Annotated in this window: 106 protein-coding genes (2 of these 106 only partly in view); 61 read left to right on the top strand and 45 right to left on the bottom strand. The window is 27.8% G+C overall.

Annotation, left to right across the window (positions count from 1 at the left end; all coding sequences use genetic code 11):
• The 7 genes from rplK to BHAMNSH16_RS04485 form a co-directional block, all read left to right on the top strand.
• Positions 1 to 217, top strand: partial view of a 50S ribosomal protein L11 gene (gene rplK / locus BHAMNSH16_RS04515; protein WP_008723779.1) — the 3' portion only. 206 nt of this gene lie to the left of the window's left edge; only the last 217 of its 423 coding nucleotides appear in the window; the start codon falls outside the window, past its left edge; it ends in the stop codon at positions 215 to 217.
• A gap of 77 nt (positions 218 to 294) precedes the next feature.
• A complete protein-coding gene (gene rplA / locus BHAMNSH16_RS04510; protein WP_008728859.1) occupies positions 295 to 996 on the top strand; it encodes a 50S ribosomal protein L1 in 702 nt (233 codons plus the stop codon).
• Between the two features lie 105 nt (positions 997 to 1,101).
• Complete coding sequence (gene rplJ, locus BHAMNSH16_RS04505) at positions 1,102 to 1,626, top strand: 50S ribosomal protein L10 (RefSeq protein WP_008728858.1); 525 nt, start codon at positions 1,102 to 1,104, stop codon at positions 1,624 to 1,626.
• A gap of 60 nt (positions 1,627 to 1,686) precedes the next feature.
• Positions 1,687 to 2,073: a 50S ribosomal protein L7/L12 gene (gene rplL / locus BHAMNSH16_RS04500; protein ID WP_008728857.1), complete on the top strand. Its 387-nt coding sequence runs from the start codon at positions 1,687 to 1,689 to the stop codon at positions 2,071 to 2,073.
• Between the two features lie 130 nt (positions 2,074 to 2,203).
• A complete protein-coding gene (gene rpoB, locus BHAMNSH16_RS04495) occupies positions 2,204 to 5,728 on the top strand; it encodes a DNA-directed RNA polymerase subunit beta (RefSeq protein ID WP_008728855.1) in 3,525 nt (1,174 codons plus the stop codon).
• A gap of 19 nt (positions 5,729 to 5,747) precedes the next feature.
• A complete protein-coding gene (gene rpoC / locus BHAMNSH16_RS04490) occupies positions 5,748 to 9,950 on the top strand; it encodes a DNA-directed RNA polymerase subunit beta' (RefSeq protein WP_008728854.1) in 4,203 nt (1,400 codons plus the stop codon).
• A gap of 90 nt (positions 9,951 to 10,040) precedes the next feature.
• Positions 10,041 to 10,982, top strand: coding sequence for a TDT family transporter (locus BHAMNSH16_RS04485; protein ID WP_008728853.1), 942 nt, complete (start codon positions 10,041 to 10,043; stop codon positions 10,980 to 10,982).
• Between the two features lie 128 nt (positions 10,983 to 11,110).
• On the opposite strand, the gene hisD is transcribed toward BHAMNSH16_RS04485, so the two are convergent.
• Together hisD and hisG are read right to left on the bottom strand one after the other, a co-directional pair.
• Entirely contained in the window at positions 11,111 to 12,385 is a 1,275-nt protein-coding gene (gene hisD / locus BHAMNSH16_RS04480; RefSeq protein WP_008728852.1) for a histidinol dehydrogenase, read from the bottom strand.
• A 12-nt stretch (positions 12,386 to 12,397) separates the two neighbouring features.
• Complete coding sequence (gene hisG, locus BHAMNSH16_RS04475) at positions 12,398 to 13,018, bottom strand: ATP phosphoribosyltransferase (protein ID WP_008728851.1); 621 nt, start codon at positions 13,016 to 13,018, stop codon at positions 12,398 to 12,400.
• 370 nt (positions 13,019 to 13,388) lie between these two features.
• On the opposite strand from hisG, the gene BHAMNSH16_RS14290 reads away from it, so the two are divergent.
• Entirely contained in the window at positions 13,389 to 13,529 is a 141-nt protein-coding gene (locus BHAMNSH16_RS14290) for a hypothetical protein (RefSeq protein WP_008728870.1), read from the top strand.
• Here the strand turns inward: BHAMNSH16_RS14290 and BHAMNSH16_RS04470 are convergent.
• Entirely contained in the window at positions 13,522 to 14,646 is a 1,125-nt protein-coding gene (locus BHAMNSH16_RS04470) for an ATP phosphoribosyltransferase regulatory subunit (protein ID WP_069731954.1), read from the bottom strand. The two genes, BHAMNSH16_RS14290 and BHAMNSH16_RS04470, sit on opposite strands and share 8 nt — an antisense overlap.
• A 172-nt stretch (positions 14,647 to 14,818) precedes the next feature.
• Here BHAMNSH16_RS04470 and BHAMNSH16_RS04465 point away from each other — a divergent pair, with 172 nt between their 5' ends.
• Complete coding sequence (locus BHAMNSH16_RS04465) at positions 14,819 to 16,558, top strand: RNB domain-containing ribonuclease (protein ID WP_008730069.1); 1,740 nt, start codon at positions 14,819 to 14,821, stop codon at positions 16,556 to 16,558.
• Positions 16,559 to 16,691: 133 nt separating this feature from the next.
• Here the strand turns inward: BHAMNSH16_RS04465 and BHAMNSH16_RS04460 are convergent, their stop codons facing one another.
• The 3 genes from BHAMNSH16_RS04460 to BHAMNSH16_RS04455 form a co-directional block, all read right to left on the bottom strand.
• Complete coding sequence (locus tag BHAMNSH16_RS04460; RefSeq protein ID WP_241033658.1) at positions 16,692 to 17,984, bottom strand: methyl-accepting chemotaxis protein; 1,293 nt, start codon at positions 17,982 to 17,984, stop codon at positions 16,692 to 16,694.
• Positions 17,985 to 18,028: 44 nt separating this feature from the next.
• Positions 18,029 to 18,496: a PDC sensor domain-containing protein gene (locus BHAMNSH16_RS14480; protein ID WP_241033657.1), complete on the bottom strand. Its 468-nt coding sequence runs from the start codon at positions 18,494 to 18,496 to the stop codon at positions 18,029 to 18,031.
• 190 nt (positions 18,497 to 18,686) lie between these two features.
• Positions 18,687 to 19,370, bottom strand: a complete 684-nt coding sequence (locus BHAMNSH16_RS04455; RefSeq protein ID WP_008731964.1) for a pseudouridine synthase — start codon at positions 19,368 to 19,370, stop codon at positions 18,687 to 18,689.
• Between the two features lie 329 nt (positions 19,371 to 19,699).
• Between BHAMNSH16_RS04455 and BHAMNSH16_RS04450 the strand changes: the two genes are divergently transcribed.
• From BHAMNSH16_RS04450 to BHAMNSH16_RS04425, 7 genes are all read left to right on the top strand, one after another.
• A complete protein-coding gene (locus tag BHAMNSH16_RS04450; protein ID WP_008731965.1) occupies positions 19,700 to 20,431 on the top strand; it encodes a flagellar filament outer layer protein FlaA in 732 nt (243 codons plus the stop codon).
• 24 nt (positions 20,432 to 20,455) lie between these two features.
• Positions 20,456 to 21,160 (top strand): flagellar filament outer layer protein FlaA, encoded by a 705-nt coding sequence (locus BHAMNSH16_RS04445; RefSeq protein WP_039955025.1) that lies wholly within the window; start codon positions 20,456 to 20,458, stop codon positions 21,158 to 21,160.
• A gap of 136 nt (positions 21,161 to 21,296) precedes the next feature.
• Complete coding sequence (locus tag BHAMNSH16_RS14285) at positions 21,297 to 21,443, top strand: hypothetical protein (RefSeq protein WP_008731969.1); 147 nt, start codon at positions 21,297 to 21,299, stop codon at positions 21,441 to 21,443.
• Between the two features lie 15 nt (positions 21,444 to 21,458).
• The gene (locus BHAMNSH16_RS04440) at positions 21,459 to 21,965 is read left to right on the top strand and encodes a hypothetical protein (protein WP_008731971.1); all 507 of its coding nucleotides are present in this window, start codon (positions 21,459 to 21,461) and stop codon (positions 21,963 to 21,965) included.
• A 13-nt stretch (positions 21,966 to 21,978) separates the two neighbouring features.
• Positions 21,979 to 22,773, top strand: coding sequence for a nucleoside triphosphate pyrophosphohydrolase (gene mazG, locus BHAMNSH16_RS04435; protein ID WP_008731972.1), 795 nt, complete (start codon positions 21,979 to 21,981; stop codon positions 22,771 to 22,773).
• Positions 22,770 to 23,243 carry a glutathione peroxidase gene (locus BHAMNSH16_RS04430; RefSeq protein WP_069731955.1) on the top strand — a complete coding sequence of 158 codons (474 nt, stop codon included), beginning with the start codon at positions 22,770 to 22,772 and terminating at the stop codon, positions 23,241 to 23,243. The genes mazG and BHAMNSH16_RS04430 overlap by 4 nt, the downstream gene beginning before the upstream one ends.
• 143 nt (positions 23,244 to 23,386) lie before the next feature.
• Entirely contained in the window at positions 23,387 to 23,815 is a 429-nt protein-coding gene (locus BHAMNSH16_RS04425; RefSeq protein WP_008730138.1) for an ankyrin repeat domain-containing protein, read from the top strand.
• Positions 23,816 to 24,020: 205 nt separating this feature from the next.
• Here BHAMNSH16_RS04425 and BHAMNSH16_RS04420 read toward each other — a convergent pair whose 3' ends face one another.
• The 3 genes from BHAMNSH16_RS04420 to BHAMNSH16_RS04410 all read right to left on the bottom strand — a co-directional run bounded on the left by BHAMNSH16_RS04420 (position 24,021) and on the right by BHAMNSH16_RS04410 (position 28,380).
• Positions 24,021 to 25,679 carry an amino acid ABC transporter ATP-binding/permease protein gene (locus BHAMNSH16_RS04420; RefSeq protein ID WP_008730140.1) on the bottom strand — a complete coding sequence of 553 codons (1,659 nt, stop codon included), beginning with the start codon at positions 25,677 to 25,679 and terminating at the stop codon, positions 24,021 to 24,023.
• Positions 25,680 to 26,043: 364 nt separating this feature from the next.
• A complete protein-coding gene (locus BHAMNSH16_RS04415; RefSeq protein ID WP_069731956.1) occupies positions 26,044 to 27,792 on the bottom strand; it encodes an ABC transporter ATP-binding protein/permease in 1,749 nt (582 codons plus the stop codon).
• Positions 27,793 to 27,822: 30 nt separating this feature from the next.
• Positions 27,823 to 28,380 carry a TetR/AcrR family transcriptional regulator gene (locus BHAMNSH16_RS04410; RefSeq protein WP_008730142.1) on the bottom strand — a complete coding sequence of 186 codons (558 nt, stop codon included), beginning with the start codon at positions 28,378 to 28,380 and terminating at the stop codon, positions 27,823 to 27,825.
• A 999-nt stretch (positions 28,381 to 29,379) separates the two neighbouring features.
• Here BHAMNSH16_RS04410 and BHAMNSH16_RS04405 point away from each other — a divergent pair.
• From BHAMNSH16_RS04405 to BHAMNSH16_RS04290, 27 genes are all read left to right on the top strand, one after another.
• Entirely contained in the window at positions 29,380 to 30,387 is a 1,008-nt protein-coding gene (locus tag BHAMNSH16_RS04405; protein WP_069731578.1) for a SagB/ThcOx family dehydrogenase, read from the top strand.
• A gap of 54 nt (positions 30,388 to 30,441) precedes the next feature.
• Positions 30,442 to 31,533, top strand: a complete 1,092-nt coding sequence (locus BHAMNSH16_RS04400) for a streptolysin associated protein SagC (protein ID WP_069731579.1) — start codon at positions 30,442 to 30,444, stop codon at positions 31,531 to 31,533.
• A gap of 18 nt (positions 31,534 to 31,551) precedes the next feature.
• Entirely contained in the window at positions 31,552 to 32,898 is a 1,347-nt protein-coding gene (locus BHAMNSH16_RS04395; protein WP_008728748.1) for a YcaO-like family protein, read from the top strand.
• Positions 32,855 to 33,535 (top strand): CPBP family intramembrane glutamic endopeptidase, encoded by a 681-nt coding sequence (locus BHAMNSH16_RS04390; RefSeq protein ID WP_241033656.1) that lies wholly within the window; start codon positions 32,855 to 32,857, stop codon positions 33,533 to 33,535. Before BHAMNSH16_RS04395 ends, BHAMNSH16_RS04390 begins: the two co-directional genes overlap by 44 nt.
• Positions 33,532 to 34,278 (top strand): SagF family protein, encoded by a 747-nt coding sequence (locus tag BHAMNSH16_RS04385; RefSeq protein ID WP_069731581.1) that lies wholly within the window; start codon positions 33,532 to 33,534, stop codon positions 34,276 to 34,278. Before BHAMNSH16_RS04390 ends, BHAMNSH16_RS04385 begins: the two co-directional genes overlap by 4 nt.
• A 66-nt stretch (positions 34,279 to 34,344) precedes the next feature.
• On the top strand, positions 34,345 to 34,473 hold the full coding sequence (locus BHAMNSH16_RS14825; protein WP_141709545.1) for a streptolysin S family TOMM toxin: 129 nt from the start codon (positions 34,345 to 34,347) through the stop codon (positions 34,471 to 34,473).
• A 69-nt stretch (positions 34,474 to 34,542) separates the two neighbouring features.
• Positions 34,543 to 34,695, top strand: coding sequence for a hypothetical protein (locus tag BHAMNSH16_RS14385; RefSeq protein WP_206193863.1), 153 nt, complete (start codon positions 34,543 to 34,545; stop codon positions 34,693 to 34,695).
• 378 nt (positions 34,696 to 35,073) lie between these two features.
• On the top strand, positions 35,074 to 35,145 hold the full coding sequence (locus tag BHAMNSH16_RS14820) for a hypothetical protein (protein ID WP_478209784.1): 72 nt from the start codon (positions 35,074 to 35,076) through the stop codon (positions 35,143 to 35,145).
• Positions 35,146 to 35,239: 94 nt separating this feature from the next.
• Positions 35,240 to 35,932: an ABC transporter ATP-binding protein gene (locus BHAMNSH16_RS04380; RefSeq protein ID WP_039954712.1), complete on the top strand. Its 693-nt coding sequence runs from the start codon at positions 35,240 to 35,242 to the stop codon at positions 35,930 to 35,932.
• A 54-nt stretch (positions 35,933 to 35,986) separates the two neighbouring features.
• Entirely contained in the window at positions 35,987 to 36,703 is a 717-nt protein-coding gene (locus tag BHAMNSH16_RS04375; RefSeq protein WP_069731582.1) for an ABC transporter permease, read from the top strand.
• 85 nt (positions 36,704 to 36,788) lie between these two features.
• Positions 36,789 to 37,118 (top strand): PadR family transcriptional regulator, encoded by a 330-nt coding sequence (locus BHAMNSH16_RS04370; protein ID WP_008730177.1) that lies wholly within the window; start codon positions 36,789 to 36,791, stop codon positions 37,116 to 37,118.
• 33 nt (positions 37,119 to 37,151) lie between these two features.
• Complete coding sequence (locus BHAMNSH16_RS04365; protein WP_069731583.1) at positions 37,152 to 37,802, top strand: permease prefix domain 1-containing protein; 651 nt, start codon at positions 37,152 to 37,154, stop codon at positions 37,800 to 37,802.
• Between the two features lie 2 nt (positions 37,803 to 37,804).
• Positions 37,805 to 38,461: a permease prefix domain 1-containing protein gene (locus BHAMNSH16_RS04360; protein ID WP_069731584.1), complete on the top strand. Its 657-nt coding sequence runs from the start codon at positions 37,805 to 37,807 to the stop codon at positions 38,459 to 38,461.
• Positions 38,462 to 38,551: 90 nt separating this feature from the next.
• Positions 38,552 to 39,562, top strand: coding sequence for a hypothetical protein (locus BHAMNSH16_RS04355; RefSeq protein WP_241033655.1), 1,011 nt, complete (start codon positions 38,552 to 38,554; stop codon positions 39,560 to 39,562).
• 20 nt (positions 39,563 to 39,582) lie between these two features.
• Positions 39,583 to 40,257 (top strand): NADH:ubiquinone oxidoreductase, encoded by a 675-nt coding sequence (locus BHAMNSH16_RS04350; RefSeq protein WP_069731585.1) that lies wholly within the window; start codon positions 39,583 to 39,585, stop codon positions 40,255 to 40,257.
• A gap of 26 nt (positions 40,258 to 40,283) precedes the next feature.
• Entirely contained in the window at positions 40,284 to 41,006 is a 723-nt protein-coding gene (locus BHAMNSH16_RS04345; protein ID WP_069731586.1) for a hypothetical protein, read from the top strand.
• A 99-nt stretch (positions 41,007 to 41,105) separates the two neighbouring features.
• Positions 41,106 to 41,882: a hypothetical protein gene (locus tag BHAMNSH16_RS04340; protein ID WP_008729910.1), complete on the top strand. Its 777-nt coding sequence runs from the start codon at positions 41,106 to 41,108 to the stop codon at positions 41,880 to 41,882.
• Between the two features lie 2 nt (positions 41,883 to 41,884).
• Positions 41,885 to 42,556 (top strand): ABC transporter ATP-binding protein, encoded by a 672-nt coding sequence (locus BHAMNSH16_RS04335; protein ID WP_069731587.1) that lies wholly within the window; start codon positions 41,885 to 41,887, stop codon positions 42,554 to 42,556.
• A gap of 103 nt (positions 42,557 to 42,659) precedes the next feature.
• Positions 42,660 to 43,877: an ABC transporter permease gene (locus BHAMNSH16_RS04330; protein ID WP_069731588.1), complete on the top strand. Its 1,218-nt coding sequence runs from the start codon at positions 42,660 to 42,662 to the stop codon at positions 43,875 to 43,877.
• Positions 43,870 to 44,553 (top strand): LolA-like protein, encoded by a 684-nt coding sequence (locus BHAMNSH16_RS04325; RefSeq protein WP_008729912.1) that lies wholly within the window; start codon positions 43,870 to 43,872, stop codon positions 44,551 to 44,553. Before BHAMNSH16_RS04330 ends, BHAMNSH16_RS04325 begins: the two co-directional genes overlap by 8 nt.
• 106 nt (positions 44,554 to 44,659) lie before the next feature.
• Positions 44,660 to 45,619: a hypothetical protein gene (locus tag BHAMNSH16_RS04320; RefSeq protein WP_241033654.1), complete on the top strand. Its 960-nt coding sequence runs from the start codon at positions 44,660 to 44,662 to the stop codon at positions 45,617 to 45,619.
• A gap of 123 nt (positions 45,620 to 45,742) precedes the next feature.
• Complete coding sequence (locus tag BHAMNSH16_RS04315; protein ID WP_008729879.1) at positions 45,743 to 46,123, top strand: hypothetical protein; 381 nt, start codon at positions 45,743 to 45,745, stop codon at positions 46,121 to 46,123.
• Between the two features lie 343 nt (positions 46,124 to 46,466).
• Positions 46,467 to 47,525, top strand: coding sequence for an ABC transporter ATP-binding protein (locus tag BHAMNSH16_RS04310; RefSeq protein WP_008729881.1), 1,059 nt, complete (start codon positions 46,467 to 46,469; stop codon positions 47,523 to 47,525).
• On the top strand, positions 47,522 to 48,340 hold the full coding sequence (locus BHAMNSH16_RS04305; protein ID WP_008729883.1) for an ABC transporter permease: 819 nt from the start codon (positions 47,522 to 47,524) through the stop codon (positions 48,338 to 48,340). Before BHAMNSH16_RS04310 ends, BHAMNSH16_RS04305 begins: the two co-directional genes overlap by 4 nt.
• A 12-nt stretch (positions 48,341 to 48,352) precedes the next feature.
• Positions 48,353 to 49,162 carry an ABC transporter permease gene (locus tag BHAMNSH16_RS04300; RefSeq protein WP_008729885.1) on the top strand — a complete coding sequence of 270 codons (810 nt, stop codon included), beginning with the start codon at positions 48,353 to 48,355 and terminating at the stop codon, positions 49,160 to 49,162.
• A 15-nt stretch (positions 49,163 to 49,177) separates the two neighbouring features.
• Entirely contained in the window at positions 49,178 to 50,380 is a 1,203-nt protein-coding gene (locus BHAMNSH16_RS04295; protein WP_008729887.1) for an ABC transporter substrate-binding protein, read from the top strand.
• 128 nt (positions 50,381 to 50,508) lie between these two features.
• Entirely contained in the window at positions 50,509 to 52,065 is a 1,557-nt protein-coding gene (locus BHAMNSH16_RS04290; RefSeq protein ID WP_008729889.1) for a bifunctional metallophosphatase/5'-nucleotidase, read from the top strand.
• Between the two features lie 376 nt (positions 52,066 to 52,441).
• Here BHAMNSH16_RS04290 and BHAMNSH16_RS04285 read toward each other — a convergent pair whose 3' ends face one another.
• Positions 52,442 to 53,599: a phosphopentomutase gene (locus BHAMNSH16_RS04285; protein WP_008729890.1), complete on the bottom strand. Its 1,158-nt coding sequence runs from the start codon at positions 53,597 to 53,599 to the stop codon at positions 52,442 to 52,444.
• A 116-nt stretch (positions 53,600 to 53,715) separates the two neighbouring features.
• The gene (locus tag BHAMNSH16_RS04280; RefSeq protein WP_008729892.1) at positions 53,716 to 54,477 is read right to left on the bottom strand and encodes a glucosamine-6-phosphate deaminase; all 762 of its coding nucleotides are present in this window, start codon (positions 54,475 to 54,477) and stop codon (positions 53,716 to 53,718) included.
• 170 nt (positions 54,478 to 54,647) lie between these two features.
• On the opposite strand from BHAMNSH16_RS04280, the gene BHAMNSH16_RS04275 reads away from it, so the two are divergent.
• A complete protein-coding gene (locus BHAMNSH16_RS04275; RefSeq protein ID WP_069731590.1) occupies positions 54,648 to 55,322 on the top strand; it encodes an HAD family hydrolase in 675 nt (224 codons plus the stop codon).
• A gap of 53 nt (positions 55,323 to 55,375) precedes the next feature.
• Here the strand turns inward: BHAMNSH16_RS04275 and BHAMNSH16_RS04270 are convergent, their stop codons facing one another.
• Entirely contained in the window at positions 55,376 to 56,803 is a 1,428-nt protein-coding gene (locus tag BHAMNSH16_RS04270) for a serine hydroxymethyltransferase (RefSeq protein ID WP_008728825.1), read from the bottom strand.
• A 228-nt stretch (positions 56,804 to 57,031) separates the two neighbouring features.
• Here BHAMNSH16_RS04270 and BHAMNSH16_RS04265 point away from each other — a divergent pair, with 228 nt between their 5' ends.
• The 5 genes from BHAMNSH16_RS04265 (at position 57,032) to BHAMNSH16_RS04245 (ending at position 60,795) form a co-directional block, all read left to right on the top strand.
• Positions 57,032 to 57,700 (top strand): hypothetical protein, encoded by a 669-nt coding sequence (locus tag BHAMNSH16_RS04265; protein WP_069731591.1) that lies wholly within the window; start codon positions 57,032 to 57,034, stop codon positions 57,698 to 57,700.
• Between the two features lie 200 nt (positions 57,701 to 57,900).
• The gene (locus BHAMNSH16_RS04260; protein ID WP_008728827.1) at positions 57,901 to 59,205 is read left to right on the top strand and encodes a hypothetical protein; all 1,305 of its coding nucleotides are present in this window, start codon (positions 57,901 to 57,903) and stop codon (positions 59,203 to 59,205) included.
• Between the two features lie 91 nt (positions 59,206 to 59,296).
• Entirely contained in the window at positions 59,297 to 59,728 is a 432-nt protein-coding gene (locus BHAMNSH16_RS04255) for a nitrous oxide-stimulated promoter family protein (RefSeq protein ID WP_008728828.1), read from the top strand.
• A complete protein-coding gene (locus BHAMNSH16_RS04250; protein WP_008728830.1) occupies positions 59,725 to 60,123 on the top strand; it encodes a YbaN family protein in 399 nt (132 codons plus the stop codon). The genes BHAMNSH16_RS04255 and BHAMNSH16_RS04250 overlap by 4 nt, the downstream gene beginning before the upstream one ends.
• 54 nt (positions 60,124 to 60,177) lie before the next feature.
• Positions 60,178 to 60,795, top strand: a complete 618-nt coding sequence (locus tag BHAMNSH16_RS04245; RefSeq protein WP_008728831.1) for a hypothetical protein — start codon at positions 60,178 to 60,180, stop codon at positions 60,793 to 60,795.
• An 89-nt stretch (positions 60,796 to 60,884) separates the two neighbouring features.
• Here BHAMNSH16_RS04245 and BHAMNSH16_RS04240 read toward each other — a convergent pair whose 3' ends face one another.
• Entirely contained in the window at positions 60,885 to 61,847 is a 963-nt protein-coding gene (locus BHAMNSH16_RS04240) for a Gfo/Idh/MocA family protein (protein ID WP_008728832.1), read from the bottom strand.
• Between the two features lie 189 nt (positions 61,848 to 62,036).
• Between BHAMNSH16_RS04240 and BHAMNSH16_RS04235 the strand changes: the two genes are divergently transcribed.
• Positions 62,037 to 63,698 (top strand): formate--tetrahydrofolate ligase, encoded by a 1,662-nt coding sequence (locus BHAMNSH16_RS04235; protein ID WP_008728834.1) that lies wholly within the window; start codon positions 62,037 to 62,039, stop codon positions 63,696 to 63,698.
• Positions 63,699 to 63,773: 75 nt separating this feature from the next.
• Here BHAMNSH16_RS04235 and BHAMNSH16_RS04230 read toward each other — a convergent pair whose 3' ends face one another.
• The 4 genes from BHAMNSH16_RS04230 to BHAMNSH16_RS04215 form a co-directional block, all read right to left on the bottom strand.
• Entirely contained in the window at positions 63,774 to 66,569 is a 2,796-nt protein-coding gene (locus BHAMNSH16_RS04230) for a tetratricopeptide repeat protein (RefSeq protein ID WP_008728835.1), read from the bottom strand.
• A gap of 45 nt (positions 66,570 to 66,614) precedes the next feature.
• Entirely contained in the window at positions 66,615 to 67,037 is a 423-nt protein-coding gene (locus tag BHAMNSH16_RS04225; protein WP_008728837.1) for a hypothetical protein, read from the bottom strand.
• Positions 67,038 to 67,212: 175 nt separating this feature from the next.
• Positions 67,213 to 68,880 (bottom strand): carbon starvation CstA family protein, encoded by a 1,668-nt coding sequence (locus BHAMNSH16_RS04220; RefSeq protein ID WP_008728839.1) that lies wholly within the window; start codon positions 68,878 to 68,880, stop codon positions 67,213 to 67,215.
• A gap of 31 nt (positions 68,881 to 68,911) precedes the next feature.
• Positions 68,912 to 69,436, bottom strand: coding sequence for a DUF8052 family protein (locus BHAMNSH16_RS04215; protein ID WP_008728840.1), 525 nt, complete (start codon positions 69,434 to 69,436; stop codon positions 68,912 to 68,914).
• A 285-nt stretch (positions 69,437 to 69,721) separates the two neighbouring features.
• On the opposite strand from BHAMNSH16_RS04215, the gene BHAMNSH16_RS04210 reads away from it, so the two are divergent.
• On the top strand, positions 69,722 to 71,416 hold the full coding sequence (locus tag BHAMNSH16_RS04210; protein WP_008728842.1) for a solute:sodium symporter family transporter: 1,695 nt from the start codon (positions 69,722 to 69,724) through the stop codon (positions 71,414 to 71,416).
• 3 nt (positions 71,417 to 71,419) lie between these two features.
• Positions 71,420 to 72,925, top strand: a complete 1,506-nt coding sequence (locus BHAMNSH16_RS04205; RefSeq protein ID WP_008728843.1) for a sulfatase family protein — start codon at positions 71,420 to 71,422, stop codon at positions 72,923 to 72,925.
• 46 nt (positions 72,926 to 72,971) lie between these two features.
• On the opposite strand, the gene BHAMNSH16_RS04200 is transcribed toward BHAMNSH16_RS04205, so the two are convergent.
• From BHAMNSH16_RS04200 to BHAMNSH16_RS04165, 8 genes are all read right to left on the bottom strand, one after another.
• The gene (locus tag BHAMNSH16_RS04200) at positions 72,972 to 74,129 is read right to left on the bottom strand and encodes an ROK family protein (protein ID WP_069731592.1); all 1,158 of its coding nucleotides are present in this window, start codon (positions 74,127 to 74,129) and stop codon (positions 72,972 to 72,974) included.
• A 15-nt stretch (positions 74,130 to 74,144) separates the two neighbouring features.
• Positions 74,145 to 74,738: an RdgB/HAM1 family non-canonical purine NTP pyrophosphatase gene (rdgB, locus tag BHAMNSH16_RS04195; RefSeq protein ID WP_008727813.1), complete on the bottom strand. Its 594-nt coding sequence runs from the start codon at positions 74,736 to 74,738 to the stop codon at positions 74,145 to 74,147.
• 1 nt (position 74,739) lies between these two features.
• Positions 74,740 to 75,213: a GyrI-like domain-containing protein gene (locus tag BHAMNSH16_RS04190; RefSeq protein ID WP_069731593.1), complete on the bottom strand. Its 474-nt coding sequence runs from the start codon at positions 75,211 to 75,213 to the stop codon at positions 74,740 to 74,742.
• Positions 75,214 to 75,363: 150 nt separating this feature from the next.
• A complete protein-coding gene (locus tag BHAMNSH16_RS04185; protein ID WP_069731594.1) occupies positions 75,364 to 77,340 on the bottom strand; it encodes a TRAP transporter permease in 1,977 nt (658 codons plus the stop codon).
• Positions 77,337 to 77,840: a DUF1850 domain-containing protein gene (locus BHAMNSH16_RS04180; RefSeq protein WP_069731595.1), complete on the bottom strand. Its 504-nt coding sequence runs from the start codon at positions 77,838 to 77,840 to the stop codon at positions 77,337 to 77,339. The genes BHAMNSH16_RS04185 and BHAMNSH16_RS04180 overlap by 4 nt, the downstream gene beginning before the upstream one ends.
• An 85-nt stretch (positions 77,841 to 77,925) precedes the next feature.
• Positions 77,926 to 78,879 (bottom strand): TAXI family TRAP transporter solute-binding subunit, encoded by a 954-nt coding sequence (locus BHAMNSH16_RS04175; RefSeq protein ID WP_008727817.1) that lies wholly within the window; start codon positions 78,877 to 78,879, stop codon positions 77,926 to 77,928.
• A 222-nt stretch (positions 78,880 to 79,101) separates the two neighbouring features.
• Positions 79,102 to 79,848, bottom strand: a complete 747-nt coding sequence (locus BHAMNSH16_RS04170) for a leucine-rich repeat protein (RefSeq protein ID WP_008727818.1) — start codon at positions 79,846 to 79,848, stop codon at positions 79,102 to 79,104.
• Between the two features lie 13 nt (positions 79,849 to 79,861).
• Complete coding sequence (locus BHAMNSH16_RS04165; RefSeq protein WP_069731611.1) at positions 79,862 to 81,007, bottom strand: hypothetical protein; 1,146 nt, start codon at positions 81,005 to 81,007, stop codon at positions 79,862 to 79,864.
• A gap of 264 nt (positions 81,008 to 81,271) precedes the next feature.
• On the opposite strand from BHAMNSH16_RS04165, the gene BHAMNSH16_RS04160 reads away from it, so the two are divergent.
• Positions 81,272 to 81,844 (top strand): LysM peptidoglycan-binding domain-containing protein, encoded by a 573-nt coding sequence (locus tag BHAMNSH16_RS04160; protein ID WP_241033653.1) that lies wholly within the window; start codon positions 81,272 to 81,274, stop codon positions 81,842 to 81,844.
• Positions 81,845 to 81,919: 75 nt separating this feature from the next.
• Here the strand turns inward: BHAMNSH16_RS04160 and glgP are convergent, their stop codons facing one another.
• Positions 81,920 to 84,481 (bottom strand): alpha-glucan family phosphorylase, encoded by a 2,562-nt coding sequence (gene glgP / locus BHAMNSH16_RS04155; protein ID WP_008726922.1) that lies wholly within the window; start codon positions 84,479 to 84,481, stop codon positions 81,920 to 81,922.
• Positions 84,482 to 84,842: 361 nt separating this feature from the next.
• On the opposite strand from glgP, the gene aroF reads away from it, so the two are divergent.
• Complete coding sequence (gene aroF / locus BHAMNSH16_RS04150; protein WP_008726923.1) at positions 84,843 to 85,889, top strand: 3-deoxy-7-phosphoheptulonate synthase; 1,047 nt, start codon at positions 84,843 to 84,845, stop codon at positions 85,887 to 85,889.
• 72 nt (positions 85,890 to 85,961) lie between these two features.
• Here the strand turns inward: aroF and carB are convergent, their stop codons facing one another.
• The 9 genes from carB to BHAMNSH16_RS04105 all read right to left on the bottom strand — a co-directional run bounded on the left by carB (position 85,962) and on the right by BHAMNSH16_RS04105 (position 97,592).
• Entirely contained in the window at positions 85,962 to 89,159 is a 3,198-nt protein-coding gene (carB, locus tag BHAMNSH16_RS04145; RefSeq protein ID WP_008726924.1) for a carbamoyl-phosphate synthase large subunit, read from the bottom strand.
• Positions 89,152 to 90,237: a glutamine-hydrolyzing carbamoyl-phosphate synthase small subunit gene (gene carA, locus BHAMNSH16_RS04140; protein WP_008726925.1), complete on the bottom strand. Its 1,086-nt coding sequence runs from the start codon at positions 90,235 to 90,237 to the stop codon at positions 89,152 to 89,154. Before carA ends, carB begins: the two co-directional genes overlap by 8 nt.
• A gap of 234 nt (positions 90,238 to 90,471) precedes the next feature.
• The gene (locus BHAMNSH16_RS04135) at positions 90,472 to 91,425 is read right to left on the bottom strand and encodes a peptidylprolyl isomerase (RefSeq protein WP_008726926.1); all 954 of its coding nucleotides are present in this window, start codon (positions 91,423 to 91,425) and stop codon (positions 90,472 to 90,474) included.
• An 86-nt stretch (positions 91,426 to 91,511) separates the two neighbouring features.
• A complete protein-coding gene (locus BHAMNSH16_RS04130; RefSeq protein ID WP_069731596.1) occupies positions 91,512 to 92,975 on the bottom strand; it encodes a B12-binding domain-containing radical SAM protein in 1,464 nt (487 codons plus the stop codon).
• Positions 92,976 to 92,982: 7 nt separating this feature from the next.
• Positions 92,983 to 93,426, bottom strand: a complete 444-nt coding sequence (locus BHAMNSH16_RS04125) for a YkgJ family cysteine cluster protein (RefSeq protein ID WP_069725961.1) — start codon at positions 93,424 to 93,426, stop codon at positions 92,983 to 92,985.
• A gap of 65 nt (positions 93,427 to 93,491) precedes the next feature.
• Positions 93,492 to 93,932, bottom strand: a complete 441-nt coding sequence (locus BHAMNSH16_RS04120) for a MarR family winged helix-turn-helix transcriptional regulator (RefSeq protein ID WP_069731597.1) — start codon at positions 93,930 to 93,932, stop codon at positions 93,492 to 93,494.
• Between the two features lie 135 nt (positions 93,933 to 94,067).
• Positions 94,068 to 96,299: a glycoside hydrolase family 2 protein gene (locus BHAMNSH16_RS04115; protein WP_008732289.1), complete on the bottom strand. Its 2,232-nt coding sequence runs from the start codon at positions 96,297 to 96,299 to the stop codon at positions 94,068 to 94,070.
• A 291-nt stretch (positions 96,300 to 96,590) separates the two neighbouring features.
• A complete protein-coding gene (locus BHAMNSH16_RS04110) occupies positions 96,591 to 97,058 on the bottom strand; it encodes a TspO/MBR family protein (RefSeq protein WP_069731598.1) in 468 nt (155 codons plus the stop codon).
• Positions 97,059 to 97,160: 102 nt separating this feature from the next.
• On the bottom strand, positions 97,161 to 97,592 hold the full coding sequence (locus BHAMNSH16_RS04105) for a hypothetical protein (RefSeq protein WP_008731144.1): 432 nt from the start codon (positions 97,590 to 97,592) through the stop codon (positions 97,161 to 97,163).
• Between the two features lie 202 nt (positions 97,593 to 97,794).
• On the opposite strand from BHAMNSH16_RS04105, the gene BHAMNSH16_RS04100 reads away from it, so the two are divergent.
• The gene (locus BHAMNSH16_RS04100) at positions 97,795 to 98,862 is read left to right on the top strand and encodes an ankyrin repeat domain-containing protein (RefSeq protein ID WP_008731145.1); all 1,068 of its coding nucleotides are present in this window, start codon (positions 97,795 to 97,797) and stop codon (positions 98,860 to 98,862) included.
• Here BHAMNSH16_RS04100 and BHAMNSH16_RS14475 read toward each other — a convergent pair whose 3' ends face one another.
• The 3 genes from BHAMNSH16_RS14475 to BHAMNSH16_RS14235 all read right to left on the bottom strand — a co-directional run bounded on the left by BHAMNSH16_RS14475 (position 98,863) and on the right by BHAMNSH16_RS14235 (position 102,190).
• Entirely contained in the window at positions 98,863 to 99,429 is a 567-nt protein-coding gene (locus tag BHAMNSH16_RS14475; protein ID WP_241033652.1) for a DUF4132 domain-containing protein, read from the bottom strand.
• Positions 99,429 to 101,630 (bottom strand): BspA family leucine-rich repeat surface protein, encoded by a 2,202-nt coding sequence (locus BHAMNSH16_RS04095; protein WP_241033651.1) that lies wholly within the window; start codon positions 101,628 to 101,630, stop codon positions 99,429 to 99,431. The genes BHAMNSH16_RS14475 and BHAMNSH16_RS04095 overlap by 1 nt, the downstream gene beginning before the upstream one ends.
• 410 nt (positions 101,631 to 102,040) lie before the next feature.
• Positions 102,041 to 102,190 carry a hypothetical protein gene (locus BHAMNSH16_RS14235; protein ID WP_206193862.1) on the bottom strand — a complete coding sequence of 50 codons (150 nt, stop codon included), beginning with the start codon at positions 102,188 to 102,190 and terminating at the stop codon, positions 102,041 to 102,043.
• A 131-nt stretch (positions 102,191 to 102,321) separates the two neighbouring features.
• Between BHAMNSH16_RS14235 and BHAMNSH16_RS04090 the strand changes: the two genes are divergently transcribed.
• Entirely contained in the window at positions 102,322 to 103,614 is a 1,293-nt protein-coding gene (locus tag BHAMNSH16_RS04090) for an AAA family ATPase (RefSeq protein ID WP_241033650.1), read from the top strand.
• Positions 103,604 to 104,113 (top strand): hypothetical protein, encoded by a 510-nt coding sequence (locus tag BHAMNSH16_RS04085; protein WP_069731600.1) that lies wholly within the window; start codon positions 103,604 to 103,606, stop codon positions 104,111 to 104,113. Before BHAMNSH16_RS04090 ends, BHAMNSH16_RS04085 begins: the two co-directional genes overlap by 11 nt.
• Before the next feature lie 248 nt (positions 104,114 to 104,361).
• Here BHAMNSH16_RS04085 and recF read toward each other — a convergent pair whose 3' ends face one another.
• The 6 genes from recF to pnuC all read right to left on the bottom strand — a co-directional run bounded on the left by recF (position 104,362) and on the right by pnuC (position 110,995).
• Positions 104,362 to 105,429, bottom strand: a complete 1,068-nt coding sequence (gene recF, locus BHAMNSH16_RS04080) for a DNA replication/repair protein RecF (RefSeq protein WP_008731048.1) — start codon at positions 105,427 to 105,429, stop codon at positions 104,362 to 104,364.
• A gap of 347 nt (positions 105,430 to 105,776) precedes the next feature.
• The gene (locus tag BHAMNSH16_RS04075) at positions 105,777 to 106,667 is read right to left on the bottom strand and encodes a hypothetical protein (protein ID WP_008731050.1); all 891 of its coding nucleotides are present in this window, start codon (positions 106,665 to 106,667) and stop codon (positions 105,777 to 105,779) included.
• A 95-nt stretch (positions 106,668 to 106,762) separates the two neighbouring features.
• Positions 106,763 to 107,947: a methionine adenosyltransferase gene (gene metK / locus BHAMNSH16_RS04070; RefSeq protein WP_008731052.1), complete on the bottom strand. Its 1,185-nt coding sequence runs from the start codon at positions 107,945 to 107,947 to the stop codon at positions 106,763 to 106,765.
• 165 nt (positions 107,948 to 108,112) lie between these two features.
• The gene (locus BHAMNSH16_RS04065; protein WP_008731053.1) at positions 108,113 to 109,099 is read right to left on the bottom strand and encodes a vWA domain-containing protein; all 987 of its coding nucleotides are present in this window, start codon (positions 109,097 to 109,099) and stop codon (positions 108,113 to 108,115) included.
• 152 nt (positions 109,100 to 109,251) lie between these two features.
• Positions 109,252 to 110,262, bottom strand: coding sequence for an AAA family ATPase (locus BHAMNSH16_RS04060; protein ID WP_008731055.1), 1,011 nt, complete (start codon positions 110,260 to 110,262; stop codon positions 109,252 to 109,254).
• A gap of 43 nt (positions 110,263 to 110,305) precedes the next feature.
• On the bottom strand, positions 110,306 to 110,995 hold the full coding sequence (pnuC, locus tag BHAMNSH16_RS04055) for a nicotinamide riboside transporter PnuC (RefSeq protein ID WP_008731057.1): 690 nt from the start codon (positions 110,993 to 110,995) through the stop codon (positions 110,306 to 110,308).
• Between the two features lie 604 nt (positions 110,996 to 111,599).
• Between pnuC and BHAMNSH16_RS04050 the strand changes: the two genes are divergently transcribed.
• The 4 genes from BHAMNSH16_RS04050 (at position 111,600) to BHAMNSH16_RS04035 (ending at position 115,180) form a co-directional block, all read left to right on the top strand.
• Positions 111,600 to 112,724, top strand: coding sequence for a chorismate mutase (locus tag BHAMNSH16_RS04050; protein WP_008731060.1), 1,125 nt, complete (start codon positions 111,600 to 111,602; stop codon positions 112,722 to 112,724).
• Positions 112,717 to 113,250, top strand: coding sequence for a shikimate kinase (locus BHAMNSH16_RS04045; RefSeq protein ID WP_008731062.1), 534 nt, complete (start codon positions 112,717 to 112,719; stop codon positions 113,248 to 113,250). The genes BHAMNSH16_RS04050 and BHAMNSH16_RS04045 overlap by 8 nt, the downstream gene beginning before the upstream one ends.
• Before the next feature lie 75 nt (positions 113,251 to 113,325).
• Entirely contained in the window at positions 113,326 to 114,024 is a 699-nt protein-coding gene (locus BHAMNSH16_RS04040) for a DUF554 domain-containing protein (protein WP_008731065.1), read from the top strand.
• 34 nt (positions 114,025 to 114,058) lie between these two features.
• On the top strand, positions 114,059 to 115,180 hold the full coding sequence (locus tag BHAMNSH16_RS04035; protein WP_008731066.1) for a hypothetical protein: 1,122 nt from the start codon (positions 114,059 to 114,061) through the stop codon (positions 115,178 to 115,180).
• A gap of 141 nt (positions 115,181 to 115,321) precedes the next feature.
• On the opposite strand, the gene BHAMNSH16_RS04030 is transcribed toward BHAMNSH16_RS04035, so the two are convergent.
• Positions 115,322 to 115,343 carry the final stretch of a hypothetical protein gene (locus tag BHAMNSH16_RS04030; protein ID WP_008731069.1) on the bottom strand. The gene runs 392 nt beyond the window's last position, so the window shows 22 of its 414 coding nt (coding positions 393-414); its start codon lies off the right edge, out of view; the stop codon is at positions 115,322 to 115,324.

Below are 115,343 nucleotides of genomic sequence, written 5' to 3'. Positions count from 1 at the left end.
TACTAAAGGTACATCTACTTCTACACTAATTAAAAAGAAATTGGGCATAGAAAAAGGTTCTGGTGAGCCTAATAAAACTAAAGTTGCTACAATCAATCAAAAGCAGCTTGAAGAAATTGCTCAGGAAAAAATGGCTTATATGTCAGCTAATGATATAGAAGCAGCAAAAAAAATAGTTGCGGGTACAGCTCGTGCTATGGGTATTAAAGTAGAATAATCATTAAGAAGCATACCATTTATTTAATTGAATAATAAATGGAAGTAAACGTTTGAAAGAAAAGGAAGAAAACAATTATGGCTACAAAAGAGAAAAAAATAGGTGGCAAACGTTACGACGCTATAAGAAAGCAAGTAGAGAAATTAAGACTCTATTCCGTAGATGAAGCTATTGAATTAGCTAAGAAAAACGCTACCTGTAAATTTGATGAAACTATTGAGGTAACAATAAACCTTAATATATTACCAAAACACTCAATAAGAGATACATTATCATTCCCAAATGCCTTTGGTAAAGAAAAAAGAGTAGTAGTATTTGCTCAGGGAGAAAAAGCTGATGAAGCTAAAGCAGCAGGAGCTGTAGAAGTTGGTTTTGAAGATTTAATAGATAAAGTTAAAGGCGGATATACTGACTTTGATGTTGCTATTTCTACTCCGGATTTAATGAAAGAAGTAGGTAAATTGGGACAAATTCTCGGAAGAAAAGGACTTATGCCTAACCCAAAAACAGGAACAGTTACACTTGATATAGCACAAGCTGTAAAAAGTTTCAAAGCCGGAAGAATGGAATACAGAGCTGATAAAAACGGTATAGTAAGAATGGGTATTGGTAAGGCTTCTATGAATGCTTCTCAATTAAATGAGAATTTCAAAGCATTCTATGATGAAATTTTAAGAAAAAAACCTACAGACTTGAAAGGTGAATATATCAAAGCGGTTGGTGTAACATCTACAATGGGTGTGGGTATAAAAATAGATCATAAAAAAATCAAAATGTAATTAATTTAGCGATAAACCTGTTTTGTTTTTAGCGAAGTCATGTTTTGTGATCCCATTATATGAATAGTTACAGCAAAATGGTTTAATATAATAGAGGTGGTATTTATGCCTAATAAGAAAAACATTGAAACAGTATCATTGCTTAAAGAAACTATGGGAGCATGTGCTGGTTTGGTATTCTTCGATTACAGAGGGGTAACAGTAGCACAGCTTACAGATTTAAGACGCGAATTAGCAAAGACTTCTTCTTCAATGAAAATATGTAAAAACTCTTTGGTTGATATTGCTTTAAAAGAGTTAGGCAGAGAAGTAAAAGATGAGATGTTCATTAATCCTACCGCTGTAGTATTTGCTAAGGAAGATGTTCCTAGTGCAGCTAAAGTGATAAGTGAAGCATCTAAAAAGAATGATAAAATCAAAATCAAAGGCGGCTATATGGGGGTAGATTTACTTGACCCAGCACAAGTACAAGTTGTAGCAAATATTCCGCCAAGAGAAGTTTTACTATCTCATCTTGTTACAGCACTCGAGTCTCCTATATCAAGTTTTGCAAACAGTTTGCAAAGCATTATATCAGAACTTGCTTATGTGCTTGACAGTGTTGAAGAAGAAAAGAAAAAATCAGCTTAATATATTAGCTGACAAATTATTAATTAAAAAACTATTTTTACAATTTTAAGGAGATAAACAATGGCTTTAAGTAAAGAAGAAATATTACAAGCAATAGAAGAAATGAAAGTTATAGAGCTTCATGAATTAGTAGAAGCTATTAAAGAAAAATTTAATGTAACAGCAGCTATGCCAGTTGCAGCAGTAGCAGCAGCTCCAGCAGGCGGTGCAGCAGCTCCAGCTGAAGAAGAAAAAAATGAATTTGATATCATTCTTACAGGTTTTGATGCAGCTCAAAAAATTGCTCTTATTAAAGAAGTTAGAGCAGTTAGCGGCTTAGGCTTAAAAGAAGCTAAAGATGCTGTTGAAAAAGGCGGAGAAACAATTAAATCAGGTGTTTCTAAAGAAGAAGCTGCAGCTATTAAGAAACAATTAGAAGCAGCAGGCGGTAAAGTTGAAGTTAAATAATTATTTTTGTCAATATATCATTAACATTTAATGATTCGTATATAGGAAGGGTATAAGTATTTGTACCCTTCTTATTAGTGTATTTAATAAGTTAGTAAAACCAAAAGCGTAAAAGCGGAGATCTTTTAATATGGCCAATAATATTCAGATAGATAATAAAGTATATCCGGAAAGAGGGGTAGAGTTCGCAAAAAAATATAGGATGGAAAACGGACGTGTAAACTTTTCACGAACCGCTTCTGTAATAGAACCTCCCGATCTCCTCGCTATACAAAAAGAATCTTATGAAAGTTTCCTTCAAAAGGATGTACCTGAAAATAAGAGAAAAAATGAGGGATTACAGGAAGTTTTAACTTCTATATTTCCTATAGTATCGTCTAATGAAAAGATGCAGATAGAATTTATTTCTTATTCTATAGGAGAGCCTAAAATCACAGAAAAAGAGGCTAGAAGAAGAGATAAAACTTATTCCTATCCTTTTAAAATAAAAGTACAATTAACTGTAAGAGACCCTGAAAGAATCATAGAACAGGAAATATTTGTGGGTGATATACCTGCTATGACAGACAGAGGTACATTTATTGTTAATGGTGCTGAACGTGTTATCGTTTCTCAGATTCATAGATCTCCAGGGGTAGTTTTCAACCGCAGCGACAGAGATGCTATGTTCGTAGCTAAAATAATTCCAGACAGAGGTACTTGGTTGGAATTTGAGCTTGATACCAAAAAAGATATAATGTATGTTAGAATAGACAGAAAGAAAAAACTTCCTGTTACTGTATTTTTAAGAGCTATTGGTATCACAACTAATGAAGAAATTTTGAAATTATTTTATGAAGTTGATAATATTTCATTAGAAAAACTTTCAGATGAAAATTCTAAAGAGGCTTTAATAGGCAGAAGATCATATTCAACAGTATATGATACAGAAAACCCAGATGAAATAATATTGAATCCTGGTGAGCTTATTAACCCTAACTTGGCTGAAAGACTTTTAATGAGCGGCATTAAAGAAATATCCGTATTAAATATGGAAGCAATAAAAGATAATGTAACCATAATTAATACTTTAGATAAAGATACAACAAAAAATCAAGAGGAAGCATGCACTAAAATTTATAATGTTATAAGACCGGGAGAACCTGCTTTAATAGAAAATGTTGTGAGGACTTGTAATGATTTAGTGTTTGACCCTAAATCCTATGCTTTAGGGGATGTAGGTCGTTATAAATTAAATAAAAGATTAAACTTCCCTGAAAGCGAACAGGATAAAGTTTTAAGACATAAAGATATAATAGAAACTATTCGTTTTTTAATAAAAGTATTCATAAATGAAGAACAGTTAGATGATATTGACCATTTAGGAAACAGACGCGTAAGAAGTGTTGGTGAATTATTATCCATACAAATAAAAGCTGGTTTCACTAGAATGGAGCGTATAGCTAAAGAAAGAATGCAGATGCAGGATATGGAGGCAGTAACTCCTCAGTCTCTTGTAAGCATTAAACTTATACAGGCTGTAATTAAAGAGTTCTTCGGTACAAACCAATTATCTCAGTTTATGGATCAGAATAATCCATTATCAGAGATTACGCATAAAAGAAGATTAAATGCTTTAGGTCAGGGCGGTCTTACAAGAGACAGGGCAGGTTTTGAGGTAAGAGATGTACACCATACTCACTATGGTAAAATATGTCCTATTGAAACTCCTGAAGGTCCAAACATTGGACTTATAGTTTCACTTGCTACTTATGCTAAAATTAATAAGCATGGTTTCTTAGAGACTCCATACAGAAAAGTAATTGACGGAAAAGTAACAGATGAAATAGAATATCTAACAGCTCATGATGAGGAAAAATACCATATTGCTGATGCTAATGCACCTTTAAATGAAGACGGAACTTTCAAAGATAATCTTATATCAACAAGATACAGAAGTGAATTCCCATATTCTTCACCAGATCAGGTTCAGTATATGGATGTTTCGCCTCAGCAGATTGTATCACTTTCAAGTTCTTTGATACCATTCTTAGAGCATGACGATGCTAACAGGGCTTTAATGGGTTCAAACATGCAGCGTCAAAGTGTGCCTTTGCTTTATCCGGAAGCTCCTATAGTAGGAACAGGTGTAGAAGCTAAAATATGTCAGCCTGGTACAGGAATAGCAGTTCATGCAAAAAGAGCTGGAAAAGTAATTAAAGTTGTTCATGATGAAATTGTAATTAAGCCTACAAAACAAAACAGCGATGATGATTTAGATGTTTATGAATTAGTAAAATATCAAAGAACTAACCAAGACACTAATTACCATCAAAGACCTGTTGTAAATGTAGGTGATGTTGTTAAAGCAGGAGGACTTTTAGCTGACGGACCTGCAACAGATCATGGTGAGTTAGCACTTGGAAGAAATGTTCTTGCTGCTTTCATGATTTTTGAAGGGTATAACTTTGAGGATGCTATTCTTTTAAGCAAAAGATTAGTTCAGGAAGATGTGTTTACTTCCATACATATAGAAGAGTTTTCAGTTGAAGCCCGCGAAACAAAATTAGATAAAGAAAATATTACTAGAGATATACCTAATGTATCGGATGCAGCTTTCAAAAATTTAGATGAAAGAGGTATTGTAAGAATAGGTGCTAAAGTAAAAGCAGGCGATATATTAGTAGGTAAAGTAACACCAAAAGGTGAAACAGAAATAACTCCTGAATACAGACTTCTTCATTCAATATTTGGTGAAAAGGCAAGAGATGTAAAAGATACTTCTTTAAGAGTTCCTCATGGTAAAGAGGGTACTGTTATAGATGTAAGAGTATACAGCAGAGAAAACGGCGATGAATTAAAGCCTGGAGTAGAAGAAGTAGTAAAAGTATTTTTAGCTAAAAAGCGTATAATACAGGAAGGCGATAAAATGGCAGGCCGTCACGGTAACAAAGGGGTTGTTGCTAGAATCATGCCTATAGAGGATATGCCGTTCTTAGAAGACGGTACTCCTGTAGATATATGTCTTAACCCATTGGGTGTACCTTCTCGTATGAATATAGGTCAGGTAATTGAGATGTTACTAGGTTGGTCTGGTCATAAAATGGGACTTAAATATGCTTGTCCTGTATTTGAAGGACCTAAAGAGGAGGCTTTAAGAGAAGCATTTGTTGCAAGCGGTATGAATGCTAATGGAAAAGTTAGACTCTATGACGGAAGAACAGGAGAGCCTTTCAAAAATGAAGTTGCTGTAGGATACATGTACATGCTTAAACTTAATCACTTAGTAGAAGATAAAGTACATGCTAGAAGTACAGGACCTTACTCACTTGTTACTCAGCAGCCTTTGGGAGGTAAATCTCAATTCGGAGGTCAGAGATTAGGAGAGATGGAAGTTTGGGCATTGGAGGCTTATGGAGCTGCTAATATGCTTCAAGAGTTCTTAACTGTTAAATCAGATGATATGACAGGACGTGCTAGAATATATGAATCCATTGTTAAAGGTGATGTGATATCCTCTCCGGGTATACCAGAAAGCTTTAATGTATTAGTTCAGGAACTTAGAGGTTTGGGACTTAATATTACTATTCATGATGAAGAAGGCAATCAGCTTCCTTCTACTGAAAAAGAGCTTAGACAGAAAAATAAAAAGAAAGAACCAAAGATTTGGAAATAATTAGGAGAAGTTTAAGTATATGCAATTTTCAAATTTTGACCAAATAAAAATTAGTATAGCAAGTCCTCAGGTTATGAGAGAATGGAGCTATGGCGAGGTAAAAAAACCGGAAACTATTAACTACAGAACTTTAAGACCTGAGAGAGACGGACTTTTTTGTGAGAAAATATTCGGAACTACTAAAGAATATGAATGTTACTGCGGTAAGTTTAAAAGCATTCGTTATAAAGGTGTAGTTTGCGATAAATGCGGTGTTGAAGTTACTCATTTTAAAGTTAGAAGAGAGAGAATGGGGCATATAGAATTAGCCGCCCCTGTTGCTCATATATGGTATTATAGAAACACTCCTTCAAGAATAGGACTTCTTCTAAATATGAATATAGCCCATTTAAGAAGCGTACTTTATTTTGAAAGGTATGTAGTTATTGATTCAGGCGACAGCAGTTATTCTAAAGGTGATTTATTAACTGAAGATGAATATAACGAAGCTTTGGATAGATACGGTGATAATATAAGAATAGGAATAGGTGCTGAGGGCATAAGAGATATGCTTAAAGACCTTGATATGGACGAAGAGATTAGAAAGCTCAGAGAGGAAATGATTAAAAAAGGCGAGAAGAGCGACAGACGATTAAGAAAGCGTCTTGAAATCTTTGAGGACTTTAAGGCTAGCGGAAATGATCCTACTTGGATGATACTTGATGTAGTTCCTGTAATTCCTCCTGATTTAAGACCTATGGTTCAGCTTGATGGCGGACGCTTTGCTACTTCAGATTTGAATGATCTTTATAGAAGAGTTATAAATAGAAATATCCGTTTAAGAAGATTATTAGTTTTAAGAGCTCCTGATATTATCATAAGAAATGAAAAAAGAATGCTTCAGGAGGCGGTTGATGCTTTATTTGATAACAGCAGAAGAAAGAAAGTAGTTAAGGGTCCGGGAAACAGACCTTTAAAATCTCTTTCTGATATGCTTAAAGGTAAACAAGGTCGTTTCAGACAGAACCTTTTAGGTAAACGCGTTGACTATTCAGGTCGTTCTGTTATTGTTGCTGGTCCTAGACTTAAAATGCATCAATGCGGTCTTCCTAAAAAAATGGCTGTTGAATTATTCAAGCCATTCATAATGAAAAAATTAGTTGAAATTAATTCAGCTCATAATATAAAATCTGCTAAAAGATTTGTAGAGGAGGGCAGAGAAGAAGTTTGGGGAGTATTAGAAGATATTGCCAAAGAACACCCTGTACTTTTAAACAGAGCTCCTACACTTCACAGACTTGGTATTCAGGCTTTTGAACCTGTTCTTGTTGAAGGAAAAGCCATTCAGCTTCACCCATTAGTTTGTCATGCTTACAATGCTGACTTTGACGGCGACCAGATGGCAGTTCATACTCCGCTTTCTGCTGAGGCTCAGATTGAGGCTTGGACTTTGATGCTTGCTCCTCATAATATATTAAACCCTGCTAACGGTGAACCTATTGTTAACCCTACACAGGATATAGTTCTTGGTATAAGCTATCTTACTAAACTCAGAACAGGAAGTAAAGGTGAAGGAAAGATATTCTCATCTCCTAAAGATGCTCTTCTTGCTTATGATAATAATTTGGTTGAGCTTGAATCCAGAATTAAAGTTTTAATGAAAAATAAAGACGGAGAGGAAGAGTTTATTGAAACTTCTGTTGGAAGATTAAAATTCAATGAAGTTATTCCTGAAGATTTTAGATATCAAAACAGAGATTTTAACAGTAAAGATTTAGCTAAATTCATTCATGAAGTATATTTAAAACATGGTACAGCAGTAACGGTTAATATGCTTGATGATATTAAAGAACTTGGCTATCAAAGTGCTACAGTATTTGGTTCTACTATTTCTATTGCTGATATACTTATACCTCCGATGAAAAAACATGAAATAGAAGAGGCTACTAAACAGGTAGAGTTCATTGAAAATCAGTATATGAATGGTATTATCACTACCGATGAGAAAAAACAGAAAGTTATGGACCTTTGGACTACCGTTGAAGGTAAAATAACTGAAGCTATGATGGATAATTTAAGACAAGACCAAGACGGATTCAACCCTGTATATATAATGGCTGATTCCGGAGCTAGAGGTTCTAAACAGCAGATAAGACAGCTTGCTAGTATGCGTGGTCTTATGGCTAAACCTTCAGGTGAGATTATTGAGCTTCCTATTATTTCAAACTTTAAAGAAGGTCTTACTGTACAGGAATACTTTATTTCTACTCACGGTGCTAGAAAAGGTCTTGCCGATACTGCATTAAAAACTTCAAGTGCTGGTTATCTTACTAGAAAATTGGTAGATGTTGCAATAGGGGTTGTTGTTTCAGAGCATGACTGCGGTACTGTCAAAGGTATTGCTATAGAAGCCATAAAAAACGGAGATGAAATTAAAAAATCTCTTAAAGAACGCGTTGTTGGATTCTTTACAAGTGAGCATATTTATCACCCAATCACAAAAGAGCTTATATGTTCTGCTAATACTGAAATTACAGAAGAGATTGGTGATTTAATAGAGAAAGCAGGAATAGAAAAAATCAGCATAAGACATCCTCTTACATGTGAAAGCAGAATGGGTGTTTGTCAGAAATGTTATGGAAGAAGTTTATCTACTAATAATCTTGCTTCTATTGGTGAGGCTGTTGGTGTTGTTGCTGCTCAAAGTATTGGTCAGCCCGGTACTCAGCTTACAATGAGAACTTTCCACATCGGCGGTGTTGCTACTCAGATGGTAGAAGAAAATGAGATTAAAGTTAACTATCCTATATATATAGAACAATTCTCTAACTATGTTGTTCAGCCTAATGGTGTTAAAATCACAGCAAGAAAAGGTGATTTGATTATAAGAAGGGTTTTGGAAAAATGGGAAAAATCTTCATTAAAAGATATTATTGCTGAACATAATGCAAAAGTTCTTATAGGAGATGTTATAGCTACACTTAAAGACGGCACAGAAATTAAAGCTACTCATAATGGTACTTTCAAAATCACTGATGATGATAAATATATAATGATTACAGGTGATAAGCATACTAATGTTATTAAAGTTGGAAGTGAATATAAAGTAGATGAGCATGTATTCATAGAAGCTAATACAGTTATTGCCAGCTTTGATACTTATAACGAACCTATAATTTCTGAAAAAGCCGGTATTGTAAGATATCAGGATATCATACCGGGAAGAACTTTAGTTGAAGAGATAGACGATCAAACAGGTAATAAAACCAATATTATTCAGGAATTCAAAGATGCAAGTATGCAGCCTAAAATCTTGATAGTTGGTGATAATGATACTTTTGAAACTGATATACCTAATGGTGCTCAGCTTATGGTTGAAAATAATCAGAAAGTTGAAGTTGGAGAGGTTATTGCTAAAACTACTCGTATACAGCAGAAAAGTAGAGATATTACAGGAGGTCTTCCAAGAGTACAGGAATTGCTTGAAGCTCAGAAACCTAAAGACACTGCTATTATTGCTGGTATTGACGGGGAGGTTGAAATAGGCGGTTCTCATAAGGGTAAAAAAGTAGTTAAAATCAGAAATGAATTTGATGAAACTAAACACTTGGTTCCTCATGGTAAAATGCTTCTTGTAAGAAATGGAGACCAAGTAAAAACAGGTACTCAATTATGTGCAGGTAAAATAAACCCTCATGATATATTGGAAACTCAAGGTGATTTGGCTTTACAGACTTATTTGCTTGAAGAGATTCAAACTGTATACAATCAGCAGGGTGTAGGTATTAATGATAAGCACTTTGCTCTTATAATAAGACAGATGCTTAGAAGACTTGAAATAACTGATCCGGGCGATACTAAATATATTGTAGGTCAGTATGTAGATAAATATGAATTTGAAGAAGAAAACAGACGCTATGAAGAAGCAGGCGGTTCTCCTGCAAGCGGTAAGCCTGTACTTTTAGGTTTAACTAAAGCTGCTCTTAATACAGAAAGCTTTATATCTTCTGCTTCATTCCAAGAAACTACTAAAGTATTAACTAATGCCGCTATAAAAGGAAAAGTTGATAAACTTCTTGGATTAAAAGAAAATGTTATTATAGGTCATTTAATACCTGCAGGTACTGGCGTTAAACTTTATAATAAACTACATGTATACAACAAGCAAAGCGGTGATTTGGATAAGAAAGATAATATTGATAATAATACCAAAGAAGAAGAAGTTATGCAGATAACTGTATAAATAAATCTTTTAATAAAGGAGGTTTTCATATCATATATGAGAACCTCTTTTTATAATTCTTAATATATTCAAATAGTAAAGTGTAATAAAATGATAAACAAAATTAATAAAATGCCTTTGGCTCTTACAGGTTTAGCACTTGGTGTAGGCGGTATATTTAATGCTTGGAGTATATTTACAGGTATTAAATATTTTGCTTATATAGGTGCTGTAATTTCATCTATTTTAATACTTACAATCATAACAAAAATATTTTCATCATTCGGAGCTTTTCTTAATGATTTAGAACACCCTGTTGCAGGAAGCACTATTCCTACTCTTGATATGGCTGTTATGGTTATATCATCTTCGGTGGTTCAGTTTATAAGACCGCTTGGTATAGCTATGTGGTTTATTGCAATTATTGTGCATATAATATTTGCTTTTACATTTATAGCACATAGAATTAACTTAAAAGATTTAGAGCATATGCTTCCTAGCTGGTTTGTTCCGCCTGTTGGTATAGTTGTTGCTGCTGTTTCTGGTGCTAATATGGGTTTTCCTCAAGTGTCTCAAGTAATAGTTTATATAGGTACTGTTCTTTATATTATACTATTTCCTTTTATATTTTACAGAATAATTTTTCATGATCCTCTAGCCGATGACAGATTTCCTGCGTTTGCTGTAATGGGGGCTCCTGCTAATCTTTGTTTATGCGGTTATTTGACAGCTTTTCAAACTTACAATACTGCTTTGCTTAATTTTCTTTTGGCTTTAGGATTATTTACCACATTTAAGGTTTATTTATCTCTTATAAGGGCTTTTAGAATTAAGTTTATACCTTTGTTTGCAGCTTATACTTTCCCATTAGCTGTTGGGGCTCAGGCTTTGCTTAAATATGCTAATTATTCAAAAAGTATTAATGGTGAGTATTTTTATATATGGAATATTATTTCTATATTTGAGCTTATAGTTGCAAGTATGATGATTATTTATGTATTTATTAATATGATGTTCTTTGTTCATAATAATGTTATAAAAGAAAGTAAATAATATTAATTATAATTATTGTATTTATTTATATAATCAGTTAATAATATATTTAGCTTCTTTATATAAATAAATACTATTATAATTATTTATAAAATAATACTCATATACTAAAATAAAAATATATATAATTAAAACCTTACTTTTATAGAATTGGCATGTGCTTCTAAACTTTCATGCTCTGCGAAGTTAATTATATTGTCTTTAACTTTTTCTAATGCATCTTTAGTGTAGTATGTTATATAAGATTTTTTTATAAAGTCATCTACTGATAAAGGAGAAGCAAATTTCGCTGTTCCGCTTGTAGGTATTACATGATTGGCACCAGATAAATAATCGCCCAATGCTTCAGGAGTATAATCACCCAAAAATATTGATCCTGCATTTTTTATTTTGCTTAATACAGAAAATGGCTCTTTTATGCTTATCTCCAAATGCTCTGGGGCTATTTCATTACTTATATATACTGCTTCATCTATAGTTTCTGTTATTATTATTCTGCCGTTATTTTCTATAGATTCCATTGCTATATCCTTACGGCTTAATTTTTCTAATTGTTTATATAATTCTTCTTTTACTTTTTCTGATATATCTTTACTTGTTGTTATTAATATACTTGAAGCTAATTTATCATGTTCAGCCTGTGCAAGCATATCAGAGGCTATATGTATAGGATTGGCTGTATCATCTGCTATTATTAATACTTCGCTAGGTCCTGCCACCATATCAATAGACACCTCTCCATATACAAGTCTTTTAGCCATAGCAACATATATATTTCCTGGACCTACTATTTTATATACTTTTGGTATAGATTCTGTGCCGTGGCTTAAAGCTGCTATTGCCTGAGCCCCTCCTGTTTTAAACACTTTATTTACTCCTGCTATTTTTGCTGCTGCAAGTATATTATCATTAATTTTGCCTTCTTTGTTTGGAGGAGAAACCAATATTATTTCATTTACTCCAGCTACTTTTGCAGGTATAACATTCATAAGCACTGTTGAAGGGTAAACTGCTGTACCTCCGGGAATATAAACTCCTACTTTTTCTATAGGGTTTATAATCTGACCCATAACAATGCCGTCTTCTTCATTAGTTATAAAGCTGTTTCTTAATTGTTTTTTATGGAATTTTTCTATATTGTTATAAGCTAGTTTTAATGTTTCTTTAAACTTTTCATCAACTCTGTTATATGCTTCTTCTATCTCTTTTTCTGTTACTCTTAAATTATCTATTTCAGCATTATCAAACATCTTTGCATATTTTTTTAATGCATTATCTCCGTTTTGTTTAACATCTTCAAGTATTGCTTTTACCTTTTCATTAACATCATCATGGCTGAATTGACTTCTAAGTAATATATCATCTAATGATTGGCATTCTTTATAATTAATTACTTTTATCATAATACTAATTCCTTATAAAACTTCTTCTATATTTTGTACTATCTTTTTTATTAAATCATTTTTAAACTTATAGCTTACTTTATTAACTATGAGTCTTGCACTTATATAATCAATAATATCTTTTATAACAACAAGATTATTTTCTCTTAAAGTACTGCCTGTTTCTACTATATCTACTATCACATCAGATAAATTGAGTATAGGTGCTAACTCAATAGAGCCGTTTAATTTTATTATTTCAACATCTCTATTTATAGAATTAAAATAATTTTTTGATATATTAACATACTTTGTAGCAACTCTTAATCTTCTTTCTATGTCTTCTTTGTAGCCATTAACCGAAGCCATACAAACCTTACATTTACCGAATTTCAAATCAAGAAGCTCATATACATCATGATTATTTTCAAGAAGTATGTCTTTTCCTACAATACCAATATCAGCAACCCCCTTCTCAACATATATTCCTACATCTGAAGGTTTTACTATAAGGTATCGTACATTTTTATCCTTATTTTCAAATACCAATTTTCTGTTATCTTCTAGTATTTCTTTATTTTCATAACCTATTTTTTCAAACAGTTTATATACTTTGTTTACTAATCTTCCTTTTGGCAACGCTATATTAATCATATTTTATTCTTTAATATTAAATTTATTTACAAAATATTATAATGTATAAGAGACATTTTTTCAAATAGTAATATATAAAAAGTTTTGGCTTATATTCATAATTTGTAATAAAATAATTTTGTAATCATAAAAACTATTATATAAATTTTATATTTTAGGTTTATTATATCAGCTTATAAAAACATTATAAATATATTAATAGTTTATATTCAAATAATTAAAAAGTAATAATACTATATAAATAAGATTATATACATTTTTTATTATGATAGTTAAAATAATGTGCTTATATTATTTAATAAAACAATATTTTTTCATATTTTCTTGACAATTGTAATATGATTTATATACTTTAAATAAAGGAGTATATATGACAAATAAAAAAATAAAAAATTTACAAAATACTAAAATATCATTAGCTGAACATAAACTAGATGATGGTACTATAGTAAAACTTAATCCTACAGTTACAAGAATTGTTTTGTTTGATAATAAAAATAAAATTAATTAATTTTTATTAGATTATTATCTTCAAATATATATTTTTCTTTGTAACTATATTCTGTATTATAGTCATCGCTGTATATATCTGTTCTTACTTTCTTGCTTTCATTTATAAGACTCTGTACTTTGCTTAATAATATTTTTTCATCTCCGCTTTTATATAAGATTAATATATCGAAGTCGTATTCATTTTTATCTATATCACTTGTATATAATTTATCCATATAAACAGCAAAGCCTATTGCATTTTTTTTATTTTTATCATTTTGTGTATGGGCATTAAATTTCGCAAGAAGTTTATCATACCTTCCTCCGGAAAGCACAGCATCATTGCTGCCTTTTATATATCCTTTAAAAATTATTCCATTATAATATCCAAGTTTGCTTTCTATTGAAAAATCTAATAAAATTTTATCGAAGTTATCATAATTTTCAAATACCGCTGACAGTATTTTTAATTCATTATATGCTTTTTGCATTTTATCATTTATTATTATGCTTTCTATTTTTTTTAATATTTCTTTATAGCTTCCGCATAAATCTATTAATGATATTATATAATTTTTATGTTTATCATTTATGTTGTTGCATGTTAAAGTCTTTTCTAAATCATGTTTATTTTTGCTGTATATAAAATTAAGTATTTCTAGTTTTTTATCCTCATCTAAGTTTAGTTCATCTATCAAAGCAAACATAAAATCTATACTTGATATTTCTAATATATATTCATCATTTATAGATTTTAAACTGTCTATTGCCATGCTTATTATTTCTAAATTTGAATATGTGCTTAAAGTACCTATTATTTCTACGCCTAGCTGCTGTATTTCTTCATATTCATTTGAAACTGAATCTATTTTATAAATATCTTCTATATAGTAAATTTTATTTGTGTATTTATTATTATCTTTTAAAACTTTTTTTACTATTGATAATGTAACATCCGGTCTTAAAGACTGCAAATTTCCATTTAAATTCATAAATGTAAGTATATGCTCTGTTTGAAGAAAATCTTTATAATTGTTGTATAAATTGTAATCTTCAAATTTACTTAATTTAATTTTTTTGTACCCGTATTGTTCATATATTTTTGTTAATTTAGATGCTATATTATTCTCATTCATAATTTGATTCTTCTTAAATATTTGAATTTTGAATGCATATTATAATCTAAAAAATAAAAATTACCATAACAAGTAATTAAAATAATATTATTTATATTATATTTTTAAGCATAATTTGAAATAACTATAAAAAGAGTATATTATTATCTATAATTTAATTAAAGGAGTGTTAATGAAAACAGAAGAAGAGTTAATAAAAAAATTAATGAAAAATCAAATGGATTATAATATATTCATAAAATTTAATTCAAAAACAGCTTTAGAAAAAACATCTCTCACTAACTTAATAAGAAAAGCTATAAGCAGCGGATATATAGAGAAGACAGCAGGTAATTTACTTCGCGTAACAAAAGAGGGAAGGCAATATATTAATAAACTAGAAGGTAAAGAAGAAGCTCCTAAAACTGTAAAATCTATAAGAGTAAATGTTGATCCTAAAGATGCTAAATCAGATTCTAAGATTATAGCTAAGTCTTATAATATAAAATTAAATTTCAGTGAAGAATTATTAAAATTAGCAGAAGAAATAAATAATAATGCTGATTTTACAAATATAGAAGATGACAGAATTGATTTAAGAAGTTTAAAAACAATAACTATAGACAGCGAAAGTTCAAAAGATTTGGACGATGCTTTTAGTATAGAAAAAACTGATAATTATAAAGTGTATATTCATATTTCTGATGTGAGTCATTTTATAGAGCTTGATTCTCCTTTAGATTTGGAGGCTAGGGCTAGAGGAAATTCCACTTATTTAATTGATACAGTTTATAATATGTTTCCTGAAATTTTATCTAATAATATAATTTCTTTAAATGAGAATGAGGACAGATTTGCTATTACATTTATCGCTGATATCAATAATGAAGGTGAAATATTATCTTCATCTGTTTGTAAAAGTGTTATAAGATCTGACAGAAAATTATCTTATGATTATGCTGAAAAACTTATAAAAAAAGAAGAGAGCGATGAGGATTGGCTTTTAGAACTTATTAATAATGCTTTAAATATAAAAAATATTTTGTATAAAAAGAGAAAAGAGGGCAGGGGAGTAGAATTTGAAAATCAGGATATAAAAATAGTTCTTAATGATGAAGGTATGCCTATAGAGTTTTATGCCGAAGAAAAAAAAGAATCTATGGCAATAATAGAAGAATTAATGCTTCTTGCCAACAGTAAAATAGCTGAAAAATTATCAAGTTATGACGGAGTTATATATCGTTATCATGGACTCCCTGATGAATACAGATTTAATAATTTTAAAATACTTGCACATACTAAAGGTTATAATTTGAAAGAAAATCCTGATAAAACTTATGATATAAAAGGATTCATAGATAATATAAAAGGAAAACCGGAAGAAAATTTGCTTATACCTGTACTTCTTCGTTCTATGACGCCTTCTTCTTACAGCATAGTAAATAAAAGTCATTTTGGTTTGGGACTTGACTATTATACTTATTTTACTTCTCCTATAAGAAGATATGCTGATTTACTTATACATAGAATAGTTAAAGATACCATTTTATCTGATAATAATTCTGTAAATGATAAATTAAAAAATATATGCAAAGATTCTATTGATAGTTTATCTATGCTTGATAAAAGTTCAAAAAAGGCTGAAAGATATCTTATTCAAATAAAAGCGGCAAGATATATGAAAGACAGACTTGGAGATGAATATTACGGATCTGTAAGTTCTATAACTCAAAAGGGAATATATGTTGAGATAGAAGGTTTGGAGATAGAAGGTTTTATAGAGGCTACTTATGTGGGTTCTAATTATAGATTTTATCAGGATATGCAAAGTGTATATGTTGATAAAGTAAAGGCTTATGAGTTGGGAGATAGAGTAAAAGTTTTGGTTGCTAGTGCTAATGTAGAAAATGGAAAAATATTTTTTTCTTTATAATAAATAATTAGGTATTAAGATTAATAAAATGATAACTAATTTTTATATATAATTAGTTATCATTTTTTTATATATTTATCATTAGTGTTTACTTGATTATCTTTATATAAATAAATTAGTATTAAATTATTTTTTATTTTACTTTAAAATATTCTATTTCATTAATAATATCTTTACTCATATTTGATATTTCAGAGCTAGAGGCTGAGTTTTGAGTAGCTAAACTTGAGTTTTCCTGAGTAATATTATTTAATTCTTTTATAGCAATATTCATTTGTGCTATTCCGTCTTCTTCCTGCATTATAGACTGAGATATATACTGAAGTTCATTTTCCATTTCTTTTACCAAATCATTAATAGTATTTAGTATAGAAGATGATTTACTTGCTGATTCATTTCCAATTTCTACTCTTTTTACAGTTTCATCTACAATAGAAGTAATATTATTTGCAGCTTCATTAACAGTCTGAGCTAAAGATCTTACTTCGCTTGCAACTATAGCAAAACCTCTTCCCTGTTCTCCAGCCCTTGCCGCCTCAACAGCAGCATTTAAAGCAAGTATATTAGTTTGAAATGCGATAGACTGTATAAGTTTAGTTATTTCAGATATTTTTTTGCTGGATTCAGATATCTCATGCATATGAGCAGATATTTCATCAACAGCTTCTACGCCTGTATTTGTAGTTTCCATTATTTTTACACTTTTATCTTTTGCCTGTAATGAATTAGAACTTATTTCTTTTATAGAGCTTGATAAAGACTGCATTGAACCTGTAAGCTCTTCTATAGCAGCCGCCTGAGTATTAGATCTATCAGATAAATATTCGCTGCTTGACGATATGCTTTCTATTTCATTGTTTATTGTATTAAGATTTGATTGAAGTTTTGATACAACATTTCCTATAGTATTTTTCATATTGTTTACATAATATACTAAAGATCCTGATTTATCATTTTTATTTTCATTGTTTTTGCTGTCTATAATAAAATTACCCTTAGACATTTGATCTATACTATTCATTGCTTTATCAAGCATTTGAGATATAGGTATAACTACAAACAATGCTAATGCTGTTTGTATTGCTATTAAAATAATCATAACTAAAAGATAAGCAAGCATAATATTTCGTATTCTGTTATTTATAGCATTCATGTTTCCGCGTATTACAATTTTATAAGGAGTTTCTCTTAATGGTTTTATAGTATACCATTCATTTCCTACTATCTGCATTACAGCTTTATTAGGGTCTTCTAAAGATTTTGCATCTTTAAATAAAGGCTCCTGATATATATTATAATTATCATTAAATATATAGTCTTTATTCTGATGCGACATGTAAAGTCCTGCTGAAGTCATTATATTTACCTGATTATCGCTAAGAACTTTTTTTGATATATTATTCATTTCTAAGAAGTCTATACCCATAACTCCTTTTAATGAATTATTAGTGTATACAGCTAATGCTAATGTTATACATATTCCCCAGTATTAGCATCAACATAAGGCTCTGTAATAAATATTCCATTCTTAGTAACAGCTCCTTTATACCATAATCTTGAAGTTTGGTCATAAGTATTAGGGTAAGGGCTTATACCATTAACAAAAAGTCCTCCGTCTTTGTATGGTATTTCATTTCCGTATAGTATGTCGTATATGTTATTATTTGATTTTAATATGCTTTCAAGTGTTTTTCTTATATTTGTAAATGAGTTATCATTTGCTTCAAAATATCCTCTTAATGTATACATTACATCATATACTTTTTCCATTTCTGTGGATATTACCAATTCAGTGTTATCAATCTCTACTAATGTATTTTTTATAAACTCATTAGTATATACGGTTTTATAAGCAAAGTACATAATAATATAAGCTGCAAGTAAAAAAACGGCAAAAGGAATAATTAGTTTTAATAATAGCACTTTGTTATTTTTCATAAATGTAACCTTAAAATAAATTCTTCAAATAGAAAGTATATAAAAAAAATTTTTCTGTGTCAATTATATTTAATTAAGTTATAATATAGTAAAATATATTTGATTTTTATGAAAATAATTTAAATTTTATATATGTTATTATGCAGGCAGCGTACAAAATTGTAAATTTTTTATAAAATCTAAAATCATACTAATTTTTTAATACAGAGTCTATTTCATTTTTTGTAAGGTGTTTAAAAGAACCTTCTTTTAAGTCATCTAATAATATATCAGCTATTCTTAATCTTTTTAGTATTATTACTTCAAAACCTACTTTTTGGCACATTCTTCTTATTTGTCTATTTTTTCCTTCTGTTAATATTATGTGGAAAGAATTTTTATTAACTCTTTTTATCTTTGCAGGCTTGAGTTTTTGTCCGTCTAAAGAAATCCCATACTCTAATTTTTTCAAAGCTCCGTCTGGTATACTATCATTAACTTTGACAAAATATTCTTTTTCGCAGCTTGTATTTTCTCCTATTATATTTTTAGCAAATACCCCATCATTAGTAAAAAGTATAAGTCCAGAGCTGTCTTTATCTAGTCTTCCAACAGGATATATATTATCAAAATTATTTTTAATTAGATTATATATAGGCTTTCCTTCATTTTTATTTGATGAAACAACATAGCCTCTAGGTTTATTTAATTTTATATATATTTTATTCTCTTTATATTGTTCAATACTGCATTCTATTTTGTCTTCTTCATTAACTTGAATTGCCGGATTTGTTATAATTATTCCATTAACTTTAACATTTCCGTTTTGAATAAGCCTGTCAGCTTCTCTTCTGCTTGCAATATTTAAAGATGCTATATATTTATTCAATCTCATTTTAATTTTATGTATTTATATTAATATTTTATAATATATTAACATAATATTATTTTTAATCAAATTTAAATAATTATTTTCTAAAATTATATGAGTATTATCACGATATAATAGTATGAGAATTTTATATTTTATAGTTGACAATTTTTGTTGATTATAATATAATGGAGCTAAGTTATTGGATATAATTGCTTAGCTATAAATATTAAGGAGAGTGCGCTATGAAATTCTATAGAAGTACGAGAGATTTTTCTCGCTACCTCATAATCATTTGTCTATTCATAAGCATATGTTCATTTGCTGTTTATGGACAAACTTCTAGTGTTTACATGGAAACTAGATTGCTTTACAACTTTGAAACATTAGACGAATGGCAGCCAATATCAAATGCTAGCCGCTTTATGTTTAGAGGTGATAGAACAAATGAAAATGGTGTTGTAATGAAATATCCTAATATGAGATTATTCGCTACAAAACCATATGGTATGGGTAACCAAAGTTATAATTCAACTAATTCATTATCAGTAAGTGTTTCTTTTTTCAGAAAATCTTATAACTTCTTTGACTTAGTTCCAACAGTACAAAAAATCATACCAGGTAAAGCTCAAACTTTTGATGTTTGGGTATGGGGTGGTAATTATGACTATACTATGGAAATGATATTTGAAGATTATCGTGGTTATACTTATACATTGCCTTTGGGTTCTATAAGATATATAGGTTGGAGAAATATGAGTACATCAGTGCCATCATTCATCCCTCAGGAAGAACCTTATGTTCCTAGAGCTAAAGGTTTAAGATTTATGAATTTCCGTTTCTGGTCCTCACCAGAGGAAAGAGCAGATAACTTTGTAGTTTTATTGGACTATTTCCAAACAGTAACAGATACATTTAGAGAGTCTTATGACGGATCTGATATTGAAACTACATTAGGTCAGGAAGTTGGCGGAAGATCTTCTGAACAATATACAGAAGGCGGAGCTCAAGTAGTAGGTGAAAGCAATGGTGGTACTGCCGGCGGAGATACTGCTACAGAACAGCCACAAGAAGCGCAACAATAAGGTATAATAAGGAGAAGAATGAATATGAAAAGATTAAGTATCTTGATAACAATGTTAATTCTAACTGTTGCATTCTTGTTGTTTGCCCAAGATGCGGCTCAAACAGGTGAGCAAACTACTCAAAATCAAGGTGAAGATGGTAATAACTTCATAACTGAAGCTATCACTAATTACTTAATAGATGATTTTGAATTTGCTAATACTTGGCAAGCTTCTATGCCTAGAGATTATGGTGTAGTTAGTATTATTCGTCGTGAAGGCGGTCCAGCTGATGTTATAGCTGAAGGTGCAGAAAATAATAAATATATTTTAGGTGCTAAAGTAGAATACTTCAGAACTGGTTATCCTTGGTTCTCTGTTACTCCTCCTAGACCTGTGAAAATACCTGGTTATACTAAAGAACTTAGTGTTTGGGTAGCTGGTCGTAACCATAATAATAGAATGAGTTTCTACCTTTATGATATAAATGGAAAACCTCAGTCTGTTGGTAATGAAGCTCTTAACTTTATGGGTTGGAAAAACATAACTGTACAAGTTCCTGCTAATATAGAACAAGAGGACTTCAGAGGTCAAGTTGAACAAGGTATTAGCTTTATGGGTATACATGTTAAAGTTGATCCTAGAGATTCTTATGGTAAATACTATATCTATTTTGACCAATTAATGGCTAAAACTGATATGTACTTAGAAACTTATAGAGAAGAAGATGATCCATTAGATACTTGGTAATAATAACAAGTTGAAATGAATATTATAGGTGAAGTATTATTAATAGTACTTCACCTTTTTTATTTATATAAATAACTTGAAATTAATATCATTATATATTAAACTATTAAAATATATAATTTCAAAGAGAGTTTTTATGTCTAATATTAATATAAATTTACTTCTTCTTATTGGATTTATATTGCTGGCTGTATATTCTATAACAACTAGAATTGTCAATAACAGAGCAAATAAAGATAAAAAAGAAAATGACAGTACTAATGAAGATAATAATTTAAAATAACAAAAAAGGTATCAGATGAGTGAATTAATTATATATGTTATAATAGCTATTATATGGGCTATAGTGAGTTTAGTACAAAAATCAAAGAAAGCAAATAAACAAAATAAAATACCAAAACAAAAAACATATACTCATAAAAATAAAAAAGTTAACAATAAAGATGAAGAACAAATATTTAAAGAATTACAAAAGAACATTCAGAATTTGAAAAATTATAATGAAGAGGTTCTTAGAGAAAATACCAAAAAAGAAGATGTATATACTAGTAATTATCAAACTTCTAATAGCGACAGAGAAATGTTAGCGCTTCAGGAAAAATATAATTCTAAAATATCTCAAATTAATACTATAAAAGAAAAAGATGTCAGCAGCAGTTTTAATAATATTAGAACATCAGAAAATAATATACAAGTTAATCATATGCTGTCCTCATTGGATATAAAGAATGCTATAATATATAATGCCATACTTGAGCCTAGAAGAATCAATTATATGAAAGTAAAAAAATCAAAACTTAATTAGAAGAGTTATAATAATGAAATCATTCGAAGAACTTATATCTGTAATACAAACTTTAAGAGGTGAGAATGGCTGTGCTTGGGATAAGGTGCAGACTTTTGATAGTTTAATTCCTTGTTTTCTGGAAGAGGCTTATGAACTTGTAGAAGCTATTAATAATAAGGATTATGATAATATTAAAGAAGAGCTTGGAGATGTACTTTTGCATGTTGTGTTTTTTTCTGAGCTTGCTAAAGATGAAAATAAATTTAATATAGATGATGTTTGCAAAAATATTAATGAAAAACTTATAAGAAGGCATCCTCATGTATTTGGAAATAGTGATGTAAAAGATGTACAAGGAATACTTAAGCAATGGGATAAGATAAAAAAGGAAGAGAAGGGTATTGATTGTGTAGATGAGTTTAAAAGTGTACTTGATGGTATACCTAAATCACTTCCTATTATGGAAAAATCTTATAAATTAATGAAAAAAGCAGCTAGTGTTGGTTTTGAATATGAGAATATTGATGATTCTTTGTCAAAGATAGAAGAAGAACTTTCTGAAGTGAAAGAGGCATATAAAGAGCAGGATAAAGAACATTTGGAGGAAGAAATAGGAGATTTGATTATGACTGTTCTTGATTTTGCTCGTATGAATAAGATTAATCCTGTTAATTCCCTTATCAAAGTTAATGAAAAATTTACAAAAAGATTTCATTATGTTGAAAAGTCTGCTTATGAAATGAATAAGAAATTAGAAAATATGTCTTTAGATGAAATGGATAAACTTTGGAATGAATATAAGAAAAAAGAAAGAGAAAATCAATGAACATATATGATTTTAATGTTAAAGATATCAATGGTAATGATGTATCTTTATCAAAATATAGAGGCAAAGTTGTTCTGATAGTTAATACTGCTACTAGATGCGGTTTTACCAATCAATATAAAGATTTAGAAAATATATACAAAATGTATAATAGCAGGGGCTTTGAGATATTAGATTTTCCTTGTAATCAATTTTTAAATCAGGCACCGGAATCAGATGAGAAAATAGATAGTTTCTGTAAAATGAGATATAATACATCTTTCAACAGATTTAAGAAAATAGATGTTAAAGGAAAGAATATAGAGCCTTTATATTCATATCTTATTAATAACAGCAATTATTTATTTAATAAAAATATAAAATGGAATTTTACAAAATTTTTAATAGATAGAAACGGAAATATTGTAAAGAGATTTTCTAGTTTTTCATCTGGAAGCGGAATAATTAAGTATATAGATAAAATTATATGATATTTTGTAATTGTGTACTATACCAAATAAGTTTTTATAAGGTTATTTTATTAATTTTTTACATATATCTTATTAACTTTTTATTGCAAGAATTTAAAGTTTATATTATAATGCTATCATATTAAATTCAGGGGTTTTGCTTAATGGCTATTAATGCTAATTTATATAAAACATCCAAATTATATGATTTGCTTACTAAAATCATTAAAAAGAAAGATGATGAGAATTTTAATTTAGAGGATCATATAAATAAATTGTTAGAACTTATATCAAAAAGTACAGAAGAAGAAGTAAATTATGCAGATAATAAAATAAGCTGCCTTCATCTTGCTGTGCAGATAAATAATGCTGATGTAGTTGCAGCTTTGATAGAAAGAGGAGCCAATGTTAATGCCATCAATGACAGAGGAGTTAGTCCATTGCATACCGCTATAATCAAAAATCAGCCTGAGGAAGTTATAAAAGTATTAATAGATAATGGAGCAGATTATAATATTGAAGAAGCAAATTTTTCGGCTATTGATTTGGCAGAAATAATGAGTGTTCCATATATGCATTTATTCAAAAAATAAATTTATATTTTCTATATTCTGTAAGGTACTATTGATAGTATATCTATTTTAAATATTGCTATTTAGAAATTTAAAGTGTATTTAAATTAGGATATAATCAAAATCCATTAATTTTTATTTTGGTTTTTATAGCATTTCTAAGCCATTTTATAATGACTATTATAATTATATACTGATTTTAATTATATCCTAATTTTATTTAATTTTAACTTACTCTATCTGTTTTCATCTTATAAACTTTATCTGCTATATTTAAAGTTGAGAGTCTATGTGAAACTAAAACAACAGTTTTTTTATCACTATTTTCTTTTATTGATTTTAATATAACAGCCTCATTTAAACTATCTAAATTACTTGTAGGTTCATCAAGAAGTATAAAAGGTGCATTATGCAAAAAACTTCTAGCTATTCCTATACGCTGCTTTTCTCCTCCTGATAAAGTATCTCCAAGCTCTCCTACATTAGTGTCATATCCTTTAGGTAAAGTCATAATAAAATCATGAAGTGAGGCTTTTTTGCATGCTTCTATAACATCTTCTCTTGATGCATTTTGATTTGCTATTTTTATATTATTTTCTATGGTGTCTTTAAAAATGGAAGTCTCTTGTGTTACATAGCTTTCCATATCTCGAAGAGAATTTGTATTTATATCTTTTATATCTTTAGATGATATTTGCAGGCTTCCTTTTTTTATATCCCAAAAACGCATAAATAGTTTTAAAAGAGTTGATTTTCCACTTCCGCTTTTGCCACTTATTCCTATTATTTTATTAGGCTCTATTTGCAAATTATAGTCATTTAATATCTCTTCGCCTTCATAGTCAAAATATATATCCTTACATTCCAAGCCTTTAAACTCTAAATCTTTCTCTCCATTATAAACTTCTTCAATAATAGGCTTTTCTTTAAGCAAGTTTAATACTCTCTCACCGCTTGCCAAAGTCATAAACAAATTGTTCGATAAATTACTTAATGCTATAACAGGTCCGAATGAGCTAGCCATTGATATAGTAGGTATTATAATATTAGCAAAATTATTTTTTATATCTTTTGATAATACTATACTCACAATAAGTACAGCAAATGTAAATAATGTTACAGCAGAAGTTGTAAGGGCAGATATAAAGCCTTCATAATTTTTTAGCTTTTCATTAATATGCATTAAATTATCAGTTTTTGTTTCTATATTTTTAGCTCTTTTCTCTCCGTATCCAAATTGAAGTATCTCTTTTATACCCCATAAACTGTCAAGAAAATAACTGTTTAATTTACCGAAATCATCTCTATAAACCATTCCATCATTTTTACCAAACTTTGATGAAAAATAAGGTATTATAAAACCTATGGTAATATATCCAAGCAATGCTATAACTCCTAATACAATATTAAAACTTCCTATAAAAATCGTCATAATAATTGAAGTTAATACTCCTATTGCTATAGGAGAAATGGTATGTGCATAAAACACTTCAAGAAGTTCAATATCACTTGTGATTAATGCTATTAAATTTCCTTTATCTCTTCCTTCAAGTTTGGCAGGGGATAATTTTCTTAAAGCCTTAAAAACTTTATCTCTTATTAAAGCAAGTAGTTTAAAAGCTATAAAGTGATTGCTAAGCTGTTCTATATAGTGAAGTACTCCTCTTAAAACAGCAAGAACCAAAACTATTATAAATATAGTTTTTATCGTAAACAAATTATTTAATCCTAAATATGTTAATATGGCATATCCACCGAATATAGTTATTGATATTGCACATAGAAAACCTAAAACTCCTGTAGTTATTGCAAGTATCATAACATGTATAAGCGGAGTTATTAAACCGATTAATTCCGCCATAATTTTTATACCGCTTCTTCTCATTTTATAAACTCCTTTATTTATATCCTAAGAACGATAATTTATCAAAATTAGTTTTTTAAATTTATTGTTTGTGGTGGCTTTGCTGCGAAGCACACAGTCGTGCCCGCTCTGCGTGCCGACGAAGTCCACCTGTGGTGTCGGCAGTGAAAGGCTATATTTTAGGCTAAATTTAATAATTTAGTCTACATGTAAAACATAATTAGTACTATTTATCATTATTTTTAAATTTGCACTTTCGCGAAGCGTGCCTTTGGTAGCAACTTTGACGAAGTCCGCCTAGCTCTGCGTGCCGTAGGCAGGTGTGCTGTTGGAAAAAGAACAATAAAAAAATTACAAATTTAAAAATTTTTAGTATATATTTATTTTATATAGCTATTCTTAAACTCTCTCCTTTTGTTATACTCTCTAAATTAGTCTGCTCATTAAAAACTTTAGCATACTCTCCGTTTATATTCATTAACTCATTATGTGTGCCTTCTTCTTTTATAACACCGTCTTTTAAGAAGTATATTTTATCTGAAAGCATAGAGTTATAAAGCCTATGAGATATTAATATAACAGTTTTTTCTTTGGCAATATCTCTTATCACTTTCATAATGCTCTCTTCGCTTTCAACATCAACATTAGAAGTAGCTTCATCAAATATATATATGTCTCCTTTAAGAAGTATAGCCCTTGCTAATGCCAATCTCTGTTTCTGCCCTCCTGATAAATTGGAAGCCTTCTCCATTATCTTAGTATTAAGTCCGTCTTCAGACTGTAAAAAATCATAAAGCTCAACTTTTTTTAATACCTCATTCATATGATTTTCTGTTATATTATCTCCAGCCATTTTTAAATTATCATATACAGTACCTTCAAATAAATAACTATTATGATCAACTACAACTATTCTTTTGTACAAATCGTTTTTATCTATAGTAGAAATTTCTATATCTCCAATTTTAATAGAGCCTTTATAATTTTCATTTCTTAATGATATAATCCCAGCAATAGTGCTTTTTCCAGAGCCTGAACCCCCTACTATAGAAACAAATGATTTTTCTTTTATAGTCATATTAATATTTTTTAATATAGTTTTATCTTCATTGTATGCAAAACTAACATCTTTAAAAGTAATCTCTTCATTATTTTTATTAATTTTATTTACTCTTTTATCATCGTCTTTCATATCAAGTATTTCAAACATTTTATCGCTTGCAGATATTCCATTCATAGCAATGTGAAAGAATGAACCTAAAAGTCTTAATGGAATAAAAAACTCGGCAGAAAGCATTATTATAGTAAATGTGCCTGCAAGATTAATATTTCCTTTCATATATTCAAGTACCGAAATTATCACTCCCAAAGCAGCCCCGCCGTACGCTATTATATCCATTATAGTTGTAGAATTAAGCTGCATAAATAAAAGATTCATAGTAGCAATTCTAAATTTTTCAGCTTCTATATTCATCTCTTCATTTTTCTTTTCATCAGCTTTATATATTTTTAAAGTGGTAAGCCCCTGCACATCTTCTAAAAATATCTCTCCCAAATCACTGTAGCTTCCCCAATATTTTTTTAATATTCTTTTAGCAATTTTCACTATGGCAATAATTGATATAGGTATAAGAGGAACACATATTAAAAGTATAACAGCCGATTTTATACTTATAGTAGAAAGCATAGCAAAAAGTACTATAGGAGCTATCATACTGTAAAAAAATTGAGGCAAGTATCTGCCAAAATAAGTTTCTAATTGATCAACTCCCTCCATAGATATTTGTACTATTTCGCTTGTAGAAAATTTTTCTTTATATCTGCTTCCAAGCGTAAGTAGTTTTGAATATATTTTCTCTCTTAAAGTCTGCTTAACTCTTCCAGAAGCCTGATATGACATTTTTGACATTAAAACAGTAAATCTGAATCTTAATACTATTATTACAAAAATAGCTATGCATAATTTTATAATATCTTCTTTTGTTATATTTCCATTAGAAGCCTTTTGTATAATATCAGCCATAAAAAATACGGCCGTTATATTAAGTGCCAGATTAACAAGCTGTATTATAACATGCCAAGCTATATATTTTTTGGCATCTCCCATTAAAGCTATAAGCCTTTTATTAATCATAAACTTTTCCTTTATTTTATTTTTTATATATCAATAAATAGTTCTTTTAATAATCTCTTTTATAGAAGAACTATCATAGTTTCCTTTCATCATAGAATCCATTATAAATGCAAATATTATATCTATAAATTTATCAGCATTAAGATTATCATTAAAAGCATCTTCTCTTATATTTTTATCTTTTATAATAGTTTTGTACATATTATCTTTAATATGCTTTATCATATTCATCATAACATTTACACCCTTATCCTTATTTTTTCCAAACATTATATTAGAATGCAAAGCAAAAAAGTTAGGATACTTTTTCTCTCCTTTTTCTAAAATTTTAAAAATAGAATCTATACTGTCAATAAAACTCTCAGATTCCAAAGAAATATCCGAAGAATGAAATATATCAGCCCATACGCTTACAATAACCGCAATAGTCAGCTCTTCTTTTGACTTAAAATAATTATAAATAGAGCCTACAGCAATATTAGCCTCATCAGCAACTGAACGCATATTAATAGCATTAAGTCCTTTTCTTTTTATTAATTCTCTGCTTGCTTTTAATATATCTTCTTTTGAAGTTATAATATTATTCATCTAATAGTCCTTTTTATATAGTATTTTGTTAATATATTATCTTAGCTGAATATTAATTTTCAAAAAACTTTTGTTTTTAATTTTATCAGCTATGTGCAAGTTTTGCTTAGTTAAATTGTCATAAGTACTGCTATATATTGAACAATGTTCAGTATATAGGTAAAATAAAAGTTCAATATACACTCTGCTTAATACTCTTATATTGAACTTTGTTCATTATAAACTAGATTTAAATTTTGTCAATAAAATAATTTGTAATATTTTATAGTATACACATTGTATTTTTTTACTTCTATTATAAAAGTTATGAAAAAGTTTATTATATGTTTTTAATATTTGCATATATCTATTTGCTTTTTAACTTAATAACTATATTTTTGTATAATAAGAATTATATAAAATATATTTTATAGTTTTTTAAGTAATTTTATAGAGTATTTGATATTTGTTATTATGATTATATAGAACTATAAAATATATTATTTGTCGTTTTATTACTAAAATATAGCCTTTATTACTTAATGAATAGAATTTTAATTATTTTAGTAAAAAATATTAAATTATAATCTAATATTTTTTACTAAAATAATTATTTGCTGTTTATAAATATATAAATTATAAATATTTTTTACTAAAATAATTATTTGCTGTTTATAAAAATATATAAATTATAAATATTTTTTACTAAAATAATTATTTGCTGTTTATAAAAATATATAAATTATAAATATTTTTTACTAAAATAATTATTTGCTGTTTATAAAAATATATAAATTATAAATATTTTTTACTAAAATAATTATTTGCTGTTTATAAATATATAAATTATAAATATTTTTTACTAAAATAATTATTTGCTGTTTATAAAAATATATAAATTATAAATATTTTTTACTAAAATAATTATTTGCTGTTTATAAAAATATATAAATTATAAATATTTTTTACTAAAATAATTATTTGCTGTTTATAAAAATATATTTAGAGATAGTTATTTATATGAAAGATAAAAAGTTAAAAAATAAATTAAAAAAAATAGAGGTATCAAAAGAAGAATTAGAAGCAAAGGAAATACCGTTGCTTTTTAGCGTTGTAAATTTTTCTTCCAATATGCCTGTTTCTATGTATGCAGATACTATAGGGATAAAAACTTCTGAATCATCATACAGGGCTACGATGCATTCAGAAGTAAATAGAAATATTAGTGAGGAATATCTTTTAAACTCTAAAAAATCATTAATAGATTTATCTTCTATGCTAAATGTTGTAAGTTATTCATCATTTCCTATAGATGCGGCTTTAAGTAACAGGGTGTTATTAGAAGAAGAAGTGCATAAAAAGGGAAATGCATTGAAACTTCCTACGTATAAAAATATTAATGCCCCTATAGGATCTGTAATAAGGTCAAGAAGAAGCAGAAGAGATTTTAAAGGCAAGCCATTAACATTAGTTGATTTATCTACTTTACTTTATTATGGAGATGGAATTTCAGGAGATTTTGATTTTAATTTAAATAAAAATGAATATGATACAATAACTTTTGGAGATAAATATATATCAAAGCTGAGAACAGCTCCTTCAGGCGGAGGACTTTATCCTATATATCTTTATATAGCCGCACTTAATATAAACAATCTTGATAAAGGTATATATAAATACATGCCTTTTACTCATTCGCTTGAAAAAATAAAATTATTTAGCGATGAAGATTTAGAAAATTATTATAATAATAATGTTTTCGGAGGCGGTATAGATTTAAGAAAAGTAGCATTATCTGTTTATTATGTTTATAGTTTGTATGAGAATTCGAGGAAGTACGGAGATATGGGACTTCAATTTGCTTTGATAGAAACAGGAGAGATTGCTCAAAATATACAGCTTACTGCTGCTGCAAGCGGTATTTCTGCATGTGATATTGGAGGATTTAATAAAACTTTATCCGAAGATTTACTTAATATTGATGGTAATACAAATCATGTTGTGCATTTGACTTTACTTTCAAAATAAAATAATTAAATATATGTCATATAAACATATATAAAAAATAATAGGTTAATAAAAATGGCTAAAAAAAATATTAAACTTTATGATAATGTAAGTATCTTCTTTAATTCTGATAATGAGATTAGATTTAGAAAAGGAGTATGGAATTTTGAGGAGGCTTCTTTAGATCTTAATGATTTAAATGATAATATAAAAGAAGCTGTTATGTTCATTTCTAAAGAACTTTTTGATGATAAATTAATTTCTTTTGATGATATAGTAAAGAAATTTTCTCTTAATGATAAAGATAGTGACTTTTTGAATGATATTATATCTTCTCTTATAGGCAATAGATTTTTAGAGTATGATGATAAAAAAAATAATATGCTTAATACTGTTTATGAGTTTATAGGAGAATATTTTTATGATATACCAGATGAAAGTAAGGTTCAGAAGAATAAAATAATGTTCATTACTGATAATGACAGATTAAAAGAGTATGCAAAATTAGCATCAGAAGATTTGTATATGAATGTTATCATGATGGATATTGATGATATAAAAAAAATAGAGAAAGCAAATCTTACAGATACTACAGATGCCATTGAAAATATAGAAAAACATAAAGAATTAATAAAATTATTTGATGATATTTCCTGTATTATTGTAAGTGTTGAGAAGCCTAGATTAAATTTACTTAGAAATATAAACAGACTTCTTCTGGATAAATCTATACCAATAGTTATATCAATATTAGACGGACCGTTTTTAAATATTACTACAATAAAAGGTAAAGAAACCGGATGTTATGAATGTTTTGAAAATAGGGTAGTGGCTAGAAATGAAAGTTTATCAGTTTATAATAAATTTGTTGAGCAGAGTATGAATTTTAAATATAATGGTAAAAGAACTTATATAATACCTATTTTACAGACATTTACTTCTCTTGCATTATATGAAGCATTTTTATTTGCATCTATAGGTAAATGCAAACTAGCAGGACGCGTTATTAATGTTTATATACCTTCAATAGAGATTCAAATTCAGGATTTACTTAGAGTACCTTTCTGTCCTGCCTGCGGTCATATAAGTAAGGCTAAATATAATGAGATGTATACTTCTTCAAAGCAGATAATAGAAAATTTTTCAAGCAAAGTGATAATAAAATGATTAAATGATGGACAATATATGATTAAATATTACCCAAGCCATAAAAATATATTAAATAAATACAATTCTATTTGCGGTCATCAGACAGGTATTATGGATTCTCTTGTTATAATGCAGGCTAATTCTGTTATTGCTGAGAATATCAATACATGTACTGCTAGGCTTCCGGATTATCATAAAATATTATTAGGCGATAATGCTGAAATTAATTATCATCTTTCAGGTTATGGTATTTATAGAGATGAGGCCATTATTAGATTATTGGGTGAAGGCATTGAAAGATATGCATTATTTATATCAAATTTATACTTTGAAGAAAAATTAAAATATGCCTCCTATAATCAATTAAAAGAAAAGTATCCTGATAATATAATACCTTTTGAATATGTTAAGATATATAGCGATGAAGACTGTAATAAATTAAATAGTATAGGTATTTTAGAAAATATAACAGAAGATGATGTATTGTCTTGGGTACTTCTTCCTTCTTTATTTGACAAAGAAAAAGAGTATTATGTACCTGCACAGAATTTCTTTTTATCTCATATTATTAGAAGGGATAAGAAGGAAAAGATATTTATAGGAGGATTTTCAAAGGGAAGTGCAAGTCATAAAAGTATTCCGCTTGCCTTGAAATCTGCTGTCAATGAAATTATAGAATGCGATGCATGCATGATAAAATGGTATACAGAGGGTAAAGTCAAAGAAGTTATTATTGATGATGATATTCTTAATGAAATTATAAATAGTATATTAAAAGATATTGATTATAATGTTAGAGTTTTTGATTATACAGTTGACAAAAAGTTAGGATATGTTTTTACTGTTATGCTTGAAAATAAGAGTGAAAAATCTCCTTATATTGTCGTAGGGGCTTCTTCGGGGCTTAACCCTAGAAAAGTTATATACAGAGCCTTTATGGAGGCTTTAGCTATACTTACATTAAATATTAATGGACCTTTATCAATGCCGGCCGATTATTTGGAAACTGTATCTGAAAAAAATTATCTTAATCTTGACAGTAATGTTAATTATTGGGCTGATGCTGGCAATAAAGATAAGAATTTAAAATTTATTAACAGTAAAGTTCAGGAAAAAATTGAATTAAAAAAATATAAAAACCTCGAAGTAAATACTGAGTCTGATTTGGAGTATTTATTAAAAGGTCTTTATAATGTATCTAAATATGCAGTTTATTTGGATATTACATCTGCCGAAATATCGGATAAAGATTTGCATGTTATTCGTGTATATATTCCGGAGCTTGTTCAAATGTCAATGCCTGCTTTCCCTTACAGTAAGCACCCTAGAATTATTAATAATGGAGGAATTTCAAATAATGAATTTCCACACCCATTACCTTAGTGCTTTTCTTGTACTGCTTGCCATTTCTTTTCCTACTTCTTTGGTAGGAATATTTTTCAAATTAAATTTAGGAAAGATTAATACTACACTTCCAAATAGTTTAAGTCATCTTTTATTTGTGATAATGATATTTTTTACAGGATATATAGGAATAATTAATTATCATATTGATATTTATTTTGTTGTTTTAGCTTTTATTATGTCCTTTGTATGTATTGGATTAGAAATATTTGAGGCAATGCTGATTCATTTTTTTAAATATAAATTCTGGATAAAAAGTATAGAAGTTCATGAAATAATAGAAAAAAAGAATATATTATTTGATATAATAATATTATTCATAGGTGTTTTATGTGAAGAGATGATTTTCAGGCAGGTTTTTTTTAATATCACTTATAATCTATTTAATATTAATATTCATATTATTATTATACTTTCAGCATTTATATATTCCATTAATCATATATATTTCGGAGCTAATGCTGTATTTCAGAAGTTTATTGTAGGAATTATTTATTCTTTATTGTTTGTATTTTCTTCTTTTAGTATAATAGCACCCGTAATTACTCATTTCTTACAGAACTTTATTTTATATATACTATCATTTAGAAGAAATAAAAGAGAGGTATTAAATTGATATTTTTAACTCTTTTACCTTATATAGCCGTATCTTTTATATTAGGCATTATAATCAAGTTCTTAGAATATACTAATATAATTAATAATATTTGCTTTAAATTAATGAATCATAGCAGGCTTGAATATGATGAAATGTATGTTTATGTAAGCACTTATATATATTGGCTATTAATGATTTTTTTTGCTGTTATAATAAGTTTAGTACAAAAACAAAATATTTTATTATATTTATGTATAGAAAGAAAATATATAATTTATATTTTTATAAATATTTTTGCTGTTATATCTTCTTTTGAATTTATTATGAGTGTAATAAGTATATTAAATAGTGATATAAAAATAAATACTATCTTTAATAATATATTATTAGTTCCTTCAGTAGATATGCTTTATTCTTCAAGAAGCAATCCTAAATGGACTTTGATAATGTTTGCCAGTATAATTAAATGTTTATTCTTTAATGGAGTAATATACTTAGCTGTGAAAATGAAGTTTAGCGATTACAGTATATTTTTTACTATTTTTATAGTAAGTATTTTATTTTCATTAGAAGAAATTTTGAGAGTAAATAGTATAAAGCAGGCATTGATATTTACAATAACTTGTTTTGTTGTTACAGCTATTAATACTATCTCATTTGAGTATAGCGGAAGTTTAATTCCTTCTATATTTGCCAATATATCTTTTACGCTTTATTATTTTGGGCAGTTTGAGAATATGGACAAATTTTATAAAAATTAGGTATTAATTTTTTTATATATTTTATATAGAAAATTTAATATAAAAAACATCAAAAGGAGTTGTTATATGATTAGATATTCTTCTAAACTACGAACAACATGTTCTCTAAAAAGTCAATCTGTTGTGTTGACTCCTGGAGCATGTTGCTGTTCTTGTTGTTGTTCTTGCTGCGTTAGCGTAACAGTCAACAATTAATTTATTATAATAGTTTATAATAAATTAATACGCCCGCTGTATTAGTTTTATTAATACAGCGGGTTATTTATGATAATAATTAAGCTGGTTATAATGGGAACATTGATTAGTGCTAGAAATATAGAAAAGAAATTTAATAAAAATATTATTTTAAAGAACGGAGGAACTACTCCTTATCTTAATGGAGATTATTGTACCCCAGAGCTTACAGTTACAAAATAACAATATTGTAAATTATCTGATAATTCATTTAAAACAACTGTTGTAGGAATTGAAGAGGTTTTTACATTTACTGATACTGGTTTAACTGTTAGTGCTTTATGGAAAGAAGTTATTTATCAAAAATAATGATAAAATTTTGATAAAAAGTTGGCTGCAAAAAGCCTCTTTTTTGTTTGCATTGAAAAATATTTATATAAAAAAGTTATAAAAATATTTTATATACTATTGACATTTATTTATATTTGTGTTATACTTATTATTCAATAATAAATGATTTAAAGAATAGCTTGAGTAATGGATATTCTTTAAAGGAGTTGTTATATAATTAGATATTCTTCTAAACTACGAACAATATGTTCTCTAAAAAGTCAATCTGTTGTGTTGACTCCTGGAGCATGTTGCTGTTCTTGTTGTTGTTCTTGCTGTGTTAGCGTAACAGTCAACAAGTAATTTATTTATAATAGTTTATAGTAAATTAATACGCCTACTGTATTAGTATTATTAATACAGTGGGTTATTTATGATAATAATTAAGTTGGTTATAATGGAAACATTGATTAGTGCTAGAAATATAGAAAAGAAATTTAATAAAAATCTTATTTTAAAGAATGTTAATTTTGATATAAATAAAGGTGAAATAATAGTACTTGTAGGTCCTAATGGTTCAGGAAAAACGACATTAATTAATATATTATTAGGAATATTAAAAGCTGATAAAGGCGAATTAAAAATAAATATAGATAATTATAAAAAACATATAGGAGTTCAGCTTCAGTCTACTCCATTTTTTGATGGATATAGTGTAAAAGATAATATATTAATGTTTTCAGCACTTTATGATATAAAGATGACCGATGAAGAAATAGAAAGCATTACAAAAAAATATGGATTGAATCCGAAAACTCTTGCTATAAAACTTTCAGGAGGCGAACAGAAGAAACTTGCTATAATGATAGCTACTATGCAAAATCCGGACTTACTTATATTTGATGAGCCTACTGCAAGTTTGGATCCTAGAGAAAGGTATAATGTTAAAAATATGTTATTAGAGTTTGCTAAAAATAATAAGACTATACTTTTTACTTCTCATGATTTAGAGGAAGTTGAAGACCTTGCTGGCAAAATAGTATTTTTATATAAAGGCGAGATATTAGAAAGCGGCAGTAAAGAAGAACTTTTAAATAAATATAACTTTGACAGTTTGGAGAAGCTTTACCTGCATATTACTAAATATTAATATGTTTTTGAAATTTTTAAATTTATGTGAAATAATAATAAATAAAGAATAATTATGAAAACTATATTTAAACTCACAATGAAAAAAGCTATAAGAGATCCTTTCCTTATATTTTGGTCTATATTTTTTCCTTTGGTGATAGTTATATCATTAGGACTTTTTTTCAAAATGGAAAGCTATACTGTGCATATACTTACTGCTATGAGCTGTGTGAGTGTTCTTGCTTATTCTTTTATGACTACTAGTTTTAATGTACTTAGTCAGAGAAAGCGAGGAGTTTATAATCTGCTTAAAGTAACGCCTCTTCCTTTATACAAATATATTATAAGTTTATCTTGTGCTTGGGTAATAATATCTATTATAAGCTGTTTATTTGTATTTTTTGTATGTGCTTTATTTTTTAAATTAGAATTTTATTTTGCTTCTATACTTTTATTTTTGCCTGTAATTATATTGGCATCTTTGCTTTATATATTTATAAGCTTCTTTGTTTCTAGTCTTGTAAAAAATAATGAGACAGCAAGCATATTATATAATATTATTTTAATGGCTTCTATGTTTTTAAGCGACGGTTATTATTCATTATATAATGCTCCTAATATAGTGCAAATTTTAAGCAAATTAAATATTTTTCAGTATTTTTTGAATGCTTTTAGAGGTGCTTTTTATTTTGATTTTCATGCTTATTTTATTGGTATAGCGGTACTTCTAGTATGTTTAATAATTGCTTTAATTCTTGCAGTCAATACTTTTAGATATGCTGATAAATAATAAATTATTTTTTTTAGTTATTGACAAAATTCTTTATTTATCTTACCTTAAAAAATATATTATAATTAGTTTAGGATTAGTATTAATGTATATAGAAAGTGATATTATAAGAGGTCATATAGATGCTGTGGTTCTGCATTTTTTGGAGTATAATGATTCTTACGGTTATGAGCTTTCTAAATTAATCACTGATAAAACTAATGGAGAATATGAGATTAATGGTCAGACTTTATACAGTGCTATAAGAAGGCTCGAAGGTAAGAAGTTAATAGAAAGTTATTGGGGCGATGAAAGTCATGGCGGAAGAAGAAAATATTATAAAATTACAGAAGAAGGTAAAAAGTTTTTGAAAGAAGAGAGATATATATGGCTATTCACGAAGAAGATAATAGATAAACTTCTTGATATTGAATAGATATTGTATATCTTGTATAAAAGAGAAAATATTATGATAGATGATTTTTGTAATGAGCTGAAAAATAAATACCCTAATACTCAAAAAATTAGAGATCAGATTGAAGAGCTTAGAAATTATTTATATATGAAAAGTGAAGAATATATAAATGATTCTAAAGAAGAAGCTTTTAAAAAGGCTCTTAAATCTTTCGGGGATGTAGATTCACTTCTTGAAGAATTATCCAAGGATGCAAAAATTATTAATAAATACAGATTATATTTATTTGCCGGCATTATTGATATTTTTATTGCGGCTTTTTTAAGTTTATTATTATGCTTTATATCTTTGAAAAATAATAATATATCATTTTTTTCTTATATAAATAATTCATTGATTGCTAGTATATTTTTTATTATTTCTGGAACAATTGCTATTTTTTTAATTACAGTTATACCATTTATTAATATGCGTAGTATATATGAGGTAATTGAATATACTTATAATGATTATAAAATCAATTTAAAATATTCTATAATCGGTTTTTTTATTATATCTTTAGCCGTATTTATATTTAATATGTTCTTTAGTCCGCATAATATTTGGTTTGTATTTGTTATTATATATTTTTTATCTTGGCCTTTGACTGTATTTTTCTTTTATAAGTTTTTTAAAAATTCTGATAAAAATATTAATAGGAAATAGTAATGAATATTAATGAGTTTTATAAAAATATTAAAAAGAAATATCCTAATACAAAAGAAGTTCTTGAGCAATTAGATGAAATAAAAGATATGCTTAATTCTAAAGTTCAGAATTATGTAAAAAATGGAATGAAATATGAAGAAGCAAGCAGTAAAGCTATAGAGAGTCTCGGAAATATTGATGAAGTTTTTGAAGATATAAGTAAAGATGCTAAAATTGTTTATAATGTTTATATAAAAATATTAACTGCTTTGATATCATCTTTTTCTACAGCTTTTTTGGCTTTTATTTTGGGTTTGATTATAGATAATTTAAGTTTTTTTAATGAAACTACTAAAATCGGATATAAACTTACTATGCCTTATTTTTATTTGATGTTATTTATTTATATAGTTATTTATTCTTTTTGGAATTTTTCTGATAATATCAAACCTAAAATAAGAAAGTATAGTTATGATATATATAAGATTAATTTAAAGAACTCTATTATTGCTGTTCTGGTATATTCTGTAATAATGCTTATTATGAATATGGTTACTATTAAGTATAATAATTATTTATGGTTTGTTTGGGCTTTTATTGGAATATTAAATTGGACTATTTCTATAATTGCAGATTATTATTTATTTAGGAGTAAGATATTTGAATATAAAAAATAAATTTGTAATATTTTATACAAAGTATATTGACAGACATAATACTTATGTTATAATAGTAATATAAGATAAATAGTAGGTGATTTATATTTTATGAAAATATTTAGAATATTAATTTTGTTCAGCATATTATCAAGTTTCCTTTTTGCACAGAATGATTTTGTAAAATCAGGTTTTCATTATAGTTATAATTATTTTGGATTTCCTTTTTCTGTTGATTTGGGATATGCATATAAAAAGAATTCACATTTTGTATATGTACCTCGTGTAGGAATAAGTTTTGATTACGGCTCTGAATCATCATTTGGAATATTTGCTAATATTGGAATGGAGTATAGATACAGAAGATTTTTTATAGATTTAAATTACAAACAAGGAATAACGCCTCCTTTTTCTACATTTAACTATAAAGATTTGGAATATTACGGACAATTAAAATTAGGATATTCTTTTGATAATGTAATGATTTATTATGGAATGAATATAGGAAAAATACTTTCTTCTGAGAGGGAAGTTTACAGATTAAGTTCTATTTTTAAGATTAATCAAAGTGTTGGTTTAAGTTCCACATTTGTTGATGACGGTATTAATAAATTAAAATTCAATGCTGGAGTGGGGGCAAGCATTATACCTAATGAAAATCAATATTCGTATAATGTTTCAGCTAGTATGCCTTATTCATTTTTTCATTATTGGGGCGAGCTTGGTATTATGCCTTATATAGGATACAGTGCTTATTTTGATAAAAGTAATAAAAAATATTCTATAGGGTTTAAATATTTATACTCTCTTATGATGATGCCTTTAACCAATTTAGAAACTCATCTTAAAAATATGGATTTTCTTACATTTGTTCATTTTGAATATAAATTTTTTATGAGATTTCTTCCGTCTGGTTTTAATGATATATACTTAGTTGCTTTTGGAAATGTGGGATACGGAAAATATTTTGAAACTAGCATTGATAAAGGAAATTTATTGTATGCTGTGGGCGGAGGAATAGGATATAACCTTTACGGCTCAACACCTTTGCAATTAACTTTCGGTGTTGATAATAATAAAAGTTTGGTTATGAATTTGATAATAAGCACTATAGTGTTTTAATATTTTGGAGTTTATTATTTATGGTAAATGTTAAAAATAAAATTATATTTTCTTTTTTATGCTTAATCTTTTATACAGCATTGAGTTTATCATTTTATTTAATACCTTTTAATTCAGAAGTATTGAGTATAATTGCTATATTTTGTACTACTATATTTAGTGTATTTTTTATACTTCCTGCTTTTTTGTATTCTCCTATTTATTCAATAGTTATTGGTATTTTATATTATATATTTTTTAGATTGTTTGAAATTATAAAAGTGTTTACCACTTTGGATTCTACATCTGTAACTTTGATTTATATGATATTTCAAAGTGTTTTTGGTATTATTATTAATATATCTGGTATTATATTAACTTGCTTGACTATTTATTTTATCAAAAATTATATTAAAAATAAAGGTATTGATTTTAATATTAGTATGGCTTTAATAACTGCTTTGATAATTGCATTTATAAGATTTGTTATAAACGGATTAACTTTTTCATCATTCTTTTTTAGCTTTATTAAAAATAATATAACTATTAATAATGATATAATAATTCAGCAGATTATTTCTTATGTTATTTCTGTTGTATGTACTTTTATAGCTGTGATTGTTTCTTATTTTATTTATATGAAGATAAAAGACAAAGCGTTTTTTGCTAATACTAATAATTTGAATAATTATGTTGACAATGAGCAGTTTTTATAGTATCTTGTTTTTAAGGAGGATTTAATATGATAAAAAAAATTTTAACAGTTTTATTTTTATCTTTTGTTTTGACTATTTCAGCTTTTTCATATAGTAAGGATTTTAATGAACTTTATAACTTGTATTATATGATTAATACAAATAAAGAAGGGGATTTAAATGCTATTATAGAAAAGATAAAAAATGGTAATTATGGAAAAATAGAAAAACAAACTTATGAGAATCTTATTTTGCTTATGGACATATACATGAATCCTAAAAGTAAAAGAGAGGCTTATAAATTATTAAATGATAATATTAATAAAAATACTCCTCTTTTATCTGAAAAAGATGCTGATTATATGTCTTCTGTTGCTGATGTGATGAGCGGTGCTATTAATTATTCTTCATTTAATGATGTTATAAAACTTTCAGCAAAAGCTGGGGAGATATATGATAATGCTTTAAAAATCAATGCAAATCATTTTCCTTCACTTTTGGGTAAGGCAATACTCACAGCATACAGTCCAGAGTTTGTGGGAGGCGGAATAGATAAAGCACTTCCAATATTTAAAAAGGCTGAAAGCAATGCTAAAGAGAAATGGGAAAAACATATAGTTTATTTATGGACTTCTCAGGCTTATTTTAAAAATAATGATAAAGCCAATTATGATAAGTACATGAAAATGGCAAAAGATATATTTCCAGAGGGGGCTTTTATAAAAAATGTTATTGATATGAATGCTAAAGGAAAAGGAATGTTTAATTAATATATAGTTGTATAGTTATATATAAGATTATTATAATAGATTATAAACTTAAAAATTGTTAGTATATATAAAATTGCTGTAATAAATAAGGATATTAAAATGTTTAGAATGATTTTTTTGATTTTTATTAGTTCTTTCTTAGGATTATACGCTGAAATTTCAAGCGAAGCTAATAATATATTAAAAGAGATAGATAATAAAAATAATGAATATCATTCAGGGGGGAGACTTGTAAGAACCAGCGAGGCTAAAGATATTTTAAACAGAATAAAAAACAGTAATTTAAGCGAAGAAGAGAAGATGTATTTAAGTATAGAATGCTACACTCTATGGGCTAATGTATCTATAGCAAGCGGAACTTTTGAAGAGGATTATAAAATATTAGGGGATATATATAAAGATCTTAAAAAGGATAAAGTTTTTAAAAAAGGCTCTTCTGATATTTACGGAGCTTATGCCAATTTTGCTAACTCTTTTACTTCTCTTGCTTTTTTCAATAAAAAATATCCTTACAGTGTGATTGTTGATATGTATACTTATTCTCGTTTGGCTCTATTAAAGAATAAAAATAATATAAGAGCAAAGCAGGTATACGGAATGTGGCAGATAGCTACTTTGAGTTTTTATAATAATGCGGCATACTATTCTGTAATGACATCATTAAATGATACAAGCAGTTTACCAGATTATATGATTTACAGAGCTTATATTTACAGGTCTATGGCATATATGAAAGTAAATGAAACGGATAAGGCATTTGAAGAATTGGATAATGCTTTGAAAATGTATCCTAAGGGTTTTTATGGGTATTTATTAAAAAGCTCTTATGATAAAGGTAATGACGGATTTTTAAGTGCGGAGGGGGGTGACTTTTAATTATGATAAGATGCAAAAATATATCAAAAATATATAATACTAAAGATTATAATATAGCAGCAAATAAAAATATTAGTTTGGAGATAAAAGACGGAGAAATTGTTTGGGTGGCTGGAGTTTCTGGAGCTGGTAAAAGTACGCTTCTTCATATACTATCAAGTATAGATGTGCCTACAGAGGGAGCAGTTTATTGGAATGATAAAGAGGTTTCAAGATTGAGTGATAGAGAAAGAAGCAGTTTCAGACTTTTAAACATTGGGCTTATTTTACAGTCGCTTGAACTATTAAAAACTCAGAGTGTATTTGATAATGTGGCACTTCCTCTTAAATTTTTAAATGAAAGTTATTCTAATATAAATAAAAAAGTTAATGAAATATTAGAAAACTTAAAAATAGATAATTTAAAAAAGAAAAAACCAGAACAGCTTTCAGGAGGACAGAAACAGAGAGTAGCCATAGCTAGAGCATTGGTAAGTGAGGCTCCTTATATATTCGGCGATGAGATAAGTGCGAATTTGGACACTGACACGAGCAAATTTATTTATGAATATATAAGAGACACTATAAAGAGAAGAAACGGCATAGGCTTTTTTATTTCGCATGATGAATTGATAGAGAATTATGCTGATACAAAATATATTATGAGAGATGGAGAGGTAACACTCAAGAGATAGTAATAATTTTTTAGTTTTTGCGGCTGCTTTGCACCAGCACTCTGCGTGCGAGTGAAAAAGAACAGTAATAAAATTTTATTAATAATTATAATGGAATAGAAAAATGAATATAATAAAATTAGCTTTTGATAATCTTTGGTATAATAAAACCAGAACAATTTTAAATATGATACTTATTATAGTGTCTTTTGTATCTCTTATGATGATAAGCGGATATAATAATTTTACTAAAGAAGGCATTATTACAAGTATAAATACAAGCGGAGGCTCTATTGTAGTAGCTGATAAATCATATTGGGATAAAAAAAGCGAAAAAATTAATATGCTTAATGATAATGATTTTGAAATTATTTATAAAAAACTTGAAACTATAAATGAGGTTAATGATTATCAGAAAAAACTAGATATAAGCGGACTTATAGGCAATGAAAGTAAAAGTAAATTCTTTTCAGGTTATGCTTATGAGAAGCCTTCAAAGATTATGTCATCAGTATCGTTAAAATCCGGTACTCCTATATTTGATGATGATATTAATACTATGGTGCTTGGTAAAGATTTGGGAGAGTTTTTTAATCTCAATTATGATGAAGAGCCTTATTTAAGTTTGATGACTGATTTTGGAGAGGGCATAAGTTTAGGTTCTTTAATGGCGGTTGGTTTGATATCATTAAATAATAGTGCTTCAGATGCTATTACTATTTACTGTCCTCTTAATGCCGTATATGAAGTATTTGGTCTTGAATACGGTGATGCCCATAATTTACTCATATATTTGAAAGATTATAAAAAGGCAGAAGAAATAAAAAATAACCTTAACAACTATTTTAATGAAAACAATTTAAATTATGAGGCTAAAGATTGGAAGGATTTGAATGCATTTTTACTTTCTGTTATTGACATGAATACTAATAATTATTTAATAGCTTTGGGAGTATTAAGCATATTAGTATTTGTTTCAGTTATGCAGATGCTTACTACAAATTTTTTGGAGCGTTTAAATGAGTTTGGTACTATGCGTGCCTTAGGAATAAATATAAAAAATGTAACTTTGCTTTTATTTTTGGAAATTATAATAATGGCAGTATTAAGTTCAGTTATTTCGATAATTATTTCTTACAGTGCTTCTGGAATACTTAATGCTTCAAACTTTATAATGAAATTTCCGGGGGCTACTGACGGTTATCCTTTAAGTTTATTACTAACATTCAAAGATACTGTTTTAATATTTGTATGGGTATTATCTGTATCAATTTTAGCGGGTATTTATCCAATAATAAAGGTTATAAAAATGCCTATAATAGAGGTTATAAAATATGTTTAGAAAAATTTTAAAAGTTTTATTTATAATAAGTATTTTATCTTTTAATTTGTATAGTCAGAATATATTTGATGATTTTGTCAATATTTATAATAGAGACGGCAAAAGTTATAAGATGTCTGGAACTTTTACTGATATAAAAGACGGAAAAAAAACTATTAATAATTTTGATATGATAGTGGGAAAAGACTATAAGTTGATGTATTTGAAAGATAATAAAACTTTATTTTTAGCTAATAATCAGGGATTTTTTGTTCAGGGAGAGAAGCAGGTTTCTCCTTTAAAAATTTCAGGGAGCTATGTTGTAACGGGTGCTGCCAATATGAATGATTTGATGTCTATAAACTTTACTGATGATTATAAACTTGAAAGCATTGTAAGTGATGAAGAAGTGAATTTAGTAAAGAAAAATAGAAGCGTTCCTTATGCTAAGGCAATATTAAAAAAAACTTCTAATGGCTACAGTATAGATTTTTTTGACAATAGCGGCAAGGCATTAAAAAAAGGAATATATAAAATTAGTAATAATGCTTTTAATGATATGGAATTTTATAATTTGATTATTAATACGAATTTAAGTACAATATGCCATATAGAAACTACAGTGCCTTCAAATTATTCAAGCTCATATTTTAGAAGTGAAAACATGAAAATACTTTTTAATTTATTTAGAGATTAATTAAAGAAATGAAAAATATAAAAATATATCTTATTTTTTTATTGTATCATCTATAGCATTCGCTGATATAACTCCTAAGTTCGGAATAAAAAATAATTTTAGTTATATGGATATGAAAGAGACGGCATTTATACCAAATTCTGTTTTAAGCAATGATAGTTATTTTTATTTGGGATTTGAATATCTTAATAATAATTTTTATTTTTCATTTAAGCCGGCATTAAGAATATACACCAAAGATAACATAGATTTTATTTATGATAATGGTAATTTTATAAAGCAGACAGATAATAAGGCTTATGCTTCTTTTACTTTTGATGAGATTCAATTTACATATATAAATGATATTTTGGGTTTTTATATAGGTAAAAGAAAATTCCATTTCGGAGAAGGTTTTAATAGGCAGTATATGTTTGTAGGAGAGAGCGTACTATATAATGATTTTGATGCTTTATATAACAGCGAGCTTAATTTTTATCAGAATAATATAACACATTCTATAGGATTTATCACAGACACAAAGTCAATAGATTTGCTGGAAGAACCAAAGTATTACAGAGCTTGGTATTATTTAAAATATTCTTCTTCACATTTTGGTTTAATGGCTATTACAAAATATACTTATGACTTAACACTTAAAAATAATTTAATGCTTGGTTTTGAGGCTTCATATATATTTGATATAGGGTTTAAACTTTACGGAAATGTTACTTATAATATTTTAAGCAGTGATAATATAGGAAAAAGTCTTAATGATATAAAAAGCCTTTTAGGAATAAATTATACTTTTATTCCTAATTATGATTTTATATTAAGTCCTTATGTAGAATATTTTTATGAGGATAGTCATTCATTTTATTCTATAGGCGTTTATTCATCTTTTCTTAATAATTTATTTAATATAATAACTTATTTCTCTCATTCTCCAAATTATAAAATGGATTTAAATACCAAATTTATTATCAACTATAATAATTTTATTTTTACTTTTAATTATTATACTCCATTTAATTATGATGAAGTTTTGGAGCATGTATTTGAAATAGGTTTGGAGTATAATTATTGATTAATTTTAATTATTCTAAGTAATAATATTTTAATGGTGAAAACTTTATTTTTTTGTATTGAGTTTATTGACTAATTAAAGAAAAACATATACTCTTATCGTTATATTAAAAAGGGGCAAAATATGATTAAAAAATTATTTTTATTTACTTTATTAGTTTCAAGTTTTCTAGTAATAAGCTGCAGCAACAAAGATACGACAGGATCAACAGGTACAGGTATAGATTCTAAATGGTATGGTACTTATTCTGGTAATATTTATGATCCAAATGGTTCATCAGCAGCAATTCAAGTTACATTAAAAGTTGACTCTACTGGTGCAACTATTACTATGATGGGTTTACCACTTCCTACATTACCTCAAGAAGTTATAGTTAAAGATTCAGATACTAAATATCATAGTTTAAGTAATAATGAAAATAGTTTTACATTTGTATTTGATAGCGGAGGAGTTAATTTGACCGTTAATCCAAATTCTGGTTCTGGATATCTAACAAAACAATAATAAAGTTTAATAAAATAAATGGGGCTGTAAAAAGCCTCTTTTTTTATTTTGATATTATGTAAAGATTTAAAAAATTACTAAAAATGTTTTTTATACTATTGACATTATTTTTATTTATATTATATTAAAATCCATTAAAAAATAATTATGCGATAGCTCAAGTAATGGATATTCTTTGCAGGTGTATCTGTTGACTAAGAAAGGCTTATTATTAATCTATAATTAGCTAGAACGAAAAAAACCCTATGCGGGTAAGCGACGAGTAAACTGCGTTTTATACGTTAAGATGTATATACGTAATTTTACGGAGGCTATTGCAAATATACGCATAGGGGGCTTTATTATGAGCGATAATATTATCGTGTCTTTAAAAAATATCAATGTTTCCTACGATGAAAACTCTATATTAGAAAATCTTAATCTTGATATAAAAGATAAAGAATTTTTAACTCTCTTAGGACCTTCAGGCTGCGGCAAAACAACTATACTTAGAACTATAGCAGGCTTCATAAAACCTGATTCAGGAGAAGTTCTTTTTGACGGAAAAGTTATTAATGATACTCCTGCTTACAAAAGAGAAGTTAATACAGTGTTTCAGCGATATGCATTGTTTCCGCATTTAAATGTTTTTGAAAATATTGCTTTCGGACTTAATCTTAAAAAAGTTCCTAAATCAGATATTAAAGAGAGAGTTCATCAAATGCTTAAAATGGTGAACTTAGAAAATTATGGAAACAGAAATATTGCAAGACTTTCAGGCGGTCAGCAGCAGAGAGTTGCAATTGCAAGGGCACTTATTAATAAACCTAGAGTGCTGCTTCTTGATGAGCCTTTGGGGGCTTTGGATTTGAAACTCAGAAAAGAAATGCAGATAGAATTAAAGAAAATTCAGCAGTCTTTAGAAATTACTTTTGTATATGTTACTCATGATCAGGAAGAAGCATTAACTATGAGCGACACTGTAGCAGTAATGAAAGACGGAGAAATACTTCAGATAGGAACTCCTGAAGATATATATAATGAACCTAAGAATGCATTTATAGCAGACTTCATTGGTGAAAGTAATATTATAGACGGAATTATGCATGATGATTATTCTGTAGAGTTTGCAGGTTATATGTTTGAATGCGTGGACAAAGGTTTTGAAAAATTAGAAAAAGTTGATGTTGTTATAAGACCTGAAGATATAATAGTTGTACCTCCTGACAATGCTAATATATCAGGTTTGGTGGAATCTGCTATATTTAAAGGCGTTCATTTTGAGATGATACTTGATGCTCATGGCTATAAATGGATAATACACTCTACAGAGAAATGGGAAGCAGGTACTGAAATAGGGATAGATGTTGCTAAAGAGAATATACATATCATGAAAAAAACTGTAGAAGAGGTGATATTATGAAAACAAAAATACCGGCAATACCTTATTTAATCTGGACATTAGTTTTTGTATTAGTACCTCTTTTTTTAGTTATATATTTTGCTTTTACAAATCAGAGAGGAGATTTCACTTTAAATAACTTTGCTAATGTTACATCATTTACTCCTGTTATAGTTCGTTCTGTAGTGCTTGCTTCTGTTGCTACGATAATATGTTTGATACTTGCTTATCCTTTATCATATTATATATCAAGACAGGAAAAAACAGTTCAGCATGCTTTAGTAATGCTTGTAATGCTTCCTATGTGGATGAATTTTCTTCTTAGAACTTATGCTTGGATGACTATATTAGAAAATAACGGACTTATAAATAAAGCTCTTATTTTTGTGGGGCTTTCACCTGTAAAACTCATAAATACTCAGGCTGCTGTATTAATAGGAATGGTTTATAATTATCTTCCTTTTATGATACTTCCGCTTTATTCTGTTATGACTAAAATACATCATAGTTTGATAGAGGCTTCTCAGGATTTGGGAGCTAATTCCTTTGATGTATTCAGCAAAGTAATATTTCCATTAAGTTTACCTGGAATGGCGGCAGGCGTTACAATGGTATTCGTTGCGGCGGTAAGTACATTTGTAATTTCTCGTATGCTTGGCGGCGGTTCTAATATACTTATAGGCGATTTAATAGAGATGCAGTTTTTAGGTATGTCCTATAATCCTAATTTAGGTTCGGCTATAAGTTTGGTGTTAATTGTAATATCTTTATGTGCTATTATGCTTATGCAGCAGATAGATGAAGAAGATGAAGATATTAATGGTATGTTTTTATAAGGATATGCCGTTATGATAAAGAAAATACTATCAAGAAGCTATATTGCTTTTATATTTTTATTTTTATATGCTCCAATAGCAATACTAATTTTTTTCTCTTTTAATAAAGCAAGAGGAAGAGGCGTTTTTACTGGTTTTACTTTGAATTGGTATAAAGAATTATTTTCTAATGATTTAATATTAAGTTCATTTGTTAATACCATAATAGTTGCGGCAGTATCTTCAGTATTTGCTACTATACTTGGTACAATGGCGGCAATAGGTATAAATAGTTTTAATAAAAAAATGAAAAGTGCTGTTATGGGTATTACTTATGTATCTATAATAAATCCTGAAATAGTAACGGGCATCTCTTTAATGCTTTTATTTGTTATAATGAAGCTTAAATTCGGATTTACCACTTTAATATTGGCACATATAACTTTCAATGTACCTTATGTTATATTAAATGTACTTCCTAAGTTAAGACAGCAGGATAATAGTTTATATGAGGCGGCTTTAGATTTAGGCTGTACTCCTTCAATGGCTTTTTGGAAAGTTGTTATACCGGATATACTTCCGGGTATACTTGCCGGTTTTTTAATGGCATTGACTTATTCATTAGATGATTTTGTTGTAAGCTATTTTACTACTGGTATTACTTCTCAGACTTTGCCTATTACTATATATTCTATGACAAGAAAGAGAGTAAGCCCTGAGATTAATGCTATATCTACGGTTATATTTATAGTTGTGCTTGTAAGTCTTGTTGTTATGAATTTAAAAGAGATTAAAAAAGAAAAATATTTAATGCAGTTAAAAAGAAAAATAAATAAAAATTAAAAAAGGAGAAACAAAATGAAAAAGAAAATTTTGGCAGTTCTTATTCTTATTGCTATAGTATCAAATGCTCAAACTGTTGATCTAAGTAAATTTGATACTAACTATTATCATAAGTACAAGGGACAGAATTTAGCAGTTAATGTTTATAATTGGGGCGAGTATATATCGGATGGTTCAGACGGTTCATTAGATGTAAATAAAATATTTGAGGAACTTACAGGAGTGAAAGTCAACTATTCTACTTTTGCCTCTAATGAAGAAATGTATGTTAAATTAAAAGTTGGAGGTATTCAATATGATGTTATAATACCTTCTGATTATATGATAGAAAGACTTATAAGAGAAAATTTGATAAGAAAATTGAATTTTAATAATATTCCTGCAAATACTAATATCAATAAAAGATTTAAAAATCTTCCATTTGATCCTACAGGAGAATATTCTTTGGCTTATACTTGGGGAGTAACAGGAATAATTTATAACAGACAGTTGGTAAAAGAAAAAGAAGCAGATATAGATTGGAAAATACTTTTCGATAAAAAATATCAGGGACAAATACTTATGTATTATAACCCTAGAGATGCTTTTGGAATAGCTCAGGCATATTTAGGATATTCTCTTAATACTACTAATGAAACAGAACTTAGAGAATGTGCTAAACTTTTAAAAAGTCAAAAACCTTTAGTACAGTCTTATGTAATGGATGAGATGTATGATAAGATGGAGGCAGGAGAGGCTGCTATAGGTGTTTATTATGCTGGGGACTCTTTAAGTATGATGGCAAATAATCCTGACTTGAATTTTGTTATTCCTAAAAAAGGAGCTAATTTATTTGTAGATTCTATGTGCATACCTTCTTCTTCAGGTGCTCCTGAGCTAGGAGAGATGTATATTAATTTCTTATCTGAACCTGAAATAGCTTTGGCAAATATAGAGTTTATTAATTATGCTTCTCCAAATGACGGAGCTATTGCTATAATGAGCAGCGAAACTAGAAATAATAAAATAATATATCCGGATCAGGAAACTTTGTATAACTGTGATGTTTATATAACATTGCCTGATGAAACTAATATATTAATGGAAAATTTATGGAATGAAATACTCTCTAACGATACTGCATATAAAGGCTGGGTAATACCTGTTGCTTTGGGGGTTATAGTTCTTCTTTGTGTAGTTATTATCGTATTGAAAAAGATGAAAAGAAGAGAAAATTAATATTTCTATTATGATATAAAGCCTAGTATGTTTTAGCATGCTAGGCTTTTTTTATTTATAAAGAAATTATCTTGAAAAAGAGAATAATAGATATATAATTTTCATATAATATTTGAAGGAGAACTAAAATGTTTAAAAGAGCTCATATTATTTTATTATTATCTTTAATTATTTTATTTTTATATTCCTGTTCTAATTCTGCCGCAAAGAAAACAGGAAATACAGGCAGTTTAACTATAATACACATGAATGATACTCATGGAAAAGATGAACAGGAAATGGTTGTTAATAGTGATGTAAATCCGCCTGAAACTAACTATATGTATGGGGCAGCCAGAAGAGCTTCATACATAAAACAGGTAAAGTCTAATAATAATGTATTAGTTCTTCATGCCGGAGACACTATTACAGGAAGTGTATATTCTACAGTATTTCAGGGAAGAGATGAAGTTGATATTATGAATATGATTGGAGTTGATGCGGCTGCTGTTGGAAATCATTTTGTAGATTACGGACTTAGTAATTTTACAGAAATTATGAAAGAGAGAAAATTCCCTACACTTTCTTTGAATATAAAAAATAAATCAGATAATAGTTATTATGCAGCTCCATATATAGTTACAAATGTAAATGGTCTTAATGTAGCAATTATTGGTATAACAACAACAGATTCAGTTTACAGCCCTAAAAATATTGAGGGTTTAGTATTTGAAGAAGAAATTAAATCATTAAAAGATTTCATAAAACAAACTCCGCTTAATACTACTAATGATCTTACAATACTGCTTAGCCATGTTGGATATGAAGCAGACAAAAAAATTGCTGAAGCTATTCCTAATACATTTGATATAATAATAGGCGGACATAGTCATACTGAATTAGAAAAAGCTGAAGTTGTTAATGGTACTCCTATAGTGCAGGCTGGATCTTACGGACATTATTTAGGAAATATTAATTTGAATGTTAATAATGGGGTAATGGATAAAAATAATTTAAACTATAAATTGGTTGCTATGGATCAGACAATAGAGCAGGATAATGATATGCTTGCATTTATTGATGAGATGAAAGCTACAGTGGATAAAGAATTCAATGTAAGAATAGGAACTTTGCCTATGGAATTAGTTCATGACGGAATAAGATCTAATTCTATGGCTATAGGAAATTTTGCCTGTGATTTGGTAAAAGACTCTTATGAAAATGTTGATATTGTAATGATTAATTCAGGAAATTTAAGATCTGTATTAAAAGCAGGAGACATTACTTTAGGAAACATACAAAATGAATTTGCTCCTTTTAACAATGAAGTTATAATAGTTTCATTAAATGGAAAAGATGTTCTTGATATGATAAAACTTTCTGGTGAAAAGAGAGGAAAAGGAGGATTCTTACAGTATTCTAAAGGTATGGAAGTAAAATATACAGCAAATGGAGAATTGGTATCTGCAAAATTGAATGGAGAGGATATAAGCGAGGCTAAAGATTATACTGTTATTTTATCAGATTTTGTATTTGACGGCGGAGACGGATATGTTGATGCTCAAAACAATCCGATTGGAAGAAAAGGAAAAAGTGCTGTTTATACAGGAAATGATATAAGAGATGCTCTAATATCAAAGATTAAAGAGCTTAATAATGTACCTGCTGATTATATTGATCAAAATCCAAGAGTAGTATTTGAATAATAATAATTAAAATATAAATAAGAGTCTGGTTTTATTAAACTAGGCTCTTTTTTTATATAAAACATTTTTAAAAAATTGATTTTCACGCGGTGATTAGATTAAAAAGCATAAAAAAATTATATTATAGAATAATTTTTAATATAATTTTTATTTTAAACGCGTGATGATATATATAATAAATTTAAAAAAAATAGGGTGGGGCATATTATTTCTGTATTCATAAAATAGAAATAAAAAGTTAAAAATAACTAATTATAACAATAAGGAAAAAGGGCGGGCATTCTAATAAAATTTAGAATACCAACCCTTTATTTTTATCATATAGTATTATTATAATTAATAATCTTAAAATGAATTTTTCTATGTAATATTATTTTCACAAAAAACAGCCTTTAAGTTTAGTATCACCAAGTAAATGCTTTTCTATCGACGCTGCTATAGAAACAAAAGAATCTTTAATGCCTATATTAACATTTTTTTTCAAATTTTTTCCATAAGCAAGTATAGGTATATATTCTCTTGTATGATCGCTTCCCTTGTATGTAGGATCGCATCCATGATCTGCTGTTATAATGAATAAATCATCATCATTCAAATTTTCAATCATATCAGGAATATATTTATCGAATTCTTCCAAAGCATTTTTATATCCTTTAGGATCTCTTCTATGTCCGTAAAGCATATCAAAATCAACTAAATTTGTAAATATTAATCCTTCATCAATTTCCTTAATAGCTTTAATAGTTTTTTCTATACCATCAAGATTGTTTTTATTAGTTTGTCTGTTTTCTGTAATTCCAACACCTGCAAATATATCGCTTGTTTTTCCTATGCCTATAACAGGAAGACTGTGATTTTTTAATCTGTCAAGCATAGTTTCCCCGCTTGGAGGTACTGAATAATCATGTCTTCTTTCAGTTCTTTTATAATTACCTTTAGTTCCTATATAAGGACGGGCTATAACTCTTGCTACAGGAGAATACTCATTGCATATTTCAAGAGCCTTTTTGCATATATTGTAAAGCTCATCTATCGGTATTATTTCCTCATGAGCTGCAATTTGAAGTACAGAATCAGCAGATGTATAAACAATTAAAGCCCCATTTTTTAATTGTTCATCTGCATAATCATCTATAACTTCGGTACCAGAATAAGGTTTATTGCATACAACTTTTCTTCCTGAAAATTCTTCTATTTTTTTTAAAGTAATTTCAGGAAAACCATTAGGGTAAGTATTAAATGGTTTTTCAGATACTAATCCTGCTATTTCCCAATGTCCTGTAGTAGTATCCTTAGCTTTAGAAGTTTCCATCGCTTTTCCATAGTACCCTAAAGCATCATTATTTTTAGAAACGCCTTTTATATCTATAATGTTTCCAAGACCTATTTTTTCCATATTAGGAAGGTTTATCCCTCCTTCTGCTTCAGCTAAATGAGCGAGAGTATTAACTCCCTCATCACCGAAAACAGCTGCATCAGGTAAAGCACCTACACCGCAACTGTCTACCACTATTAAAACAGCTTTCTTTTTCATATACAAAATCCTATACTTAAATTTATATCATTTTTAAATATAACCATTTTCAAAGAATAAAATAAAAAAGGACAGCATTAAGCCGCCCTAAATTATAAGTATATTTTTTTATTAATTTATTTTTTATTATCTTTTTTCTTCTGAAGTTCTGGTATAGCATCAGCCAATTCCTGATCTATAACAACAACTACATCATTATGAAGTTTTAAGAATGTAACAGGACATTTAGTAGTAATTTTATCATTAGTAAGAAGCTCTTTCATAGCAGCAGCTTTTCCTTTTCCGATAGCGGCTATAACTATTTTTTTAGCTTTTAATATTCCGCCCATGCCCATACTGAATGCCTCTCTAGGTACATCTTTTTCTGAAGCAAAGAATCTTGAATTAGCTTTGATAGTTTTTTCATTAAGTTTAACACATAAAGCATTGGCATGCAAAACTTCATCAGGTTCATTGAATGCTATATGTCCATTAGGTCCTACACCTAATAATTGTATGTCTCTAGGAAGTTTATTTATTTTATCATCAAATTCTTTTAATATTTTATCTTTATCTCCTATACCTTTAGGAACAAAAGTATTTTTTTTATCAATATTTACATGATCAAATAAATTTTTATTCATAAAATATCTGTAGCTTTGTTCATTTTTAGGATCTAATCCTTTATATTCATCTAAGTTGACAGATTTAACATTTTTAAAATCTATTTCTTTTTTTTCATAAGCCTTTATTAAATGAGGATATACCGCCTCAGCAGTACCTCCTGTAGCAAGTCCCAAAACAGCATCTTTTTTAACTTTTAATAAATTAATAATTTCTGCTGCCGTTTTTTTCCCAACTGCATTAGCATCTTTAGCGATAATTAATTTTAATCCCATAATAATATACTCCTTTTATTTGGATTATCATATTTTTCATAAATCAACTCTTTAAGCAAATTATAACATATATGTAATTTATTATCAAATATTATGATGCTATTGATTTTGACAGAAAAAAATATAAAATATCTGCATCAATAAATATTTTAATATATTAAGGAAAATTAATGATGTATAAAACTATAAAGATAAAAGCTGCAATATTTGATTTTGACGGAACTTTAGTTGATAGTGAAAGTTTATATACTAAAGCATTGATTCATACATCTAATGAAATGAATGTACTTAAGGATGTGGATTTTAAATCTTTAGCAGGGTTTCAGACTAAAGATATAGATAATATTTTAAAAAAAGAATGTCATTATATACCGGATAATTTTTTTAAATCTGCCGAAATGTATTTTCATAAAATAATAGAAACAGATTTAGAAACTTTTGACGGTGTTATGGAAACTTTAGAAAGATTAAAAAATATTAATATTGTTATAGCATCGAATAGTAATATTAATTATGTTAGAAAAATGTCTGATAAGAAGGGCATATCAAAATATATAAAAGATTATTCATGTTATAATGGTGAATTAAAAGCTAAGCCGGAACCTGATTTATTTTTAAATGCTTTTGAATTATTAAAAAAATTAGATGGCAATATAAAAAAAGAAGATGTTATAATATTTGAAGATAGTCTTGCAGGTGTTATAGGGGCAAAAAAAACAGGAATAGTTACTGCCGCAATTACAAACAGCTACAGTAAAGAAATATTATTGGAAAATGGTGCTGATATAGTTTTAAATAGAATAGATGAAATATTTAACTATATAGAAATTATAAAAGATTTGTGATAAAAAAAGGGAAACTGAAAATTATCAGCTTCCCTTTTATGCTATTATACAATTTACATATCAGCTATAAATTTATACATAGGGAATCTTTTACATAGAGCAGCTACTTTTTTAGCAACAGCATTAATCATTTTTTCATCATTACTATTGCTTAAAACTTCATCTATATATTGAGTTAATTCCATAACATCTTTTTCTTTTAATCCTCTTGTAGTTATTGCAGGAGTACCCAATCTTATTCCGCTTGTTACCATTGGAGATTCGGTATCATAAGGTATGCCGTTTTTATTTATAGTTATATGTGCTTTATCTAAAATAGTTTCAGCAAGCTGTCCTGTTATGCCTTTAGATTTTTTTACATCAACTAATATTAAATGTGTATCAGTACCGCCTGAAATTAATTCATATCCTTTAGCAAGGAACATATTAGCCATAGACTCAGCATTTTTTATAACCTGTTCTTGATATTTAACAAATTTAGGATCTAATGCCTCTTTAAAACATACAGCCTTAGCAGCTATAACATGCATTAAAGGACCGCCTTGTATACCTGGGAATATAGTTTTGTCTATTTTTTTAGCTAGATCTTCCTCTGTAGAAATTATATATCCGCCTCTAGGACCTCTTAAAGTTTTATGAGTAGTACCTGTAACAAAATGAGCATGAGGAACAGGGCTAGGGTGAACGCCTGCAGCAACAAGTCCTGCAATATGTGCCATATCTACCATTAATAAAGCACCAACTTCATCAGCTATTTCTCTGAATTTTTTGAAATCAATGAATCTAGGATAAGCACTTCCGCCTGCTACAATTAATTTAGGATTGAGTCTTTTTGCAGTATCTCTAAGCTCATCATAGTCTATTTGCATAGTATCTCTTCTAACATTATAATGCTGGAAATTATATATTTTTCCGGAGAAATTTACATTTTTACCATGTGTTAAATGACCGCCTGAATCAAGGGATAATCCTAAACAAGTATCTCCCGGCTGAAGAACTGCCATATAAACACCCATATTAGCTTGAGAACCGGAATGCGGCTGTACATTTATAAAAGGAGCTTTGAATAATTTTTTAGCTCTTTCTCTAGCTAAATCTTCTACAATATCAACCTCACTGCATCCGCCGTAATATCTTTTTGACGGATAACCTTCAGCGTATTTGTTTGTAAATATAGAGCCTTGTGCTTCCATAACAGCACGTGAAACTATATTTTCGCTAGCTATAAGTTCAAAGCCATTAACTTCTCTCTTATACTCATTTTTCATTGCAGCAAATATTTCTTTATCAGCACTTTTTAATGGAGTTTCTGATACATAATATTTAGGAGCAATTACTTTTTTCTCTGCAGCTTTTGAAGCTTTTTTTACACTAGAAGCTTTCTTAGATGCAGCTTTTTTGTCAACAACTGTTTTCTTAGCAGATTTAGAAACCTTTTTTGATGAAGATTTAACTGCTGCTTTTTTCTTAGATACAGCCATATTTCCTCCAATGAAATTTATTATTTAATCAAATTTTTATTTTAGACAATGATATATCAATATAATTTTTTTTTCAATTATTAAAATATTATTTGATATGTTTTTTTATTATTTTTAAATTATAAATATTTTTTTATTTTATCTATTTTTAGCTATTGATTTTTTATTTTAAATGTTAGAATATACTAACAAATTGAATATATATACTAACTTATGCAAGGTAATTATATGAAATACATAATTATTTTATTTATGATAATAACAAATATAATATATTCTTATGAAACTAAAGGAATTAATAATTTTTACAATGAATATTATTCTTCATCATATAGTATAAAATCAATAGAAAATAATACATCAAGAACTCATAAGAATATATATGCACTAATAAAATCAAAAAGTATAACTAATGAAAAAGAAAAATATAATTATTTGAAGGATACTATAAATGCTAACAAAGATTATATAAAATCAGAAGATATTGATTATTTGATAAGCGTATCTGAATTAATGAGTTATATAGTTTATTACAGCGGACTTTCAGAAAAAATTTCTTTTGGTTCAAAAAGTAAAGAAATATATAAAAAGATTTTGGAGAAAGATGATTCTAATTTTTTTGCTCTTTTAGGTACAGCTATAGGATATATGCATGCTCCTGCAATAGCAGGAGGGAGCAATAAAAAAGCTTTTGAATATTTTAATAAAGCTTTGGATAATGCAAAAGAAAAATATCAGAAATATTTATCATATATATGGCTTTCTCAATACTACTTCAAAGTAAAAGACGATGAAAATTATAATAAGTATATTGAAATGAGTAAAGATATATATAAAAATGGAGAATTATTAAAGGAGGCGATAGAAAGAAACAATACCAAAAATAAACCATTATAACAAAAAACAGATTTAATAGTGATAGGGGGCTATAATAAAGTTGTTTTATCATTTTATCTGGGGATTTGCCATGATAAATATCCTGCCAATTATATAGATGGCAGATCCCTAGTCTTTATATAAAACAGGTATATAAATATTGTATTAATAAAAAATACAGAGTTGTTAAAAAAATTATAAACAAAATTAAGGATAATATTATGAAACGTTTATGTTTGATTTTAACAGCTTTAATAATGAGTGCTTATAGTATATTTGGATATACTATTTTAGAAGACTTTAATGATTTTTTAATTGATGAAAATCAGCTTACTATAAGGCTTGACAGATTAGGAGTATTAGCAGGTACAGAGAATTTAAGATTTATGGTAGGTGTTGAAGGAGAAACAGCGGGGGTTTTACTTGATAATTTAAATAGTGGAACAAAAGGAGGAATAAGCACTTTCAGACCATCTGCTATAGCCGGATTCGGATACAAAACAGATAGCTTTGGTATAGGAGCTGGATATCAATTTAAATATGTATCAGGATCTTGGCAGGCACATACTCCTATAATAACTGCTTATGCTCTAAATCAAAATTTGAGAATAAATATACCTGTTACAATAGGAGTGGGAAGCGGAAATGTTAATGATGGAGATATAGCCGTTTCAACAGATACTAGAATAGAATATTATACAGGAAATAATATATTCAGTAGAATAAGAGTTAATCTTAAATATGGCATGTACAGATTAAAAGCTAATTCAAGCAGAAGCGGAGATTTAGCAGGAGGCGGTAACTTGGCAGGTATGGGAACAGTAGGAGAAAATGGTAAATATGGATTTATAAAAGATACTATAGGACAATCCATAGGTATAGATGTTAGAGGATATTTTATAGCTGCAACTGATCCTGTATTGATAGAGCCTCAAATAAGAGTGTCATATCAAGGATCAATAGCAGATTTTACAGGTACTTCATACAAAGTAACACCTCCGGGAATGGATACTAAAGAAGGAGGAGCTAAATTTGGATTATATAATATAGATGCTTCAAATCCTATAGGTGCTTTTGAATTAGGAAGTTCTGGCTCAATACCAGCTGCACCATACTATGATTTTACAGCTCATAATATAATGTTTACAGGAGATGGAGCTTCTATAGAAATAGGAGGAACAGAATATTATCTTACAAAACCTCAGTTTATAGGTGTATCTATGCCTGTAGGATTTACTGCTGAAAGTGAGTTTATAAGTGTTTATTTTGAGCCTGCTATTTCATTTTCTATGATTACAGGAGGAATTAATACCTATGCTAGCAGCTCAAAACCTGTAAGAATACCGCCTTTGTTCTACTCTGTGGGATATTTGGTATACGGAGAGCTATATATTACTCCTAAACCTAATTTGGAATGGTATTTTGAAGCTCAGATTGGAGGGGCTACTACTGTTGATGGTATTGGAAATAGTGCAAACAGTGCTCTTGCCTTCAATGGAAGTACAGGTATTACTTGGAAGTTTTAATTTGCTGAATTATTGATATTGGGAGAATAGATTTATTGGGTGTCTTAATTTTTAAGATGCCCAATACACAAAACAAATAAAGGTTATTAAAATGATAAAAGATTATTGCTTTTTTTTATGTTATAGTGATGAAGAATACAGAATATATAAAAAAAGAGAGAATGAGAAAAAAACTATGCTTTGTATGATAGAAATTTACTGCAGGAATAATCATAAAAGATATCATAAATTTTATAATAAAACTTTCGGCAGTAAAAATATTTGCAAGGAATGTGAAAACATATATAATTATGCCAGTATAAGAACTGATAAGTGCAGATTTATGGAAACAAAAACTTTCTGCAGTGCATGCACTTCTCAATGCTATAAAAAAGATATGAAAGAGAAAATAAAAGATATTATGGCTTTTTCTGGAAAGAGAATGCTTTTTTATCACCATATAATAGCATTGAAACATATTATTGTTATGATAAAGCATAATTTTAATAAAAATAGAAAATTCAATTTTAAAGGTATAATATGAGAATATTATTTATATGTTTAGGTTTCATTTTTGTAGGTATAGGGGCTGTGGGAATAGTAGTTCCAATTTTGCCTACTACACCTTTTCTTCTGCTCGCTTCTTTCTTTTTTGCTAAAGGTTCTAAAAGATTTCATGATTGGTTTATGTCTACAAAGCTATATAAAAAACATTTAGAAAGTTTTATTAATTCAAGAGCTATGACTTTGAAATCTAAACTTACAATACTTTTGCCTGTAAGTGCAATGCTTATAGTTACATTTATTTTTGTTAATAATTTGTATGCTAGAATAGTTCTTGTAATACTATTTATTTCAAAGTATTTATACTTCTTTACGCAGATAAGAACTATAAAAGAAGGTGATATAAATAAAACAGAATTAGATAACATAGAATGACTTTACAATATTAAACTAAATGAATAATATTTATATATTATTAAAGGGCAATCAATGAAAATATTAAAACATATTTTTTATATTAATATTCTTTTTTTATCTTTATTTGATATTATTTATAGTGAAGAAAATAAAGATAATAAAGAAGAAAAAAAAGGATTTCAGTCTGTATTGGATAATAGATTTTTCTCTATAGGATTATTCAGCAGTGCAGATTCTATAAAGACAAGTGTTAATATAGAGTTTGGATTTAAGATAATGAAATATAATAATTTTCAAATTAAAAGTTATACTACTGTAACAGGTTCAAAAATATATGATGATAATCCTCAAATGTATCAGTTAGGGCTTATGCAGAAATTCACATTTGGAAATAATGATGAGTATGTAGGAAAGGTAACTATAGCAAGATATGGTTTTGCTTTTGCTAGTTTCGGATTTTTATCTTTTGATCCTGATAAAAGCGGAAAATTTTTATTTGATCCGCCATATTATTGGGAAGTCGGCGGTGGGGCAGGCTTTAATATTAATGTAAGCGAACATGTTGGTATAGTGTTGGAGTTCGGCGGCGGACTTCATCTTGTACCTGACGGCAAAGAACTTGGATATCCTGATAAAATTAATAAAGCGGGATTTGGAAGAATAAGTATTGGAGGAAGATATTATTTTTAAATTGCTTTTCCTAATTATTATAATTGCTTAATATAATCAAATTTCTTTAATTATATTAAGCAATTATTTTTTATTAAGATTAAAATTAATTACCAAGTCTTTTTAATTTCTTTTAGAATATCTTCAGTTAATTTTATAGTATTAACATCATTTTCAATAGATACGAATCTTTTATCTTTTCCTAATATGCAGTTGGCAAAATGCTCATCTTCTAATTTAAGCGGATTATCTCTATGTATAAATACTCTTTCTATTATAGATTCCTGCTTATAATTAATACCAACTGATGTTTTTATATTACTTTGACTTGCTGCCTGTCTATGTATAGTTATATCCTGAGTGGCATAATCCAATAGGAAATATGCTTCTTCTGTACTAATTGCTAAGGTTCTTATTTTTTCCTGAGTTACTCTGCTTGCACTTATAGTTGCTATAGTTGAATCTTCAAACTCTAATAATGCACTTGCAATATCTTCATTTTTTGTTCTGATTCTTTTTCCACTTGCTGAAAATTTTATTATTGGTTTTTTCACCAAAGAAGTTACTATATCCAAATCATGAATCATTATATCGAATACAACGCCTACATCGGCAATACGAGGAGTAAAAGGTGCTAATCTTCTAGCTTCTATTAAATAAGGTTTTTCTATTATATGATGAAGTTCCTGTACGGCACCATTAAATCTTTCAACATGCCCAACTTGAAATATAACATTTTTTTGTTTTACAATTTCTTCTAATTCTAAGGCCTGAGCATAAGTTTCTGTCATTGGTTTTTCCACTAATACATGTTTTCCTTTTTCTACAGCTTTTTTCGCTATTTCAAAATGATATATTGTAGGGCTTGCTATTATAACAGCGTCAGCATTATCTATTGCTTCATCTATACTATTAAATTTTCTTATATTGAATTTTTTTGATATTTCATTTAAATGATTTTCATCGGCATCATATATACCTGATAAATTTATTTGATTTATTTGGCTTACAACATTTAAATGGAATTGGCCCATTCTTCCTACACCTATAAGACTTATATTTACTTTATCCATTGGCAATCCTTTTTTAATATTTAAATAAATTTTATTTTTAGTAAATATTTAAAACTTTTAAAGATTATAATAATAATTTAACAAAATTCAATAATATTTTTTTATTTTATAAAAAATTATAACTATCAAATATTTTAAAATTATAGTATATTTTGAATGTATATAAAAAATTGTTTAATTGGAGTATATATGAAAACAGACATAGAAATAGCCCAAGAGTGTAAATTAGAAAGGATAGAAAAAATAGCTGAAAAGCTGAAACTAACAGATGATGATTATGAGGTATACGGAAAATATAAGGCAAAGATAGAATTATCATTATTAAATAAATTAAAGGATAAGAATGATGGAAAATTAGTTTTAGTAACGGCAATAACTCCGACACCGGCAGGGGAGGGAAAATCAACAGTTACAATAGGACTTACTCAAGGATTAAATAAAATAGGAGAGAATGCTGTTGCTGCTTTAAGAGAGCCTTCTCTTGGACCTGTATTTGGTATAAAAGGCGGTGCATGCGGAGGAGGATATTCTCAAATTGTACCTATGGAAGATATTAATTTGCATTTTAATGGAGATTTTCATGCTATAAGCAGTGCCCATAATTTAATATCTGCTTGTATTGATAATCATATCAAACAGGGGAATGAATTAAAAATAGATCTTAATAAGATAGTATTCAAAAGAGTTCTGGATATGAATGACAGAGCATTAAGAGATATAGTGATAGGTCTTGGAGGAAGTGAGAACGGAGTTGTAAGGCAGTCATCATTTCAAATTACTGTATCATCTGAAGTTATGGCTATACTTTGCTTATCAAATTCATTAATGGATTTAAAAGAGAGAATAGGAAATATTATATTTGCTTATGATATAAATGATAATCCTTTGAGAGTAAAAGATTTAAAAATAGAAGGTGCGGCATGTACACTGCTTAAAGATGCTATAAAACCGAATTTAGTTCAGACACTAGAGAATACGCCTGTTATAGTTCATGGAGGACCTTTTGCTAATATTGCTCATGGATGTAATTCTATACTTGCAACAAAAATGGCTTTAAAATTATCTGATTATACTATCACAGAGGCGGGTTTTGCTGCGGATTTGGGTGCTGAAAAATTTCTTGATATAAAATGCCGTGCAGCTGGTTTAAAGCCTAATTGTATAGTATTAGTTGCTACTATAAGGGCATTAAAACATCATGGCGGAGCTTCTGATATTAATAAAGAAGATTTAGATGCTTTAAATAAAGGTTTTGAAAATTTAGATAAACATATTGAGAATATGCAGAAATATAATGTCCCTGTGGTAGTTGCTATTAATAAATTTGTTTCTGATACTGATAAAGAGATAGAATGCATAACAAAACATTGCGAGAGTAAAGGAGTTGATATTTCATTATGTGAAGTTTGGGCTAGAGGAGGAGAGGGGGCAATAGATTTATCTCATAAAGTTTTGAAAGCGGCTTCTAAAGAATCAAATTATAAACCTTTGTATGAATTGGATAAGAGTATAAAAGAAAAAATAGAAACTATATGTAAAGAAATATATTCAGCAGGTGATGTTAAGTTTTCTAATAAGGCTTTAAAGATGATGAATAGGATAGAAGATATGGGATTTGGAAATCTTCCAATATGTATATCAAAAACTCAAAAATCAATATCTGATAATCCTGCTTTATTGAATGCTCCTAAAGGCTATACATTAAATATTGATGAAATAAAACTTGCATCAGGGGCAGGATTTATCATTGCTATGGCTGGAGGCATTATAGACATGCCGGGACTTCCTAAGATACCTGTAGCATGCAATATAGATATAGATGAAAATGGCAAGATAAAAGGTTTATTTTAATTAAATAATTATTAGAATATAAAAAAGAGCCATAAAATTATGGCTCTTTTATTTTATATTAATTTTATTTAATTGTTAATTTGCCGCTGCATCCGGTAATACTGTGTTATCTGTGCCTGCAGTGTTATCAGTATTTGCTGTATCTCCTGCAGCTGTATCATCTTCAACAGTATCGCTAGCCGTATTTCCTGTATCATCTGTAACTGTATCATTTGCTGTGCCTTCTGCAGCTGTGTCATCTGTAACAGTTGTATTTTCTGCAGGTTCCGGTTCAGGAGGAGGCGGAGGCAGTTTAAGGTTATCAATATCTTCTACTCTTATATTTAAATCCGTTCTTTTAATTACTGTTTTTGCAATTTCTGCTTCTACAGGCTCTCCTAAATAATCAAGTAAAGTTATTTCAGGGTCTTCATTTCTGTACTGTTTCATCTCTAGTACATACCCTTCAGCATCTCTTGCCACAGTAGTTTTATTTCTTCCGTCATTGTCTATATCTATAGTAACACCATCGGCTCTTATCTCATTGACTGTTGTTCTGCCGTCTGTATAAGTTTTTGTAGTTGATGTACTTCCATCTGCTTCTGTTGTTGTTGTTTCTGTATTTCCTACAGTATCTTTTATTACTACGGTTCTTGATCCATTAGGTCTGACTGTTGTAGTTATACTGCTTGAATCGGCTGCTATAATTTCAGTTACGGTGCTTGAATCGCTATTAATAGTAGTAGTTTCTTTTGAGCCGTCTTGTTTAATTATTCTTTTTATAGTAGTACCGTCAGGCATTTTTATTTCGCTTGTAGTATCTTCTGCAACCGTATCAGTTATTACTGTACCGTCAACTTTTTTAGTTACAACAGTAAATGAACCGTCATCATTATAAGTTTTTGTTATAATGCTTCCGTCATCAGCTTTAATATTGTATGAGAATGTACCTGCCCCTGCTCCTGTAGAGTTTCTTTCTTCAACCCTTCCATCAGGATAAACTATTTTTAAATTGCTTGTTCCGTTAGTATCTACTGTTGTAGTTCCTATGCTTCCGTCTATATAATTAGCAACTACTACATAACTTCCGTCAGGATTCTCTGTTTTTACTATAACAGCTCCGTCAACTCTTTTAGTTTCAGTTGTAATATTGCCTAGATTATCTTCAGTTCTTTTTACCTCTGTTCCGTCTAAACTTCTTGTATAGAAGAATGCTCCGTTATTATCTTTGTAATTTGTTGTTATAGAACCGTCGGATCTTTCCACTACAAATGCTTTGTTGCTGTCCAAAGTTTTTCTATTTATAAATGAACCATCCGGATATAAAGTATATTCAAAAGTATCTCCGGCAGAAGTTTTTGTATTTATTGCTTTTGAATTATCTGCCATATATGTTTCTAATCTTTTGTCTCCGTTTTCAAATACTGTCTCTATTTCTCTTTTTCCGTAAGGGTATACGGTATCTGAAATTTCATAATTATTAGAATACATTTTTGTCTTTTCTATTTTTCCATTTTCATAAATTATTCTAACACCATTAGGGTATATAGTTTCCCTTTCATAATCAAAATTAGGGAATATAGTTTCTGTTGTTATGCTTCCGTCATTATTTGTATTTACTCTATGATTATTAGTAAAAGGTATAAATTTAATTGATGTGTCATTACTTCTTATAAGTGATATAACTCTTTCTAAAGATTCTTTTTGATAATAATCATTTCCTACATTAGTTAAAAATATTTCATAGGATATAGCCGCATTAGTTATTTCGCCAAGTGCTAAAAAGGTATGTCCCATATTAAGATAGGCACTGTAATATAAAGCCCAAGTATTATAAGCATCTACTGAAGCTATATTCGTTTTTATTTCTACCATATTTCCATTGGTATCCATAACATTAGTCATTATAACTATATTTGTTACTATAAATGGATTTTCTTCTGTTATTACATAAGTAGAGCCTGTAACTGTTGAATTTGTGGACATAGCAACAGTGTTTGAATCACCTGCAGCGGCTTCATTAGTAACATTATCAGGAGGCAGTGAAGTTTCTGACACTGAAGGATTTACTACTTCTAAATTAAAATTAGCATTTGCTTCAAATATTACAGTTGTATTTGTAAATTCATAATCATTTGTATATGTATTTGTTATAACTACATTTGTAAATAATGGAAGTTTTGTGAATGTACTGTCCAATGTATTTTTTATATTTTCATTTGCTGCATTAAGATTATTTATAGCATCGGATATTGCATTGGTATCAGATGATAAATTTGTTGCTGATGTGTTTGTAGTTATAGCAGTGGCAGTTATATTAGTTGATATAAATTCATTTGTTAATGATTCATTTGAAGCTATTGATATATTAGTTGCAGATTCATTGGAAGCCGTATTATTAACATCAAATATAAATATTGTGTTTGTTACTATATTTTGCGAAACTGTATAATTAGTTAATACTTCATGATTTAATTTAGTTATATATGGTGAATGAAGTCTTTCTATGGATCTATTATACCAAAGCAGAGCATCTTCATAATTTTTTAACTGATAGTATGAGTTGGCTATATTATTGCAATATGAATATGAATCATTTATATCAAAAGCCAATTTATAATAATTGATAGCATTTTCATATTGTTTATCTTGGAAATAGCATGCCCCTATATAATAATAAAGCATATCATTTGTAGATAATGGTCTTCTTTTCAAATATAAAAGAAATGCTTCTCTTGCAAAATTATATTTTTTTTGGAAGAAAAGTTTTTCTGCATTATAAAATTCTCTGTCAATATTTCTTTCGTCGTTTGGAGCAGCATTCTGTGCCAACAACATAGATGATAATGATATTAAAATAAATATTATAATTATTGAAAGAATTTTTTTCATAATAATATGATCCTCTTTATTTTTTAAGGATAATATTTAAAACTATCAATTTTTTATATAGTCAAAATAATGATTAAATAGCGAATATAATATATATTCACTGTATCCTCTTACCTTTTTATTTTTATCCAAAACATCATTTAGAAATTCAAAAGTCTGTTCATTAGGATTTTCTATATAGTAAATCCTTTCTTTAGATATAGAAGTGCTTTCATTTCTTATCATTTTTATAATGGAAAGTTCTTTTAATCTGTCTTTTTTATCTTCTCTGCTTGCTTGATATGAGAACAGACGCTTTACTAAGTTTTCAAATACTATTTTATTATACATAACAGCTCTTCTTACATCAGTATCAACACTGCCGTCATAATTATTAATTTCGCTGTCAAATATTGCTATAGATATTGCAGATCTAATATCAGCAAATACAGCTTTCTCTTCTTTTAGTTTAAATTTCTTATTAGACATAATATTAGAAAATATTCACCTTTGTTTAAAATATGAGTCTTATAGTATATCGACAAAGTACAGAAATTAATTAGATTAAAAAATTGATTTATATTATAGTGTTAATATATAGTAAATAAAAAAAACCCCTTCCATAATGATTTATGAAAGGGGAAAATTCTATAATTAAATAAAATTATTTATTTTTAATAGGATCATTAGGATTAGAAGCTGTTTCTTTAGATAATCCGCGAGCCCATTGACCTGTAATGAATAACTCAACAACTGCTAATATAATCATAATAGCAGCTATAGCAGCTAATACATAACCGTCAAAAGTAGCTTTCATAACATTAGTATAAACAACTAAGCATAAAGCTGAAAGAGTAACTGCGAACATGAATACTAAAGGAATAATATTTTCCCAAGAATTTCTTTTTTGTCTGTTTTTTATCCAAGCAGCAACTGCAAGTAAAGATAATCCTGCTAATAATTGGTTAGCACTTCCGAATATAGGCCAAATTCTAGCATAACCGTAAAGAGTGAATCCTAATGAGAATAGAACTGTAATACCAGTAGCTATATAAGGATTAGTCAAGAAAGTTTTATGTACTCTTCCGTCAGCAGAAGTGTATTCACCTAATTCTTGTATTAAGTATCTTCCTATACGAGTAGCACTGTCTAATGAAGTTAAAGCGAAAGAAGCGAATGCTAAAGTAACGAATGTTTTACCCATACTTAGAGGAACTCCGAAAGAAGTCATAAAAGTAGCAACACCTGTAGCAAATCTAGCGGCAGGAGTGCCTTCGCCATTACCGGCAACAGCAGAAACACTCATTAAAGCAACTATAGCAACTACACCTTCTATAAGCATAGCACCATATCCTACTAATTTTGCATCTTTTTCACTGTTAAGCTGTTTAGCACTAGTACCGGAACTAACAAGAGCATGGAATCCTGATATAGCACCGCATGCAACAGTGATGAAAAGTATAGGGAATAAGTAGTTACCTTCACTAGGCATAAATCCTGTGAAAGCAGGAGTTTGTATAGCAGGTCTCATTATTACCAAACCAACAACACCGCCTACTACCATAGCATATAGTAAGAATGAAGATAAATAGTCTCTAGGCTGAAGCAATATCCAAACAGGCATTAAAGAAGCTAATATTATGTAAATAACTAATATTATTTGCCAATGTATTTTTTGTAAAGCCAAAAATGGGAATTTATCAGAAATGAAAATGATAGCAGCTAATAATACAACACCGACTATTGTAGAAACAGCAACACCAGCACCTCTTCTGTATACTAAGAAACCAAATAATAAAGCTAAAACAATGAAAAGCATACTAGCAGTACCAGCTGCAGCAGATTCTCTAGCATTATCAACATTTACAGCAAAAGTACCAGCAGTAATGTCTAAGAAAGCAGCTACTACTAAACAAATAGTAATAAATGCATAGAGAGTGAACATTATTTTACCTTTTTGGCTTACATTGTGTCTTATAACTTCTCCAATAGATTTACCTTCATGTCTTAAAGAAGCAACTAATGAACCGTAATCATGTACTCCTCCAAAGAATACACATCCGAATATAATCCACAAATATACAGGAAGCCAGCCGAACATAGTAGCGATGATAGGTCCTGTAATAGGTCCTGCTCCTGCTATTGATGAGAAGTGGTGTCCCAATAATACTTTAGCATCTGTTGGTACATAGTCCTTACCATCATTAAGAGTATGTGCAGGTGTTTTTTTACCAGGGTCTATACCCCATTTCTTTGCCAAATATGAGCCATAAGTTATGTAAGCTATGAAAAATATGACCATACCTAACAATAGAAGAATGAAAGCATTCATTATATATCTCCTTATATTTTTTTATAACCTCCTAAAAATCCGAAAGAAGAAGTTTTAACTCTTTCTTTCTCATCTTAGGTAAGTATACAGCTTTATCAGTCATCGACACTATGGCATACTGTGTTTCTGACCATCCATGAAATAGTAATTTGTAATTGACTTTATAAAAAAACTTTTTAGCCATCTTTTCCCATTCTTTTTCTAAATGGCTTTCTGTAACTAATATTCCTGTTATTAGACTTCTTTTATGAAATTTATTAGGATTTGATAATATAGGAGTAAGCCTAATAAGCATATTTTGAAAATTTTCAATATCTTCTTTTTTTAATTCCTTAACAAATCTTAAAAGCATATGTTCAAATACAGAATAACCTTCATATACTGTAGATTTAGTTATAAATGATTTGAAGAAATCATTCCTATGAAAAGCATATAGATCAAAATATTCATCTTCTTTGGTAATTTCATATTCTAAATCAAAATGTCTCATCAATTTTTCTGAAACATTGAATATGTATTTTTTTACCTCTTCATTATCAATGTGAAGTTTAGCCATCTTATTTCTCCATGCTATATATTATATAAAGTTTTTTTTCATTGTCAAGTTTTTATACATACTAAATAGTAATGATTATCATTAAAATTTATTGTGATAATATATTTTTTTATTACTATTATTTTATAAAATGAAATAATTAAGAATAAATTAGAAAAAATTACATGATTTTATTAAAAAATTTCTTAATATAAAATAATATCTCTCTAATTAATTGACAATATAAAATAATTATACTATATTTAATAGTATATAATTTCTTTTATAAATTAATATGAGGTATGTATGAATTATTTAATTATTATTTCTTTTTTATTTTTTACAGCTTTAGTTGCATTTATATCTTGGATAATAACTAAAAAAGATGATTTATCCACAAATGAAGGATATTTTTTAGCAGGAAGAAGTTTAAGCGGAATAGTAATAGCGGGTTCATTGATACTTACAAATCTTTCAGCCGAACAATTAGTTGGACTTAATGGAAATGGATTTAAACATGGATTATCATCTATGGCTTGGGAAACTACATCAGGATTATCACTTGTAATAATGGCATTAATTTTTTTACCTAGGTATTTAAAAAGCGGATTTACTACTGTACCTGAGTTTTTAGAGGAGAGATTTGATATAGGTACTAGAAATATGGTTACAGGATTATTTCTTATAAGTTTGACTTTTATTGTTCTGCCTATTATTTTGTATTCTGGGGGTATAGCTGTTAATTCATTATTTAATGTTTCTGAAATTTTACATGTATCTAGAGATACTTCATTATTTATAGTAATTATTTTTACAGGAATTGTAGGAGGTATATATGCCATATTTGGAGGATTAAAGGCAGTTGCTGTATCTGATACCATAAATGGAGTATTGCTTTTAATTGGCGGACTTATGATTCCTATATTGGGACTTCTTAAACTTGGTGATGGAAGTTTATTTAATGGATTAGAAACTTTAGTATTAGTGAATCCAGAAAAGATGAATGCTATAGGAAGTTCTACAAGTGATGCACCTTTTTCTACACTATTTACAGGAATGTTTCTTGTAAACTTATTTTATTGGTGCACAAATCAGCAAATAGTTCAAAGAGCATTTGCAGCAAAAAATTTAAAAGAAGGGCAAATAGGAACACTTATAGCAGGGTTCATAAAGATGTTTGTCCCTGTTATGTTAGTTATCCCAGGTATTATAGGATTTCATTTATATAAAGATCAAATTACACATCAGGATTTAGCTTATTCTGTATTAGTTAGTAATGTACTGCCTTTACCTTTGGTAGGATTTTTCGGAGCTGTATTGTTTGGAGCTGTTTTAAGCTCTTTTAATTCTGCTTTGAATTCGGCTTCTACTATGTTTTGCTTAAATATTTATAAGCCTATATTTAGCCCTAATGTAGACGATAAAAAATTGGTATTTATAGGTAAGATATTTGGAACTATAGTGTGCATATTTTCTATATTTGTTGCCCCTAATATAGCTAAAGCACCTGATGGACTTTATTCTTTTATGAAAAGCGTTATGGGATTTTTTAATATACCTACATTGGTAGTTGTGCTTATGGGATTTGCTACAAAAAGAGTGCCTGCTATTGGTGCTAAAATATCAATAGTATTTTTTATAGTATGTTATTCTTTATATAAATTTGTTATACCTATAAAAATACATTATCTGCATATATATGGGATATTGTTTGTATGCTGTGTAGTGATAATGCTTATATCCGGCATAATATCTCCAAGGGAAACACCTTATGTTCAGAAATATACTAAGCAAGTTGATTTAACTTCTTGGAAATGGGCTAAGCCTGTATCTGCTGTAATGATTACAACTTTAATTTATTTGTATGTATTATTTTCTAAGATAGGAATAGTTACTTCTCAAGAAAATATAAAAAGTAAATTTATTGTTATAACATTGATATATGTTATAATTTCTGTAGTATCATTTATAGCTGTAAAAATAAAATTTAGTAAGGAATAATTTATGAAAAAGCAAATAGTTTTTATTATGACGGATACTACAAGAAAAGATATGCTTGGCTGCTATGGAAACAAAAAAATGATAACTCCGAATTTAGATAAATTAGCAGAAAACGGCATAAAATATGAAAATGCTTATACATGTCAGCCTGTATGCGGTCCTGCAAGATCTTCTATATTTACAGGTACTTTTCCTCATACTAATGGAATGGTTACCAACTGTGTTTCTTTAAGGGAGGGAGTAAAAAGTATAGGACAGATATTAACTTCTAATGATATACATTGCGGATATATAGGCAAATGGCATCTTGATGGGGGAGATTATTTCGGATATGGTGTTTGTCCTGATGGATGGGATAAAAATTATTGGTATGATATGAAAAATTATCTTGATGAACTAAGCGAAGAAGACAGAGTAAAATCCAGAAAGTCTGAAACTTCTTATAATGATGATATGAAAGAAGATTTCACTTATGCACATAGATGTTCTAATAGAGCTTTGAAATTTTTAGATGAGTATAAAGATGAAGATTTTCTTTTGGTAGTATCTTATGATGAACCGCATGGACCTTGTTTATGTCCTGCACCGTATAATACAATGTATGAGGGATTCAAATTTGATGATGATACAGTTTTTAATGATAATTTAGAGAATAAGCCTCTTATGCAAAGATTATGGGCTGGAGAGGCTTTGCATCAAAAAGCTAATGAAATAAATAAGCCTTCCAAACAATTAGCTTTATTTTTAGGATGTAATTCTTTTGTAGATTATGAAATAGGCAGAGTTATTGATAAAGTAAATGAAATAGCTTCTGATGCTATGATTATATTTACATCGGATCATGGAGATATGCTTGGTGCTCATAAACTTCAAATGAAAAATGCATGTGCTTATAAAGAAATAGCTAATATACCTCTTATAATTAAATATAAGGAAAAGGAAAAAACAGTATCATATCCTGCTTCTCATATAGATTTAGCACCTACTATACTAGATTATATGAATGTTAAAATACCTAAAGTATTTGAAGGAAAAAGTATGTTAAAGCAAATTGAAGATCCTAATGTTAGGATAAATGATGAGGTGTTTTTAGAGTTTACAAGATATGAAGTAGATCATGATGGTTTCGGCGGACTTCAAATGATGAGGGCGGTTGTTGATGACAGGTATAAACTTGTTATTAATTTATTGGACAGTGATGAGTTTTATGATTTAGAGAAAGATCCTTATGAGGTTAATAATCTTATAAATGATGAAAACTACAAAGAGATTAGAAATAAATTACATGATAAACTTTTGGATAATATGAACAGAACAAGAGATTTATACAGAGGATATCAGTGGGCGGCAAGATATTGGAGAAAAGATAAAGTACCTAATTGGAATAATGACGGATATACAAGACAGAGAGAAAATGAAGAAAATGAACCTCGTCAGCTTGATTATGATACGGGACTTCCTATGATTAATGCGGTTAGAAAAAAAATATTAAATGATGAGAAAAAGTAAATATATTATTTTTAATTGGGTATATATAAAATTAGTATATGCCCAATTAAAATAAATACTCATTTAAAAGCAAAGCTACAGGAGAAAGTAGAACATTTTCATGAAAATGCATTTCTATTTTATCATAAATATCTGTTAATTGGTATTCTTCAACAGCAGTTCTGAAATATGATACAAAACGTTTTGAAGAGAATAAATCTCCTATAATTATTATTTTATTTACATCCATAATAGAATATGTATTTATTAAACATAATGCAAAATACTGAGCATTTTTTTTGAATATATTATTAATATTTATACAGCCATTATCTGCTGCTTTTATTATATTTGAGATATTGATGTTGTTCAAATCTCCGCTGCATATTTCCCATAGTACAGGACAGAATTCTTTAGAGAAATTATTTTTTACATTAATTAAAATTTTTTCAATGGATATAATACTTTCTAAGCAGCCTTTCCTTTTACAAATATTGCAATAATCTGAATTAGTATCAATTATCATATGTCCAAAATCCATTATTAAATTATTTTCTCCTCGTTTTATACTTCCATTTAATATTATAGCACCTCCAATTCCAGGCTCCATATATTTAATGAACATGAAATTATCTTCATTGGAATATAATTGTTCAAGCAAAGCACTGCATCTTATACCATTATCTATAACCGTTGGTATATTTAAATGATTTTCTATATAATCTTTTATATTCACTTTTGTACCCCAAATACCTGAATATGAATATATGCCGTCAGTATTGCCTTTTATACTTATTCCTATACCAAGAATATCTTTATTATTAAGTGAATAGTTATATATGATTTCTTGTACTGTACTAACTATTTTTAATAAATCATTTTCATAATTTGTACTTGTTTTGAAAGATACCTTTTCTATAACTTGAAACTGCATATCCACAAGTAAAATATCAGTTGATATATGATTTATAGTTATGCCTATACATTTTTTATAATTTGGATTTATTTTTATCTCTACTTCTTTTCTTCCTAATTTTTTGCTGTCTATTCTATTCATTTCTACTAATATATTTTCTTTAATTAATTCTGAGCATAGTTTAGTAATAACAGAAGGAGATAATTCTAATTCTGCCGCTATTCGTTTTTTAGACATAATATTTTTTTTATATAAAAGTTTTATTATATCTTTTTTATTTTTAGATTTTATTTCAGTAATATGCTTCAATATCATACCCTCATGTTAATAATTATAAATACAAGATAAAATATTTTTCATTTTATTCATAGCTAATGCTCTATGACTCATAGAATTTTTTTCTTCAAGGCTCATTTCAGCATAAGTAATATTATATCCGTCAGGCTGAAATATAGGATCATATCCGAAACCTTCAAAACCTCTTGGATTTTCTATTATTTTTCCATTGACCCTGCCTTCAACTGCTATATAATAATTATCATCTAATACGCATACTGCAGAAGTTATAAAGTATGCAGTTGTGTCTTTTTTATCTTTTAATTCATCTAAAAGCATCTGCATTTTTTCTTTATATCCTAAACTCTCTCCTCCGTATCTTGCAGAATATATTCCGGGTTTTCCCCCAAGTGCATTAACACAAAGTCCTGAATCATCTGCCAAAGATGGAAGTTTAGTATGATTATATACTGTTTTTGCTTTTATAAGAGAGTTTTCTATGAATGTATTTCCGTCTTCTATTATTTCGCCTATATCTGAAGGCATTGATAATATCTCTTTTATTACACTTCCCTTAAATATAGATTCTATTTCTTTTAATTTATGTTTATTTGCTGTTGCTATTACTAATTTTTCAAGCATATCAATTTCCTTTTATGTAAAAAAATAAATAAAAATCTTTGCTGTTAGGTATATAATATTCCATAACATTGCCTTCTATTATATATCCATTTTTCGGAGCATAATCTTCTACTATCTTTGTAAATATTTTGCTGTAATTTTCTATATTGCATTTAACTTTTATAAACTTTCCGCCTTTGATATTCCATTTTGTCCAGCCTTCAGGGACATTAGAATTTTCTTTTACTTCTACGCCTGCCATATATTTTCCTTTTTCTCCCCAAGGTGCGAATGTTTCATTTATATCATTCATTATACCCCATATACCAGCTAAATTATTATTTTCATCAACTTTTACTAAATTTATAATTTCTTTAATATTTTTATTGAATTCCTGCCATAAAGGTAATACCCACTTAGAATGTTTTTCGCTTTCTCCTTCAGCTACTTTTCCTATAACTTCAAAATCTTTTTTTTCTACTATTTCTATTTCCATAAATCTATGTCTCCTAATTTATTAGAGAATATAATAACATATTTTTTAACAGCAGTAAATATTATACTTGTTTCAAAATCAATATATAAAAAATGAGGAAGCCTTATAAATATTAAAGCTTCCTCATCATTATTCTTAAGTTATTATTTATTAAGCAGCAGCAGGAGTATTTCTTTTATTTTTTGTAGCTATTTGTATAATAACTAATATAGCGATAATACCTATTCCTATAATATCGCTGTAAACTTCAGGATATATAGAAAGAAGTCCTGCTATAATAAATAATATTCTCTCATACGCCTTACATTTTCTAAATACATAACCTTCTAATCCTGCAGATACTCCAAACATACCTATAAGCGAACTTATAAGTATAGGTATAATATCAGAAATTGTAGTATTAATCATAAGTATGTCTGGATTAAATATAAACATATAAGGAATAATAAAAGCACCTATAGAAAGTTTTGTCGCTTCTATTCCTGTTTTAAGAGGATCTGATTTGGCAATTGCAGCACCAGCCATAGCCGCCAAAGCAACAGGAGGAGTAACATCGGCTATAATACCAAAATAGAACACGAACATATGAGCAGCTAAAGGTTCATAACCTAAACCTATTATTGCACTTGCTGCTATTGTTGAAGTGATAAGATAATTTGCAGTTGTAGGAACACCCATACCTAATATAATAGAACTAATCATAGTTAGGAATAATAGTAATAGAGGTATTCCGCCTGATATAGATATTAATCCTGCTCCTATTTTTAAACCTAATCCTGTTAAAGTAATAACTCCTATTATAATACCAGCCATAGCACAGGCAATAGCTACGCTTATTATATTTCTAGCAGCATTAACGAAAACATCTATTAAATCATTAAATCCAAAACTTATTTTTCTTTTCATTATGATATCTACTATAGAATTAACTATAGCAACTATACCTGCAGCAATAATACCCATTAATCCGGCATAAATTGCAGTTTTTCCAAGTACAAAGAAATATATTATAGTAAGCAGCGGAATAACTAAATATCCTTTTTTCATTAAAAGCGTACCCATTTTAGGAAGAGAATCTCTTGATAAACCTTTAAGCCCTGTTTTTTTAGCTTCTAAATGAACCATTATAAATATACCTGTAAAATAAAGTATGGCAGGTATTATAGCTGCCTTGGCAACTTCCATATAAGGTACACCTAAACTTTCAGCCATTAAGAAAGAAGCTGCACCCATTATAGGAGGCATTAACTGTCCTCCTGTGGAAGCTGAAGCCTCAACGGCACCTGCAAACTCAGGTCTGTATCCTAAAGATTTCATCATAGGAATTGTAAAACTTCCTGTACCTACAGTATTAGAAACAGAACTTCCTGATACGGTACCAAACATAGCACTTGTAAGTACAGCCACCTTTGCAGGACCTCCGTCAAAACCTCCTGCTATAGCGTTACATATATCTATAAAAAACTGACCTATTCCTGTTTTATCAAGTAAAGCACCGAAAAATATAAATAAGAAAATAAATGTAGCTGATGCTCCTATAGGCGTACCCATTATACCTTCTGTATTATAAAATAAATGCGATACTAATCTTTGAAGAGAATATCCTCTGTGATTTAAAAAACCTGGTGCATAAGCTCCAAATAATGCATATATTATAAAAACTATTGATATTATAAGTATAGGAAGCCCTACTATTCTTCGGCATGCTTCAAATATAATAAGTATTCCTATTATGCCGATGATAATATCGGTTGTAGTATATATTCCGGCTCTTCTTACTATTGATTCAAAATTAATTACAATATAACCCCAAGAAACTGCTCCTATTATAGCAAGTATAACATCATACCAAGGAAGTTTATCCTTAGGCATATCTTTTTTCATAGGAAATAGAAGATAGGAAAGAAGCATAACAAATGCTAAGTGAGTGGCTCTAACAATTTGTGCAGTAATCCTTCCAGATAATATTGAATATAATTGAAATAAACAAAATACAACAGATATTGCTATTATAAGATATTTTTTCCAATCTTTATATCTTCTGTATCTTGATTCACTGTCATATTTGCTCATATAACCATCAATTTCTTCAACCGTTAGAATGTGAATATCTTTTTTATCTTTCATTGTTTCCCCCTTACACTTGTAATCATTTTAAATAATGAAACTTTTTTATATTGTATTTTTATATTTATTTGAGGCTTGAATAGTGTATCTAATTTTATTTCTTTTCCATCAAATTCTATTCTGTGATCAGCTACAATACCGATAAATAAATATAAATCTTTTATTACTTTATTAATATTATTTATTTCTATGTAATCATCTGTAATAATTATATTTTCATCGCCCTGAGGATCAGATATACCGGCGCCATAAGAAACAAATCTTGTTTTTTCCAACACTATATCATTATTATCATTTATAATGTAATAATCTCTAATTCTTCCCTTATTTACAGAATGGGTATATGAAATTAGAAACTCTTTTTTATTAATATTAAATATAAAATTAACTTTATTATTTTTAACACTATTTAATACAAGTCTTGGAAATAGAGGCACAAATAATAAAGCAATAATTATTATGATGATAACAGATGTACATATAATAATTTTTTTTAACATATATATTATTTTTTAGAACAATTATTTGGTGTATTCATTTTATAAATTAATAATAAATAATATGAATACACCAACACATTTATAATTATTGTATATTATAACCTAATTCTTTATAGTATTTTAAAGCACCAGGATGGAATGGTATAGATACGCCTTTATAAGCATCTTCAATATTTAATTCTTCACCTTTAGCATGAGCAGTTGCTAAATCAGCTTTTTTATCAAATAAAGTTTTTATTAGATTATAAACAACATCTTCAGGTATGTCATTATTAACTGTAATAGTTGCTCTTACTGCTATAGCTGTAGTATCTGTAGTAACATTATTATATGTATTTGCAGGTATAGTAACTTCAGTATAGTATTTATATTTATTTAATATTTCATCTACTTGAGCTTTATCTAAAGATACCAAAACTATATCACTTGATAAAGATAATTCCTGCAAAGCAGCATTAGGTATTCCTGCTACTATGAAGCAAGCATCTAAACTGCCATTTTGAAGTCCGTCGCTTGATTCTTTAAATGAAAGATTTGATTTATTTATATCATCAAATGTAAGTCCGTAAGCTTCTAATATTTGTTTAGCATTAAATTCAGTACCGCTTCCGGCATCTCCTACAGATACTCTTTTTCCTTTCATATCAGCTATTGATGTTATTCCGCTTGATTTTGTAGCTGCTATTTGTACTAATTCAGGATACAATGTAAGAACAGCAGAAAAATTGCTTAATACTTCGCCGTCAAAGATATCTGTACCGTTATAGGCATAGTCCATAACATCATTTTGTACGAATGCTAAATCAGCTTCATGTCTGTTAAGAAGTCTTAAATTTTCAGCAGAAGCTCCTGTTGACTGAGCAGTAACATTCATTCCTTCAATATTGGCATTCCATATACTTGCTATACTTCCGCCGAATGAATAGTAAGTACCGCTAGTTCCCCCTGTAGCAAAAATGTAATTTAGATTGTTGCTTTTTTGACATCCTATCATCAGCAATGATAAGATGACAGCCGTAGAAATAAAAACATTTCTCATAACAATAATACTCCTTATAAGATTTATTAAATAATACACTTTATGATATTAAAAGTCAATATTCAATGTAGTAATATTTTACAAGTTTTGGCTATTTTATTACATATTAAGCAAGAAATTAATATTTTTTAGTAAAAAAATAAATAATTATTCAATATTTAAATATTAAGTTTTCATAAGAATAATAATACTCTTTTTTAGAATTTTATCAATAGCAATAAACTATTCTAATACTTCTATTATATCTTCAATATTAAATTCTCCCTTATAATAAACTTTTTTCCAAGTATATCTAGCCCAATTTGTAGTAGTGTATATTTTTCCGCCTACATTAGTTTCTTGATAACCGTCAAAATTACCTAAATACAAAGTCATTTGCTCCTGAGGTATCCCTTCCCAAGCATTTCCATTCACAGCACCTGTAAAGTCTAATCTAGAACCATAATATACTACATGTTTAAGATTTTTAACCCCAGAAAGCATGCGTGGATACATGAGCTTAAAATTAGTACCTAAAACTATAGCCTCAAGTGCTGTACAGTTATAAAAAGCATTAGTACCTATAGCATCCATACTGGAAGGGAAATATATTCCTGTAAGATTTTTCACATTTGTAAAACTATATCCGGGCCATCTTTTATCCGATTCATTAATAACAACATTTTCAGCATATAAAAAAACATGCCTGTCTGGTATTTTTCTAAGGCAGTCAGCTATACTTAGTATTGTTTCTCTATTTATTATTCCTCTTATTCCAAGTCTAGCTCCTCCGCTTCTATTTATGGCATCATATATTATAGGACATTGAAAAGCTCCTCCATTGTTACTAGCAGACAAGTGAATTTGATATATAAAAAAATCTATTTTACTTGCTTCTTCTACTGCATTATCAGGACCTAAATATTCTATATTGCAAGATAAAACAATAGCTAAAATAATGCAGATAAATATTATAATTCTAATTTTCATAAATAAAACTCCTTTATGATTTTGGTTCAGCTGCAAATCTATATACAAAAGGTATAAACATAACTGAAAAACTCTTTGAAAATATAGCATATTCAAATGATAAAGATTGGTAAAATATATCAATAGTGGCACCAACTCTTATATCGTATGAGAAATAGTTATCTTTTATTGATACTTCAGGCATATTTGAATGGAACTCATAAGTTTTATTATTAATATTTTCAGTTATACTATTTATGCCAAATGTAGATTTAGAATCAATAAAACTATATATTAAGTCAACTCCAATAAAACCATATATGGCAAAATAATCTATATATGGAATTTTCTCTTTTATCTTTAATCCTCCTACTAATTTTGGAGTTAAAGCAAAACTTATCCATTTATTTTCTATATCTGCTGATGTCGAAAAAGATGCACCAGTATATGTACTGTTTGCAGAGTTGTACATTTGAAACATATATCTTTCATTCATAAAACCTAATTTGAATGTACCATAATCAAAATTGAAATCTGCCCTAGCATCAACAAAGAAATAGTTATCTCTATATACATAAAATTTTAAATCCATAGCGGCATGCAGCCCAAATGTTTCTATTTTTGTGTCTTTAACAAATAGACTGTAAAAATCGTTATAACCGGGCATAAATGCAAATCTTAGTCCTACAGACATAGGGGCTGTCCAGCAATTAATAGAACCGAAAATATAAATATATGGAAACGGTACTTTATCTATAGAGTTTATAAGTCTTGCAAAATCATTATCATAATTTAATGAAGTCTTTGTATCTTCAAGCTGAAAATTCAGGTAGGCACCAATTCCAGCAGTACCTAATGGAAAATGTAAAGGAATTATTAATCCATAATTATCTCCTGAAGCAGCATTAAACTGTATTTTCCTTTTTATTTTTTGCTCTATAGAATAGCTTACAGACATATTAAAATTATAAATATCGTATAAGAAATTTATACTTGACATTAAAAGTATTGCATCAGGAGATTCAGGATATTTTGCTATTAATGACGGATTATTAACAACATCTGTCCAAAAATCAGGATTAATGTCTTCTATAAATGATTTGGTGTTATTAAAAAAATTTAATATATATTCATTTTTAGAAATGTAGTCAATATATCCTGCATTATATTTATTTTCCAATTGAAAGTATTTTGTTATAAATTCATTATATTGATTATTAATATCTTGAGAAAATGCAATGGGGACACATAAACAGATAAAAGTAAAAACATGTAAAAAATATTTCATATATTTTTAGTATAATAAAATTATATTATAAATCAATATAAAAATTTTTTTATATCAAAATTTTACTAAATAAAAATTTTTTATATAAAAATTTTACTAATCATTAAAAATTAAATAATGTTTTTACGATAAAATATAGAGCTGATATTTTTATTTATGAAAAAGATTATTATTTTTATATTTATTATTTACAGTATAGTAATGTCCACGCCATTATTTATAGAAGAAACTCCAATAAAGAACTATATAAAAAATAAAATTTTGCAAGAGGCAGAAAAAAAAGGCGATATTCAAACTATAAAAGAATTAACAAATGAAAATACACTAATCATAACTAATCATAAATCAATGACAACTAATAATAGTGTATTAATCATAACTAATGATATAGATTTTTCAAAGTATAGAGATAGAGGATATGATATAACAATGGATGTACTTCCTAGATATTACACTGTGAGGGCAGGGGATACATTATTAAAAATATCATCATATCCGTTTATATACGGCGAAAGAAATTTCTGGCGTATTATATATATTCATAATAGGTATATAATAAATGATACTACTTCTCTGCCAATTGGGTTAAAACTTTTTATACCAAGCATAAGAGGAGAAACAAGATATTGGAACTATGAATCTCAGCTTGAATATGTACCATTCAAAATAAAAATGGATTTAACTACAAATCTCTATCAGGACTATCCTTTCATTATAAAAACTGAATAATTTTAATAATAAAAAAGGCTTAAACTTATAATAAAAGTCTAAGCCTAATATTTTATATAAGTTACCCTTTGAGTATTAACTCCATATAACAAGTTTCATATCAAATTTATAGCTTAAGTCCTTATGATATGGATACATTCTTATAGCATAACCGCTTTGTCCGCTATTAGTACATTCTAAAGTACCGGAGAAAGAATGTCTGCCGTTTCCTAAATCTGAAGAATGCTTCATTTCAACTGTAATAGGATCTATAATATTTTCTTTCATACTCAGCTTACCATAATAAAGTTCTATTCTTACAGAATCAGGTGCTATATCTCCAAGATTAACTATAGTTTTAACTTCAAATTTACTTCCAACTTTTAAGTTTCTTGAAGGCATTTCAGAAATTGTATTTTCAAATGAAACTTTAGACCATTTTGAAATAATATCATTCTTCCAATTTTTTAGATTTTTAGCTTTATCAAATTCATTTTCGGTCATATTGAAGAATCTTTTACTTGCATTATTGTAGAATTTATTAAAGTAGTCAGCAACCATTCTGTTAGTAGAAAATACTGGACAAACAGTCTGCATACTCCATTTCATAGCAGCAACCCATTGTCTAGGTATATTATCTCTTCCTCTTTCATAGAATAGAGGTATAATTTCATTTTCTAATACATTATAAAGAGCCTTACTTTCAACTTCATCTTGATATTCTAAATCTGTATACTCTTCTCTGTTGCCTATAGCCCAACCGTTTTGACCATCATAAGCTTCATCCCACCATCCGTCTAATACGCTGAAGTTTAATCCTCCGTTTGGTGGAACTTTCATACCGCTTGTACCGCTTGCTTCTAAAGGTCTTCTAGGGTTATTAAGCCATACATCTACGCCTTGAACCATATATCTGGCAACATTTATATCATAATCTTCTATAAATACTATATGATCTCTAAAATCTTCTCTTCTGCAGATTTCTGCAATATTTCTTATTAATTCTTTACCGCCGTTATCATGCGGGTGAGCTTTACCTGCAAATATTATTTGTACAGGTCTTTCAGAATTAGAAACAATTTTCTTTAATCTTTCTAAATCTTTGAAAAGCAATGTTCCTCTTTTATATGTAGCAAATCTCCTTGCAAAACCTATAGTTAAAGCTTCCGGAGAAAGTATTTGATCTGCATGTTCTATTTCTTTTTTTGTGAATCCTCTGTTTGTAATTTGAGTTTTTAATCTGTCTCTGCAGAAATCAATAAGTCTTTCTTTTCTTCTTTCATGAGTTCTCCAAAGTTCTGCATCAGGTATTTTCTGAACTCTTTCCCAAATTTCATATTCTAATGGTTTAGTTCTCCAACGAGGTCCTAAATATCTGTCAAGTAAGTTCTGCATATCAAAAGATATCCAGCTTAAAGTATGAATTCCGTTAGTAATAGAATCTATAGGAAGCTCATTAACAGGAACGCCTCTCCATATATCTTTCCACATATTTCTTGATACATGTCCATGAAGTTCGCTTACTCCGTTATTTTCAGCTGATAAATTAAGAGCAAGAACTGTCATACAGAAACTTTCTTTTTGATCATCAGGATTAATTCTTCCTAGTCTTATGAACTCATCCATAGACATATTTATATGCTTAACATATTCTGTAAAGTATTTTTGTATCATATCTATAGGGAATATATCATTACCGGCAGGTACAGGAGTGTGAGTGGTAAATATATTAGAACTGTAAACTACCTCTCTTGCTGTCTCTTTATCTAAATTATTATTTTCCATTAATTGTCTTATTCTCTCTAAAGAAAGAAAAGCACTGTGTCCTTCATTCATGTGGTATATTGTAGGTTTAATGCCTAATTTATCTAATGCCTTAACTCCTCCAATACCAAGAAGTATTTCCTGCTGTATCCTAGTTTCTAAGTTACCGCCGTAAAGCTGAGCTGTAATATCTCTATCTTCAACGCTGTTTTCTTCTATATTAGCATCCAAATAGTAAAGTTCAATTCTTCCTACATTAGCTTTCCATATCTGAGCATAAACTTTTCTTCCGGGTAAATCAACATCTACCTTCATAGTTTCGCCGTTTTTATCTAAAACTTTTTCTAAAGCTAAGTTAAAGAAATCATTTTCTATATCATATTCCTGCTGCCAGCCGTCAGCATTTAAATATTGTCTGAAATATCCCTTTCTGTATAGTAGTCCCATTGCTACCAAAGGCAAACCTAAATCACTTGCAGATTTTAAGTGATCTCCTGATAATATACCAAGACCGCCTGAATAGTTAGGCAAAGATTCATGAAGTCCGTATTCAAAAGAAAAATAAGCTATTTTTTCGTTTTTAGTTTTTTTACTTTCATCTAAACTATTATACCAAGTTTCCTGATTCATGTAAGTTTTAAACTCATCATAAACTTCAGCTAAATTCATCATAGCAGCATCATCTTGAAGCATAGCATCAAAACGCTCTTGTAAAGATTCGCCTAAAACTCTTATAGGGTTATGATCTCTTTTATCCCAATTATCAATATCTATCGTTCTCAATAAAGTTATTGCTTTCTGATTCCAGCACCACCAAAAGTTTTTAGTAATTTCTATAAGTGGCTCCAATTCTTTTGGTACCGATGGTGAAACCATATATTTATTTAATTTCATAATATACCGCCTTAAAAATTATTTTAGATATACCTTGCTTATTCTATAATATTTTATAATAAAATCAATGAATTTATTTAATTATATGATGTTATTTTATATAAAATTATAATTATAAGTATTTTTTCTTGACTTTTATTCATATTGATATATAATAAACAATTATGAAATGCAGAATTTTTATTAACTCTATCAGCAATAACTTCTTTTGCTTATCATTCTTTTTTGGCGTTTAAAACGCCAGAATATTCTATTTTTTACAACAAACAAAATATATAAATTGAATTTTTTAATTCAAAGAAAACATAATATAAAGCAATCATACTTAACATAATATTTTAAATTCGAGGAGATAATTACTATGATTATTGTAATGAAACCAAATGCTAAAGAAGAACATATTAATAATATAACAGACAGGCTTATAGAAGCAGGACTTGGTACCAACAAGATAGTAGGAGTTGACTGTACCGTTATAGGTATAGTAGGGGATACTTCTAAGGTTGACAGAGAATTAATGGCTACTTTACCAGGTGTTGCAAGAGTTTTAAAAGTTCAGGAACCTTTCAAAAGAGCAAACAGAGCTTTCAAAAAAGAAGATACTATAGTTGATGTAAGCGGAGTAAAAATAGGAGCTGAAAAACCTGTTATAATAGCGGGTCCTTGTTCTGTTGAGAGTGAAGAGCAGGTTATTAATATTGCTAAAAGCGTAAAAGCGGCAGGTGCTTCAATACTTAGAGGAGGGGCTTTCAAACCTAGAACTTCACCTTATGCTTTCCAAGGATTAGCACTTGACGGACTTAAAATTTTAAAACTTGCAAAAGAAGAAGTAGGCATTCCTATAGTAAGTGAGATTGTATCTATAAGACATTTAGAAGATTTTGAAAATACAGTGGATATGATTCAAATAGGGGCAAGAAATATGCAGAACTTCGAGCTTTTAAAAGAAGTAGGTAAATTAAAGAAACCTATACTTCTAAAAAGAGGGCTTGCAAACACTATGGAAGAATGGCTTATGAGTGCTGAATATATTTTGGATAAAGGAAACAGCAATGTAGTATTATGTGAAAGAGGTATAAGAACTTTTGAAACTTATACTAGAAATACTTTCGATGTTTCTGCAATACCTATAATAAAAAGAATGAGCCATTTGCCTGTAATAGGAGATCCTTCACATGCAAGCGGTAAGGCTTGGATGGCACTTCCTCTCACTTTAGCTGCTCTTGCTGCCGGTGCTGATGGTATGATAATAGAAGTGCATAATGATCCGGAACATGCTTTATGTGATGGGGCTCAGTCTATAAAACCTGATACTTTTGAAGAGATTATGGCTTCTGTTAATATGATGGCTGATACTGTAACTAAGATAAAAGAGCGTCATGGCGGTAAAATTTATACTAAAAATTAATTTTATCTAAAATGAATTTTTAAACTATGTATTTGTTTTTATGTTGATAACAAATACATAGTTTTTTATTTTTTAAATATTTGACAAATCCATTATGGTGAAATTCATAGATTCTATAACTTTAAGTAAAGCATAAGCCGTATCTAATGATGTAATACAGGATATATTATTTTCAGCAGAAGCCCTTCTTAATTCTAAACTGTCTGAATGTGTTTGGCTGTTGCTTTCTATTGTATTTATGACATAGTCCACTTTACCAAGTCTTATAGTGTCTATTATATTTTCTAAACCTTCTTCATAAATTTTTGATACTTCTTTAACATAAAGTCCTTTTTCTCTTAAGAAATTAGCAGTTCCTTTTGTGGCATATATTCCGTAGCCTATATTAGAAAATCTCTTTGCCAAATCAAGTATTTCAATTTTATGATTATCTGAAATAGTGAGAAGTACATTTCCCTGTAAAGGTATTCTAAGTCCGCTCGCTATTAATGCTTTGTATAATGCTTTTTCAAAATTAAAATCAAAGCCTAATGCTTCGCCTGTACTTTTCATTTCGGGTCCTAGTATAGTATCTACCTTTCTTAATTTAGCAAAAGAAAATACAGGAGCTTTAACAAATACCTTATTAGATTCTTCCTTATATAAACTATTGTATCCTTGCTCTTTCAATGATTTTCCAATTATGCACATAGTTGCCGCATTAGCCATTGGTATATTAGTTATTTTGCTTAAGAAAGGTACTGTTCTGCTGCTTCTAGGATTCACTTCAAGTACATAAACATTATCATTTTTATCAACTATAAATTGTATATTGTAAAGCCCTATAAAATTAAATCCTATACCTATTCTTTTAGTATAATCAATAATAGTTTCTTTTACTTTATTTGATATTGTTTGAGTAGGGTATACGCTTATAGAATCACCGGAATGAATTCCTGCTCTTTCTATATGCTCCATAATTCCCGGAATAAATATATTATTCTCACTGTCGGCAATAGCATCAATTTCTATTTCCTTTCCTATAACATACTTATCAATTAATATAGGAGCTTTATTGCTTACTTCTTTTACAGCAGTTTCCATATAAATTTTTAATGATGCATCATTATCCACTATCTCCATAGCTCTTCCGCCAAGTACATAACTAGGACGAACTAAAACAGGATAGCCTATATTATTTGCTATTACTAAAGCTTCATCAACAGTTATGGCAGTTTCACCTTTAGGCTGAGGTATATTAAGAGTTTTTAACATCTCTTCAAATTCATGTCGGTCTTCAGCTTTATTGATATTTTCTAAAGAAGTGCCTAATATATTAACTCCATGCATAACTAGTTTTTCTGCCAAGTTAATAGCAGTTTGTCCGCCGAACTGTACTATAACACCTTTAGGTTTTTCAAGTTCTATTATATGCATAACATCTTCTATAGTTAAAGGTTCAAAATAAAGTTTATCGGATATAGAAAAATCAGTTGATACAGTTTCAGGATTATTATTTATTACTATAGCTTCATATCCTGCTTCTCTTATAGTCATAACACAATGAACTGTAGAATAATCAAACTCCACACCTTGTCCTATTCTTATAGGTCCTGAGCCTAATACTATGATGCTTTCTTTTCCGCTTTTAAAAGATTCATTTTCTTTTTCATAAGTAGAATAGAAATAAGGAGTTTCGCTTTCAAACTCTCCTGCACAAGTATCAACCATTTTATATACAGGAATAATATTATTTTCATGTCTTAATTTGTATATATCAATTTCTTCAGTTTCCCAAACTTTAGATATGTAACTGTCAGAAAATCCTCCCTCTTTGCATTCTTTTAAAACTTCTATATTCATTTTATTTTTGTGCAATTTTTCTTCTAATGTAATTATATTTTTTATTTTGTCTAAAAAGAATTTATCTATATGAGTGATATATATTATATCTTTTATATCTTCTTTTCGTCTTAGAAGTTCAGCTATGATAAATATTCTTAAATCATCTCTTAATTCTATACGCTCCCATAATTTTTTAGTGGTATAATTAGAAACATCATTATGTATTATATGATCGCATTTTATTTCAAGAGAGCGTACAGCTTTTAAAAATGACTCTTCAAAATTTCTTCCTATACTCATAACTTCGCCTGTAGCTTTCATTTGAGTACCTAATTGTCGGTCGGCGTTTGGAAATTTATCGAATGGAAGTCTTGGGAATTTTGTAACTACATAATCAATAGAAGGCTCAAAACATGCAAAACTTTTTTTAGTTATCGGATTAATTATTTCATCTAAAGTCATACCAACTGCTATTTTGGCACTGATTTTAGCAATGGGATAACCCGTAGCTTTACTAGCCAAAGCACTTGAACGAGATACTCTAGGATTAACTTCTATTATGTAATATTTAAAGCTATTAGGATCTAATGCCAACTGTACATTGCATCCGCCGCATATTTTCAAAGCTCTTATTATTTTAAGACTTACATTTCTAAGCATTTGATTTTCTCTGTCGCTTAAAGTCTGACAAGGAGCAACCACTATACTGTCTCCTGTATGTATTCCAACAGGATCAACATTTTCCATATTGCATACTACTATAGCATTATCATTGTTATCTCTTATTACTTCATATTCTATTTCTTTATAACCTGCGATACTCTTTTCAACTAAGCATTCATGTACAGGACTAATTTTTAAACCTGTTTCGCATATTTCTATTAATTCTCTTTCATTGCGTGCAAATCCGCCTCCTGTTCCTCCGAGAGTGTAAGCAGGACGAACAACCAAGTGATAGCCTATTTTATTTGCAAATTCAATAGCTTCTTCAACACTATGAACTATTATACTTTCAGGAACAGGTTCATTAATTTCATTCATAAGATTTTTAAAAAGTTCCCTGTCTTCAGCACAATTTATAGCATTCAAATCTGTACCCAATATCTCAACATCATATTCATCTAATATTCCGCTCTCAGCAAGTTCAACAACCAAATTTAATCCTGTCTGACCTCCAAGAGAACCTAATATAGCATCAGGTCTTTCTTTATATATTATTCTTTTAGCGAAATCCAAATTAATAGGCTCAATATAAACTTTATCAGCAACAGCGGCATCAGTCATTATAGTAGCAGGATTAGAATTTATAAGTACAACCTCATATCCTTCTTCTCTTAAAGATTGGCATGCCTGCGTACCTGCATAATCAAATTCAGCAGCCTGTCCTATAATAATAGGTCCTGACCCAATTACTAATATTTTTTTTATATCTTTTCTTTTAGGCATTTTTTTCTCCATAATTGTTGTTTATCATTTCAATAAAATTATCAAATAAATATTTACTGTCTTCAGGTCCCGGACTAGATTCAGGGTGATACTGAACAGAAAATACAGGATATCTTTTATGCTTAACTCCCTCACAGCTTCCGTCATTTAAAGATATATGCGTCATAACAAGATCCGTATTGGATAAACTTTCTGCTTTTACTGCATAACTATGATTCTGACTTGTTATGCTTACTTTTCCGGTTTCTAAATCTTTAACAGGGTGATTTCCGCCTCTATGACCAAATTTTAATTTCATAGTATCAGCACCGCATGCCAAACTTATAAGCTGATGCCCCAAGCATATACCAAATATTGGTACTTTTCCTATAAGCTCTTTTATTGTATTTATAGACTCTTTAACATCTTTAGGGTTTCCCGGTCCGTTTGAAAGCATTATTCCGTCAGGATTTAAACTCATTATGGTTTTGAAATCTGTATTATAAGGAACTACTATCAAATCGCAATTTCTTTCGCTTAATTCTCTTATTATGCCGAGTTTTGCTCCGAAATCTATTAATACAACTTTCTTACCTCTATTAGGAATAGGAAAGGCATTTTTTGTAGAAACTCTTTTTACATGATCATTCATATATGGTGTTTCTTTAAGCATTTTTACTATATCATCTTTATTATCTATAGTGTCGCTCATTACAGCTTTAAGAGTGCCGGCTTCTCTTATTTTTTTTGTTATTGCTCTAGTATCTATATTTTCTATACCCGGAATATTTTTAAGCTTCAAAAACTCATCTATAGTTTCAGCATTCCTGAAGTTATTAGGACTTTTACAAGCCTCTTTAACTACAAATCCAAATATAGCCGGATTCAAACTTTCAAAATCATCTCTGTTTATTCCATAATTTCCTATAAGCGGATAAGTCATAACAGTAATTTGTCCGCAGTAAGATAAATCGGATAATACTTCCTGATAACCTGTCATAGATGTATTAAATACTAATTCTCCCACTTTAAAATTATCAGAACCAAAAGCTATGCCTTCATAATGGCTTGCATCTTCGAGTATTAAGTAACGTTTCAAATTCCACCTTCCTATTATTCTAAATTTTTTTTAGATTTTTCTTAAAAATAAAAAAAAGATTGGAAATTAACGGAAAGTCAATCTCCAATCTTTTTAAGATTATCAAAAGCTGTTAACAGCGTTTTCTTTAATTTAAACTTTTTCCAAATCATAGTACAATTTTCTCAATTTTTGTTTTTAATAATAACATATAATAATTTATTTTACAATTAATTTTTTGTTTAAGTATATCAATTATTTATAAATTTGAACAGATACTCTTTTAGTTTCTTCGTCAAGCCATTTAATAAATGATTCTCTCATACGAGCTTCGCTTAAATAATTCTTTACTCTTGTTCTTATGCTTTCCATATCTTTTTCTATTTCCATTATTTTTACTATATAGAAGCCTTTTCCAACTAATTCACGAACACTGCTTACAGTACCTACTTTATATCCTCTTTTAGCCAAATTAAGACCAGCATTTATTTGAGCAGGCAAAGATCTTTTACCGGCATCATAAAGCAGATTATATCCCAAATCTCCTCCGTTTTTTCTTGTTGCTTCATCTTCACTGTATTGTTTAGCTAACTCGGCAAAATCTTGTCCTCTTGCTGCCATTCCTCTTACTTTACTTGCTAATTCCTGCTTTTCTCCTTTTTCTGTAAATGTGGCGGCTTTGAAAAATATCCAAGAAAGTTTTACCAAAGTATCAGCTTCAAATGCAGATTTATCTTTAGAATTATTATAGAATTCATCGGCTTCTTTATCACTAATTTCTGTGTTATTAACTACAAGTCCGTATAAATTTTCCATAGCTATTTGTTTTTTTATAGAATTCTTATATTCTTCATAAGATATTCCTTCAGCCATAAGCTGCTTAGCAAATTGATCTGAAGTCATATTATATTGTTTTGCAATACTTTCTAATCTTCTTTTTACATCATTATCTTCTATGACATAATTATTTTCTTTAAGTTTTAAATACATTATCCTTTCTTCAACTAAATCTTTATAAACCATATCATCAGTAACTTTTTGTCCAATAGATCTAGCCTGCAATGTCAAAAATGTTTTTCTGCTTAAAAAATCTTCATAAGTAATCGGCATAGAACCAACTATACCAACTATACTATTTACAACATCATTAAACAAAAAATTACTTTGCAGAAAAATAAAAGATAATATAAAAACTATTATTTTTTTCATATAAACTTTAATCCTTAATAATTATGGCATATATATAAACCGTTTAAAAAGAATATCATTAAAACATTTTCCATGCAAGTATATTTTTAATCATTTAAGTAGTATGAAAGTATGTTTTTAAACGATTTTATATAGTATTTTATATCGTAAATATCTCTTATACTTTTTATTTTCTGAAAAACATATCTTGGCGTAAATGATAAATTATAAAAACATTCAATGTATTTAAATATTTGCTCATCATCCATATCTAGTTTCATAATGCTTTTTCTCATATCATAATCAAACCAATTTTTCGTTTTAATCAAATTATTTTCATCGCAATATTTAAATAATCTTGTTCCGGGATATGGTATAAAAATAGAAGCGTTCATGGAATTAATATATCCATTGAGCATTAAGTATTTTACAATATTAAATGTATTTGTTATATCTTCAGATGTTTCCCAAGGATAACCTATTTTTACCATTATATCTACAAATAAACCTGCTTTCTTTGCTAATTTTATGGATTCTATAATATTTTCTATGTTGTTGTCGGTAATGCCTAGCTTTTCAATAGTTTGAGCATTTCCTGAAGGTAAATTAAAAATAACTGTTTTAAATCCGGATTTTTTCATCATCTTATAATCTTGATATTCTAGTATTCCAAGATAAATATAACAATCTATATAAAGTTTTTTATGTAGTTTTCTTTCCTTCATAGTTTCGCAGAATAATGAAAGCCATTCTCCTGTAGGAAAATAAACACTTGTATCTAATATTTCTTTTATTCCATATCTTTTATTCAAATATTCTATTTCATCTATCACATTAATTGGATTTCTAACTCTTATATTATTAAATAGAATATTTGAAGAATTACTATTATAATTATTATGTATAGATCCTCTTGCCGACATTATATATGTTCCGGGTATTTTTTTAAAATATCTATTTATTTTTGAATATAATTTCCAATTTGTGAGATTTCTATCTATAAATGGAAGTCTGTCTAAAGATTCTTCAAGTTCAAATTTTCCTGTATTTTTTATATTTCCATTAGAAGTTCTGTAGTATATTCCTTTTTTCAGTTTATCTCCGTTATTTATATGATTAACCAAATTCAAAAGAAGAAAGTCATAATCTCCGCCTGTTAATACAAAATCAGTTTTAGATTTATTCATACTTTCTTCAGGCAAAGCTGTAACATGATCTCCTGCTAAAACTACATATGTATTATTATATTTTTCTTTTATTGTTTCTATAGTATCCCAAATATAATTGATTATAGGGGTTTTTACCTCAAAAAATACTAAATCAGGAGAGATGTTATCTATACTATTAAACCAATCTATAGTTGTCATATTAGATGCTATTGTATCTAAAAACACAACATTAATTCCATTATTCTTTAATAATGTGGCAGCATAAGAAGGTATTATAGGATATGAATATGACGGATTTTTTAACCATTGAAATTGCCTATTTAAAGATATTAATGGATATCCATTATTATATTCAAATGGGGGATATGTTATACAAACTTTTTTTATTTCTTTTTTTTTCATATTTTATCTATTTTTTAGTTTTTTTAGCTGCTTTTTTCTTTGTACCGGAAGATTTTTTCTTAATTATTTTATTTTCATATACATATTTTTCTAATTCATATTGATCATCAAATATTACATCATACCATTCTTCATATCTTTCACATTTAGGAGGGCTGTGTTTTGAGCAGATTTCATTTCTATTTTCATAATTTTTGCATAAATATGTTTTTTTATCTAAATATCTGCATTCGCTTCTTATCATATGATACCAAGTGTTCTCATATATAAATATAAATGAATGTCTGAAATGCAAATACCATTTTAATGTATTAAGTTCGCTTTCATTTTTAGGAGGAGATATTTCCATAACCAAATCATGACAGCATAATGAATTGCAGTCTGCACATAATTTTTCACTTACTTTTTCTTTTCTATTTTTTAATAAACTATCTGATGGTATAACTTTCAAAATAAAACCGCCTTTAAAATAATTTATACAACTATTATATTAATTATTTTATTAAATTCAATATTTTAATTATCAAAATAATTATTCATAAATGTTATAAGTTTCTTTTGAGATTCAACATAATTTTTTATCTCATCTTCCGTAAGACATTTAAGCATTGCTATATCCAATTTTTCCAACTCTTTTAATATAGGCTCGGCAAATGTATTTCCCTTTTTTGTTAAACTAATAAGTCTATTTCTTTTATCTTTAGGATTAACTTTTTTCTTAATATATCCTTTTTTTTCAAAGTTATCTAGTATAGAACAAACAGTTTGTTTTGGCACAGACAATTTTTCTGTAATGGAGTTCTGTACGCATTCTTTGCTGTTGTAAATTATCAATAATGTGAATAAAGCTAAATCTGTTATTCCATATTGTTTAGCCCATAAATAATAAAATCTATTTGATGTATACCAAAAATCATATATTGTTTCTATATGTTTTTTTATATCTTCATTTTTCATAATTTTATCCCATTATTTAATATTTTTATTAATATTAAACATAAATTAAAAATAAAACAAGATAAATTTTTATAAAAAAAGAGTTTGAAATTTACATCTCAAACTCTTATATATATTAATAAAAACTTACTAATTTTATTTTACTTTTATCTCTATAGTTTCTTCTTTTACTCTTTTATTTTTTACTGTAATTTTTATACTTCCTTTATTTTTATTTGATTTAACCCAGAAAGAATAATAACCGCCTTCAAGTACAGGATTATCATTTCCTATTAATTCTCCTGCTCCTTTTACTTCTATAGTAATAGCTTCATTAATATATGGAAGTCTGTTTCCAATAGCATCAACAGCTTTTACAGTTATTCTTGTTGAATCCCAAGAAGATCCTTCGCTTACAGAATTAATTTCATTGTCATCTGCTTTTACATACAAACTTTTGAAAGTAGGGTTATTCAAATAATTTTTTTCTATAGCAGGTTTTCCGTCTATATAACCTATTAATTTCATATCTGTCCAACCCATATCGCTTACTCCGGGTATATTTATATCCATTTTTATTATAACAGGAGCATGATTTAATCCCTGATATCTTCCTGTAGCAGGATATTCTTTGGCTATTAAGACATCTTTAAAATAAATTTCTACATAATCACAATTTGTAGCAACCATTAAAGGAGATATTCCGCCTATAGATCTTTCTCCTCTTGTATATATAGTGATAGGTTCTAATACAATTTTATTTCTTTTGTTTGTTTGTGATGAATATACTGATGCAGCCAATTTTGGATTTCTAAACATATCATAAACGCCATGATAACATATTCTGTCGCCTGAACCGAAATTATAGTGAGTATGATAATCAAAGGCACACCAGCCTGTAGAACCTGAAATATGATTATCTATAGCAACGGCATTAATTATTTCAAAGTGTCTTTTAGTATGTTCTATTAATCTTTCTTCACAGTCCTGCATTTTTGTAGGGAACATATGTCCGTTATATTCTGTTATCATATACGGAACATTTTTATCTAATTTAGTTACAAATTTTTGTGCTCTTAGAGGATCAGAAGTACCGTCATAATTAAAATCATTCATTGTGTATACATCTTCTAAAAGTTCGCTGCCCACTAAATATCTTACTCCGCCTGTTTGTCTTGTTTTATCAAGTTCATGGGCTGTTTTATTAGTTTCTTTGTAAAAGCTATGATTATCCTGACTTTCATTGATTCTTACGCCCCATATTATAATGGAAGGATGATGATAATCTCTTTCTATCATATATTTAACATTTTCTACAGAAGCTTTCTGCCATTTTTTATCGCCTATATGCTGCCAACCCGGAATTTCTTCAAATACCATTAATCCTATCTCATCGCATCTGTCTAAGAAATGTCTTGAAGCAGGGTAGTGTGAAGAACGAACTATATTAAGTCCTAAGTCGAATTTTAATATATCGGCATCTTTCTTTTGTATTCTTTCAGGCATAGCATAACCAACATAAGGAAAACTTTGATGTCTGTTTAACCCTCTCAATTTTATTCTTTTATCATTTAAGAAAAATCCGTTCTCAGTAAATTTAGCATCTCTGAATCCTATTTTTACAGAAAAGTTATCTTCATTGCTGGCAATAGATACTTCCAATTTATAAAGTCTTGGATTATCTATATCCCATAATTCTATTCTGTCAGAGTCTATATGTTCATCTATTGTTATATCTGTAAACAATTCGCCTTTTTTTAAAGTTATTTCTTTTTTTATCTCGCATATATGATATTCTCTGTTATATAAGTTAATAGAAATTGTTTCTTTAATGCTTTCTTTTTTGCTGTTTCTTATTCTTATCTTTCCTGTTATATTTTGATTAGCAAGTCCTGTAAGCATAACATTTTCTATTGATATATTATCAGCAATAATAATTTGTACCTCTCTATATATTCCGCCATAGCATAAATAATCTATTTCATTTCCGAAAGGCGGGATATCTTCTCTTTCTGTACTATCTAGTTTTACAGCTATGAGATTTTCTCCGTCTTTTAATTCATCTGTGATATCATATACAAAAGGTAAATATCCGCCTTTATGCTCTCCAAAACTTTTTTCATTGACAAATACTTCAGCAGCAGCCATAGCACCTTCAAAATTAATCAATATTCTTTTGTCTTTTAACTTTGCTTTGTCATATTTAAAAATGTTTTGATATCCTGAAACAAGCCAAGTATCTGATTCATCAAAATAATGTAATGGTATTTCTGCTACTGTATGCGGTAATGTGATATTTTCGCCTTTTAATTTATTATCGCTTTTTATATTATCGCTCCATTCTTTAAAAAACTTCCAATCGGTATTAAAATTGATTATTTCTCTCATTTTGGTAATACTCCAATAATTTATTATAAAAATATTTTATATTTAAAATAATAAAAATCAATGAAAGTGTTAAAAAAATATATTTTATATTGATTTAATTATTGTATTTATTTCATAATTAATTTTTATTTTATATATTAAATAAATTATTAAAAAATAGAAAAAATCGTTTATAAATAGATTGTATTATATTATTTTGCATAAAATAATAAACTTGTAGGTTTTTTCTGTCAATGGATTTTAAAAAAGTTTATAAATGATTTTGAAGCAAATTATATTATTTTTTTATGCTTAATTATATGTTACTATATAAAATGTTAAATAGCTTGCAAATAAGCACCATGCCAAATATGGTACAAGAAGATAAGAAGCTGCTTTTGAAATAGATTTAAATTTTATTATAGTTATTATTATCATAACATCTAAAATCATTATTTCTATAAGACCGAATAAAGGCTGTTTTAATCCGAAGAATATAAAAGTCCAAAGGGAATTTAATATTAATTGTACTATAAAAATTATAACAGCTTTTTTGTCTGTAGGTTTTTTATTGATTATAATAGAAACTGATATTGCAAGCAGTACATAAAGAATACTCCAAGCTATTGGAAATAATATATTTGGCGGATTTAATGGTGATTTATCAAGGGAATCATACCAAACAAAATTATCAGCTTTTACACTGAGTCCTCCTAAAGCACCTATTAATAAACATATAACTACTGAAATTATTAAAGTGATAATAAATCTTTTATTCATTATAATACCTCCCAACTTATATTATAATTATATATTATAATGTAAATTTACCAGTCATTATATAGTTTGAAATTTGCAGAAAAATAGAACTTTTTAATATTTTTATGCATAAGTATCTAAATTATTTCCTTTAGAAGATGAACTTGCTATTGCTGCTTTTGTAACACCTCCTGAAACATAAACTCTTTTACATTCAGGGCATATATTAGTAGTTAACGTTACATTTTGGAAAATTACCTCACCGCCGCTTTTTTCAGCAGATCTTTGATTATTGGCAACATGCTCTTGTTCATGTGATGCCACCATAGAAGGAGCACTTGAAGGATCTATACGAGTAGGGCTTTTAAAAGATACTCCTATATCATTAGAGCCGTCCTGATATGTTCTTGAAGCACAAGTTTTGCATACTCCTACTTCACTTATAGGAGTTTTTTGGCTTGCTTCCTGAACAATATTATTGATATTATTGCTGTTATTTCTTATATTGTTGCTGTTTCTTATATAAGGAGCATTATTTCGTATACTTATTTCCATATTATACCTCTTAAATGTATTCTACCCCTATATGCAAATTATAAACCTATAAAAATAAATATCAATATATATTATATTTATAATTGTTGTTATGTTTACTATTTATACGATTTTATTTATAATTTTGCAAATTTTTTATTTTATAAGTATAGTTTTATTATTTCCGATAATAGAAACGGTATTTTATAACTTGGATTTTATAATGAAAAAAATAATTATTCTATTATTTATAGTATTTAATTTTGCATTTTCTCAGAATGATGAGTTAATGGAATCTATAAAAAATAATGATATAGATAAAGTAAAAATATTATTAAGAGAAGGCATTAACTTGGATTTATACAATGTAAATTATGGTATGAGTCCTTTAATGTATGCAGCTCAGCTTGGTAATAATGAAATAGTTCAGGAATTATTGGATTTCGGTGCTAAAGATTTTGATTTTGCTTTTTATGTTGCATGTGCCGAAGGTTATTGGGACATAGCAGAAAATATAATGAAGTCTGGGGCTAGTAATTATAATATTGCATTATCTTATGCGGCTATTGGTGGACAATTAGATATAGCAGAGAAACTTATTGATTTAGGTGCTAAGGATCTTAATACTGCCTTAGTGTCTGCATGCGAAGGCAATCATTTAGAGGTTGTAAAATATTTAATAGATAAAGGTGCTAATGTTAATACAAGAGCATATATAGAAGTATACAGAAATTATAAAGGTGCTGAGAGAAAATCACCTTTAACTGCGGCAACTAATATTGATATAATAAAAGAATTAGTAAATGCTGGGGCAAGTAATTTGAACGAGGCTATTATATATAATTCTCAAGTGATATCTACGAATTTTGACAGCACTCATTCTACGGAAATATTAAATGAATATATAAATTTAGGTGCTGATGTAAATTCTTCAAGTACAAATGACGGAAAAACACTTCTTATGTATTTGATAGAAAAAAGGCAGTTAGATTTTGAATTAATAAAAAAAGTGATAGAACTTGGTGCTGATGTTAATGCACGCGATAGAAATGGAAATACTGTTTTAATAAGAGCGGTAATGTATGAATATGAAGCTCCTGTTCAGGATAGTAATTTAAATAAAAAAATATACAGAACTATAGGAACACCTATAAATATAATAGAAGAACTTTTAAAAGCAGGGGCTAGTCCTACTGATAGAAATAGCTATGGAAATACTGCATACAGATTGGCAGCAAAAAATAAAAGAGATGATATAATAAAACTTTTTGATGAATATTTAAAAAGATAATTATTTATATAATCTAAAATCCCATATTATAAGAGCTAGTAAAGTATAAATAAATCTTTCTGATACTTTTTGATTATTTTCATTAGAGAATTGTATATTTATTTTAACTTTATCTTTATAATCAATATCATTATTGGCATTTATTTTTATTTCAAAATAATCGTTATTGTCTAGTTTTAAATTATAACTTTCAACTGTACCATATTCTAAATAACTAGGATTCATTGAATATCTAGAACCAAAAGCCTTAAAAGTACCGTAAGATATTTCTATGTTCTGTAATTTATTTATTTCATTTTCTAAATTATTTTTATCTAATTTTATTATACTTAATTGCTGTATAGGTTGGGTTAATTCATAATCTTCTAATTGTTTTTTCCATTTATTTATAGTATCTTCTTCCATTTCTATGAGGCTTGCCAAACTTATAAAACTATTTTCATCAATATTTATTTCTTCATCTTCGTAGTTTGAATAGCTTCCGTCATTAGAGTATCTAAATGTTGTTAAAAACAGATTATCTTTATCATACAAATTCCAAATAAGTGAAGAAGAAAATTTATTCATTAAAGGATTATCAATAAATACCTCCTTAAAGAAAGCATAATTATATTTTTCTCATACATCAATGATTTAGTTAATTTTATAGAAAGTTTTTTTATCACTTTTGGAATTTCATTTTTAATATATTTTATTTCTTCTTTTATGTTATCATCAAAGTTTTTGGATACTGCCTTTAATACCTTATTATTTTTTATGTCAAATACATTCACAGAATAATCACTATTTAAAATCAATTTATAATCATCATTAATAATTTTTTCACCTTTTGTATCAAATCCGAAATTAGAAGTAAACTTCAATTCTAAATCATTAATATCAAGTCCTATTTCTTTTGATATTTTATTTAGTAAATTAAAAGCCTCTTCTCTCAATTCTGATTTTTTAGTTTTTGAATAGATATCATATAATAATTTAATACTATATTCTGTTGTTTTTACTGATGATAAAATTATCAAAAAGAAATTAGAGTCTTTCTCTTTTTTGTATATTTCTCTTAAAGCCTCATCTCCTCCGTATAAACTATAAACAACAACAGCAGCTTCTTTATATGTTTCTATATAAATATTTTTAGCAAAAGTCAAAAAACTTTCTCTGTCAAGTAAATTAATAATAGAGTCAATTTCAATAAGATGATAAATGTCTCTTTTAAGCTCCAAATATTTTAAATATATATATTTTATTACTCTTGTATCAGCTTCTCTTGATTTATCTTTTATTAGCACATTACAATTTTCTATATAAGAAACTTTCTTTTCATCTTTTCTACTTAATTTTTTATTGATACTTTCTTCATATTGTTCAATAGTATCAAATAATTGATAATTAAGAAATTCTTTTAAATCATTAAAATAAATATTTTCTAATTTTCTTTTAGCTGATTGAACTTTTTTATTTTTTATTTCTGAAGCTATTTTATAAATCTCTTTTATATTTTCTTCTATTTTTTTTATTATAATTTTATGTTCATTATCAAAAGCATATAAATATAAAATCCATTTCAAACTTAATTTATCTATATTTTTAGAAATAACATCAGACCAATCGCCTAAATACTCAAGAGATTCAATATTCCAATCCTCTAAAGAATCATAATACTGAAAACCGCTTCTGAATAACATTCCAATCATATTTTCTACTTTATTAACTTTCCAAGTACCCAAAAGCTGATTAAAACTTTCTGCATCATAAAATAAACATTGCATAGATACTACATTAGAAGTGTCCCAATTATCTAAAGGCTGATTGAACTTTTTAGCTTTATCGAAAACATAATCCATTTCTATAATTTGAGATGTATTCCAAGTATTTAATGGCTGATTAAATTCATAGCAAAATTTAAACATATTTGATATATATTTCAAATTAGAGGTATCCAATTTATCTAAAGGCTGATTAAAACTATAACAATCTTCAAACATACTATTTGCATATTCTAATTTAGAAACATTCCAATTATTAATATTTTGATTGAAGTTTATACAATGCTTAAACATACTAGCAGTACTTATTACACTAGAAGTATTCCATTTATCTAAAGACTGATTGAAATTCCAGCATTCTTCAAACATATTATTTGCATATTCTAATTTAGAAACATTCCAATTATTAATATTTTGATTGAAATTTCTACAATTCATAAACATACCAGTAGCACTTATTACATTAGAAGTATCCCATTTATCTAATGGCTGATTAAAATCTATACAGCCTCTAAACATAAGTGACATATCCTTAACTTTACTTGTATTCCAATCATTTATATTTTGATTAAAATTAGTACAGCCTTTAAACATTCCATTCATATATTCAATATTAGAAGTATCCCATTTATCCAAAGGCTGATTAAAATTACGGCAGCTTTTAAACATAAATGCTGTATCTTTTACATTACTTATATTCCAATCATTTATATTTTGATTAAAGCTATTGCAGAATTCAAACATGCCTCTCATAGTTTGTACATTAGATACATTCCAATTTGAAATGTCTTCGTTAAAAATATTGCATTCAATAAATAAAAAACTCATATCAATAACATTAGAAACATTCCAATCTTCTATACCAGAAAAATCTTCTCTTTTTATTAAAGAAAATAATCCGCTCATGTCGGTAATTAAACTAGTGTCAATATCGCCCAAGTAAATATTTTCATCTTGTACTAACTTTTGTAATTCTTCTCTAGTTTGAGGTTTGTATTTCATCATTATATGTCCTAATTTATTTTATGTTATTTTATATTTTTTGAAATATTTTTCAATTTTTTATATACACTAAATAAATTATAACATTTATATTTTTGCAGCTTTAGCAAAAAAAAAAGCTGATATAATTTTTAATTAGTTAATTTTGTAAATTTGATAATCTCTTTAACGCACGCTGAATTCACTTTTATAATAAATTTAAATTGTATCAATAATGAAATTAATTTTTTAATATAGTTTTGCGTGCGGTGAAAATACAACAAATTTAAACCAATTTGGGCGGGTGCTAAAAATTCTAATAAAGTTATAAATATTATGAAAATAAAATAGTTAATTAAAACAAAAAAATATAAAGGGCGGGGGAGTTATAATAAAATTTTATTTTTTAATTTACTATATACAAAGAAAGAGGATTATTTTCTATAGGCTAACCTGAAAAATGTATTTCTAAATAATCTGCTCATATCAGTAATTAAACTTGTATCAATATCACCTAAATATGTATTTTCATCTTTCACCAACTTTTGCAATTCTTCTATAGTTTGAGGTTTGTATTTATGCATAATGTATTCCTATAAAAACATATAATTATTAATGCTATTTTTTATAATATATATATAAACCTAAAATTTTCAATATAGACAATTTTTTATATTTTAAGTATAATAGTTTTTATATGATTAATGGAGATAATATGCAGAAAATAATTATTAAGAATTTGCTTGTAGTAAAAGATTTTGAAATGGAAATTAATAGATTTAATTTGATTATAGGCGAACAATCTTCAGGAAAAAGCACAATAAGTAAAGCAATATTTTTCTTCAAAGAAATAAATACTCAAATAAGATTTTATATATTTGCTTATAAAAATAAAATACAATACAGGATAAAAGAAATATATTATAATATAATAAAAGATTTTTTTATAAGTATATTTGGGAAATTGGAGAATATAGATAATGATTTATATTTAAAATATGTATACAAATATAATACTTATATAGAAATTACAAAAAAAAATAATAATCTAGATATTAATTATAGTGAGAATATAATAATATTTTTTAATAAATTAGAAATAGATATAAAAAGACTTTTTGGGGAATATTTAAATGTTAATAGTGTGGTAAGGTTTGAAGATATTTTTGAAAGAGGAATAGGTAAAGAAATAAATGATTTTTTTGAAAATGAATTAATAACTTATTATATACCAGCCTCAAGAAGTTCTATAGCATTATTGAATAATCAAAGAACTAGATTGGATTATAATACTATAGATTTTATATTTTATCCTTTTCTTACACTTGTTGAAAAAATAGAGTTCTTATTTAAAGATGGAGTTAGAAATTTTGTAAAAAATGTCAATGATGATGACAAAAAAATAATTTTAAATGAAATGAATAAAAAAATAGAAAAATATATGGGGGGGCAGTATTTTTGTGATGATAAGTTTGGATATATAAAATTGGATAATACTAATAAAAAAATACCTGTAGATAAAATATCGTCTGGACAGCAGGAAATACTGTGGCTTTTAAATGTTTTATTAGGTATAATATGGCTTAATAAAAAAAATATTTTTGTTATAATAGAAGAACCAGAAGCCCATTTATATCCTAATATGCAAAAAGAAATTATAGACTTCATTGTTAATTTTATGAATATAACCAATAGTAATATTTTGATTACAACTCATAGTCCTTATATATTGACAAGTGCAAATAATTTACTGTATGCTGGAAAATTAAAAGAAAATTATAAAAACAATAAAGAAAAAATTGAAAAAATTAATAATATTGTGGGGGAATATTCATATATTAATCCTAATGAAATAAATGCTTTTAAATTATATTTAAATGATTTTAGATATACAAATCTTATTAATGAAGAAAATGAAATTAACTGCGAAGAAATAGATGATATATCTAATACTATTAATGAAACATATACTAAATTATTTGATATGGAATTAAATAATGAACAGTAATTATGAGTTATTAAAAAAAGATGATATAAAAACTTTGTCAGATGCACAAACAAAACTTTATATAAAAGCAGATAATGATATTTTTATTATAAAAGTCGATAATGGTATATTTAGTGATGATGTAAAAAAATGTGATTATTTAGCATATAGAGAAAAAGAAGTTTCTAATTTTATAGAATTAAAAGGTCAAAAAATAGATAAAGCATATATTCAAATTATAGAAACGATTAAAAATATTTCAAATAATGTTAAGTTAAAACATTTAATAGATACTAAAGAATTAAAGACTTATATAGTTAGTAAAGAAAAAAATAAAATTCCTCATGGTATAGAAAATAAATCAAAAAAATTAGCAAAAATTTTGTATGATAAATCTAAAATAAAACCTAAGAATATGTTTAATTTAATTTATTATGTTATTGTTGTTTCAAATAATGATAAAAGACGATCTAATGGAAATAAAATAATATGTTCATCCAAAAATCCTCTAATATTATAATATAATTCTTATTTTTATTACTCATTTCTATTATATAATTGTACTATAATCAATTAATTTTCTATATACTAAGAATGTGGATTATTTTCTATAGGCGAACCTGAAAACTGTATTTCTGAATAATCTGCTCATATCAGTAATTAAACTTGTATCAATATCACGCAAATATATATTTTCATCTTTCGCCAACTTTTGCAATTCTTCTCTAGTTTGAGGTTTGTATTTAATTTTTGGCTATTTTATAATTTTTACATTCTTATATTTGGTATATCAAAAACTTTTCCGTTTTCAAAGTTTTTCACTTTCTCTTTTTCTGTAACGGTAATAAATACCTGTCCTAATGTTTTTATGTATTCAAGTATATTATCTCGTCTTGTATTATCAAGCTCAAGCATAGCATCATCAATAAGCAGAATAGGGGATTTTTTTCTGTATTCTGATAATATTTTTTCACTTGCAAGTTTCATTATAAGAGTAAACATTCTTTTCTCGCCCTGAGATGAGAATTTTTTTGAAAGCGAATCTTTGTAAAAGAATTGATACTCTGCTCTATGTATCCCAAAATATGTGGTACGCATTCTTATTTGTTCGTTTAAAGTGCTTTCTAGTTTTTTTATGTATTCATTTTCATTTGATATGTCTTCTATGGTAGACTGATATTTTATAGCATAAGGGTTTTCATTATTAAAAATATTTTTATAGATTTCATTCATTTTATCTTCTAAAAGAGAAGAATATTTTTTATTTTCACCAGCTATATAAATGGAAAGTTTGGCTATATCATTATTATAAATGTATGCTTCATTAGGTTTTGTAGTGATACAAATATTTCTCATTTTTAAGAGTTTATTATATTTGATTAATGCAAGCAAATATTCTGATGATATTGTTGATATTAGCATGTTAAAATAATCTCTTCTTAATTTAGGCTCTGCTATTACCAAGTCAGTATCATTTGGCAGAAATATAACATAAAGTATTCTTCCTATTAAATCTTTTCTTGAAGACACTTCTTTTTTATCTATAAATACCTTTTTTACTTTTTTTTGGTATGCTATTTCTATATTAGTGTCATAATTTAATTCATCTTCTCTGAAAATGCCTCTCAAAAAATAATTATCACTTCCATTTTGTACAAGCTCTCTGTCAAGTCTTGTTCTAAATGATACTCCGTTTCCAAGCATATATATTGCTTCAAGTATATTAGTTTTACCGCAGCCGTTATGTCCGTAAAGCACATTTATTTTGTCAGAGAATTCAAATAAATTTTCATTGTAATTTCTAAAAGAACGAATTGTAAGTTCTTTAAGTATCATTTTATTTAAGCCTTTTGTTTTATTAGTGAAAAGTATTATATATTAAAATATTAAAAATAGTAGTGTGAGTATTATATTAGACTTGTTTTAAAACTAATTTTTTATAAATTTGTGTGGACTAGTCCTACGAAGTACACAGTTGTGCCACGCTCTGCGGTCGGTAGGCGAAGGACTGCATATTTATATACTAGAATAATAAGTTATACAATATATAAAACATTGTTTTTATAATTAATAAATTACTAAAATTCATATATATAATCTTGTCAAGTAGTTTTGAAACAAGTCTATTAATAAAATAAAAGCATACTAATATGCATTATAAATATTAGTATGCTTTTTATAATTTAGAAATTTTTTATTTTTAGTCTGGTGCAGAAGTCTTTAAATTGATCCAAGTCTAATATAAATTGATTGAATAATGCATATCCCATAAATGAAGATACTGCAAATTTTATTTCTATATTTTTTGATTGAGATTGTGTTTTTATAGCTTCTTTATATATTCTATAAGTAAGCTCACTTTTAGGATTCAAATCGGCAAACAAAATAATACATTCTGCTTTTTTATCTAATTCTTTAATATCATCTGCATTTTTATCTGCTCCGCTTCTTAAATTTATTAATCCTAATTCTATTAATTGTCTAAATTGACTTATAGTTTGTATTTTTAAATCATCAAGATGAGAATGTCCGTCTAAATATAAGATATCACTAAAATGTTTATTCATATTATCAAAAGCATCTTTACCATATTTCATTTCTACGATACACAATTGGCATTTACTAATATTTTTTCTATTAGTCCATTTAAAACCAACTATATCAAATCGGCATTCTTTCATATCAGGATCTATACTTTCAATATCAACAAAATAATAATCCGACTCCAATGCCAATTTAGAACTTGTATTTGTTCTAACCACCAATTGCTGAAATTCTTTTTCTGTTTGGAAGTTACTTATTTGTGTATCAACTAAATTCTTTAATGCTACAATATTTTTAATCCATTCATCTACATTAGATGTATTTAATTCAGAATTTGAAAGATATACTTTATTATAATTTGATTTATCTATTCCTTTACCATCTTCAAATTTTAAAATACTTACTCCTCTATAATAAACATTAATATTATTTTCTCTTATACAAAATAACAAAGTATCATCTTTTTTTACTATATCAACTACTTTTATTAAATCTGGATCTTTCATAAAATCGTTTCTTAATTTTCTCATAATGATATCCTAAAAATATTTATAATAAAAAGGCTTGCTAATATTTTATTAACAAGCCCTGAATGTTTAAAACTTTTTATATTTTATTTTTTTAATTATTTAGCATTAGCAAACAAATCTTTTATATCTGTTTTCTCCCAAGTGAACTCTGGAAGCTCTCTTCCGAAATGTCCGTAAGCTGTAGTTTTTTCATAAATAGGTCTTCTCAAATCTAATCTTTTGATTATACCAGCAGGAGTTAAATCAAGCTCTTTAGTAACTATATTAGCCAATACTTCATCATGAACTTTTGCTGTACCGAAAGTATTAACATATACAGATAAAGGCTCAGGTACTCCTATAGCATAAGCAAACTGAACTAAAGCTCTGTCAGCTATGCCGGAAGCTACTATATTTTTAGCAACATATCTAGCCATATAGCAAGCACTTCTGTCTACTTTTGTAGGGTCTTTACCAGAGAAAGCTCCGCCGCCATGTGCACCATGTCCGCCGTAGCTGTCTACGATAATTTTTCTTCCTGTTAATCCGCAGTCGCCCATAGGTCCGCCTACTACAAATGAACCTGTTGGGTTAATGTAGTATTTAGTGTTTTCATCAAGCATATTAGCAGGACATATTTCACTAATAACATGTTTTTTTATGTCAGCTTCTATTTGTTTGTGATCAACGCCTGCGGCATGCTGAGTGGAAATAACAACGGCTTCTATTCTAGCGGCTTTACCGTCTTTATATTCAACAGTAACCTGACTTTTGCCGTCTGGTCTTAAATAGTCAACTATTTTGTCTTTTCTAACTTTAGCCAAACGCTCTGCCAATCTATGAGCTAAATATATAGTTAAAGGCATAAAAGTTTCAGTTTCATTTATAGCATAACCGAACATTATACCTTGGTCGCCTGCACCTTCAGAAACATTTGATGATTCAGAATTAAATAATCCCTTACCGGCACTAACACCCATATCTATATCAGGAGACTGCTCAGCAATAGCCTCCATTACCGCACAAGTATCAGCGTCAAAACCCATTTCGCTGCTTGTGTAACCTATTCGCCTTACGGTATCTCTGGCGATTTTTTGATAATCCAATTTAGCTTTTGTAGTTATCTCTCCAGCAATAAAAATCATACCTGTTTTTGCTAAAGTTTCGCAAGCTACTCTTGAATTTGGATCTTGTTTTAAACATTCGTCTAAGACTGCATCGCTTACAGCATCGCAGATCTTATCAGGATGGCCTTCTGTTACCGATTCAGAAGAGAAATAATAATTTTTTATCTCTGCCATAGTTTTACCTCTTTATTAAAATATAATCAATCTATTTTATATTAGTTAATATAAATAGTCAATAAAATATTTAATAATTATTACAATTTAGTATGAATAACTATTAATTTTTATAATAATTATTATTACATATAGTATTAATTAAATATTGTAATACATGTCAAACTATGGTATTATTAAGAATCTAGTTGTAGAAAGTATAATACTCAGGCATAAACAAAGAAAAGCTATTATTATAAACGGCTTATACAATTCTTTATACTGAATTAAATCATCATCTAATATGGGTTTTTTCTCTAATCTGTCTATTGTATTATAAACATTATCCAAAGCTGAAGCATTTTTAGCATTAAAGTATTTTCCGCCTGTAGTTGCTGCTATGTCAATTAAAGCTTCTTCATTAAGAGTAAAATCGGCTCTTATTCTTCTTTTACCATAGTTAGGATCATCATAAGTTACCCAAGCATGACTTCCATTAGCATCGCCTATACCTATTGTGTATATTTTGATATTGAAATTGGAAGCTATTTCAGAAGCTAATTTAGGATCTATTTCTCCAGAGTTATTTTCTCCGTCTGTAAGAAGTATAATAATCTTTTCATTATCCTCTTTAACACTTCTAAGCATATCAACAGCAGTTGCAATTCCAAGTCCTATAGAAGTAGAACCTTCTTCATCTATTTCTATCTTTTTTATTTCTTCTTCTAATGAAGTGTAATCAAAGGTAGCAGGTGATAGTACAGAAGCTCTCAATGCAAATGCTACTAAACTTATTTTATCAAAATTTCTTTTTTTTATAAAATCTATCATAGTTTTTTTAGAAGCTTCAAGTCTTGTAGGCATCATATCTTCAGCCATCATAGAAGGCGACACATCGACAACAAGAGAAATATAAACACCTTCTCCGTTAATATCCGATAAATGTGAAACTTTTGCAGGACGAGCTAAACCTATAATAGAAAAAGCAAGTGCCAATATTATAAATATAAATGGTATATCTTTTACATAGTATCTTGATTTTAACACTTTTGACATACTTACCCTTGGATGCTTTACTGAGTATGAATGATTTTTTCTTGTTTGTATATATAAAAATATTATAATAGGTAAAGTCAGAAGTAAGAATAAAAATTTTGGAGATACAAAAGTCATTTATTAATTTCCCTAATAATAATTTTAATATTAAAACATGCTAAATAATACAAAGTAATATTTGCTAAACTATTATACTAAAATACAGATAAAAGTAAAGTATTATATAGCCAATAGATGTATATTAATAATTAAATCTTATAAATATATAATTATTTGTTTTCTAATAACCCATCTATTATGAAAACAGACTTCTTAAACCTCGACTGATAATCTCCGTTTATAGAATAATATTTAATTTTTAGATTATCAAGTATATCTTTTATTTTCCTGCTGTATTTTTCTCGGTCATTTTTTATTACTTCGCTTCTGTCTCCGTCCTGAACAAAATCCACATCAGGTTCTAAAAATAATACTGCATCATATTTATTTATATTAATAATTGCCTTTGCTAATATTTCATTATTAATTATATTTTCATCTTTCAAAAAATGCATATAAAAATTTGTAATTACAGCATCAGTATCTATAAATAATATTTTATTGCTATGTTCTAATGCCTTTATTTCATTTAGTTTATGAGTTAAAAGTATTTCTGTAAAATCTTCTGAAAGCATAAGCAAATCCGTTCCAGATTTTTCGGATAATTCTCTGCCTGCTTCTTCTATATAGTTGGTATTATAATAATTCGCTAAATTAATTGTAAGTGTTGACTTTCCTGTACTTTCGCTTCCCAAAAGTAAAATTTTTTTTGTATAATAAGGCTTTACTATATTAGGAATATAATCCCAATACTTATAAACATTTTCTCTAATCTTTGTAGAACTTATTTCATTTCTCTCTATAAATATTAATTCTGACTCTTTATAGTATCTCGTATAAAAAGAATCTTTATCTTTATAATCATCTCCCAAAAATACTGCATCAATCTTTCTGCCTATAGCATTTTTAATTTTTATAGAATCCTCTTCCCATAAATCTTCTGTATAATCTTCTTTTGTTTTTGCATTATCTTCTATAAATAGAATTTTTACATTTCCTATATGTTTGGTTAATTGATAAATCCATCTGTATCTAATTTTTCTGTCAATTTCATTTCTATTATTTCCAATGCATAAAATTATATAAAGAGTTCGGCATTGATTAGCTGCTTCTATTATGCATCTTACATGACCTAGATGAATTGGATTGAATGATCCTGCGTACATTCCTACATTATACATAAAAACTCCGAATAATAATTATTTTTATTAAATACTTAATTTATCAATTTTTTGCAGCATTTGCTTCTTTGTACCATTTTATAAGCATAAATATAGCATTAACTAAATATACACTCCACATAAGTAAAGTTGCTATATTATCTCCTCCAATTGAAAAGTTAATATACCATATAGAAATATTTAAAATGTTTACTAATATCCACATTATCCATTGTTCTGAACATCTTTTTATGCATAGTATCTGAGCTGTTATAGCAAATACTGTACTTGCACTATCTACAAAGGGAAGAGAGCCTCCTAATTTTTTTAATATAAGTCCGTAAATAAATATTGATATAAAAGAGAAAGTAAATATTATAGTTTTATATTTATTATCCAATTTTGTTTTTATAACTTCGCTGTTTTCTTTATTTAAATTTCTGCTCCAAAGTATAAACCCGGCTATATTCATAGGTATATAATAGAAGACATTAAGCATAAACTCACCATAGTATTTGGCATTAAAAGCAATATACGAATATAGAATAGTATTAATCATTCCAAATATATATGAAGATAATTTTCCTTTACCTGTAAGTATTACGCATAATATACCGCTTATTGATGATACTATGCCTATAATATTTTCTTTCCAATATATAGAAAGCGACAATATTATACCGCTTGCTGTTAGTGTCCATAATACTTCTAAAGCTTTCCAATTTTTAAGTTCATTTTTTATAAAATTTTTCATTATAGTTTTTTTATTTAAATAATTTTTTATTATTCTATACTTATGTTGTATAAAGTCAATAATTTATACTTTATTAATATTATTGATTATGAAGAGTATAAAAAATATAACTGTTTTAATATAGAGAAATTAATAAATTATATCTTTAATTTAAATAAGAAACATTTATAAATAAAATATAAAAGACTTTAATAAAAACAAATCTAGTCTGAAATTATATAATTGCACTATAAATTAGAATTCTATTTATCGCGTGCAGTTAAAAGCCATAAAATTTAAAAAATGCTTGGGTGGGTATGCTTTTTCTTGATTAGTTATCAATATAAATAAAATACATATTACAGAGTAAACTATAAACTTAAAGGGTGGGAAATTAAAATAAATTTTCTTTTGAACTTTTCTCTAATCCCCCGCCCACTATACTTATTAATTTTTTTAAAATTAAAATTAATTTCTTTCTTTGTTTTATATAGATATCAAAGCACCCGCCCTAGCTTTTATTAAATTTAGAGCTTTATATAATTTATAAAAAATAAAATCCTTTACAATTTGAAATCTATTTAGTATAATCTTAAATATTTAAATTTATAAAAGGGATATAATTATGCTTAATGATGAATTACAGGAATTAAGAAAAGAAATTGACTCAATAGATAAGCAGATAGTAAATTTGATAGATGAAAGAATGAAAATAAGTTTGAAAGTGGGGGAGACAAAAAAGAAATATAATGCCCCTATATTCGATCCTAAAAGAGAAAAAGAAGTAATAGCAAAAAAAATAGAATTGCTTGAAAATAAAGAATTATCAGGATTAATTACTACTATTTATAATGATATAATGTATACATCAAAACAGCTTCAGAAACATTTGATTGGAGGATATAATTCAGCAGAAGATAAAAAAGATGATAATAAAGAAAATATAAAATACGATGAAAAAATAGTATATCAGGGCAGAGAAGGCGGAAACGGACATGAAGCGGCTTTAAAATTTTTTGGTGAGAATGCTAAACTTGTAAAGAAAGAACATTTTGATGATGTACTTGAGAGCATAAGAAGCGGAGAATGTTATTACGGAGTTTTGCCCTTAGAGAATTCTTCCACAGGGATGGTTAATGAAGTTTTGGATATACTTGCTGATTATAATTGTAAGATAGTCGGAGAAGTTTATCTTCCTATAGAATACGGACTTATGGCAAAAAAAGGCACTAGTATAAAAGATATTAAAAAAGTAATATCCCATCATCAGGCTTTAAAACAATGTTCTAATTTTATAAAAGAAAATAATTTTGAAGAGTTAACATCATCTAATACAGCAGAAGCAGCATTCATAGTTTCTAATGGAGACGATAAAACTATGGCTTCCATTTCTAATAAGCATTCTTGCAAAATTTATGATTTAGAAATGCTTGAAGAAAATATTGAAAATATTAAAGGCAATACCACTCGTTTTATTATAGTTGCTAATTATGATAATGCTTTAACAACAGGCAATAAAATGACTATCAGATTTCTTCTTCCTCATGAAGAAGGAAGTTTGGCGGATTCTTTGGAGAAATTAAAAAGTTTTAATTTAACTTCTATAGTAAGCCGTCCGCATGTTGAAAGAAAATGGCAGTATTATTTTTATATTGATATGACAGGTGATTTTAAAAAGAACAAATCAGAGTTTGAAGAGTTTAAAAAAAGCGTTGAAAATTTAATTATTTTAGGTGTATATAATGAATAATAAAGATATAAAAAATAGTAAAATTATATTTATTATAGGTTTGCCGGGATGCGGAAAAAGTGCATTATCAAAAATGCTCGCTAAAAAATTAAATTATCAGTTTTATGATATGGATTCTTTTATAGAAGATAAAGAGGGCAGTACTATAACAGAGATTTTTGCTAATAATGGAGAGACTTATTTTAGAAATCTTGAAAGTGATGTATTGCAGGAATTAAGCAGCCTAAGTAATGCCGTCATATCTACAGGCGGAGGTATAGTTCTCTCTGAAAAAAATAGAAATATTATGAAGGATAAAGGATTAACTATTTTTGTAGACAGAAATCCTGACATCATACTTGAAAATATAGATCCTTCTCAAAGACCTCTTCTTGCTAAAGATAAAAATAAATTGTTGGAATTATCAAAACAAAGAGACAGATTATACAGAGAATCAGCACATATTATATTCACTCATCACAGTTGGGAAGATAATATTGATAATACTTTTAAAAAATTTTATGAAAGCATAAAAAATTACTGTTGATAAAATTTGAAAGAAGCATTATATTATTTAATTTATATAGCTAATTATATATTATAATAATGTTAGGATTAAAGTATGATAGCGGTTTTTGTTAATATGATAGCAGTTCTTGTAGGTTCTGTTATAGGTTTTGCATTTAAAAATAAATTATCAAAAAGGTATGAAGAACCTGTTTTTATAGCAGCAGGTATAATATCTCTTACTATCGGTATAACTATGGCTATAACTACAAAGCATATATTGATATTTGCTGTGTCAATAATGCTTGGAGGAGTTACAGGTACATTCTTTAGAATAGAAGAAAAAATAGAATTTTTCGGAGAGTTTTTAAAAAATAAATTTGCTTTTAAGGAAAATTCAGGTAATTTTGCTTTAGGATTTTTAACTTCTTCAATACTTTTCTGTTCAGGCTCTATGTCTATATTAGGCTCATTTCAGGCAGGAACTCAAGGTATATATGATTTAATATTCACTAAAAGTGTAATAGACGGATTTGTTGCAGTATTTATGGCTACAGTTTATGGTATAGGAGTTGCTTTTTCTATAATAAGCATATTTGTATATCAAGGTGCTTTAACTATACTTTCATCTTTTTTAGAGCCTTATGTTTCTGAAACAATGCTTAATGAAGTTTCTGCTGTAGGAGGGGCTACAGTTATGATGATAGGAATAAATTTATTAAAATTAACTAAAATAAAAACAGGAGATTTTCTTCCTGCTTTAATTTATTCTATTTTACTTGTTTTACTTATACCTTATATTCAATTTTTATGATATAATATATAAAAAATGTTAGGAGATATTATCAATGGAAGACATATTAAAAGAGTATATTGACTACACTAAGCAAAAATCAAATGTTGAAGAAGTTGCAAATAAAAAACTTGTATCTCAAAACGAGAAATTCTTAAAATTAAAAGAGTATGTAAAAGAAAATCATGATAAAGAATTGGATATATGCAGACAAATAGCATCAGAATTTGAAAATATGGATATACTAAAATCATACTATGCTGCCAATTTTGTAGGACATTCAATTCATCATGAAGATATAATAGATGATGAAATAGGTAAAAATATTATTAATTTATTTTTTAGAAATATAGATAATGCCTGCCGTTTTATAGAGAATGCCGCTCAGCTTTATAATGTAGACGAAGATGATCTTACTGATGATGATATAGCCCGCATTAATATAGATATTATGTACAGATTAGATTATAAACCATTAGAGGCATTTATTGGAATTGATATGATGATTCCTCCTGTTATGACGGTTATATGTTCTAATCAGGATTTAAGAAAGTATTTTATTAATTTAGGACTTGAAGATCATATAGAATATTTAGAGCCTTATATTAATGCTTTATCATATATACATATTGGTATAGAGGCATGCTGTAAGACAAAAATTCTTGTTCTTTCTTCTAAAGTACAGAGAGGTTTTTATATAGAGGCTTCAGATATGAGTAATGGATATTATCTTATAACACTATTAGAAGCAGAATTATATAAAAAAGGATTATTAAAAAGATACGGTATAGATAATTATGAGTTTAATGAAACTATTTATAATATAGCCATTGGAAATGAACATCCTCAGGAATTAATGGAAACAGAGGCACATCAGCAGTATTACACCATATATGCACTTCAAAAAGACGGCAGTTACAATATTGAAGATGAGAATGGTGAATTGGATTGTTATAAAATATTATATAGTGATATGTCTCCGGAAGAAATTCCTGATTTAGACGGCACTCATATACTGATTATGGATAGTGAAGGAATGTGGACAAAACCTGTAAAATGGGATATAAGCTATTTCACAAAACCTCATCAGAAATTAAAACCTTATGTGAAGATATTAGATGAAATATCAGAAGAAGAATATAATACTTGGATAGAAAAAATAAAGAATTCTAATTAAAGCTATAAAGGAGCAGCTGATAACTGATGAATGAAGTTGTCAGCTGATTTTTAATAATGCATAAATAAAAAGTTTATCGCTAACAACAATATAAAGCTTATTTAATTAATAGTTTTATTTTAATTTTCTGATTTTATCTTATTATCTTATAGAAGTTTTGAAT

This window comes from Brachyspira hampsonii (assembly GCF_002214805.1).
Classification (GTDB): domain Bacteria; phylum Spirochaetota; class Brachyspiria; order Brachyspirales; family Brachyspiraceae; genus Brachyspira; species Brachyspira hampsonii.
Note: the sequence above shows the minus strand (reverse complement) of the source record. Positions and strands in the feature narration are given on the sequence as shown.

Coding starts and splice junctions, on each gene's coding strand:
- rplA (WP_008728859.1), top strand. CDS start 295: ATGGCTACAAAAGAGAAAAAAATAGGTGGCAAACGTTACGACGCTATA.
- rplJ (WP_008728858.1), top strand. CDS start 1,102: ATGCCTAATAAGAAAAACATTGAAACAGTATCATTGCTTAAAGAAACT.
- rplL (WP_008728857.1), top strand. CDS start 1,687: ATGGCTTTAAGTAAAGAAGAAATATTACAAGCAATAGAAGAAATGAAA.
- rpoB (WP_008728855.1), top strand. CDS start 2,204: ATGGCCAATAATATTCAGATAGATAATAAAGTATATCCGGAAAGAGGG.
- rpoC (WP_008728854.1), top strand. CDS start 5,748: ATGCAATTTTCAAATTTTGACCAAATAAAAATTAGTATAGCAAGTCCT.
- BHAMNSH16_RS04485 (WP_008728853.1), top strand. CDS start 10,041: ATGATAAACAAAATTAATAAAATGCCTTTGGCTCTTACAGGTTTAGCA.
- hisD (WP_008728852.1), bottom strand. CDS start 12,385: ATGATAAAAGTAATTAATTATAAAGAATGCCAATCATTAGATGATATA.
- hisG (WP_008728851.1), bottom strand. CDS start 13,018: ATGATTAATATAGCGTTGCCAAAAGGAAGATTAGTAAACAAAGTATAT.
- BHAMNSH16_RS14290 (WP_008728870.1), top strand. CDS start 13,389: ATGACAAATAAAAAAATAAAAAATTTACAAAATACTAAAATATCATTA.
- BHAMNSH16_RS04470 (WP_069731954.1), bottom strand. CDS start 14,646: ATGAATGAGAATAATATAGCATCTAAATTAACAAAAATATATGAACAA.
- BHAMNSH16_RS04465 (WP_008730069.1), top strand. CDS start 14,819: ATGAAAACAGAAGAAGAGTTAATAAAAAAATTAATGAAAAATCAAATG.
- BHAMNSH16_RS04460 (WP_241033658.1), bottom strand. CDS start 17,984: ATGGGTATAGACTTCTTAGAAATGAATAATATATCAAAAAAAGTTCTT.
- BHAMNSH16_RS14480 (WP_241033657.1), bottom strand. CDS start 18,496: ATGAAAAATAACAAAGTGCTATTATTAAAACTAATTATTCCTTTTGCC.
- BHAMNSH16_RS04455 (WP_008731964.1), bottom strand. CDS start 19,370: ATGAGATTGAATAAATATATAGCATCTTTAAATATTGCAAGCAGAAGA.
- BHAMNSH16_RS04450 (WP_008731965.1), top strand. CDS start 19,700: ATGGAAACTAGATTGCTTTACAACTTTGAAACATTAGACGAATGGCAG.
- BHAMNSH16_RS04445 (WP_039955025.1), top strand. CDS start 20,456: ATGAAAAGATTAAGTATCTTGATAACAATGTTAATTCTAACTGTTGCA.
- BHAMNSH16_RS14285 (WP_008731969.1), top strand. CDS start 21,297: ATGTCTAATATTAATATAAATTTACTTCTTCTTATTGGATTTATATTG.
- BHAMNSH16_RS04440 (WP_008731971.1), top strand. CDS start 21,459: ATGAGTGAATTAATTATATATGTTATAATAGCTATTATATGGGCTATA.
- mazG (WP_008731972.1), top strand. CDS start 21,979: ATGAAATCATTCGAAGAACTTATATCTGTAATACAAACTTTAAGAGGT.
- BHAMNSH16_RS04430 (WP_069731955.1), top strand. CDS start 22,770: ATGAACATATATGATTTTAATGTTAAAGATATCAATGGTAATGATGTA.
- BHAMNSH16_RS04425 (WP_008730138.1), top strand. CDS start 23,387: ATGGCTATTAATGCTAATTTATATAAAACATCCAAATTATATGATTTG.
- BHAMNSH16_RS04420 (WP_008730140.1), bottom strand. CDS start 25,679: ATGAGAAGAAGCGGTATAAAAATTATGGCGGAATTAATCGGTTTAATA.
- BHAMNSH16_RS04415 (WP_069731956.1), bottom strand. CDS start 27,792: ATGATTAATAAAAGGCTTATAGCTTTAATGGGAGATGCCAAAAAATAT.
- BHAMNSH16_RS04410 (WP_008730142.1), bottom strand. CDS start 28,380: ATGAATAATATTATAACTTCAAAAGAAGATATATTAAAAGCAAGCAGA.
- BHAMNSH16_RS04405 (WP_069731578.1), top strand. CDS start 29,380: ATGAAAGATAAAAAGTTAAAAAATAAATTAAAAAAAATAGAGGTATCA.
- BHAMNSH16_RS04400 (WP_069731579.1), top strand. CDS start 30,442: ATGGCTAAAAAAAATATTAAACTTTATGATAATGTAAGTATCTTCTTT.
- BHAMNSH16_RS04395 (WP_008728748.1), top strand. CDS start 31,552: ATGATTAAATATTACCCAAGCCATAAAAATATATTAAATAAATACAAT.
- BHAMNSH16_RS04390 (WP_241033656.1), top strand. CDS start 32,855: ATGGAGGAATTTCAAATAATGAATTTCCACACCCATTACCTTAGTGCT.
- BHAMNSH16_RS14825 (WP_141709545.1), top strand. CDS start 34,345: ATGATTAGATATTCTTCTAAACTACGAACAACATGTTCTCTAAAAAGT.
- BHAMNSH16_RS14385 (WP_206193863.1), top strand. CDS start 34,543: ATGATAATAATTAAGCTGGTTATAATGGGAACATTGATTAGTGCTAGA.
- BHAMNSH16_RS04380 (WP_039954712.1), top strand. CDS start 35,240: ATGGAAACATTGATTAGTGCTAGAAATATAGAAAAGAAATTTAATAAA.
- BHAMNSH16_RS04375 (WP_069731582.1), top strand. CDS start 35,987: ATGAAAACTATATTTAAACTCACAATGAAAAAAGCTATAAGAGATCCT.
- BHAMNSH16_RS04370 (WP_008730177.1), top strand. CDS start 36,789: ATGTATATAGAAAGTGATATTATAAGAGGTCATATAGATGCTGTGGTT.
- BHAMNSH16_RS04365 (WP_069731583.1), top strand. CDS start 37,152: ATGATAGATGATTTTTGTAATGAGCTGAAAAATAAATACCCTAATACT.
- BHAMNSH16_RS04360 (WP_069731584.1), top strand. CDS start 37,805: ATGAATATTAATGAGTTTTATAAAAATATTAAAAAGAAATATCCTAAT.
- BHAMNSH16_RS04355 (WP_241033655.1), top strand. CDS start 38,552: ATGAAAATATTTAGAATATTAATTTTGTTCAGCATATTATCAAGTTTC.
- BHAMNSH16_RS04350 (WP_069731585.1), top strand. CDS start 39,583: ATGGTAAATGTTAAAAATAAAATTATATTTTCTTTTTTATGCTTAATC.
- BHAMNSH16_RS04345 (WP_069731586.1), top strand. CDS start 40,284: ATGATAAAAAAAATTTTAACAGTTTTATTTTTATCTTTTGTTTTGACT.
- BHAMNSH16_RS04340 (WP_008729910.1), top strand. CDS start 41,106: ATGTTTAGAATGATTTTTTTGATTTTTATTAGTTCTTTCTTAGGATTA.
- BHAMNSH16_RS04335 (WP_069731587.1), top strand. CDS start 41,885: ATGATAAGATGCAAAAATATATCAAAAATATATAATACTAAAGATTAT.
- BHAMNSH16_RS04330 (WP_069731588.1), top strand. CDS start 42,660: ATGAATATAATAAAATTAGCTTTTGATAATCTTTGGTATAATAAAACC.
- BHAMNSH16_RS04325 (WP_008729912.1), top strand. CDS start 43,870: ATGTTTAGAAAAATTTTAAAAGTTTTATTTATAATAAGTATTTTATCT.
- BHAMNSH16_RS04320 (WP_241033654.1), top strand. CDS start 44,660: ATGGATATGAAAGAGACGGCATTTATACCAAATTCTGTTTTAAGCAAT.
- BHAMNSH16_RS04315 (WP_008729879.1), top strand. CDS start 45,743: ATGATTAAAAAATTATTTTTATTTACTTTATTAGTTTCAAGTTTTCTA.
- BHAMNSH16_RS04310 (WP_008729881.1), top strand. CDS start 46,467: ATGAGCGATAATATTATCGTGTCTTTAAAAAATATCAATGTTTCCTAC.
- BHAMNSH16_RS04305 (WP_008729883.1), top strand. CDS start 47,522: ATGAAAACAAAAATACCGGCAATACCTTATTTAATCTGGACATTAGTT.
- BHAMNSH16_RS04300 (WP_008729885.1), top strand. CDS start 48,353: ATGATAAAGAAAATACTATCAAGAAGCTATATTGCTTTTATATTTTTA.
- BHAMNSH16_RS04295 (WP_008729887.1), top strand. CDS start 49,178: ATGAAAAAGAAAATTTTGGCAGTTCTTATTCTTATTGCTATAGTATCA.
- BHAMNSH16_RS04290 (WP_008729889.1), top strand. CDS start 50,509: ATGTTTAAAAGAGCTCATATTATTTTATTATTATCTTTAATTATTTTA.
- BHAMNSH16_RS04285 (WP_008729890.1), bottom strand. CDS start 53,599: ATGAAAAAGAAAGCTGTTTTAATAGTGGTAGACAGTTGCGGTGTAGGT.
- BHAMNSH16_RS04280 (WP_008729892.1), bottom strand. CDS start 54,477: ATGGGATTAAAATTAATTATCGCTAAAGATGCTAATGCAGTTGGGAAA.
- BHAMNSH16_RS04275 (WP_069731590.1), top strand. CDS start 54,648: ATGATGTATAAAACTATAAAGATAAAAGCTGCAATATTTGATTTTGAC.
- BHAMNSH16_RS04270 (WP_008728825.1), bottom strand. CDS start 56,803: ATGGCTGTATCTAAGAAAAAAGCAGCAGTTAAATCTTCATCAAAAAAG.
- BHAMNSH16_RS04265 (WP_069731591.1), top strand. CDS start 57,032: ATGAAATACATAATTATTTTATTTATGATAATAACAAATATAATATAT.
- BHAMNSH16_RS04260 (WP_008728827.1), top strand. CDS start 57,901: ATGAAACGTTTATGTTTGATTTTAACAGCTTTAATAATGAGTGCTTAT.
- BHAMNSH16_RS04255 (WP_008728828.1), top strand. CDS start 59,297: ATGATAAAAGATTATTGCTTTTTTTTATGTTATAGTGATGAAGAATAC.
- BHAMNSH16_RS04250 (WP_008728830.1), top strand. CDS start 59,725: ATGAGAATATTATTTATATGTTTAGGTTTCATTTTTGTAGGTATAGGG.
- BHAMNSH16_RS04245 (WP_008728831.1), top strand. CDS start 60,178: ATGAAAATATTAAAACATATTTTTTATATTAATATTCTTTTTTTATCT.
- BHAMNSH16_RS04240 (WP_008728832.1), bottom strand. CDS start 61,847: ATGGATAAAGTAAATATAAGTCTTATAGGTGTAGGAAGAATGGGCCAA.
- BHAMNSH16_RS04235 (WP_008728834.1), top strand. CDS start 62,037: ATGAAAACAGACATAGAAATAGCCCAAGAGTGTAAATTAGAAAGGATA.
- BHAMNSH16_RS04230 (WP_008728835.1), bottom strand. CDS start 66,569: ATGAAAAAAATTCTTTCAATAATTATAATATTTATTTTAATATCATTA.
- BHAMNSH16_RS04225 (WP_008728837.1), bottom strand. CDS start 67,037: ATGTCTAATAAGAAATTTAAACTAAAAGAAGAGAAAGCTGTATTTGCT.
- BHAMNSH16_RS04220 (WP_008728839.1), bottom strand. CDS start 68,880: ATGAATGCTTTCATTCTTCTATTGTTAGGTATGGTCATATTTTTCATA.
- BHAMNSH16_RS04215 (WP_008728840.1), bottom strand. CDS start 69,436: ATGGCTAAACTTCACATTGATAATGAAGAGGTAAAAAAATACATATTC.
- BHAMNSH16_RS04210 (WP_008728842.1), top strand. CDS start 69,722: ATGAATTATTTAATTATTATTTCTTTTTTATTTTTTACAGCTTTAGTT.
- BHAMNSH16_RS04205 (WP_008728843.1), top strand. CDS start 71,420: ATGAAAAAGCAAATAGTTTTTATTATGACGGATACTACAAGAAAAGAT.
- rdgB (WP_008727813.1), bottom strand. CDS start 74,738: ATGCTTGAAAAATTAGTAATAGCAACAGCAAATAAACATAAATTAAAA.
- BHAMNSH16_RS04190 (WP_069731593.1), bottom strand. CDS start 75,213: ATGGAAATAGAAATAGTAGAAAAAAAAGATTTTGAAGTTATAGGAAAA.
- BHAMNSH16_RS04185 (WP_069731594.1), bottom strand. CDS start 77,340: ATGAAAGATAAAAAAGATATTCACATTCTAACGGTTGAAGAAATTGAT.
- BHAMNSH16_RS04180 (WP_069731595.1), bottom strand. CDS start 77,840: ATGTTAAAAAAAATTATTATATGTACATCTGTTATCATCATAATAATT.
- BHAMNSH16_RS04175 (WP_008727817.1), bottom strand. CDS start 78,879: ATGAGAAATGTTTTTATTTCTACGGCTGTCATCTTATCATTGCTGATG.
- BHAMNSH16_RS04170 (WP_008727818.1), bottom strand. CDS start 79,848: ATGAAAATTAGAATTATAATATTTATCTGCATTATTTTAGCTATTGTT.
- BHAMNSH16_RS04160 (WP_241033653.1), top strand. CDS start 81,272: ATGAAAAAGATTATTATTTTTATATTTATTATTTACAGTATAGTAATG.
- glgP (WP_008726922.1), bottom strand. CDS start 84,481: ATGAAATTAAATAAATATATGGTTTCACCATCGGTACCAAAAGAATTG.
- aroF (WP_008726923.1), top strand. CDS start 84,843: ATGATTATTGTAATGAAACCAAATGCTAAAGAAGAACATATTAATAAT.
- carB (WP_008726924.1), bottom strand. CDS start 89,159: ATGCCTAAAAGAAAAGATATAAAAAAAATATTAGTAATTGGGTCAGGA.
- BHAMNSH16_RS04135 (WP_008726926.1), bottom strand. CDS start 91,425: ATGAAAAAAATAATAGTTTTTATATTATCTTTTATTTTTCTGCAAAGT.
- BHAMNSH16_RS04130 (WP_069731596.1), bottom strand. CDS start 92,975: ATGAAAAAAAAAGAAATAAAAAAAGTTTGTATAACATATCCCCCATTT.
- BHAMNSH16_RS04120 (WP_069731597.1), bottom strand. CDS start 93,932: ATGAAAAATGAAGATATAAAAAAACATATAGAAACAATATATGATTTT.
- BHAMNSH16_RS04115 (WP_008732289.1), bottom strand. CDS start 96,299: ATGAGAGAAATAATCAATTTTAATACCGATTGGAAGTTTTTTAAAGAA.
- BHAMNSH16_RS04110 (WP_069731598.1), bottom strand. CDS start 97,058: ATGAATAAAAGATTTATTATCACTTTAATAATTTCAGTAGTTATATGT.
- BHAMNSH16_RS04105 (WP_008731144.1), bottom strand. CDS start 97,592: ATGGAAATAAGTATACGAAATAATGCTCCTTATATAAGAAACAGCAAC.
- BHAMNSH16_RS04100 (WP_008731145.1), top strand. CDS start 97,795: ATGAAAAAAATAATTATTCTATTATTTATAGTATTTAATTTTGCATTT.
- BHAMNSH16_RS14475 (WP_241033652.1), bottom strand. CDS start 99,429: ATGAATAAATTTTCTTCTTCACTTATTTGGAATTTGTATGATAAAGAT.
- BHAMNSH16_RS04095 (WP_241033651.1), bottom strand. CDS start 101,630: ATGATGAAATACAAACCTCAAACTAGAGAAGAATTACAAAAGTTAGTA.
- BHAMNSH16_RS14235 (WP_206193862.1), bottom strand. CDS start 102,190: ATGCATAAATACAAACCTCAAACTATAGAAGAATTGCAAAAGTTGGTG.
- BHAMNSH16_RS04090 (WP_241033650.1), top strand. CDS start 102,322: ATGCAGAAAATAATTATTAAGAATTTGCTTGTAGTAAAAGATTTTGAA.
- BHAMNSH16_RS04085 (WP_069731600.1), top strand. CDS start 103,604: ATGAACAGTAATTATGAGTTATTAAAAAAAGATGATATAAAAACTTTG.
- recF (WP_008731048.1), bottom strand. CDS start 105,429: ATGATACTTAAAGAACTTACAATTCGTTCTTTTAGAAATTACAATGAA.
- BHAMNSH16_RS04075 (WP_008731050.1), bottom strand. CDS start 106,667: ATGAGAAAATTAAGAAACGATTTTATGAAAGATCCAGATTTAATAAAA.
- metK (WP_008731052.1), bottom strand. CDS start 107,947: ATGGCAGAGATAAAAAATTATTATTTCTCTTCTGAATCGGTAACAGAA.
- BHAMNSH16_RS04065 (WP_008731053.1), bottom strand. CDS start 109,099: ATGACTTTTGTATCTCCAAAATTTTTATTCTTACTTCTGACTTTACCT.
- BHAMNSH16_RS04060 (WP_008731055.1), bottom strand. CDS start 110,262: ATGTATAATGTAGGAATGTACGCAGGATCATTCAATCCAATTCATCTA.
- pnuC (WP_008731057.1), bottom strand. CDS start 110,995: ATGAAAAATTTTATAAAAAATGAACTTAAAAATTGGAAAGCTTTAGAA.
- BHAMNSH16_RS04050 (WP_008731060.1), top strand. CDS start 111,600: ATGCTTAATGATGAATTACAGGAATTAAGAAAAGAAATTGACTCAATA.
- BHAMNSH16_RS04045 (WP_008731062.1), top strand. CDS start 112,717: ATGAATAATAAAGATATAAAAAATAGTAAAATTATATTTATTATAGGT.
- BHAMNSH16_RS04040 (WP_008731065.1), top strand. CDS start 113,326: ATGATAGCGGTTTTTGTTAATATGATAGCAGTTCTTGTAGGTTCTGTT.
- BHAMNSH16_RS04035 (WP_008731066.1), top strand. CDS start 114,059: ATGGAAGACATATTAAAAGAGTATATTGACTACACTAAGCAAAAATCA.